Origin of the sequence: Denitromonas ohlonensis (assembly GCF_007625205.1) — a bacterium.
Lineage (GTDB): Bacteria > Pseudomonadota > Gammaproteobacteria > Burkholderiales > Rhodocyclaceae > Nitrogeniibacter > Nitrogeniibacter ohlonensis.
Genome location: NZ_VMNI01000006.1, coordinates 1 through 114,664, shown reverse-complemented (window position 1 = coordinate 114,664; position 114,664 = coordinate 1). Strand labels below are relative to the sequence as shown.

Sequence of the window (114,664 nt, the reverse complement as noted above, 5' to 3'; positions counted from 1 at the left end):
GCCTGCCGATCAACGCCCTGTCCGAAGGCATGCCCGCCGAGTTGCGTCCGCGCTTCTGCGGCATCCACTTCTTCAACCCGCCGCGCTACATGCCGCTGGTCGAGTTGATCCCCACCGCGACCACCGACGCCGCCATGCTCGACGATCTCGAAGCCTGGCTGACCACCCGCCTGGGCAAGAGCATCGTGCGCGCCAAAGACACGCCCAACTTCGTCGCCAACCGCGTCGGCGTGTTCTCGATTCTGGCGGTGATGCATCACACCCAGCAGCTCGGCCTCGGTTTTGACGAAGTCGATGCACTGACCGGGCCGAGCATCGGCCGCCCCAAGAGCGCCACCTACCGCACCGCCGACGTCGTCGGTCTGGACACCCTGGCGCATGTGATCGGCACCATGGACGCGACCTTGCCGAATGACCCGTGGCACGACCTGTTCAAGGCGCCGCTGTGGCTGAGCGCGCTGATTGAAAAAGGCGCGCTGGGTCAGAAGACCCGCGCCGGCATCTTCCGCAAGGAAGGCAAGAAAATCATGGTGCTCGACGTGGCGCAGCAGGACTACCGCCCCAGCGCCGGCGAGGTGGCCCCCGAAGTGGCGGCCATTCTCAAGAACCGCAATCCGGCCGAGAAGTTCGCCCAGCTGCGCGCCAGCAGCCACCCGCAGGCGCAGTTCCTGTGGGCCATCTTCCGCGACGTGTTCCATTACTGCGCCTATCACCTGGCCGACATCGCCGACAACGCGCGCGATCTGGATTTCGCCATGCGTTGGGGCTTTGGCTGGAGCATGGGTCCGTTCGAGTCCTGGCAGGCCGCTGGCTGGGCCGACATCGCGCAAGCGATCCAGGCTGACATCGACGCCGGCAAGACCATGGTCAAAGCACCGCTGCCGGCCTGGGTGTTTGCCCGCGAGGGCGTGCATGAAGCCGCCGGTTCCTACTCCGCCGCCGATGATGCGCTGAAGGCGCGCTCGGCCCTGACGGTGTATGACCGCCAGCTCTACCCCGAGCAAGTCCTCGGCGAAGCGCCGAAAGACCGTGGTGAGACGATCTGGGAAAACGAAGGCGTGCGCTTGTGGACGCGCCCCGATCAGGACGCGCGCATCGGCATTCTGTCGATCACCTCGAAAGCGCATGCCATCGGCAATGAAGTGCTGGATGGTGTGATTGAAGCCGTGGCCCGCGCCGAGCGCGATCTTGATGGCCTGGTGGTGTGGCATGACGCGCCCTTCGCGGTCGGCGCCAACCTGATGCAGGTGGCCGAGGCGCTCAAGGCCGGCGAGTTCGACCTGCTCGAGCGCACGGTGGACAAGTTCCAGCGCGCCTCGATGACGCTCAAGCATGCGCAGGTGCCGGTGGTGGCTGCGGTGCAGGGCATGGCGCTGGGCGGCGGCTGCGAGTTCGTGATGCACGCGTCGCACCGTGTGATGGCGCTGGAAAGCTATGTTGGCCTGGTCGAAGCCGGCGTGGGCCTGATCCCGGCCGGTGGCGGCTGCAAGGAGTTCGCCCTGCAGGCGCACACCCTGGCGCAGCGCGCGGCCGGCGGCGATGTGTATCTCTACATCCAGAACAGTTTCCAGACCATCGCCATGGCCACCGTCGCCAAGAGCGCGCTCGAAGCCGTGCAACTGGGCTTCGCCAAGGCCTCGGACGACATTCTGTTCAACCCGCACGAGCTGCTCTACGCGGCGATCCGCCGGGCGCGCGCCATGGCCGAAGCCGGCTACCGCCCGCCGATGATGAGCAACGCGGTGACGGTCGCCGGTCGCAACGGCATCGCCACCTGCGAAATGATGCTGATGAACATGGCCGAAGGCGGCTTTATCTCCGCGCACGACTACACCGTGGCCAAGGCCGCTGCGACTGCCTTGTGCGGTGGCGAGGTGGAGACCAATGCGCGGGTGAGCGAGCAGTGGATTCTCGACGTCGAGCGCGCCCAGTTCGTCACGCTGCTCAAGAACGAAAAAACCCAGCAGCGCATCGTGCATATGCTGGAAACCGGCAAGCCGCTGCGTAACTGATCGGGAGACACAGATGAAACAGATTCAAGAAGCCTACATCGTCGCCGCCACCCGCACCCCGGTGGCCAAGCGCAACGGCATGTTCCGCAACGTGCGCCCCGACGACATGCTCGCGCATGTGCTGCGCGCCGTGGTCGACAAGGTGCCGGGGCTGGATGCCTCGGAGATCGGCGACGTGATCGTCGGCTGCGCCATGCCCGAAGCCGAGCAGGGCATGAACGTGGCCCGTATCGGCCTGCTGCTGGCCGGCCTGCCCGACACCGTGCCCGGCGTGACCACCAACCGCTTCTGCGCCTCGGGCATCCAGGCGGTGTCCGACGCCGCCAACCAGATCCGCCTCGGCCAGGCCGATGTGATGATCGCCGCCGGCACCGAGTCGATGAGCGTGATGCCGCAGATCATGGGCAACAAGGTGAGCCTCAACCCGGCCATCTTCGCCAAGGAAGAGAACTTCGGCATCGCCTTCGGCATGGGTCTGACCGCCGAGAAGGTCGCCGAGCAGTGGCAGGTCAGCCGCGAGGACCAGGACGCCTTCGCCCTGCAGTCCAACCAGCGCGCCTGCGCGGCGATTGCCGCCGGCCACTTCAGGGACGAGATCACCCCCTACACCGTGCGCACTCATGTGCCGGGCGAGGGCGGCACGGTCCGCGTGATCGAGTCGCTGTGCGACACCGACGAAGGCCCGCGTGCCGATGCCGCGCTCGAAAAGCTCGGCAAGCTGCGCCCGGTGTTCGCCGCGCGCGGCTCGGTCACCGCCGGCAACAGCTCGCAGATGTCCGACGGCGCCGGCGCCGTGCTGCTGATGAGCGAGGCGGCGGTCAAGCGCTATGGCGTGACGCCGATCGCCCGCTTCGTCAGCTTCTCGGTCGCCGGTGTGCCGCCGCATATCATGGGCATCGGCCCGATCGAAGCCATTCCGCGGGCGCTCAAGGCCGGTGGCCTGACGCAGTCGCAGCTGGACTGGATCGAGCTGAACGAAGCCTTCGCCGCGCAGTCGCTGGCGGTGATGCGTCAGCTCGATCTCGATCCGGCCAAGGTGAACCCGCTCGGCGGCGCCATCGCGCTGGGCCATCCGCTGGGCGCGACCGGTGCGATCCGCACCGCCACCATCATGAGCGCCATGCAGCGTGACTCCTCCGTCAAGTACGGCATGGTCACCATGTGCATCGGCACCGGCATGGGCGCGGCCGGCATCTTCGAGCGCGTGTAAGTCTGCAGGCGCCGGCGCGTGGCGTCGGCGCCTTTCACCCGCCCATTTTTTTGCTTCTAAAAACGTACGAACGTTCGGTTCGAGCGCGGCACGAAAGAGGCCGCCGCATTGAGGAGATCGCGATGAGTCAATACACCCCGCCCCTGCGTGACATGCAATTCGTCCTGCACGAAGTGCTCAAGGTCGAGGAGGCCTTCAAGACCATGCCGGCCCATGCCGAGCTGGATGTGGACACCATCAACGCGGTGCTCGACGAGGGCGGCAAGTTTGCGTCCGAAGTGCTCTTCCCGCTCAACCGCGAGGGCGACGAGATCGGCTGCACGCTGGATACGCAAACCCATGCCGTGACCACCCCGCCGGGCTTTGCCGACGCCTATCGTCAGTTTGTCGATGGCGGCTGGGCGGCGCTGTCCTGCGACCCCGACTACGGCGGCCAGGGCCTGCCGGTGACGTTGAACCAGGCCTTCTACGAAATGCTCAACAGCGCCAACCAGGCGTGGACCATGTACCCGGGCCTGACCCACGGCGCCTACGATGCCTTGCGTGCGCACGGCACGCCCGAGCAAAAAGCCACCTACCTGCCCAAGCTCACCAGCGGTGAGTGGACCGGCACCATGTGCCTGACCGAGCCGCATGCCGGCACCGACCTCGGCCTGCTGCGCAGCAAGGCCGAGCCGCAGGGCGATGGCAGCTACCGCATCACCGGCGAGAAGATCTTCATCTCCTCCGGCGAGCACGACATGGCCGAGAACATCATCCACCTGGTGCTGGCCCGCCTGCCCGACGCCCCCGCCGGCAGCCGTGGCATCTCGCTGTTCATCGTGCCCAAGTTCCATGTGAACGCCGACGGCAGCGTGGGCGAGCGCAACGGCATCTACTGCGGCGCCATCGAACACAAGATGGGTATCCACGGCAACTCCACCTGTCAGATGGTGCTCGACGGCGCTGTCGGCACCCTGGTGGGCGAGCCCCACAAGGGCCTGGCCGCCATGTTCGTGATGATGAACGCCGCCCGCCTCGGTGTCGGCATGCAGTCGCTCGGCCTGACCGAAGTGGCCTACCAGAACGCCGCCGCCTACGCCAAGGAGCGCGGCCAGAGCCGTGCGCTGTCCGGCGCCAAGGCCAAGGACAAGGCCGCCGACCCGATCATCGTGCACCCCGATGTGCGCAAGATGCTGCTCACCGCCCGCGCCTACGCTGAGGGCGGTCGGGCGCTGGGCATGTACATCGCGCTGTTGATCGACCGCGAGCAGAACACCGACGACGCCGAGGTGCGCCGCAACGCCGGCGAAACCATCGCCTTGCTGACGCCCATCGTCAAAGCCTTCCTCACCGACAACGGCTGGCTGGCCACCTCGCACTGCATGCAGGTTTTCGGCGGCCATGGCTTCATCCGCGAGTGGGGCATGGAGCAGTACGTGCGCGACAACCGCATCAACATGATCTACGAAGGCACCAACACCATCCAGTCGCTCGACCTGCTCGGCCGCAAGGTGCTCGGCGATCAGGGCGCGGCGCTGAAGAAGTTCGGCGCCGAGATTCAGCAGTTCGCCCTGGCTAACATGCAGGACGCGCGCATGCAGGAGTTCCTGCTGCCGCTGGCTGATTTGGGCGAAAAAGTGACCAAGCTCACCGCCGAAGTCGGCATGAAGGCGATGAGCAACCCCGAGGAAGTCGGTGCCGCCGCGGTCGATTACCTGCGCGTGGTCGGTCACCTGGTGTTCGCCTACCTGTGGGCACGCATGGCCCGCGTAGCGCTCGACAAGGTGGAAAGCGGCGATCGCTTCTACGCCGCCAAGTTGGTCACGGCGCGCTTCTACTTTGCCAAGCTGCTACCCGAGACGGCGTCGCTGATCCGTACCGCGCGAGCCGGTGTGGAACCGCTGATGGCGATGGAGGAAGACTGGTTCTGAGCTTACGTCCTGCCTGCGCAGACGATAGACGGCCCGCCAAGTGCGGGCCGTCGGCGTTCAGAAGGTCCGGATCAGGAAGCGGAGGCTGCTGGCATAGTGGCCGTAATCGCCGCTGCTGATGCCGTTGCGCTGGCTGCCCACATACAGCTCGCGCCCGGCCTCGCGATAGACCGTGATGGGGCCGCCGGAGCGAGCCACCGCGCCGGCATGGGCGGCCGCGCTGCACAGGCCGGAGTCGCCGGTATACACATCGGTGCCCCACACCGTGCCGCTGCGGACGGCCTCGGCGCTACAGACACAGGTGAAGGGCGTGGGCAGATCAGGGTTGATCGACAGGCGTTGCGGGCAGGGTTCCGGCCCGGTCGCGACCGCTATGCTGTCGAAACGGATGCTGTGGGCGTAGCGGCCGTAGTCGTTGCTGCCGATGCCGTGGCGCGAGGTACCGATGTACAGATCGCGCCCCGGTGCATCGCGCGCAGTGACGTCGCCGCCCTCGCGTCCGACCGCGCCGGCATGGGCCGCTGCGCCACACAGGTTGGAGTCGCGTGTATAGACATCCGTCCCCCAGACAGCGCCCTCGCGTATCGCCCCGGCCGTGCAGTGGCACGTGTAGGGCAGCGGCAGATCGGGGTTGATCGACAGCCGCTGGGGGCAGGGTTCAGGGCCGGGTGTCGGCGCCGGCGCGCCGGCAAAGCGCAGGCTGCGGGCATTGCGGCCGTAGTCGTAGCTGGCGATGCCGTGGCGTGCGGTGCCGATGTAGATGTCGCGCCCCGCCTCGCGCAGCGCCGTGACCGTGCCGCCCTCGCGGCCGATCACGCCGGCATGTACGGCCGCGGCGCACAGGGTCGAGTCGACGGTGTAGCTGTCGGTGCCCCACACCGTGCCGTCGCGTGTGGCCTCGGCGCTGCAGTGGCAGGCGAAGGGCGTCTCCAGCGCGGGATTGACCGACAGGCGCTGCGGGCAGGGGCCGGCGTCGGACGCGGAGGCCGCCATGGCGGGCGAAGGGGCGCTCGCCTTGGGAGCGGGCGCCGCGGTCGATGGAGTGTGTGCTGCCGGCTCGTCGACGGGCGGTGTGTCGGCCGAGGGCGTGTCGTGCTTCGCTGCAGAAAGGGGAGCGGTCGTCGGCGGTGTCGGGGCGCGCGACAGCCACCAGCCGAGGCCACCGAGCAGTGCCACCGCAACGACCCCGGCCAGCACGATCGGGGGGCCACGCTTCTTGACCGGTGGCGGGCCGCCGGATGTCGGGGCATGCACGGGGCCAGGAGGCGGCCTGCCAGCCTCCTCTCGGATCACCTCTGCCAGGCGCTGCCAGTGCGCCTCGCGTGGTGCCGCCCAGGCATCGATCCAGTGGGCCGAGGAGATGAACAGCTCCAGCGCCTTGGACGGCACCACATCTTCGAGGCGCACGGGGAACACTGGTTTGTTCTTGCTGACGGCGCGTTCCACCTCGCGCCGCACGAAACCCGATGCGTTGGCCTCGGCCGACAGCAGCACCACGAACACTGCGCTGTCGGCGATGCCGTCGAGAATTTCGGAGGCGTAGTCACGGCCCGGCGTGACGTCGCGCGGCGCGATCCAGCACGGCACGCCTTGCGCTTCGAGCGCGATGCACACCTCCATGGCGCGTGCGGCGTCTTCGGAGGCGTGGCTGATGAATGCCGTTTTGCCCAAGGCGATCCCCCCCCCAACTGGCCGTCCTGCGGTGGCTTGTGGGCCCGGCCGGACCCACGCCTATGCCATTAAGCTAAGCATAGGCGGTGGGTGGGGACTTTCAATGATGTTCAGTCGTCGAACGGCGGGGCCTGGCGGGTCTGCATGGCTTGGGCGGCGACTTGCATGTCACGGGTGAGCAGGGCGCTGGCGTTCCAGTTGGCGACGAAGCGCAGGCCGTCCTCGATGCTGTGATCGCGGCTATAGTCCATCACCGCTTTGGTGCCGCGGATGGCCAGGGGCGATTTGCCGGTGATGGCCTGTGCGATCTTCTCCACCCCGGCGGACAAGGCCTCGGGGGTGTCGAACACGCGATTGACCAAGCCGAGTTGTGCCGCCTCGGTCGCACCGAACTCCCGGCCGGTGAAGGCCAGTTCGCGCGCGATGCCGTCGGGGATCAAGCGTGGCAGGCGCTGCAGTGTGCCGACGTCGGCCGCCATGGCCATGTCGATCTCGCGCACCGAAAAGCGCGCCTCGGCGCTGGCATAGCGCATGTCGCAGGCGGTGACGATATCCACCCCGCCGCCGATGCAGGCGCCCTGAATGGCGGCGATGACCGGTTTGCGGCAACGGGCGATGGCGCTCACGCAGTCCTGCATGTCGAGGATCAGGCGGCGCAGTTTCTCTTGGGCACGCGCGGGGTCGGCGTGGCGGATGCGCGCCGGGACGCCGGCGAGCAGGGCAAGGTCGATGCCGGCGCAGAAGTGCTTGCCCTCGCCGGCCAGCACGACCACGCGCACGGCATCGGTGTCGTCCGCCCACTGGAAGGCGCGTCGCATGGCGTCCCATAACTCGGCATCCAGGGCGTTGGCGCAGTCGGGGCGGTTGAAGGCGATGCGGGCAATGCCGTTGTCTAGCGACAGCGAGAGATTGGCGAAATCAGGGTTTGTCATAATCAAACGACCGTTTGAATTGAAAGCTGCATGGTAACGGATTTGGCACGCTTGCGGCTCTCCCCTGCATCGCGACTCGCGGTGCCTGCCGGTCCTCACAAAGCGACCGGCGCAGTACTGGATCTAGATCAAGATTCGCCACGATGTGCCGTAGACTCCGTCAATCTCTCAGGCACGTTCTTGCTCATTTCTCAATGCTGACTCCAACCTGGCTCAAGCACGCCATCCTGTTGTTTCTGGCTTACTCGGTGACAGGTGTGTTGTCGCTTCAAATGGCCATTTCACCCGGCTATGTGGCGCCATTGTTTCCGCCTGCCGGTATCGCCTTGGCGGGCGTGTTGCTCTATGGGCTGCGCATGCTGCCGGCCATCGGGCTGGGTGCGCTGGCGGTCAATCTGGTGGCCTTGTGGCAAGCCGGTTTGCCGGCATCAGGCAGTGTGGCGCCGTTTTTTGTGGCGGTCGGGGCCGTGTTGCAAGCGGCGGCCGGCGCGGCACTGGCAAGGCGCTGGACAGGCTTCCCGGTCGTGCTCGATCGCGCCCGGCAGATCATGGCCTTTCTGTTCTTGGCGGGGCCGATCAGTTGCCTGATCAATGCCAGTATCGGCGTGGGTGTGCTGGTATTGACCGGCTCGCTGCCGATGGAAGAGGCGGCGTTCAGCTGGTGGAACTGGTGGGCGGGCGATTCGCTCGGCGTACTCATTTGTGTGCCGCTGATTTTCGTGATGCTGGGGCGCCCGAGAGACGCCTGGGCGCCCCGCAGGCGCGTCGTCGCGCCGCCGATGTGTTTTGCCCTGCTTATGATGGCCTTGCTGATTTTTCAGGTTGGCAGTTGGGAGAAGCAGCGCCTGGAAGATGAGTTCCAGCGTGACGTCAATGCCTTGATGGGGCGCATCTTCACGCGGGTCAAAGACCATCTCGATGCCTTGCAGGCGCTGGAGCGTATGGCCACCGTGCAGCGCGGTGCCGATGTGCAATCCTTCCGCCTGTTCAGCCAACCCTGGTTTGCGCGTTACCAGGGCTTGCGAGTCATGGGCTGGGCGCCGAGCGTGACCGAAGCGGAGCGCCCGGCCTTCATGCAGCGCATGCGTGCCGAGCTGGGTGAAGACTTTGACATCTTTGAGCGCGATGACGACGGACACGCCTTGGCGGTCAAACCGGCGCCGCGCTACTACCCGATCGTTTATGCCGAGCCCATTGCCGTCAATCGCGCGGTGATCGGGCTCAACCCGCTGGGTTTCGGGCCTGCGCGGGTGGCCCTGGAGCAGGCTGAGCGGACAGGACTGCCCGTGGCGACACCGCCGATCCGGCTGCAGCAGGAAACGGGTGACCAGCTCGGTGTGGTCATCTACCAACCGGTGTTCGACACCGAGCTCGGGCAGAGTCCGCCGAAGCGCCTGGGCATGGCGTATGTCGCCTTGCGCCTGGGGGACACGGTAGACGCCGCGATCGAGAATCGCCTGTCGCCCCATCTGCGCCTGTGTATGTCGGACCTGGACCCGACGCAGGGCCCGGTGCGCTTATACGGCCCCGCTGGGTGCGAGCGCGATCTGAGCGCCGCGGACGGATTGAATCTGGCGGACAACTTCAGCTTTGCCAGCCGCACCTGGGATGTGCGCGTCTCGGCATTGCCCGGCTATGCCTCCTTGCAGCGCGGGTGGGTGGTCTGGATTGCGCTGGTGACCAACCTGCTGGCCGTCGGCATGCTGGGCGCGTTTTTGCTGCTGACCAGCGCCCATACGCTCCAGGTTGAGGGGCTGGTCAGCAAGCGCACTGCACAGCTGGCGGCCACCAGCGAACGCCTGCGCGAACAGCAGGTCGCGCTGGCCCGAGCGCAGGCGATTGCGCAGCTGGGGAGCTGGGAGCTGGACGGGGCGTCGGGGCTGCGCTGTTCTGATGAGCTGTGTCGCCTGCTCGGTCTCGCGGTCGATTCACCGACCGACCTGGCGAGCATGCTGGCCTGTGTGGCCGAGCATGATCGCCACCACCTGGCCGAAGCGATCGACCGCCTGCGCCATGCCGTTGGCGCCGCCACCCTGGATGCACGATTTTCCCGTGGGGGTGAGGCGGCGTGTATTGGTCACTTCCAGATCGAGAGCGTGAGCTTGCCGAATGGCGACTTGCGGGTGCGCGGCACGGTGCAGGACGTGACGCTGGCGCGTGAGTCCGAAGCGCATATCCAGTTTCTCGCGCACTACGACGGACTCACCCAACTGCCCAACCGCGCCCTGTGGATGCGCAACACGGCGCAGGCGCTCAATAGCGCCGAGCGCCATGGCGACCAGTTGGCGGTCCTGTTTCTCGATCTCGACCAGTTCAAGACGGTCAATGATTCGCTCGGCCATCCGGTCGGCGACCTGCTGCTCAGGGCGGTTGCCGATCGCTTGAAGTCCGTTCTGCGTGACGAAGACCTGCTGGCGCGCCTCGGCGGCGACGAATTCGTGGTGCTGGTGCCGCGGCTCGGACAGCCCGAAGACGCCGCCGCCGTGGCGCGCCAGATCACTTCGGCGCTGGTGTCGCCTTTCTCGATCGAGGGGCACGAACTGGTGGTGTCGGCCAGCATCGGGATAGCGCTCTACCCGCAGGACGCCTGTGATGTCGACAGCTTGCTCAAGCAGGCCGATCTGGCCATGTATGGTGCCAAAGATGCGGGGCGCAACACTTACCGCTTCTTTGAAGATCGCATGAACGCCCAGGCCTATCAGCGCTTGATGCTCGAAACCGCTTTGCGCCGCGCCATCGAGCGCAACGAACTGGCGCTGCACTACCAGCCGCAGATGGGCATGCCGGAGGGCCATGTGGTGGGCTGCGAGGCGCTGCTGCGCTGGACCAGCCGCGATCTGGGCGAGGTGCCGCCGCACCGCTTCATCCCGGTGGCCGAAACCTCGGGCCTGATTCTGCCGATTGGCGACTGGGTGCTGCGCGAGGCCTGTCGTCAGCAGCGCCAGTGGGCGAGCGAGGGGCGCCCCGATGTGCGCGTGGCGATCAACATCTCGGCCATCCAGTTCCGTCATGCCGGCTTCGAGACGCGGCTCAAGGACATTCTCGACGAGACCGGCGCCGACCCGGCCCAGATCGAACTCGAGATCACCGAAAGCGCGCTGATGCAGGCCGGCAGCGATATTGTCGATCGGCTGTGGGGCCTGCGCGACATGGGCTTCACGCTCGCGCTGGATGATTTCGGCACGGGCTATTCCAGCCTCGCCTATCTCAAGCGCTTCCCGATCCACCGGCTCAAGATCGACCGCTCTTTCGTCAAGGATCTGCCCGACGACGCCGAAGACCGCGCCATCGCCAGCGCCACCATGTCGCTGGCCCGCGACCTGGGGATGGCGGTGGTCGCTGAGGGGGTGGAGACCGCCGCCCAGCGCGATTTTCTCGTCGCCGGGGGGTGCCGCATTTTGCAGGGCTACTTCTATGGCAAGCCGGTGCCGGCGAGGGTGTTTACCGACACCTGGCTCAGCGCCGAAGTCGAGACGACCAAAAGTACCTGAGCATCAAGCCTGCGCCGAGCATGCCGCCCAGGTGGGCAAAATGTGCCACGCCGGTTTGCAGGCCGGTGACGCCGAGGAAGAGTTCGAGCGCGCCGTAGAGCGCCACGAATAGCGCCGCCGGCATCGGGATCGGCGGGATCAGCAGCACCACACGGCGCTTCGGAAACAGCACGCCATAGGTCAGCAGGAGCCCGAACACGCCGGCCGACGCCCCGATGACGGGCGCCTGTGAGCCAAACAGCATGCCGACCGCGATCTGCGCCAAGGCCCCGCTGATCACCCCGGCGAACCACAACATGGCGTAGCGGCGCGCGCCAAAGACGCGCTCCAGCTCGCTGCCGAACATATACACCGCGAACATGTTGAAGAAGATGTGACCGATCCCGCCGTGCAGAAAGCTGTAGCTCACCAGTTGCCAGGGGGCGGTCAGCACATTGCCCAGTGTGGGCCACAGCGCAAAGGGCGTCAGATAGACCATGCCGCCGTTCAGTTGCAGCAAAAAAATCAGCACGGTGCTGATGATCAATGCACGGGTGACCGGTGGCATACGGCGGATTCCTCAGAAAAGTCCTGGGTGAGAGTGCGGGCGGGCGTCGCAGGTTCCAGTGCCGGCAAGCACCGCGGCAGCGGGCCGCCGAAAGGCGCAGTATAGTTGGGCACAGCAGGCGCTGCCGCGCAGGGTCGCCGGCGCCCCACCGAACCGAATCCGCCAAGGAGCCCCCATGGCCAATACCGCCACTCTCGATGTCGTCGACGGCGTCGCAACGCTCACGCTCAACCGCCCCGAGGCGCTCAACGCCTTGTCGCTGGAAATGATGGAAGATCTGGCCGCGGCCACCCGCGCGCTCAAGGCTCGCACCGATGTGGAAGTGGTCGTGGTTACCGGCGCCGGCGCGCACTTCATGGCCGGCGGTGATCTGAATGATTTCGCCCGCCAGCTCGGACAAACGCCGCAGGCGCGGCTGGCCACCTTCAAGGCCATGATCGTGCATCACATCAACCCGACCGTCGAGACGCTGCAGTCGCTGCCTCAGCCGGTGATCGCCAAGGTGCGTGGCGCCTGCGCGGGCTTTGGTCTGTCATTGATGCTCGGCTGTGATCTGGCCGTGGCCGCCGACGACGCCGTGTTCACCACCGCCTACGCGGCGATCGGCTTGTCGGCCGATGGCGGCATGTCCTACTTCTTGCCGCGGGTCGTCGGCCGGCGCAAGGCGCTGGAGTTGCTGATGCTGTCGGATCGCTTCAAGACCGACGAGGCCTTGCGCCTCGGCCTGGTCAGCCGGGTGGTGCCCGCCGACGAACTGGACGCGTCGGTCGATACGCTGGTGGCCCGCCTCAAGGCCGGCCCGCGTCATGCCTATGGTGAGTTCAAGCGCTTGATCAACGCGAGCATCGACAACCAGCTCGAAGCCCAGCTGCAAAGCGAGGCCGAGGCCTTCTCGCGGTGCAGCGCCACCGGCGATTTTGCCGAGGGCGTGACCGCGTTTCTGGACAAGCGCAAGCCCAGTTTCAAGGGCACGTAATCAGCCCAGCAGCAAACTGGCGGCGATGCTCCACAGCGTCAGCGCGACGATGCTGTCGAGCACCCGCCAGGCGACCGGGCGCTGGAACAGCGGCCCCATCAAGCGCGCGCCATAGCCAAGCAGCACGAACCAGACAAACGAGGCCGCGATGGCGCCAGCCGTGAAGGCGGGGCGCGCCGCTTCGAGTTGAGTCGCGCCGACCGCCCCGATCAGCACCACGGTGTCCAGATAGGCATGCGGGTTGAGCAGACTGAACCCGGCCGCCGCGGCCAGTGCCTGACGGCGCGATAGTGCCTGCGAGCCCGAGGTGTTCATCCCCGCATGCCCCCGCCAGGCCGAGCGTGCGGCGCGAGCGCCGTACCATAGCAGAAACACGCCGCCACCGATCTTGGCCGCGGCCATGGCCGTGGCGCTGCTGCTCAGCCACGGACCGACGCCGGCCATGCCCAGCAGAATCAAGCCCGCGTCACACATCGCGCTGACCGCGACGGTCAGCAGCACATGTTCGCGGCGCAGACCCTGACGCAGCACATGCGCGTTTTGCGCGCCGATCGCCATGATCAGCCCGACGGTTACACCAAATCCACTGAAGAAAACACTGGTCATCGCTGTCGTCCTGCAAAGAGGGGGCCGGCGTTTGCCGGAGAGGTGACGAGATTGTCGCTGCGGTGCGATCCATGGTTAAGTAGAATTAAATTTATTCTGTTCAGTGAAAAAATTCTAATGATTGACGCTCGCTACCAAGCCTTTGATGCGGTGGTGCAAACGCGCAGCTTCGAGGCTGCGGCGCGTCGCTTGAACCTCACCCAGTCCGCCGTCTCTCAGCGCATCAAGCTGCTCGAAGCCGAGCTCGGCCAGGTGTTGTTGGTGCGTAGCAAGCCGGTGCAGCCCACGCCGGCGGGTCGGCGCCTGCTGCCCTATGTGGCGCAGCTTCGGCTGATCGAGGCCGAGGCGGCCCGGGCGCTGGCCGGCGACGGGGCGCATGCGCCGGTGCGGCTGTCGGTCGGGGTCAACGCCGACACGCTGGCGACCTGGTTTTTGCCGGCCGTGCGGCAAGTGGTGAAGGACGAAGCGGTGGTGCTCGATTGTGTGGTCGACGATCAGGATCACACCCATGCGCTGCTCGCCGGTGGCGATGTGCTCGGTTGCGTCAGCACCCGGCCGGACGCCATGCGCGGCTGTGCGGTGCGCCCGCTCGGGGTGATGCGCTATCTGTGCGTGGCCTCGCCCGAGTTCTGTGCGCGGCACTTCCCGCGCGGGCTCACCCGGCAGGCGCTGGCGCGTGCGCCCGGCATCGTGTTTGGCCGGCATGACGACATGCACGACTTGTTCCTGCGCCAGCATTTCGGACTCGACGCCGGGCAGTATCCGCAGCATGTGGTGCCCTCATCCGAGGGCTTCTGGGCCATGGCGGCGGCGGGGCTGGGCTACGGATTTGTGCCCGCTATCCAGATTGCCGCGCAACTGAGCGACGGCACGCTGGTCGATGCCGCGCCCGGCCATGCCGAAGATATCGCGCTTTACTGGCATCACTGGCAGGTGCAGTCGCCACTGATGGCGAAGTTGTCGGACGCCGTGGCCGATGGCGCGCGGGCGGTGCTAGCGGCTGCGTGAGCGTCGGCGCTCGGCGCGGTCGGCGTCGCTTGGGGGCGTCGCGCGGCGGCTGTTGACCGCCCTGCGGGATTCCCTCGCCGCGGCCCGCTGCGCCGCGCGCGCTTCTCTCGCCGCCCGCGCGCGGGTGCGGGCGGCGGTCGTGGCCGGTGCGCGTTGCGGTGTGGCGCGCGGCGTCGCCGCCGGGGGCGCGCCGGTCGAGCGCTGCGTGCGTGACGGGGCCGCTTCCCTGGTCACGCCTTCGATGGCCTTCTGCCAGTCGCCTTTTTGCAGATTCGTCAGCCAGTCGTCGGCGGCGACCGACGGGCCGTGCCAGAGTGTCGTGAGCAGGAGCAGCGTGAGTTTCAGTCGTGTCATGAGAGACTCCCGGCCCGACAGGAAACCGATTTATGTGTCGGCAGCGAACTTGTTGCGCCGAGGTCGGACCAATCCTAAGTCTAGAAAACAGGAACGCTTAGCGCCATGATGCGAGCCTTGAGTTACTTCTTTGTCATTTTTGCCATCTTTCTGGCGCCGCTGGGCGTGGCCGTGGCCCGGCATCTGGCCGACGACACGCAGGCCACCGACTGGCGCACGGCAAGACGCGACAGTACCGGCATCGCCCCCTTGCCGGCCCAAACGCCCGAGGCGGTCATCCATGTGTATGCGGCGCGTGCCTTCCGCTGGCGTGGTGCGTTTGGTGTGCACACCTGGATCGCCGCCAAGCCGCAAGGCGCCGACGCCTACACCCGTTTTGAAGTGGTCGGCTGGGGCGTGTCGCAGGGGCGCAACGCGGTGCGTGTGGGCGAGGGCGTACCCGATGGTTACTGGTATGGCAACGCGCCGACGCTGATCCGCGCGCTGCGCGGCGGTGATGAGGTCGACGCGCTGATCGAACGCCTTCGCGCCGCGGCTACGGCCTATCCGCACCAGCACGAATACCGGGTGTGGCCGGGGCCGAACAGCAACACCTTCATCGCGTATCTCGGCCGTGCCGTGCCCGAACTGCATCTCGATCTGCCGCCCACGGCGATCGGAAAGGACTACCTGCCCGACACCGGCGTGTTCGCCCGCGCGCCAAGCGGCGGCGGCTTCCAGGTGTCGCTGGCCGGGCTGCTGGGGGTGACGCTCGCCGCAGAGGAGGGGCTGGAGATCAATCTGCTGGGCCTGTCGCTCGGACTCGATCTGTCGCCGCCGGCGCTCAAGCTGCCCGGCGTGGGGCGGATCGGGATGAGCGAAGAGTAAGGCTCAGGCCACTAGAAGTATCGTTATTCAATACTTGTGACTATTGCACTGGACTTAAAGTGATCTCTGGCTAGACTGTGACCATCGTTTCTCGACTGGTCACACGCCATGAGCACCACCGCCGATCTCGTTGTCGCACTCAAGGCCGAACTCAAAGCGAGCGGGCTGACGTATGCCGCGTTGGCCGAACGGCTCGGCATGGCCGAATCGAGCATCAAGCGCATGTTCTCCGCCAATGGCGATCTGCCGCTGTCGCGGATTGATGCGATTTGCCATGCCCTGGGGCTGGATTTTGCCGACCTGGCGCGCAAGGTGGCCGACAGCCAGCCCTTGCTTCAACAACTGACGCTTGCCCAGGAGCGCGCCGTGGTGGCCGACCGACAGCTGCTGATGGTGGCCATCTGCGTGATGAGCCAGATGTCGCTGACCGAGATTCTCGCCTCCTACGCGCTGACCGAAGCGGACGGCGTGCGTTGCCTGGCGGCGCTCGACCGGCTCGGCATCATCGACCTGCGCCCCGGCAACCGCTACCACCTCAAGGTAGCCAAGGGTTTCCGCTGGTTGCCGCAGGGCCCGGTGATGGCCTTTTTCCGCCAGGAGGTGCTGCAGGATTACTTTGCCGGCGGCTTCGATGGCGAATCCGAAATGCTCACCGTGGTGCATGGCGAGATCGGCCGTGGCCTCGCCGCCGCTTTCCGCGACCGGCTGACCCGCATCTGTCAGGACTTCTCCAACCAGCATCTGGCTGACCAGAAGCTCCCGGCCTCCCAGCGCCAGCCCTTCACCCTGGTGATCGGCATGCGCTCGTGGCTGATGCCGGCGCTCAAGCAGATGCAGCGGACGGGGGAGGGGGTATGAACACGACCGTGCGCTCCCCGATGCGTCGCCGGCTGCTTCTCGGTGGTCTCTCCGGTGCGGCGATCGGTACCGCGGCATGGCAGTTGGGCCAGCCGTGGCTGGTCAATCCCTGCCGCGCGACCTTGCCGGCCGAGATTGCCGACCACGACATCATCCGCGCCGCCTGGGCCGGGCTCGATCCGGCCGAGGTGTGGGACTGCCACGCGCATCTGGCCGGGGTGGGCGATGGCGGTAGCGGCATCACCATCTCCGAGACCATGCTCAGCCCGCTGCATCCGCTCGAATACCTGCAACGCCTGTTCTACCTCAACGCCGGCTGTGCTCACGACGCGCCGGGGCAGGTCGATCAGAGCTATGTCGCGCGCCTGCACAACCTGATGGACGCGATGCCCGCCGGCGTCAAGCTGATGCTCTTCGCCTTCGATCACGCGCATGACGAACACGGCGTGGCGCAGCCCGATCAGTCGGCCTTCTATGTGCCCAATGCCTATGCGCAACAGGTGGCCGACGCCTTGCCCGAGCGCTTCGAATGGGTGTGCTCCATCCATCCTTATCGTGAAGACAGCGTCGCCGCGCTTGAGACAGCGGTGGCGGCCGGCGCGCGGGCGGTCAAGTGGTTGCCGCCGGCCATGGGCATCGACCCCGCGTCGCCAACATGCGATCGCTTCTACGCGGCGCTGGCTCGGCTGGATGTGCCGCTGATCTCGCATGCCGGCGAAGAAAAGGCGGTGCACGGCCTCGGCCAGCCGGCCTGGGGCAACCCGCTGCGGTTGCGCCGGGCGCTTGACGCCGGGGTGCGGGTGGTGATGGCGCACTGCGCGAGCATTGGCGAGGATGTGGATCTCGACCGCGGGCCCGACGGCCCGAAGCTGCCGAGCTTTGACTTGTTCAAGCGCCTGATGGCCGCACCGGAGTACGCCGACCGACTGTTTGCGGATATCTCCGCCATCACGCTGCGCAATCGCGATCTGTCGGTGCTGCGCGAAATCATCGAGCAACAACACTGGCATAATCGCCTGCTGTTTGGCACCGACTACCCGCTGCCGGGTATCCTCCCGCTGATCTCGCCCGCGCAACTGGCGGCTGAAAACATGCTGGATGCGGCGGCCGTGCCGGTGCTCGAAGCGGTCCGCGACCACAATCCGATTCTGTTTGACCTGGTGCTCAAGCGCCATCTGACCAGCCGTGGCGCCAAACTGGCCGACGGCATTTTTGAAACCCGCCGCTTTTTCGACCGGAGGCCCGCATGACCCAGTTTTCGCTGATGCATCAGCGCCGCTTCCTGCCCTTTTTCCTGACCCAGTTTCTCGGCGCCTTCAACGACAACGTCTACAAGAATGCGCTGGTGGTGCTGATGACCTTTCAGGCGGCGCGCTACACCGAGCTCTCCGCCGGCGTGCTGGTCAATCTCGCCGCGGGCTTGTTCATCCTGCCCTTCTTCCTGTTCTCGGCCACTGCCGGGCAACTGGCCGACAAATTCGAGAAGAGCCATCTGATGCGGCTGATCAAGCTGGCCGAGATTGTCATCATGGCGCTGGCGGCGACCGCCTTTGCGCTCGAATCGTTGCCGCTGATGCTCACCACCCTGTTCCTTATGGGCGCGCAGTCCTCGCTGTTTGGCCCGGTCAAATACGCGATCCTGCCGCAGCATCTGGCGGAGACCGAGCTGGTCGGCGGCAACGCGCTGGTCGAGTCGGGCACCTTCATCGCCATCCTGATCGGCACCATCGCCGGCGGGGTGATGATCGCGCTACCCGGCGGCACGGTGTGGGTGTCGGTGGCCGTGCTGGTGCTGGCCGTGGCGGGTTACTTTGCCAGCCGCGGCATCCCGCTGGCGCCGGCCGCCGATGCCGGCCTGCGTATGAACTGGAACCCGCTCACCCAAACCTGGCGCACCATCGGCTTCACCCGCAGCAACCGCACGGTGTTTCTGTCGGTGCTCGGCATCTCGTGGTTCTGGTTCTACGGCGCGCTGTTTCTGTCGCAGTTCCCCGGCTACGCCAAGGACGTGCTGGGTGGCGACGAGTACGCCGTCACGCTGCTGCTGGCGATGTTCTCGGTCGGCATCGGTGCCGGCTCACTGCTGTGTGAAAAACTCTCCGGCAAGCATGTGGAGATCGGCCTGGTGCCCTTCGGCTCGATCGGTTTGTCGTTGTTCGCGCTCGATCTGTGGTGGGCCAGCCCGGCGGCCGGCGCGATGGGCGAGGGCCTTGCGATTGGCGCGGTGCTGTCGCAGGCGATCGCCTGGCGGGTGTTGTTTGATCTGTTGATGATCGGCCTGTTCGGTGGCTTCTTCATCGTGCCGCTGTATGCGCTCATCCAGAGCCGCAGCGCGCCCTCGCACCGTTCGCGCATCATCGCCGGCAACAATATTCTCAACGCATTGTTCATGGTCGTCGCCGCTGGCTTGGGCGCCGGCTTGCTGGCGGCGGGTGTGTCGATCGCGCAGCTGTTCCTGATGACCGCCATCCTCAACGGTTTCGTCGCGCTCTACATCTACACCCTGGTGCCCGAGTTCCTGCTGCGCTTCATCGTCTGGGTGCTGGTGCACACCGTGTATCGGCTCCAGGTGACCGGCGACGAGCAGATTCCGGAAGACGGTCCGGCGGTGATCGTGGCCAACCATGTGAGCTTTGTCGATGCGCTGGTGATCATGGCCGCCAGCCGTCGGCCGATCCGCTTCGTGATGGATCATCACATCTTCCGCTGGCCGATTCTCTCCTTTGTGTTCCGCACCAGCCGGGCGATTCCTATCGCGCCGGCCAAGGAAGACCCGGCGATGATGGAAAAGGCTTTCGACACCGTGGCCGAGGCGCTGGCCGCCGGCGAGCTGGTCGGCCTCTTTCCCGAGGGGCGCATCACCGACACCGGCGAGATGAAGCCGTTCCGTCCCGGCATCAAACGCATCATCGAGCGCAGCCCGGTGCCGGTGGTGCCCATGGCGCTGCGCGGCTTGTGGGGCAGCACCTTCAGTCGCAAGGACGGGCCGGCGCTGCGCAAGCCGCTGCGGCGCGGGCTGTTCAACCGCATCGCGCTGGTGGTGGGGGCGCCGGTGGCGCCGGACGCGCTGCGGGTCGATGCCTTGCAGAACACGGTAGCCGCACTGCGCGGCGACCAGAAATAAGAACAGGAAACCGGTATGTGGATCATTGCAGGATTGGTGCTGGGGGCGCTGGCCGGCCTCGACAGCGGGCTGGAAGAGTTGATCGGCGGGGCGGTGATCGGTGCCATTGTGGGCGCGGTGATCCAGTTCTTTACCCGTAAGCCCAAGGCCGACGCCGCCGCGCTGGCGCAGCTCGAAGCGCGGGTCGCGCTGCTGGAGCAGACCGTGGCGCAATTGCGCGCGGGTGGCGCCGAGCGGGTACCAAAGGAGGCGCCTGTGACGCCACGCGTGCCGGTGGCCGATGAGACCGCGCCGTCCTTGCCCGTGTTCGAGGCCGAGGTGCCGCCGCCCGCCGCACCGATTCCCCAAGCCGAACCCGTCCGCCGTCGCGGTGCCGACATCCTCGCCGCCCGTCGTGGTGAGCCGGCACCCGCATCCCGCGCCCCGGTCGAGCGCAGCCCCGGCACGCTCGACCAGCTCTACGACACCGCCCGCGCCTGGCTGCTGGGTGGCAACACCGTGGTGCGCGTCGGCCTGCTGGTGCTGTTCTTCGGCCTCGCCTTTCTGGCGCGCTATGCCGTCGAGAACAGCCTGCTGCCGGTCGAGTTCCGCCTCGCCGGCATCGCCTTCGGCGGCATCGCGCTGCTGGTGGTCGGCTGGCGGCTGCGCAAGCAGCGCAGCGGCTACGCGCTGAGTCTGCAAGGTGGCGGGGTGGGCGTGCTCTACCTCACCATTTTTGCCGCCATGCGCATGTACCAGATGATTCCGCCCACGCTGGGCTTCGCGCTCCTGCTCGCGGTGGTGGTCTTCGCCGCTGCGCTGGCGGTGTGGCAAAACGCCCAGGCGCTGGCGGTGATCGGCATCGCTGGCGGCTTCATGGCGCCCATCATCGCCTCGACCGGGCAGGGCAGCCATGTGATGCTCTTCGGTTACTACCTGCTGCTCAACGCCGGTCTGCTGGCCATGGCCTGGAAGAAAGCCTGGCGGGTGCTCAACCTCGTCGGTTTCGTGTTCACCTTCTCCATCGCGCTGGCCTGGGGCGCCAAGGATTACAACCCGGCGCTGTTCGCCAGCACCGAGCCCTTCCTCGTCGCCTTTGTGCTGATGTACGTTGCCGCCGCCGTGCTCTACGCCTGGCGCAGCGCGCCCTCGCTCAAGGATTATGTCGACGGCACCCTGGTGTTCGGTACGCCGGTGGTCGGTTTCGGCCTGCAGGCCGCGCTGGTGCAGGACATGCCCTATGGCCTGGCCTGGAGCGCGCTGGCCCTCGGCGGCTTCTATGTGGTGCTGGCGCGCTGGCTGCATGGGCGGGCGCGACCGAGTCTGCGCTTGTTGGTTGAGTCCTTCCTCGCGCTGGGCGTCGCCTTTCTTACGCTGACCATTCCGTTGGCCGTCGATGGCCAATGGACGGCCGCTGCCTGGGCCATGGAAGGCGCGGCCTTGTTGTGGGTGGGCACGCGCCAGTCGCGCAAGCTGGCGATGGCCTCGGGTCTGGTGTTGCAACTGGCGGCGGGCGCCTTCTTTGTGGCCGATGGCGGGCTCGAAGCCTACGGGCGCGTCTGGCCGCTGTTCAATAGCCAGTGCTTTGGCGCCGCGCTGATCGCGCTGGCCGGTTTCTTCAGCAGTCGCTTTGCTGACACCGCGCGTGATCACTGGCCGCGTTTGCTGTCGGTTGCCGCCCCGGCGCTGCTGGTGTGGGCCACGCTGTGGTGGCTGGCCGGTGGCCTGACCGAGCTGGACGCCTGGTTCACCAACCGACAGCTCCCCGCTGCCGCCCTGCTCTTCTTCGCCGCCAGTGGCGCGCTGGCCAGCCTGGCCGCAGGGCGCTTCAACTGGCCGGCGCTGCACGGGCCGGCCTTGCTGGCGCTGCCGGGTATGGCCCTGTCCCTGTTGCTGACCTTGCTGCATGCGAGCACCCACCCGCTGGCCGACTGGGGCCTGCTCGCGTGGCCGCTGGCCGTGGCCTCGGCGCTGTTCGCGCTGCGTCGCGCCGAAGGCACGCCGGTGGTCGCCAAGTGGCTGCGCCATGGCCACACCGCCGGGCTGTGGCTGGCGAGCATTGCGCTGGTCTGGGCGGCGGGCGAGATGGTTGACACCGCCGTGGCCGGCGACAGCTGGGCGCATGCCGCGGTGCTTGCGGTGATCGCGCTGGTGATGATTGGCATGCAGCGTCTGGCACTGCGCTGCATCTGGCCGGCGGGGCCGTGGCGGCAGGCCTACCTCGGGCTGGGCAACGCCGGTCTGGCGGTCGCCGGCCTCGGCTGGGCGCTGCTGGTGAGCGTGGCCGGTGGGGGCGATGTCACGCCCTTGCCCTATCTGCCGCTGCTCAACCCGCTCGATCTGGCCATGGGCTTGATGTTGCTGGTGGTGTTCCGCTGGTGGCAGGTTCAGCCCGACGGCGTGCCGGTGCTGGGCGGCATGCTGCCCAAGGTGCTGGCAGCGGTGGGTTTCGTGCTGGCCAATGGTGCCTTGCTGCGCGCGGTGCATCACTTGGCCGGCGTGCCGTGGAGCGAGGCGGCACTGTTTGAAAGCGACACCGTGCAGGCCAGCGTGTCGCTGTTCTGGGGCTTGCTCGGTCTGGCGCTGACCTTTGTCGCCAGCCGGGGTCAGCGGCGCACGCTGTGGATGTTGGGCGCCGTATTGCTCGGCGTGGTTGTCGCAAAACTGTTTTTGGTGGATATGGCCAGCACCGGCACGGTGGCACGCATCGTGTCTTTCCTTGGTGCCGGGGTGGTCTTGCTGGTGGTTGGCTACTTCTCGCCGCTGCCACCGGCCAGGGAGCAAAACGCATGAAAACCTTGCCGTGGTTATTGATGGCGATGGCGCCGCTGGCGCTGGCTGCACCGGGGGTGAAGGACTTCGATGTGCGTCTGTCCATCGAGGCGCCGGCCGAGGCCAGCTTGCTGCGACTGAACCTGCCGGCCGATGTCTATCGCGCCGTGCGCCATGCCGACCTGCGCGATGTTCGCATCTTCAATGCGACGGGCGAGGCGGTGCCGATGGCGCGCCTGCCACGCCCGACCGAGACGCAGGCGCTACGCGTCGAGCGGCCGCTGGTGGCCTTGCCGGCGCGCTCGGCACCCGTGCGCGATGGCGTAACGGTGCATGCCAGCGGCGCGACCAGCGTGCGTGTCGAGGTTGACCGCACGGCGCCCGCGGCGGTGAGTGCACTGCCGGGCTATTTGCTGGAGGTGAAGGACTTCGACGCCGCCGTCGACGAACTCGTCCTGATCTGGCCCGAAGCCACCCCGTTCGAAGCGGCGGTGAGCGTGCAGGCATCGGACGACTTGCAGCAGTGGCGCACGGTGGCGCATCGCCGCGCACTGCTGTCGCTGGGCGAGGGCGAGGCGCGCATCGTTCAGGACCGCATTGCCCTGCCGGCGGTGCGCTCGCGCTACCTGCGCGTGGATTGGGTCGGCACGCCGCCGCCGGTCACGCTTCAGCGCGCGGCGCTGGTGAGCAGTGGGCGCGCGGTGTCGGTGGCGCGTGAGTGGGTCGAGCTGAGCGGTCAGGAGGACGCCAGAACCATCGACTTTTCATCGCCGGGCCTGTTCCCGGTCGACGCGCTGCGCTTGGTGCCGGTGAGCGATTCCGATGTGATCTCGGCGCGCGTGGCCTCGCGCGCGGCGGTCAGCGGCCGCTGGCAGTGGCGGGCGCGGACGGTGGGCTACCGCGTGCAGCAGGCCGGCGGGCTGGATGAGGGTGAGGCGACGATGATCGCGCTTACCCGCGATCCGCTGTGGCGGGTGACGCTGGATGCCGACGCAACCGAGGTGCCGCGTCTGGCGCTGGGCTGGACGCCCGAGTCGGTGGCTTTTGTGGCGCGCGGCGCCGGGCCTTACACCTTGGCCGTGGGTCATGCGTCGGTGCCCTCGGTGTGGCAGGCGCCGGGTCAGGTGGTGCCGGGTTTCGGCACCGATCGGGCGGCAGCTTTGGCGTCAGCCCGGGTGCGGGCGGGGGCGGCCCCTGTGGCCGCCGCGCCGCGCGAACCGGCGCCCTGGCAGGCCGGCAGTCACTGGTGGTTGTGGGGCGCGCTGTTGCTTGGCGTGGGCGTGCTTGGCGCGATGGCGCGCGGGCTCTGGCGTGAGATGGGCACGGCGAAAGATACCCCGGCGAAGTGAGCTCGCTCGGGCGCGCCCGTCAGGACAAAGCGCCAGCCTGACCGCAGGAACTGTGCCTTGCTGGCCGGACCTTGGGCGCGCAGGATAACGGTTTTCATGACGAAAGCCTGAGTTAAAGATGCCGGATATCACGCCCCCCAGCCCCGTCGATGACGCCGCATTGCACCCCGACACGCAGATGATCAGCCATGGCCACGACCCGTTTCTGGCGCAGGGCGCGGTCAAGATGCCGGTCTATCACAGCTCGACCTTCGCCTTTCGCAACGCCGAGGAGGGCGAGGCCTTCTTCGACGTGGCGGCGGGGCGCGCGCCCGCGCCGGCTGGCGCCAGCGGGCTGGTCTACGCCCGCTTCAATCATCCCAACCTGCAACTGGTCGAGGCACGCCTGGCGCTGCTCGACGGCGCCGAGGCCGCGCTGGTCACCGCCAGCGGCATGGCGGCGATCAGCACCGCGCTGTTCGCCAGCCTGCGTCCCGGCGAGCAGATCGTGCACAGCAGCCCGCTGTATGGCGGCACCGAGACGCTGATCCGTCAGGTGATGGCCGACTGGGGCGTGGGCGCGACGGCCTTCGACGACGGCTTGTCGGCCGAGGCCATGCGGGCGGCGCTGGAGACGGCGGCGGCGCGCGGGCGGGTTGGCGTGTTCTATCTCGAGACGCCGTCCAACCCGGTCAATTCGCTGGTGGATTTCGCCGCGGTCGACACGGCCTTGTCGGGCTTCGCGGCGCAGCATGGCTACCGGCCGCTGTCGATGTGCGACAACACCCTGCTCGGGCCGCTGTTTCAGCAGCCGCTGCAGCACGGCATCGATTTGGTGATCTATTCGCTGACCAAATACGTGGGCGGCCACAGCGATCTGATCGCGGGTGCCGTCAGTGGCAGCCAGACGCACATTCAGCGCCTGCGCAAGTGGCGCTCGACCACCGGCTGCATGCTCGATCCGCAGTCGTCGTGGTTGCTGGCGCGTTCGATGGAGACCCTCGGTCTGCGCATGCGTCGCGCCGCGGCCAGCGCCAGCGCAGTGGCCGAGTGGCTGGCGACACAGTCGCCGTATCCGGTGACCGTGCTGCATCCGGCGCACCTGCACGATGCGCGCTATCGGGCGGCCTTCGCCCGGCAATGCCAGGGGGCGGGTTCAACCTTTTCGGTGGTGCTCGACGGCGGGCGGGCGGCGGCCTTCCGCTTCATCAATGCGCTCAGGCTGTTCCGTCTGGCGGTGAGCCTGGGCGGCAGCGAATCGCTGGTGTGCCATCCGGCCTCGACCACCCACTCCGGCGTGCCGGCCGAGCTGCGCGAGCGCGCCGGGGTGACGGAGGGGCTGGTGCGCCTGTCGATCGGGCTGGAGCATGAAGACGATCTGATTGCCGATCTGGCGCAGGCACTCACTGCCGCGCGGGAGGCGGTGGCGTCGGGGTCGTGAGGCGATAGGCCAGGCCGCCAACCCACTCGTGGGTGGCAAACCAGCCGGCGTAGGCGCTGCGCGCGTTGGGGATGAAGTCGCTCCATTCGATCTCGGGGTCGGGGTTGGAGAGCCAGGCGGTCGGCGCTGGCGTGACGCGCAGGCCGGTGGCTTCGAACGCGGCTTTGGCGCGCGGCATGTGGGCCGCGTGGGTGACCAGCGCGATGTGTTCGATGCCCTCGGCGCCGAGCAGGCGCGCGCTCAGATTGGCGTTGTCGCGGGTGTCGAGCGAGGCGGACTCCGCCCAGCGCACGACAATGCCGTACTCCTCTTCGATGACCTCGCGCATCATCAGCGCTTCGGGTGTGCGGCGTTCGGGTGCGCCGCCGGCAACCAGCAAGGGCCGGCCTGAATCCCTCGCCAGCTTGGCGCCGTAGCGCAGGCGTTCGAGCGCCAGCCCGTTGACAGTCGTGTCGCCGTATTCCGGCGCGTAGCTGCGCGTGCCAGCACCGAGAATGACGATGGCCTGGGTCTGCTGCAAAGCCTCAAGCGAGATCGATGGCGCGGTCTCCAGCGGCGCGGCCAGCCAGTCAACCGTGATCGGCATGCTCACCACCAGCGCATACACCCAGCCCAGCCAGGCCAGCTTGCGCAGCCGTGCCACCATCAGGCCAAGGCCGATCAGCAGCAGCGGGCCGGCCGGGGGAAGGATCAGCACGGCAGCGATTTTTTTCGCCCAGAAGGCGATCAGAGCGGGTTCCATGGGCGGGTGCGTTGTGGTTGGTGGATGCCGCCAGTATTATCCTCGACTAAGTCCACCGCTGCCGGTTTTCCCCGGCCGACACCATGCCCGATCACCGCTACGGGTTCGAAACCCTTTGTCTGCATGCCGGCCAGCCGCCCGACGCCACCACCGGCGCGCGGGCCATGCCGATCTACCAGACCACCTCCTTCGTCTTCGATTCGCCCGAGCACGCCGCCGCGCTGTTCAATCTGCAGACCTTCGGCAATGTGTATTCGCGCATCTCGAATCCCACCGTTGCCGCGTTTGAAGAGCGCATGGCCGCGCTCGAAGGCGGGCGGGCCGCGCTGGCCACGGCCTCAGGCCTGTCGGCGCAGATGGTCGCCTTACTCACCTTGTGCGAGGCGGGCGACGAGATTGTTGCCGCGCGCACGCTGTATGGCGGGAGCTATTCGCAGCTCGATGTGAGCCTGCGCAAGCTGGGCATCAACACGCATTTCGTCGACCCGGCCGATCCGGAAGCCTTCCGCGCCGCGATCAACGACAAGACCCGCGTGGTGTACGGCGAAGTCATCGGCAACCCCGGCCTTAATGTGCTCGACATCACCGCCATCGCCGAGGTCGCGCATGCGTCGGGCGTGCCGCTGGTCATCGACAGCACGCTGGCCTCGCCCTATCTGTGCCGGCCCATCGAGCACGGCGCCGACATCGTCATCCACTCGGCCACAAAATACATTGGCGGCCATGGCACGACCATGGGCGGGGTGATCATCGAGTCCGGTAAGTTTCCCTGGGACAATGGCCGCTTTCCGGCGCTGGTCGAACCCTCGCGGGGCTATCACGGCGTCAACTTCTACGAAACCTTCGGCGACTTCGGCTTCACCATGAAGGCGCGCATGGAAACCCTGCGCACCTTCGGCCCGGCGCTGTCGCCCTTCAGTGCCTTCATGCTGCTGCAAGGGCTCGAAACCCTGCCGGTGCGCATGGATCGCCATGTGGCCAATGCCATGGCGGTGGCGAAGTTTCTCGCGGCGCATCCGATGGTGGCCTGGGTGAACTACCCCGGCCTCGACACCAGCCCCGATCATTCGCTGGCGCAGCGCTACTTCCCCAAGGGCGCAGGCGGTATCCTCAGCTTTGGCATCGCCGGCGGGCAGGCCGCGGGCGAGCGCTTCATCAACGCGGTGCAGATGATCAGCCACCTGGCCAATGTGGGTGACGCCAAGACCCTGGTCATCCACCCAGCCTCGACCACGCACCGGCAGTTGTCTGAAGCCGAACAGCGCGCCGCCGGTGTGCCGCCCGACATGGTCCGCCTGTCGGTGGGTATTGAAACCGAGGCCGACATCCTGTGGGATCTCGACCAGGCACTGGCGCAAGCCGGCAAGGAGGCGTGAGCATGGGCGCGCGGGAAGTTTTATGGATTGTGGTCGCCGTGCTGGCGGTGTATCTGGTGTTTCAGTTGATTCGTGCCATGGGCGTGAAGGACGCCGACACCTCCGCTGACGCAGGCGCCGATGTCGAGGCCAAGGCCGAGGCGCTCGAAGACCTCGCTGCGACGCGCGCTGACATCGCGGCCGATACCGCTGAGGATGAGGTCGCCGATGATGCCGTGGTCGCGCTGTCGCGTGCTGCGCCCGACAACGCGGCGGCCGACAGCTTCAGCCTGGCACTGGAAGTGCGCCAGTTGCGCCGCGACGCGGCCCAGTTGCGTGGCGAGATCGACCAGTTGCGCGCCGAGCAGCTGGTTTTCAGGCAGAGCATCAACGAGCAGGCGGCGCAGCTCGACGCCGCCCGCGCCGCACAGCGCGTCTCGCCCCTGTATGGTGAGGCGCTGGCACTGGTACGGCGTGGCATGACAGCCGAGGACATTGCCGAGCGCTGCAGTATTTCCGTGGCGGAAGCCGAGTTGGTCAAATCATTGGGTCAGGATCCCGCCGAAGGGTCAGAGGACGCACGATGAGTGAAGCAAAACGTGACACGACACCGTCGGCGCTGCGCAGCCAGATGCTCCGTCGCGCCGGCATTGCGGGCGGCCTGATCGTGGTACTGCTGGCTGCGCTGGCCTGGTTCGAAAACACCCAGCGCGCCGACGATGCCGCCGCCCGCCCGGCCGTGGTGATGGCGCCCCCGCCGCCGGTGCCCGCCGTAGGCGCGCCACCCATGCCGAGCGCAGCCGAGGTCGAGGCGAGCGTGGCCGCGCAAGACGGCGTGCCCGCGTCGGACGGCGTGTCTCCGGTTGCGGCCGAGATGAGCACGCTGCCGCAACCGGTGGCGGCCGCCGAGCGCACCGACGAAACCCCGCCCGCCGTGGTGGGCAAGCCGCGTCTGGTGCTCAAGAGCAGCGATGCGCCCGCCCGCGCCGCGGTCGCCGACCCCGAAACCCCGGCGCCTGCGCCGGCGGCTACGCCGACATCGCCGAGCCCGGTCAAAGCGGCCGTCGCGGCCTCAAAGCCGGTGCCGCGATCCGGCTACCTGGTCCAGCTCGGGGTGTTCAGCACGTCCGAGAACGCCCAGGCGCTCTACGAAAAAGTCGCCAAAATGGGCATCGAATCGCATATTGAAAGCCGCGTGGTGGTCGGTCCGTTCAAAGACCGCGCCGCGGCCGATGCTGCACGCGAAAAACTGCGTCAATCCGGCCTGGGCAAAGGGCTGGTGGTGCGCAACCCCTGATGTGACGAGGCGCCGTCGCTGAGCGCACGGCAAGCCACCGAGATTGACGACAACACAAGGAGACACCCATGCATATTGAAAGCGCCGCCTTCGGATCGATCGACGTCGAAGCCGATCAGATCATCGAATTCCCCGCCGGCCTGCCGGGTTTTGAAGCCTGTAAGCGCTTCACCTTCATCCAGACCGGCGAGCGAGGCTCGGTGCTGCAGATGCAGGGCGTGGATGACCCCGCCATTGTGTTTTCGGTGACCGATCCGGCCGCGCTGGGCGTCAACTACGAACTCACCTTGTCCGACGCCGATGTCGCCTCACTGGGCTTGACGCAACCCGAAGACGCCACCGTGGCGGTCATTGTGCGACAGGCCGCCGTCGATGTCGGTTCGCCAGCCGATGCAGGGCTCAAGGCCAACTTCATGGCGCCGCTGGTGGTCAATACCGCCACCCGGCGCGGCATCCAGAAAGTGCTGGAGCAGGTCGGCTGCGAGATCACGCTGCGCGGTCAGTAAGCGGCCGAGTCACTCGGGGGCGGCGTTGGCCTCACCGGCTTTTTCCAGCCGGCGGATGAACACCGCCATTTCGCGCGCGGCCTGGATGTCGCCCTTGTCGGTGGCCACCTGGTGCCCCTGGCGATAGGCGCCAAGGGCTTCTTCCGGGCGGCCGTCGGCCAGCAAGGCCTTGCCCAGTTGCTTCCATGCGGCAGAGAACAGGCTGTCGCGCTGCAGGCAGTCGCGGTAGTGCTTGACGGCCTCGGCGGGCTGGCCCGCCTGCAAATAGGCGTTGGCCAGGCCAAACCGCAGCAGGGGGCCGTCATGCGGCCCGTCCAGCATGGCGCTGAGGCGAGTGATGTGTGCTGTGCTGTCCATGTCAGCATGGACTGTTTCTGGCGACGAAGGTTCGTCGGAAACGCGCGTTTTATCGGGCGGTTACAATGCCGTTCAGGCACCGGTGGGTCATGCGCTTGCCGGTCATCGACAGACCCAGGAGAACCAATTCATGAGCAAACAGATCATTGCCACCGACAAGGCCCCAGCCGCCATCGGCACCTATTCGCAGGCCGTGCGTGCCGGCAACACCGTGTACATCTCTGGTCAGATCGGGCTCGACCCGGCCACCATGACCATGGTCGAGGGGTTCGAGGCCCAGACCCAGCGAGTTTTTGAAAACCTCAAGGCGGTCGCCGAAGCCGCTGGCGGCTCCTTGGGTGATGCGGTCAAGCTCACCATCTACCTCACCGACCTGGCCAACTTTGCCAAGGTCAATGAAGTCATGGCGCGCTATTTTGAACAGCCGTACCCGGCGCGCGCCGCGGTTGGTATCAAAGAGCTGCCCAAGGGCGGCGTGGTCGAGGCCGACGCCATTCTCGTGATCGACTGATTTCGCGGCACCCCTGACCCGCGCATGCCAGCCTCCAAGGCGGTCGCGTCTACAGCCAACCGCGCCGGCTGGCCCGGCGTGGGCCCGCAGCTGGCGGGCCGGTTGGCCAAGCTCGACATTCACGGCCCGCAGGACCTGCTGCTGCACTTGCCGCTGCGCTATGAAGACGAAACCCACTGCGCTGACATTGCCGCGCTGAACCCCGGTGTGCCGCAGCAGATCGAAGGCGTGGTCACCGATTGCGAGATCCGCATCCGCGGCCGCCGCCAGCTGGTGGCCCAGGTGCAGGACGCCACAGGCAGCCTCACCGTCCGCCTGTTGCACTTCTATCCTCAGCAGCAAAAACAGCTCGCGGTCGGCCAGCGCGTGCGTCTGTTCGGCGAGGCGCGTGGCGGTATGTTCGGCTTCGAAATGATCCACCCGCGCATCCGCACGGTGGGCGAGGGCGAGGCGCTGCCCACCGCGCTCACGCCGGTCTACCCCACCACCGCCGGGCTGGCTCAGAGCGCGCTGCGCAAGCTGATCGCGCGGGCGCTGGATACACACCGGCTGGACGAATTGCTGCCCGATGCCCTGCGTCGGCCATTGCGCTTGATGCCTTTCGGCGAGGCGGTGCGCTTGCTCCACCAGCCGCCCACCGACATCAACGCCGACGCGCTGGTGGCGCATGCGCACCCGGCCTGGCGGCGGATCAAGTTTGAAGAGTTGCTGGTGCAGCAGTTGTCGCTGCGCAAGGCCCACGCGCAACGGCGTGCCCGCACCGCGCCGCCGCTGCGCGGCACCGGCCAGCTCACCGAGGCTTTACTCGCGGCCTTGCCCTTTGCGCTCACTGGCGCACAGCAGCGCACCGAGGCCGAGATTGCCGCCGATCTGGCGCAGCCCTATCCGATGCAGCGCCTGCTGCAAGGCGATGTCGGCAGCGGTAAGACCATCGTCGCCGCGCTGGCCATGTTGCGGGCCGTCGAGGCCGGCTGGCAGGCGGCCCTGATGGCGCCGACTGAGATCCTCGCCGAGCAGCACTATCTCAAGCTCTCCGCCTGGCTGGAACCGATGGGGCTGGCGGTGGAATGGATCTCCGGAAGCCAGACCAAGAAAGTGCGTGCCGCCGCCATCGAGCGTCTCGCCAGTGCCCAGAGCATGCTCGCGGTCGGCACCCACGCGCTGATCGAAGACCCGGTGGCCTTGCCACGCCTCGGGCTCGCCGTGGTCGACGAGCAGCACCGCTTCGGCGTGCGCCAGCGGCTGGCCTTGCGTGAGAAAGGCAGCGCCGGCAGCCCGCACATGCTGATGATGTCGGCCACCCCGATCCCGCGCACGCTGGCCATGAGTTACTACGCCGATCTCGACGTGTCGGTGCTCGACGAGTTGCCACCGGGGCGCACCCCGATTCTCACCAAGCTGGTGTCCGACGCGCGCCGCGAGGCGGTGCTCGGCCGGGTGCGCGATGCCTGTGCCGAGGGGCGTCAGGCCTACTGGGTGTGTCCGCTGGTCGAGGAGTCCGAAACGCTGGACTTGCAAACTGCCATCGATACTCACGCCTCGCTCAGCGAACAGCTGCCCGAGCTCAAGGTGGGCCTGGTGCATGGCCGACTCAAGGCCGACGAGAAGCGCGCCACCATGGCCGCCTTTGCCGCCGGTGAACTGCACTTGCTGGTGGCCACGACGGTGATCGAAGTCGGTGTGGACGTGCCGAACGCCAGCCTGATGATCATCGAACACGCCGAACGCTTCGGTCTGGCGCAGCTGCATCAGCTGCGCGGCCGGGTGGGGCGGGGCACCGCTGAATCGGTGTGTATTTTGTTGTTCGGCAATGCCTTGTCGGAGACGGCGCGGGCGCGGCTGAAGGTGATCTTCGAGCACACCGACGGTTTCATGATCGCCCGCGAAGACCTGCGCATCCGCGGCCCCGGCGAGTTTGTCGGTGCGAAGCAAAGCGGTGTGCCGCTGCTGCGCTATGCCGATCTCGAAAACGATGGCGATCTGGTCGAACAGGCCCGCGATCTGGCCGAAGCCCTGCTGCGCGAACAGCCGGCGCTGGCCGAGGCGATCATGCAGCGCTGGGTCGCCGGCCGCGAAAGCCTGCTCCGTGCGTAATGCGTGTAGGGCGGATAAGCCGAAGGCGCATCCGCCATCGGCGCCCCGTCGGGGCGTTGTTCGGCGGAAGACGCTTCGCTTTTCCGCCCTACACCGTCTTGGGATGCTTGATGCATGGCATGCCGCCGAGACGCATCTGCCATCGCTGGCCCCATCAATGCCCGACCCCCGCGAACGCGGTAAGATGCGCGCCGCACACCCATGACCCAGATTCTCCGAACCCGCCCGACCCGTGACGACTGGCTCGCGCATCCGCCGCGGGCCACCGTGCGTCCGCAGCTGCGCCCCTGGCTGCTCGATCCGCAGTCGCTGACCGCCCGTATCCGTGCACGCTGCGCGAATTTTGAAGTGCAGGTGATCCGGCAGGCACCGATGCGCCCCCATCCGGATGAAGCCGAGGTGCTGGGTTTGCGCGCCACCGATCGCGCCTGGCTGCGCGAGGTGCTGTTGCTGGCCGATGGCGTGCCGGTGGTGTATGCCCGCTCGGTGTTGCCGCGACACAATCTGCGCGGCGCGTGGCGACTCTTCCATGGCATTGGCAGCCGGCCATTGGGCGCCGCGCTGTTCTCCGACCCGCGCATCGTCCGCCAGCCGCTGCGCTGCACCCGGCTCGACACCCGGGATGCGCGTTATCATCGGGCCATGCATTTGATGAGCGGCCAGCTTCGCCTGCCGGCCAGCCTGTGGGCGCGCCGCTCCCTGTTCCGTCTGCGCGGGCGCGCCTTGCTGGTCAGCGAGGTGTTCCTGCCAACCATATTGAATCTCGCCCCATGAGGCTTTCCGAACGTCTGCGTATCTACGAGCGGCTGATGCGGCTCGACAAGCCGATTGGCATCCTGCTGCTGATGTGGCCAACGCTGTGGGGCGTGTGGTTTGCCGGCATGGGCCATCCATCGGCCTTCATCGTGTGGATTTTTGTGCTTGGCACAGTGCTCATGCGCTCGGCCGGTTGCGTCATCAACGACTACGCCGATCGCAATTTCGACGGCCATGTCGAGCGCACCCGACACCGCCCGCTGCCAACCGGCGAGGTGAAGCCTGCCGAGGCATTGGCCCTGGCCGTGGTGCTGGCGGTGCTGGCGTTCTTGCTGATCCTGCCCTTGCATCCGTTGGTGCGCTGGCTGTCGATTCCGGCGGTGTTTCTCGCCGGCAGCTACCCCTTCACCAAGCGCTTTCTGTCGATTCCGCAGGCCTATCTCGGCGTGGCCTTCGGCTTCGGCATCCCGATGGCCTTCGCCGCCATCCAGTTTGCGGTGCCTGTTGAAGCCTGGGTGCTGCTGATTGCCAACGTGTTCTGGGCGATCGCCTACGACACCGAATACGCCATGGTCGACCGGCCCGATGATCTTAAAATCGGCATCAAGACCTCGGCCATTACCTTCGGGCGTTTCGATGTGGCGGCGGTGATGGTGTGCTATGCGCTGTTCCTGGCCTTGATGGCCTGGGTCGGCATGGAACTGGGGCGCGGGGTGTTCTACATGCTCGGCTTGCTGGTGGCGGCGGCGATCATGGTTTATCACTTCATGCTGATTCGTGGCCGTGAACGGGACCGCTGCTTCCGCGCCTTTTTGCACAACAACTGGGTGGGGCTGGCGGTGTTTGTCGGGCTGGTGCTCGACTACTGGATCAAGCCGATGGGCTGAGCATCGCTGGTGGGCAGCGGAGCTGACCACCCTACGCAGGCCACCCGTGCGGCACCATGATTGTCGTAGGGTGGGCGGCTCGCCGCCCACCACCGGCCGAGGCCTGGGGCACAAAGTCCCGCAACTGCGTATTACTCAATCCACCACCGATTGGTGGGCAGCGGAGCTGACCACCTTGGGCCAGATTCGCGCGGCGCAGCCGCCAGCCGAGCAGGCCGAGGCCGGCCAGCATCATGGCCCAGGTTTCGGGCTCCGGCACGGCGGCCACTTGCCAGCCAATATCGGAGAGCAGCGCCCAGTCGAGTTCGGTGAAGTACTTGCGCTGCCCGGCGGTAATCGACGGGGTCAGCGCCGGTTCCTGCAAGCTGCCCATGAAGGTCGAGTCGATGGATTTGAGCACATGGCCGCTATTGGCGAGCGGCACGGGGCCGCCGTAGCTGGCCACGGCCGCCGCGCCGGTGAATGTCAGCCCGGAGGTTTGATTGGTCCAGGCGGCCGAGGTGCCGACGCCGAGCACATGGCCCAGCTCGTGGATGGCGACCGAGTAAAAGTCAAAGCCGCCGAAGGACTCGACAGTGGCAAGGTTGTCGTCCAGATACCAGCTGGTGCCGGTGTCGAAAACCATGGCGCCGCCGAAGGGGCCGAAGTCGACGCCTTGTGGCAGGGCCTGGCTGCGGTTGTTCACGTTGGCCATGAAGCTCGGCGCACCGCCCGCCGAGAAACCGTTGCCGCCCTCTGCCAGGGTGCTGCCAGTGAGCGCACGCGCACCGACAAAAACGCGCAGCGTGTCTTGTGGAATCGACTGACTCGGGGCGAATGTCGGGGAGCCATCGGTAATCAAATCGACTCGAGGTTGGAAAACGTTGTTGCTGCTGACCGTGATCGCCGCCAGCGAGTCCGTCAGTCGTGTGCCGAACTCACCCGCGATGGTGTTCATCACCGACTTGTGCTGATCGGTAAAGAAGCCGCTGGTGTCATAGCTGTAGTCGAACTCGATGGTGATGGCTTGGGCTGAGAATGCAGTCAGCGCGAGCGCGGCGGTGGCCAAGGCGTTTTTAAACATAGGATTCCGAATGGCGACGATGCAGATGGTGTATGACGAACGGAGTGAGAATGTCAGAAAAGTGATGATCGGAAAAGCCCATATCCGATCGGCGGTTGTGGGCGGCGCCAATGTGTCGGGCTACGGCGTCGCCTAGTTCTTTGGTGGCATGGCGCGGGGTTTTTCTGTGGACCCGCAAAGCGGTGCCTCGGGCGCGCGCCTATAATCCGCCTCAGCATCCAAGGAAAACTCACCTATGCAATACAAGGATCTGCGCGACTTTATCGACCAACTCGAAGCGCGCGGCGAACTCAAGCGAATCTCCGTGCCGGTCGATACGCATCTTGAAATGACCGAAATCGCCGACCGCGTGCTGCGTGCTGGCGGCCCGGCCTTGTTGTTCGAAAAGCCGACGACGCGCGGTGTGCCGCAGGCCATGCCAGTGCTGGCCAATCTGTTCGGCACGCCCGAGCGGGTGGCGCTGGGCATGGGCGTGGAGGGCGACTGGAAGCTGCAGTTGCGCGAGGTCGGCCGCTTGCTGGCCTTCCTGAAAGAGCCCGAGCCGCCCAAGGGCCTGCGCGACGCCTGGGAGAAGCTGCCGATGTTTCGCCAGGTGCTCAATATGGCGCCGAAAGAAGTGCGCTCGGCGCCGTGCCAGGAAGTGGTGTGGGAGGGCGACGCGGTCGATCTGGCCCGCCTGCCGATCCAGCACTGCTGGCCGGGCGACGCCGCGCCGCTGATTACCTGGGGCTTGGTGGTGACGCGCGGGCCGAATCAGAAACGGCAGAACCTCGGCATCTATCGTCAGCAGGTGATCGGGCCGAACAAGGTGATCATGCGCTGGCTGGCGCATCGCGGCGGCGCGCTGGATTTTCGCGACCATCAAAAGGCTAATCCGGGCCAGCCCTTCCCGGTGGCGGTGGTGCTCGGCTGCGACCCGGCGACCATCCTCGGCGCGGTCACGCCGGTGCCCGATTCGCTGTCCGAATACCAGTTTGCCGGCCTGCTGCGTGGCGCCAAGACCGAGCTGGTCAAGTGCAAGGGCAGCGACCTGCAAGTGCCGGCTTCGGCCGAGATCGTGCTCGAAGGCGTGATCCACCCCGGCGAGACCGCCATGGAAGGCCCGTATGGCGACCACACCGGCTACTACAACGAGCAGGCGCCGTTTCCGGTATTCACCATCGAGCGCATCACCATGCGCAAGAACCCGATCTATCACAGCACCTACACCGGCAAGCCGCCCGACGAGCCCGCCATGCTCGGCGTGGCGCTCAATGAAGTCTTTGTGCCGCTGCTGCAGAAGCAGTATCCCGAGATTGTCGATTTCTACCTGCCGCCCGAAGGCTGCTCCTATCGGCTGGCGGTGGTCAGTATCAAGAAGGCCTACCCCGGTCACGCCAAGCGGGTGATGTTCGGCATCTGGAGTTTTTTGCGTCAGTTCATGTACACCAAGTTCATCATCGTGGTGGATGACGACGTGGACACCCGCGACTGGAAAGAAGTGATCTGGGCCATGACTACCCGCATCGACGCCACGCGTGACACGGTGCTGGTCGACAACACCCCCATCGACTACCTCGACTTCGCCAGCCCCGAGTCCGGGCTGGGTTCCAAGATGGGGCTGGATGCGACCAACAAATGGCCGGGCGAGACGCATCGCGAATGGGGCCGGCCCATCGTCATGGACGAGGCGGTCAAGAGGCGTATCGACGGCTTGTGGGATCAGCTCGGGTTTTGATCCGGCGCGCGCATCGGCAGGCCTCACCTGTGGGCGCCAGAAGCGTCGAGACGTCACCTGACGTCTTGTGATTCCAGCCCCGGCGCCAGCCTCCGGGCTGGCGTTTTTCATGGCAAAGCGTGTCGGCGGCTTGATATCGGGCCATAAACCCCGAACTATGCAGGTGTTGTTGCCTCAAACAGACGACTCAACCGCCACAGGAGCATCCATGGCCCAGACCGACACCCCGTCGCCCTCCGTGATCGAAGTGCCCCGCGAAGGGCTCATCAACCTCGCGCACCTCATCTACGGCCTGCATGCCATCGCGCTGTTCTCCGGCATCGCCACCTCGGCCACCATCATCGGCAGCTTCGTCTCCGGCCTGCCGTCGATCATTGCGGTGATCCTCAACTACGTCAAACGCGACGCCGTGCGCGGCACCTGGCTCGACAGCCACTACCGCTGGCAGATCCGCACCTTCTGGTTCGCGCTGTTGTGGTTCAGCATCGCCTGGCTGATGGCCGTCACCATCATCGGCCTCCCCATCTTCTTCGGCATCATCGCCATCGCCGGCCTGTGGGTGCTCTACCGCGTCGTGCGCGGCTGGATCAACCTCTCCAACCGGGTGCCGATGCCGGTGGATTGAGCGCGGTGCGGCGGATGCGCCTTCGGCTTATCCGCCCTACATCCCGTCCCGTAGGGCGGATAAGCGAAGCGCATCCGCCATGGGTGCTGGATCACCCTGAAATGCCTATGGCATTGTTTGCACATGCCAAACTACCGCCGCCACCACGCTCCCGGCGGCACCTATTTCTTTACCGTCACCCTCGCTGACCGCCGCAGCCGCGCGCTGATCAAACACGTCGAGGCCTTGCGCGAAGCGGTACGTCGCGTACAACAACCCCGCCCGTTCCACATCGACGCCTGGGTCGTCCTGCCCGACCACCTGCACGCTGTCTGGACCTTGCCCGAAGGCGATGCCGATTACTCCTCACGCTGGCGTGAGATCAAAAAGGCCTTTACCCGGACGGTAGGCGGCAGCGTGTGGCAACGTGGATTTTGGGAGCACACCCTCCGAGACGAGCGCGACTGCGCAGCGCATATTGATTACGTGCATATCAATCCGTTGAAACACGGGTTGGTCGCGCGCGTTGCTGACTGGCCATACTCCTCATTTCATCGTGCGGTTGCACAGGGTCTCTATCCGGTCGATTGGACCGGGGACGGCGCCGCCGATATCGACGTCGGCGACCCGTAGGGCGGATAAGCGCAGCGCATCCGCCGAACAGCGCCCCGGCCCGGCACCGATGGCGGATGCGCCTTCGGCTTATCCGCCCTACGAGGGCACGCGTGCCGCGGCACTTGCCATGTCCCGCCCCCCGACGCATCCTTGACGCCTGAACCCCGCATTCGACGGGGACCATCGGAGGAGACAACTCATGGCGTGCTGTCACTACTACGGTCACACGGCGGGGGGCGACACGGCCTTTGCCGTCGATATGTCGGCGATCACCTATGGTGCGGGCTGTCTGGCGGAGGCGGGCGATCATGCGCGTAGCCTGGGCATGCACCGGGTCGCGCTGTTCACCGATGCGAGTCTGGCCGCGCTGGAGCCGGTGGCTGTGGTCAAGCAGTCGCTGCTGGCGGCGGGGCTGGATGTGGTGGTGTATGACCGGGTCAAGGTCGAGCCCACCGACGGCAGCTTTCTCTCCGCCGCGCGCTTTGCCAGCGAGGGCAAGTTCGACGGTTTCGTGTCGGTCGGCGGCGGCTCGGTGATCGACACCTGCAAGGCGGCCAATCTGTACAGCACCTATCCGGCCGAACTCATCGACTATGTGAACGCGCCCATCGGCAACGCCAGGGCCGTGCCCGGCCCACTCAAGCCGCACATCGCCTGCCCGACCACCAGCGGCACCGGCTCCGAGTGCACCGGCATCGCGATCTTCGATTTCGTCGAGCGACGGGTCAAAACCGGCATCGTCTCCAAACGTTTGCGCCCCAGTCTGGCGCTGATCGACCCGACCACCACCTACTCGCTGCCTGCCAATGTGGTGGCCGCGTCAGGCTTTGATGTGCTCTCGCACGCGCTCGAATCCTTTACCGCCTTGCCCTACACCCGCCGCGCGCCGGCCGAGCGCCCCTCACTGCGGCCGATGAGCCAGGGCGCCAATCCGTGGAGCGACCTCGGCTGCGAGAAAGCCCTGCAGATGACCGGCCTGTACCTGGAGCGCGCGGTGCGCGATGCCAGCGACCATGAAGCCCGCGACGGCATGATGTTCGCCGCCACCTTGGCCGGCATCGCCTTTGGCAACGCGGGTGTGCATCTGCCGCACGGCATGTCCTACGCGGTGGCGGGGCAGGTCAAGAGTTTCTGCCCGCACGGTTATCCGCAGGACGAGCCGATGGTGCCGCATGGCATGTCGGTCATCGTCAATGCGCCGGCGGTGTTCCGCTTTACCGCCGATGCCTGCCCGGAGCGCCATCTCGACGCCGCGCGCTGGCTGGGCGCCGATGTGGCCGGCGCGACCAATGCCGATGCCGGCGAGATTGTCGCGCAGCGCCTGATCGCTTTGATGCAATCGACCGGTATTCCGAATGGTGTGGGCGGCGTGGGTTATGTGCCCGACGATGTCGAATCGCTCGCCGCCGGCGCCTGGGCGCAGCAGCGCTTGATCAAGAATGCGCCCAAGGCGGTCACCGAAAACGACCTCGCGGGTTTGTTTCATGGCGCGATGACGTATTGGTGAGGCGGGTGTCGTACCTGACGTAGGGTGGTCAGCTCCGCTGCCCACCAAGCGACGATGGGTCAGGCAATACGCGGTTGCGGGGCGTTGTGCCCCGGGCCTCGGCCGATGGTGGGCGGCGAGCCGCCCACCCTACGTCAATCGCGGTGCCGCACGGGGGCTTCCGTAGGGTGGTCAGCTCCGCTGCCCACCAAGCATCGGTCGTTCGAGGCATCGCGGGTGGGCAGGCAAGCTGCCCACCCTACAAGACCTCTCGCCGGCTGGCCTCAATGCCCTTCCCACACCCATTCAAGCAACACGTCCTGCGCGGCATGGCTGGCTCCCGCGTTGGGGTGGTTCACCATCATCACCACCGCATGGCGTCGGCCGTTCTGGTCGACCACGTAGCCGGCCATGGCGCGCACCTCATTGAGCGTGCCGGTCTTGATATGTGCCGTGCCGCGCGCGCCGCTGTTGCGCAGGCGTTTGCGGGCCGTGCCGTCGATGCCGGCGACGGCCATCGAGCTCATGAACTCCGGCATGAACGGCCGCTCCCAGGCTTGTTGCAGCATCTGGCCCAGGCCCTTGGATGTGATTCGCGCGGTACGCGATAGCCCCGAGCCGTTCTCGATCTCGAAGCCGGTCAGGTCCACCCCGGCGGCGGCCAATTGCATTCGCGCCAGGCGCGCTCCGCCTTGCACCATGTCCGGTGCATCTCGGTCGCTGGCGCCCAGCGTGGCCAGCAGTTGTCGGGCGATCACGTTGTTTGACCACTTGTTCATGTCGCGCACCACATCGGCCAAGGGGCGCGAGGTGTGCACAAACAAGGTATTGGCCTCGCGCGTCACGCGGCCGTGCAGCACCCGGCCGCTCAGCCGGCCGCCCATTTCGTGCCACAAGCCACTCACCACCGCCTCGGCAAAGCGCTCGGGGGACATCGGCGACACGAACCAGTCTTTCACGCCGCAGTCATCCCGCCATTCGCCGCTGAGCTTGAGTCGGTCGCCCTTGCGGGTTTGCTCCGGCAGCGCGTCGAGTGCCTTGTACCAGCGCGCCGCGCAACGGCCCGGCGTGGCGGTCAGTTCGGTGTCGAGTTCGAATCCGGTCACTGGTGGGTCGAGCAACACACGTGGCGGGCGCGGCCCGGTGGGCGCCAGGGCGGTGGTCGGCGGGGTGCTGACCAGCGAGGCCACCTGCGGCGCCGCGGCCGGCAACTCGGGTTCAGGTTCCGGCACAAAAGTGAGGCGCAAGGCGTTGAAGCTGATCATCAACCCGTTGGGGCCCGCGTTGTAGGGGCGCAGTGCCTGCCCGTCGAAGCGGTCGGGGTCGTGCGGCGGCAGGCGCAGCGCGGTATCGTCGAGCACGATGTCGCCCTTGACCCGCTCAATGCCCAGCGTGCGCAACTGCCGAAACAGCTTCCACAGATCGGCGTGAGTGAACACCGGATCGCCCCCGCCCACCAGATACACATTGCCCTCAAGCGTGTTGCCGCGCATCGTGCCATCGGTCGCCAGGCGGGTGGTCCAGAAGTAGGCCGCGCCAAGCCGGTCAAGCGTGGCGAAGGTGGTCACCAGCTTCATCACCGAGGCCGGGTTCATGGGGGCGTCGGGGTTGTGGCTAAGGCTGGGCTTGCCGGTATCCACCGGCGCTACCCAGATGCCGACCGCGTCGAGCGGTACATCGATGGCCTTCAGTGCAACGCGGAGTTCTTTCGGGAAGCCGGCGGCATGTGCGCCGACCGAGGACAGCAACATCAGCGCGGCCGCAACCGCGATCCGGCGGATCAGCGGGCGGTGGGCGCAAAAAACATCAGACATGAAAATCCGTTTCTCCGTGGCAGGGGGTGCGCCGCTGGCCTCGGCCGGGAGACTGCCGGAGACCGGCCCGCCAACCCGCCCATACGCTGCGGCGTCTGTGTGCTGTCGTCATTATCCCGGTTTGAGCGCAAGTTGCCATGGGGGACCGGTGGGCGGCAAGCCGCCCACGCTACGACAACCGCAGTGCCGCACGGGGGCTTGCGTAGGGTGGTCAGCTCCGCTGCCCACCAAAACCTCACGAGCCGGGCAATGCCTTGGTGCGATCCTGCCAGGCGCTGCCTTGCTGCCACTGGGTTGGCAGGCGGCGGCGTTCGGCGCGCAGGGCGGTGTATTCGGCCATGACGCGGGGGACGTAGGCCTGGGTTTCGGCGTAGGGCGGCACGCCGCCGTGGCGTTCGACGGCGCCGGGGCCGGCGTTGTAGGCGGCCAGGGTGAGGGTCAGGTCGCCGTCGAAGCGGTCGAGCAAATACCGAAGATAGTTGGCGCCGGCGGTGAGTGAGCCGACGGCGCCGGGGCGCTGAAACTGCTCGGCCGTGGCCGGCATCACCTGCGCCAGGCCTTGCGCGCCTTTGGCCGACACCGCAGAGGCGTTGTAGCCGGACTCGATCTTGACCACCGCATGCAGCAATTCGGGTTCGATGCCGGCGGCGCGGGCGGCGTCGGCGATGTCATCCGAAAAGGGGCGGGCGCGGGTGGCGGGGTTGTGTTCTGCGGCTTGCGGCAGGCGCCAGTCGGCACGCGGCTGCAGCTGATACGCGGCGCTGGGCGTTTGCAGGCGGTAGGGGTTGTCTTTGCTGTGCGCCGGCGTGGTGCCGGCAAACAGCAGCACGACCATCGCGCCTAAATTGCGGGCGAAGCGTTCAGTACGCATGGCGGTCACGGAAGACCAGCACAACGGTCTTGACGATGATCCACAGATCCATGCTGAGCGACCAGTTGCGCAGGTATTCCAGGTCGTATTCGATGCGCTTTTCCATCTTTTCGACCGTCTCGGTTTCGCCGCGGTAGCCGCTCACCTGCGCCCAGCCGGTGATGCCCGGCTTGACCTTGTGGCGCACCATGTAGCCCTTGATCAGCTTGCGATAGGTTTCGTTGTGCGCCACCGCGTGGGGGCGGGGGCCAACAATGCTCATGCGCCCCTGCAGCACATTGATGAACTGCGGCAGCTCGTCGAGCGAAGTGCGGCGAATGAAGGCGCCAAAAGGCGTGATGCGCTGGTCGTTCTTCGAGGCCTGCTTGACCACCGCGCCATCGTCGCAGCTGCTCATCGAGCGGAACTTATAGACCACGATCTCCTTGCCATCGAGACCGTAGCGCCGCTGCTTGAAGATGACCGGCCCGGGCGATGAGCGCTTCACGCCGATGGCAACGAACAGCATCACCGGCGAGATCAGGATCAGGATCAGCGTCGCCAGAATCACGTCCGACATGCGTTTGATCATGCCGCTGATGCCAATGAAGGGTGTCTCGCACACCGCCACCACGGGCATGCCGCCCACATGGTCCACCTGCCCCTGGATGAGGTCGGTCACGAAGATGTCGGGCACAAAGAACACCGAGGCGGTGGTGTCCTTGATGTTGTCGAGCACTTTCAGAATGCGCGGTTGGCTGGCCATGGGCAGCGCCAGATAGATATGGTCGACATGGTGGTGCTTCACGAAGTCGGCCAGTTGCTCCAGGCCGCCCAGCAAGGGCGCATCGCCAATGCCCTCAAGGCGGTCGCGGGCACGATCGTCGAAATAGCCCATGAAGCGCACGCCGATATAGCGGTTCTCGGCAAAGTTTTGCGCCAGGCGCAGGCCGGTTTCGTTGCAGCCGGCGATGATCGCCGTGCGGGTATAGCCTTCCATGGCCAGAATGTTGGGCACCACCCAGCGTGCCAGGCTATGCATGCCGATCAGGGCGATTGGCGTCGCGAGCAGCCAGGCCTGGATGACTTCTTCCGGAAAAACCGAGATATAGCCGCTCGCCCGGCCGAACACCACCAATATGGCGGCTACGATCAGCCAGTTGATGACCGTCTTGCGCAGCATGCGGCGAAAGCGCTCGTGCAAAAAGAGCGCGCCGGGAAAGGTGAGCGAAAAAACGATCAACGCAACAATGACATAGGGCGCGTCGGGGCGCTCGCCGTAGGCCAGCGCGACCAGAAACAGCGTGGCCACGGCAACTGCCGGGTCCAGAAATGTTTCGATCGTGCTGGAGAAGGAGATTCCGCTACGATGGCGCTGGCTGGATTTTTCGAGGCTGGCAAACATCGGTTAGAGTTTTTTTGTGCAAGGCAACAAGCGCATATCATATGCCTGAAATGTTGCAATCGGCTACATCGTTTCATCGTTTCGACTTGATCGTGTGGCCTAATTCGCATCAAGATGCGGCCTGCCATGGGGGCTTCAGTGCAGCGAGCCGTCTGTCGCTTCAGGATTTATTTTGAATATTCATACGGGTTTTATTGGGGTCAATGTGACATTTCTTGCCACCGGGACGACGGCAGACCGGCGCTCTGGCCCTGCATGCCAGGGGCGTCATCCAACTGCGGCCGCGCTCTGCGTGGGCACCGTGTTGGGGGCACTGCTTTTGCCGGCCGGCGCCATGGCCGCTGACGACACCTTCAGTCTCACCGCCGGGCAGGTGTTTCAATTCGACGACAACGTCTATCGCGTTGCGCCGGGGGTGCGCCCCTTTGGCCAGTCGCAGAGTGATCGCATCAGCATCACCTCGCTGCGCGCCGATTTCGACCGGCAATACAGCCTCCAGCGCGTGCGCGCCTCGGCCAATTTCGCGCGCATTGGCTTCCAGCGCTTCGATACGCTCAATTACGACACCCAGGGCGGCGAGCTGCGCTGGGACTGGGCACTGGGCCGCCGGCTCACCGGCCGGCTCAGCGTCGACCAGAGCCAGTCCGCCCGCGATCTGGCGGACGTCGGCGGCAGCCGCAGCAGCATTGGCACCTCCCGGTCGCTGCGGTTCAGCGGCGACTACTGGTGGCACCCCGACTGGTCGGTGGGCGCCGGTATCGAACGGTTTTCGTCTACCTATAGCGACGTCGCGTCGCAAACCAGCGACTACGAAGCCCTGCGGCCCGAGCTGCGCCTGACCTATCGCCCGCGCTCCGGCAACCAGATCGCGCTGGTAGGCCGTTTTACCGATGGCACCTACCCCAATCGCCAGGCTGGCGTGCTGTCCGACGATGGCTTCGAGCAAACCGACCTGCAACTGAGCGGCCGCTGGCAGCTCACCGGCCACAGCCGCCTCAATGGCTACGCCGGTGTCGCCCGCAGGCAACACCCCAATCTCACCTACCGCGACTACACCGGCCCGACCGGCCGGCTCACCTACGACTGGACACCCACCGGTAAGCTCGCCGTGTCGGCCACCCTGCGTCGCGAAATCGGCGCGCGGGACGACCTCTTCGACAACTTCGTGGTTACCCGCGCCGCGTCCTTCACCCCCAGCTGGGCGGTGTCCGGGCGCGTGCTGGTGCAAGGCACGGTCGAATGGCGCAAGCGCGACTTCCGGGGCGACCCCGGCTTGCTCTCTGGCAGCCAAAGCCGCGACGACATCACCCGTACCTACTCCCTCAGCCTCAGCTACACCCCCATCGACCCGCTCCGGCTTGCGGTGTCGATTGGCCGCTACCGCCGATCGAGTGACGACCCCAATGCCGGGTACACCGCCAACGTGGGCACGGTGTCGGCGCAATATCTTTTTTGATCGGCAGAAAGAGCGTTGCAGGTAAGGGTGTCGCACTGCGTTTCATATGTTTGTCATTGTTCTCAATGCCAGCGCTGCCGCGTGTTCCACCGATTCTGAGGCAAGGCCTTGCGTTTGGCGCATTGCAACAGAGGCGTTGCTCAAAAAGCGCGACATATCTCGCCAAACCTGACGAGCGGGGCGATTGTGCGCTTGCAACTGATATGACGTACGTGCATGATGCGCACCTACGACATGTTGATCGGGTTGGTTTGTTTTACCCGTTTGGCACAAGTCGGCAAATTTTACAAAGGCCGGCGCCAGAGCCCATGAGTTGCCAGTGCGGGCGCCCGGTAAGACTATTGCAACGTGCTGATGCTCTAATGGTTTTTTGTCTCAAGAGCACGACGGCAGATGTGTCTGGCATGTTGCGTGCTTATATGTTCGTGATGCTTTTCTGGAGAGTGCAGCATGAAGATCAAGTTTTTGGTTTTGGCCGTGTTCAGTGTCCTGGCGGCGCCCGCCATGGCCGTCAATTCAGTCATCGACCTGTCGTCGGGCTCGGCCGCAGGTGCGCAAACGCACGTGGCGGCGCCGGGCTCCTCGTTCGTCGATCACTACTTTTTCAGCCTCAGTCAGCCGGTTGTTGGCGGCCTGGGGGCGTCCGATATTGAGCTGTCGTATGTGGTTGGGCCCACCATGGTGGGTTTCGATATCGGCGGCCTGACTGCCAGTCTGTGGGCTGACCTCGGCACGGTCGGCAGCTTTGATGCCGGCGTCGATTCGCAAATCACCACCTTCGGCTCGGGCGAGCAGCTCAGCGGCAGCTTCCAGCTTGCCGCCGGCAACTACTTCTTCCAGGTCGGCGGCACCACCATCGGCGCCACGGGCGGTGTGTACAGCTGGGCAGCCAGTGTGTCGCCGGTGCCCGAGCCCGAGCAATACGGCATGCTGCTGGCCGGTCTCGGCCTGATTGGCTTGATCGCGCGTCGTCGCGTCGGCCGCTAAGCCAGTGCAGTAACACACCTCGGGCCCGGCTTGCCGGGCCCGAGTCTCGTCTGGCGCTAGCGAATGTGCATAAGTTGTTATGCGGATGTTACTGCCCGATGGAATGAAATGTTTTCGTGTAACAATCGCGGCATACATTGATGCACTGCACATCGCGATTGTCATGCACTCGCGAACGTCCCTTTAAGTGGTGCGTGCGCCAAACTGGTGCGTGCGCCTGAGCGGAGTTGGATTCATGGCGTTTCAAAAGGTCGGAGGTCGCGCAGTCGGAGCGGCGGTATTGGTTGCCAGCGCACTCGTGCTGGCAGGGTGCGGCAAGTCGGACGACGCAAAATCGCCCACCCAGGTCGCCGCCCGTGTGAATTCGGACGAAATCTCCGTCCATCAAATCAACAACGTGCTGGCGCGCACCCCCAACCTCAAGCCCGAGCAGGTCGAACTGGCCAGCTCGCGCGTGCTCGAACGCCTGATCGACCAGGAGCTGCTGGTTCAGCGCGCCATCGACAAAAAGCTCGACCGCAGCCCGCAAGTCATGCAGGCCATCGAAACCTCCCGCCGCGAAATCCTCTCGCGCAGCTATATGGAGCAGTTCGCCGCCACCGCCGAGCCGCCCGCCCCGGCGGCCATCCAGGCCTTCTACGACGAAAACCCCGCGCTCTTCGCCGAGCGCCGCATCTACACCCTGCAAGAGCTCAACATCACCGTCGGGCCCGACAAGGTCGAGGCGCTGCGCGCAGCGGTTGCTGCCGCGGGCAACCTCAACAATGTCGTCACCTGGCTACGCGATAACAATCTGCCCTTCCAGGTCGGCGGTGGTGTCCGCGCAGCCGAGCAGCTGCCGCTCGAGGCCTTGCCGCGATTCGCCAGCATGAAAGACGGTCAGACCGGCTTGGTGCAAACCCCGCAAGGCGTGCTCGTCATCTACCTCGCCGCCTCGCGCCCCCAGCCGCTCGATCTGGCCGCTGCCACCCCGTTCATTGAGCGCTTCTTGCTCAATCGCACCAAGGCCGACATGGCGCGCGACGAGCTCAAGCGCCTGCGCGACGTGGCGCAAATCGAATACATGGGCAAGTTCACCGCGCCCACCGCCGCCGCCCCGGCCGAGGCTGCACCCGCCACCGCACTCGACGCCGCCGCCACGCCGCTGCCCGCCGCGGCCGATGCGGTGCCGGCTGCCGTCGCCCCGGCCACTGAAGCGATCAGCACCCAGGCTCTCGAAAAAGGTATGTCGGGCCTCAAGTAAGGCGCCGACCACAAGACTCTCACGATGACTCCACACCGCCAGCCCATGTCCTTCCGCCGACTGCTCCAGTCCCTGTTGTGCCTGCTGATGTTCGCGGGCGTGCTGTCCAGCGCCCAGGCCGCCGATGCCGAATACGTGCTCGGCCCCGGCGACATCATCCGCATCACCGTTTTCCAGAACCCCGACCTCACCACCGAAACCCGGGTCTCTGAAAACGGCGCCATTACCTTTCCGCTGGTGGGCAATGTCGACGTCGGCGGGCTGACAGTACCCGCCGCCGAGTCGCGCATTGCCGAGCAATTGCGCAGTGGTGGCTTCGTGCTGCAACCGCAGATCGGCATCCTGCCGCTGCAGATTCGCGGTAACCAGGTGGCCGTGCTCGGGCAGGTTAATCGCCCCGGCCGCTACCCGCTCGAAACTTTTAACATGCGTCTATCCGACATGCTCGCCATGGCTGGCGGCATTTCCGGCGCCGGTGCCGACGAACTGGTGCTGATCGGCGTGCGCAAAGGCAAGATCGAGCGCACCCGCATCGACGTGCCCGAGCTGTTCATGAAGGGCGATCTGGCCAAAGACGTGATCGTCTCCGGCGGCGATGTCATCTATGTGCACCGCGCGCCCACCTTCTATATCTATGGCGAAGTGAACCGCCCCGGCGCCTTCCGCCTCGAGCGCGGCATGACCGTCATGCAAGGCCTCGCCACCGGCGGTGGCGTCACCATCCGCGGCACCACTCGCGGCATGCAGATCCATCGCCGCGGCGAAGACGGCCAGCAGCACGTCATCGAGCCGCAGCTTGAGCAAGCGCTTGAGCCCAACGATGTCATTTTCGTGAAAGAAAGCCTGTTCTAGGCCCGGGGTCGTTGATATGTCCTTCCAGCAATTTCTGCTCATCCTCCGCGCCCGCCTGTGGCTCGTGCTCGCCACCCTGGCCGTGGTCGTTGGCACCACGCTCGCCGTCAGCCTGATCCTGCCCAAGCAATACACCGCCGAAGTCGCGCTGGTGGTCGACGCCAAAAGTGCCGACCCGCTGCTCGGTGGCCTGCTGCCGGCACAGATGATCCCCGGCTACATGGCCACCCAGGTCGACATCATCTCGTCCGACCGCGTCGCCCAGCGCGTGGTCGGCCTGCTCAAGATGGACCAGTCGCCCGTCGTGCAAGAACAATGGCGTGAAGACACCGACGGCGAGGGCAGCATCAAGGTCTGGCTGGCCGAGTTGCTCAAGAAAAAGCTCGACGTCAAACCCTCGCGTGAGAGCAACGTCATCACCATCGGCTATCAGGGCACCGACCCCGGCTTTGCCGCCGGCGTGGCCAATACCTTTGCCCAGGCCTATATCGATGTCAGCCTCGAGCTCAAGGTCGAGCCCGCCCGCCAGTACGCCAAGTGGTTCGACGGCCAGACCAACAGCCTGCGCGCCGACCTCGAAGTCGCCCAAAAGAAGCTCTCCGAATACCAACAAGAGCGCGGCATCATCGCCACCGACGAACGGCTCGATGTTGAAACCGCCCGTTTGGCCGAACTCTCTACCCAGCTCTCGATGGCCCAGGCACAACGGGTGGACAGCCGCTCCCGTCAAACGCAGGGCGGCAGCGCCGAGAGCCTGCCCGAGGTCATGCAAAACGGCCTCATCCAGAGCCTCAAGTCCGACCTCTCGCGGCAAGAAGCCACCCGCATGCAAATGGCCGGCCGGCTTGGCGCCAACCACCCCGAGCTCGCCCGCATCGACGCCGAAATCAGCAGCCTGCGCGATCGCATTGCCACCGAAACCCGCCGTGTCGTCAGCTCGCTGGGCACCACCAACCGGGTCAACGTCCAGCGTGTCACCGAAGTCGAAGCCGCGCTCGAAGCGCAAAAGCAAAAAATCCTCGACCTCAAAGCCCAGCGCGACCAGATCGCCGTCTTCCAGCGCGACGTTGAAAACGCCCAGCGCGCCTACGACCTCGTCACCCAGCGCCTCGCACAAACCAGCCTCGAGAGCCAGACCCAGCAAACCAATGTGGTCGTCCTCTCGCCGGCCGTGGCGCCGCTCAAGCCCTCCAGCCCCAAAGTGCTGCTCAACACCGCGCTTGCCGTCTTTCTCGGCATGCTGCTCGGCGTAGGCGCCGCCTTGCTGCTCGAACTCATGGACCAGCGCGTGCGCGGCGAAGAAGACCTCACCCTGCTCGACGGCGTCCCCATGCTCGGCACCATTCCCGCCTCCGGCAAAACCGGCGCCTTCCGCCACGCCGCCGCATGAACACGCACACCCCGACAGCCCCCGTAGGGCGGATAAGCGCAGCGCATCCGCCGCACTACCCGCACCCGCACACGGCAGATGCGCCTACGGCTTATCCGTCCTACGTGGCCGGCAACCAAACCCACGCACCCGCCCCGCACGCCGGAGCCCACTGAACATGACCATACTCCACCGCGTCATCGACACCGCTGCCCACGCGCCCGCCGAGATCCGCCCCGAAGCCGATCGCTCCATTGGCGCGCTCCTCATCGACGCCGGCAAACTCAAGGCCGAAGACGCCGAACGCGTCCTGCGCCTGCAACGCGAACAAGGCCTGCGCTTTGGCGACGCCGCCAAACAACTCGGCCTCATCACCGACGCCGACATCGAACAAGCCCTGCTGCGCCAGTTCGACTACCCCTACCTCACCGCCGGGCAAAGCACGGTCCAGGCCACCGTCGTGGCTGCCTACCAGCCGTTCTCCCCGCAGGTCGAAGCGCTCCGCGCCCTGCGCAGCCAGCTCATGCTGCGCTGGTTCGACACCAGCGCCGAACAAAAAACCCTCTCCATCACCAGCCCCGGCCGGCACGAAGGCCGCTCCTGGATCACCGCCAACCTCGGCGTCGTCTTCTCGCAGCTCGGCGAACGCACCCTCATCATCGACGCCGACCTGCGCAACCCGCGCCAGCACCAGCTGTTCGGCATCGACAACCGCGCCGGCCTCTCGGCCATGCTCTCCGGCCGTGGCGGCCCCGACATCGTCCAGCGCGTTCCCGCCCTGCGCGACCTCTCCGTGCTGCCCGCCGGCACCGTGCCGCCCAACCCGCAAGAGCTGCTCGCCCGGCCCGTGTTTGCCCAGCTGCTCGCCCAACTCGCCAACGAATTCGACGTCATCCTCATCGACACCCCCGCCGGCAGCCTGTTTGCCGACGGCCAAACCATCGCCGTGCGCGCCAGCGGCGCCCTCGTCGTGGCCCAGCGCAACGCCAGCCGCCTCAGCCTGCTGCGCAGCTACACCGACATGCTCCGCCAGGCCAGCGCTACCGTGGTTGGCGTGATTCTCAACGAGAAGCCGTAGGGCGGGTTTCAACCCGCCAGCATTCGCCATGACCGCTACCGCATCCGTCCCCGCCGCAAACACCACGACCCGCGCCGACCTCGCACCGTGGCTCATCGTCGCCCTCGGGCTGGCGATCATGTACGTGCCGACTTTCTCGAATCTCATTTCCGGCATATGGGGAACAGATCAACAAGGGCACGGGCCGATTGTTTTCGGCATCGCCTGCTGGCTAGCGTGGAAAAAATGGCGTCCGATGTGGGAGGCAAGTGAAAACAAAAGCCCCTCAGCCCTAGGATGGCCAGTTTTCCTAACCGGTTTGCTGCTCTACGTGCTTGGCCGCTCGCAGGCCATTCTTCTTTTCGAGGTCGGCTCTCTGATTTGGTTGTTGACGGGAATCCTATTGCTGACGCGTGGCTCGTCGGCGTTGAAAGCGCAGTGGTTCGCGCTCTTCTTCATGCTTTTTATGGTCCCCTTGCCAGGCCCCGTCGTCGACGCGCTCACTATGCCGATGAAGATGGCGGTTTCCTACGTTGCCGAGTCAATCCTTTATGGCGCCGGTTATCCGATCGCACGGTCGGGCGTTATTCTTCAGATCGGCCAATACAAACTGCTCGTGGCTGACGCCTGTGCGGGTCTTCACACCTTATTTACGCTTGAGGCCTTAGGTCTTCTATATCTCAACATCGTTCGACACGACTCGCTGGTTCGAAACGTCACGTTGGGAATTCTGATCGTTCCGATTTCATTTTCCGCGAACGTCATTCGCGTGATGGCGCTTACGCTCATCACTTACTACTTCGGAGATGAGGCCGGGCAGGGCTTCCTGCACGGCTTTGCAGGCATGGTGCTTTTCGTTACTGCGTTGCTATTGATCATCGCAGTCGACTCAACATTACAGGCGTTGATGCGGACCGGGCGCAGCGGCCGGAAACACGAAGAAAGTGGCACGGTGGGGGTTCGACCATGAAGCGGACCAGCCTCGTTCTCTTGGCGCTGATGATCCTGAGCGTGATTTCCGCGCATGCCCTCACGCCCACAATCAAGCTTGTGGAGCAGAACGGAAAGCCGAATCTGGAGGAGATTGTGCCTGACAAATTTGGTTCTTGGGCGCTCGATCCAAATCAGGTTGTCGCCGTGGTGAATCCGGTTCAAGAGGAAAACATCAAGCGGGTCTACGACCAGACGCTTTCTCGCACCTACCTTCGACCAGATGGCTACCGGATCATGCTGTCGATCGCCTACGGCGCTGACCAGCGCAGCGGCGAGGCGCTTGGGGTGCACTACCCCGAAGTCTGCTACCCCGCACAAGGCTTCGAGGTCGTGTCAAACAGCAAAGGGTCAGTGTCTACAGACCATTCGAACCTGCCTGTTCGCCGGCTGGAGACAAAACTCGGTACGCAGCGCAAGGAACCGGTCACGTATTGGACCACGCTCGGCGAGTACCTCACGCTCGGGGGGCTGGATCGTCGATTGATCGAACTTCGGTATGGCTTGAAAGGCGAAATTCCAGACGGTCTGCTCTTTCGCGTCTCCTCAATCGACAACGACAGCCCAAGAGCATTCGATATTCACGAACGTTTCATCAAAGAGCTGCTGCAGCAGTTGCCTGAAAGGTCACGCGTACAACTGGCCGGCTCTGGGGTGCAGTAGTCCAATGATGTTCGTTCGCGAGATTGAAAGTCGTATCGTCGCCTGGAGGCTTTGGTGACCGAGCAGCTCAAGAAGCGCACAGCCGTCGCGCTCGCCTGGTCGGCGATGCAGAGTTGGGGCGTGAAGCTCTTCGCGCTGGCTGTCTTCTTTGTGCTTGCACGCTTCCTCTCCCCTGCAGAGCTCGGCCTCGCGCAAACGGTCATCCTGATCCTCGCCTTCGTGGCCATCCTTGCCGAACAAGGTTTTCAGGATGCCATTGTCCAGCGAAAGGACTTGTCTCACGACGATCTGAACCTCCCGTTCGCCGTGTCGATGCTGACCGCAGTGGTCGCATCGGCAGTGCTCTTCTTCTTTTCTCATCAAATCGCTGAGTTGTTGAAGGTTCCCGGCGCGGCATCGCTTATCGCCATCTCCGCGGTGATTCCACCCCTCACTGCAGCATCCATCTTTGAAATTGCCATGCGGCGTCGGAGCATGGACTTCAAGACGCCTGCAAAGGCGGCGCTCTTTGCCGGTCTGATTTCATGTTCCGTTGCGCTGGTTATGGCTGTGGCCGGGTTTGGCGCTGCGAGCCTGATCGGGCAGGCGATTGCCACAGCAGTGATTACCTTCTTGGTGCTCTATAGAAAGCCGCTGTGGACGCCGGGTCAGCGGTTCGTAACTTCGTCTTTCAGAAGTATTCTCAGATACAGCACGAACGCGTTTGGAAGCCGCTTGCTCGATTTTTTCTCTGGGAAAATTATCGATCTTATTATTTTGTCAAAGTTTGGTTTGGCTGGCCTAGGAGTGTACGCCGTTGGATCTAAGCTCTATTTGACGATGCTTCAATTGCTGGCGTCAACGCTAATCGATGTGGCGCTAAGTGCCTTGTCAAAGCTGACTGGGGATGTCGAAAGAATGCGCAGATCCTATCTGCGATTTCTGTTTCTCTCATCGTTTGCAGTGACTCCTCTATTCGCGATGGTTGCTGCGTTTGCGCCAGAAATTTGCCTCATTCTTTTTGGCCCACAATGGGATGGTGCGCAGCAGGTTACGCGGTGGTTATGCTTTCTTGGAGCGGTGCAAGTTGTCCAGTTTTTTAATAGTTCAGCAATTGGTGCTATTGGAAAAGCAGGTCAAATATTCATCATGAACGTGTTGAAGTTTGCCTTTGGTATCGCCGCTCTTCTGCTTTTGCCTGTTTCTACAATTACGGATGTAGCCGCATGCTACGTTGTGGCTCAGTTGTGCGTCACTCCGGTTAGCTTTTATCTAGGAGCGAGAGCGACTTTGACTCCATTGCGCAACGTTATGTTAGCGAGCATTCCTGGGTTCGCATGCTCTGGAATAGCGTACCTGGTTGTCGTCTGGTCGCGAGATCTAATGTTTATCTCTGGTAGTGACGATTTCCTAAGAATGGTCTTATTGTCAATTGTGTTTGTCGTGACGTATTTGTTGGCCGGGGCTGTAGTTGCGGGAGAAAAGTTGATGCAAGAGGTTAAATCAATTTTAGTTTTACTAACGCATACATCAGGCCAAACCCATGCTTAGTACAATGCAGAGCAATGAGCCAATGATTGAAGTTGCCTCGAACAATATTTGCGTTGGGTGCGGCGCCTGTGCAGTGGTTAATTCAAAAGTTAGTATAGTTCGTGATAAGTACGGAATGCCTCGCGCAAATCTGACTGATGTTGATCGCGATGGACTAAAATTTATTGCAAGTATCTGCCCTGTTTCATCTGTTTCGGATAATGAGGATGTTCTTGGTGTAGAGCTATTTCCACGCGCGAAGAACTTCGATTCTGGTATTGGAAAATATGAGTCCTTGCATGCGGGCCGCGTTTCTGACGACAGCGTTGTTCGTGGCAGTAGTTCAGGTGGGCTGACGACATGGCTTTTAGTTGAATTGTTGGCGCGCGGAGAGATTGATGGCGTAGTGCACGTAGGGAAGGATGGCGGCGACGAAGGAGATTTGTTCGGCTTTTGCGTGTCCTCATCCGTTGAGGAAGTCCTTGAAAATCGCAAATCTCAGTACTATGCGGCGAGCTTTGATGGTGCTGTTCGTCAAGCACTTGCTACGACAAAGCGATATGCCTTTGTTGGCGTGCCTTGTCACGTGAAAGCGCTTCGCCTACTTTCGAAACACGATGTTTCGGTTCGCAATAGTTTTCCATTCGTAATTGGTCTTGTATGTGGTCATTTGAAAAGCCCGGCCTTCGCCGAGCTTCTCGCGTGGCAGCTTGGCATCCCTCCTAGAGACCTTGCCGCTGTAGATTTTCGTGTTAAGGCTCCTGGTAAGCAAGTGCATGAGTATCTATTTTCTGCGACAGATAAAAGTGGCGCAAAGCACGAGCGAACTTCTAGCAAACTATTTGGTGCTTTGTGGGGGCATGCTGCATTTCAATTAGAAGCGTGTGATTATTGCGACGATATATTTGCTGAAACAGCGGATGTTTGTTTTGGCGACGCGTGGCTACCAAAGTATGCGAATGAGTGGAGAGGAACGAACGTTGTCGTCGTGCGTAACGCCGCGATAGGCGAGATTTTTGTGGGCGGAAAAGAGAGGGGAGATGTGTCTTTTGAACCTCTTTCCCCGCGAGATTTGGTTGAGTCAAATGCCGGAAACTTTCGACATCGTCGAGACGGCTTGTCTTTCCGGCTTGAGGAAAAGGTAAGGGCCGGAACTTGGGCCCCAATAAAAAGAGTTCTTCCTGGTAGTGTTGGTTTGACTCGGCGAAGACGGTCTATCGTTCGTCTGCGTCAGAGAATGTCTACGTTGAGTCATGAGAGCTTTCTTCGCGCAAAAAGCAAAGATGATTTGAATTTGTATTTCCTGGATATGAGTCCGTATGCTGAAAAGATGGCCAGGCTTTCTCGAGTTTCTGTCTTTGAGCGAATTGTTCGAAAAGCTTTTAGGGTGCTTGGCCGCATTTTTGGTTGATGTTGTGATGGACAATTGTTGAGAGCGTATTTCTGTGATGACCCGTTTTAAATCGTTTGTCCATCAGGTGCTTCTTCTTATTCTTTGGAGGATCGCGCGTGGCTATCTTAGGCTGGCTCCGTTCGTGAGCAAAGCGCACCACAGCGGCCTGCCTCCGAGAGTAGTGGTTGTTCCGTCGGATACCGAAAACCTTGTCGGTGCGAGAGGTGATGAGGCAATGGTCGTTGCTGTAACGAAAGCGATTCTGGAGCGACAGCCAGATGCGCTGATCTATATGGCGTGCTCGGGGCCTGGTGCAGTTGATAGGTGCGCGGAGTTGGGATTTAAAACGCTGTCGGTGTGGGGTGGTGTTTTTATGCCTCTACACTTTTGTGCCCAAATAAGAAGAATTGATCCAGATTTCGGTTTCGTTACCGGCGCAGATATTATGGATGGCTACTACTCGCCGGTTATGTCACTTCGAATGATTATCGCCGCTGACCTGTTGTCGAAAGTGGCGAAAGCGGCGTCATTTGTGGGGTTCAGCCTTAACGGCTCCCCAACCATACTTGTTAGGTATGCGTTCCGCGCGCTCGATCAGCGTACGCACGTCAACCTCAGAGATCCTGTGTCTTTTGGCCGCTATCAACGAATCTCAGATTCCCCAGGAAGGCTGGTGGCTGATTCCGCGTTTTTGCTTGAACCTGCTTCCAATTTGCAGAATGTTTCCCGTTCTGCGATTCAATGGATTGAGCACGAGCGTTTGGGCGGTCGATTGGTGTTAGCCCTGAATGTTCATCCTATGTTGTTTCCGCAGGATGCACGATCGACGCAGTTGCCTGCTTTAATAGACTCTGTAAATAGATCGGTTTTCAAAGAAGCTGAACAGTCGGGCGTTAGTTGGCTTCTGTTGCCTCACGATGATCGCCCCACGTCTGGCGACATGACTACGCTTTCTGAAGTTTATAAAGTTCTCAGCCCAACGCTCGGCGATCATGTTCATTTCGTCGAAGTGCCGCCAAGCGCGGCGGAGATCAAGACAATCATGGCCTACGTCGATGGCGCGGTGACGGGCCGAATGCACTTGGCGATTGCAGCACTCGGTCAGGGTACGCCTGTGATGGCGTTTGCTTATCAGGACAAATTCAAGGGCCTGCTCCAGCACTTCTGCATGCCGGATTGGTTGATCCTGAGCGCTGACGACGCAACCGACTCGGTATTTCTGAGCGCACGCCTGGAGCGCTTTGTTGAGGAGTTGCCGGCATTGAGAGCAGACGTGGTGAAGCATCTTCCTCGAGTGGTCGAAGCGGCGGAAGCTACTTTTGCGGAGATCGCGTGACAGCGCACGTCAGTGATTCGAGCGCTCGCTCGATCCTCATGGCGGTAGACCAGTTGCCGTTTCCTCCCCGAAACGGAGTGACCCTGCCGACATTCAACTATGCCGAAGGTTTGATGAAGTCACACCGCCTGAGGTTGGTTCTGCTTGCTGATGAGGCAAATCCTGTCGATCAGGCGGCTCTTGCCGAAAACGAGGCAATTTTCGGTGAGATTGCGGTGATACGTGTGCGGCGACGACATAAGCTGAAACGTGTTGTTGATGAATTGCTGGGCCGCGATATGTTCAACCAGGGCTGGGAGTGTCTGGACGCGTCGCCCGAGTTGGCCGGGGTCGCAGCCGATGTCTTTTTGGTGTCGCCGTATAGCGCGGCGGCCAAGTGGCTTGCGGCGAATAGTTCTGGTGTTGATCGTTTCGGATGCCGTATCGCTGCGGTCAGCGACTGCACGGCGGCCGAGTATTTCTATCGCGGCACTCAGGATTTTGGCGGGCTGAAGCTGACTTTGAAGGCCAGGCTGGACAAACTTCGGGCGTCTCGTGTCGCTGTCGTCGAGCAGCGAACCTTGGGCAATTTTGACCACGTTTTGATGCAGACGAAGACCGATCAGCAGTTGATGAAATCACTGGTAGGCGAGGGGACGGCTGCCCGCGTGGCGATTGTTCCCAACGGTGTGCGGCGAGATTTTTTTGATATTCGGCGAGACGGAAGCACCAATAAAGTGGTTTTCGTCGCTGAGCTGAGTGGCGAGTATGCAGCCATTGCAGACTGGCTTGTGCGCGTCGTTTGGCCCGCGGTGATCGCAAGATCGCAAACGGCGCAGTTGCTGATCATCGGAAAAGGCGCGTCGGCAGAGTTGCGGGAGGCGATTCGTTGTGTTGGCAGCGCCGAACATGTGGATTTTGTGGACGATCTGCGTTCAGTCTATGCAAGTGCAGCCGTCGTTATTTGTCCGGTATTCAAGGGTTACGGCTTAATCAACAAAGCGTTGGAGGCGATGGCTTCAGGCGTGCCTGTGGTCGGTGGCGTTGCAGCGTTTAACGGCATTGAAGGCTTCGTGGATCGCGTTCATGGTTTTGTCTGCCGGCCGCGAAACACTGAGGATTTTGCCATGGCCATTAGCGAGATACTTTCAAATCCAGTTAGAGCCGATCAGGTCGGCTCCGCCGGTCGGACGTTGATTGAAGATCAGTTCCGGTGGGCGTCGGCGATCCAGCGCATCGAAGCGCTGATGCCTCACAGGAGTGAAAGTGGTGAGTGATTCGGCGACGCCGACCAACAACGCCATTGTTGCCTATAAAGGGAGCGGAAGTCCTTCAGCGACGATGGTTGGGGGCGCGCGTGACTTGCGGCCGGTTGGACCGACATATGTTTTCCTGACTTTGATCACGGCATATGTCGCGCTTCAGACGCTGGCAGTGTTCGCTTCGTCCGGGCTTCTCAAGGCGTTGTCGTATGCGGCCGCGTTTGGGATTGTTCTGTGTTTGGTGACGGTGGCGGCGTATCTGCCAAAGCGCAAGACGGGGAAGAACCTTGGCTTTGGTATCGCGCTTGCGCTCTATTACTACGGATTTGTAGCTTCGGCTGCAATGAATTTGAGTGTTCTCGATTTCGGAACAGCGATAAAAATGATGCTCGTTCCGCTCTTCTTGGTGGTTGGTGCCGCGTTCGAGACTCAAAACAAAATTGACACGTGGCGTCGGCCTAGTGTCAGGTGGATGTTTGGGTTGATGGTTGTTCTACCCACATTGCTTTGGCTTTGGCAACTCGGGACTGGGAAGATCAGTTTTGGTGGGATTGGGGAGGTTTCCATTTTCGCCAATAGAAACAACGCAGGGCTGTTTGCGGTAACTCTGATTGCCCTCCTCAACGTATTGCGCCCCGAGCCACTTAAGAATTTGTTTGTCTATCTCGCCGCTGGCGCGGCTTTCGGTACGCTAGGTGTTCTGTTGGCCGTTATGGCCGCACTTCTGCTTGGGGTAGGGAGTGGGAGAAGAATTGTGTTTCTTGGTGGCGTCGCCATGGTTGGTGCGGCGCTACTCTATTTCTACCCTTTGGACTACGGCGTGTTCGCGCGCATCAATCCTGTAGTTACGAGTATTCGGTTGATTGTTGAAGATCGCATTGATATCGCGAACGTCACATACGGTGAGTTGGTCCGACTGCTTCAGACAACAGATGTTTCCTTTATCTTTAGATTGAAGCATTGGCTCAATATATGGTCGACCTACACAAGCGCGCCATTTGAGAGCCTGGTGTTTGGACTGGGCGTTGGGGCGTCGGCTCGTTTGAGCGAGGTAGGCCTGATTCCTCACAACGACTATCTTAGAGTTCTCGTCGAATGCGGGCCTGTTGCCTTCGTTGGTTTTGTTGCATCCATTTTTCTGACTATCTGGCATTGCGGTCGGCGTTGGGAGTCTGTCCCGCTGATTGCAGTTGCCATCTATTTCATGACAGAAAATCTGGTTGATAACTTCGTCGCGATGGCAGTTTTCTTCTTTTGTTCCGGCGTTTTAGCTCGTCGTGCCAGCTTCCGTAGAGAAGATGGCCCGCTCGTGGAGGCGAAATGAGATTGATCAGGACAACTCTGCGCTTGCTGTTGCTTTATGTTTTGTCTTCTGGGGCCGCGTTCTCTTCGCAATCTGCGATCACACTGACCGAATTGTTGGAGTTGAACCACGACTTTCATCGACGTCACGAAAGTTCGGCATTGGGGGTTCCTAGGTCGTTCGATTGGGCTGATTCACCGAAGGTCGAGGCTGGAAACGACCGAGGTGGTTTTTCCGCCGCCACCGGTTGGGGGCATGCATTTTGGAGTGTCGGCACAGTTGGTAATCCGGGAGATCTGGAAATTCGAAATTTCCAGACTTACATATGCCACGGCGTAGAACGAAAATGGGTTCAGTTGCAAAAGGGGCGCATCGAGGGCGCTGAATTTAGGGCCGACTACAAAAATAATGCGGCAACGAAGCCAATGAAGTTCCTTCACCAGAATGGTTTCGATGCTGTTGTATTTCAAGCGGGTCGTTCTTTTCATTTTTGGCCGGCTAGTGGGCGAAAGAAGATGCCGGCGGGAACGATCTGTGGCTTTGTAGTTATTCTTGAGGCCAGATCGCCGGGTATGGCGTCCGGCGTTACGGGGGGCGGCTATCTCATTGGGCTTGGGGCGGACTATTGGGTGAGTGTCACTGCGTCTTGGGACAGCTACAAGACCAACAAAGGTGTTTCTTTAGGGCGGTTAAAGTTGGTTGGCAAGGACTGGGAGTGGTTTGGAATGAGTACTGCCGCAGACGAAGATTTGGCTGAGCTTCATTCGAGTGGAGTTCTGTGGGAGTAGTTTGTTGCCACTGCCTGCCTTCTTGTTTTATAAAAAGTGATTCATTCGGTTCTAGCATATGCCAAGCCTTCTATCAATAAATACGTATAACTATCGCCGTGGTGGTTCGGATGCCGTTTTTCTTGAGCATGACGCAATGTTTGCTGCTCGAGGTTGGGGTACAGCATCGATGGCTATGCATCACCCCAAGAATCAGCCGTCTGAATGGGGTAAATATTTTGTTCGAGAGATAGAATTCGGGCATAGCTATGGCTTTCTTCAGAAGGCCTCTATGGCCGGCAAGGTAATCTATTCGTTAGAGGCGAAGAGAAATATATCGAAGTTGCTGGATGATTTTTCGGTGGATGTTGCCCATGCGCATTGTATTTATCATCATATTTCTCCGTCGGTTCTTGTTGAGTTAAAGAGTCGGAATATTCCTGTTGTGATGACGGCGCATGATCTGAAGCTCGCGTGCCCAAGCTATAAAATGGTCAACCATTTAGGTATCTGCGAAAGATGTAAAGGCGGAAATTTTCTTAACACTATAAGACACCGTTGTGTCAGGGGTTCGTTGGCTGTAAGTGCCTTGGTTGCGCTTGAATCGTCAGTTCATCGGATGCTCGGGTTGTATAAAAACAACCTGGATATGATCGTTGCCCCCAGTAAATTCATGAGAGACAAGTTGATCGAGTGGGGTTGGTCCGGAGATCAGATTCGTCACATTCCTAACTATGTGCATGTCGAGAGTTTTGATCCGCGCTATCAGCCAGGAAGCTACTTTGTTTACTTTGGTCGTCTTCAGCTCGACAAAGGCGTAGCAACGGTTATTCGAGCGGCTAGCAAAGCTAACGTCTCATTGCAGATCGTAGGCACAGGGCCCGATGAGGATGTATTGAAAAAAGTTGCTGAAGACCTGGAGGGGCAAGTGGTGTTTCACGGTTACCAGCAGGGCGAATCGCTTCGTTCTTTAGTCAGTAACTCTCGAGCGGTGGTGCTGGCGTCTGAAATCTACGAGAACGCCCCTATGAGTGTTTTGGAAGGATACGCGATGGGCAAGCCCGCAATCGGAGCGCGCATCGGCGGGATTCCGGAACTCATCAAGGATAGAGAAACCGGGCTTCTTTTTGAGAGTGGAGATGTTGACGAACTGGCTGCCTGCCTCAGCTATTTTTCTGCCCTTGATGATCGTCGGGTCGAGGATATGGGGCGGCAATGCCGAGACTTTGTTACGACCAATTTCTGTTCGAGTATCTACATGACCAGGATGCTGGGGCTGTATTCAGAACTTGGCGTTCGGGTCTAGTGCTTACTTTTAGTTCTTGATGAGTGCGGTTGGATATGGCTAAGACCAGTACACTTCGGATTCTCGGCACGCGAGGCGTGCCTGCCGCACACGGCGGTTTTGAGACTTTTGCGGAACACCTGGCCCTGTTTTTGGTGAAGCGCGGGTGGCGGGTTGTGGTGTATTGCCAGGAGGATGGCGTCGGCCCGGTATTTGAAGATCAATGGGAAGGCGTCGAGCGGGTGCATATTCCGGTCTCGCAGACTGGGCCGAAGGGCACGATTGTGTTTGATTGGCAGGCCACGGCGCACGCGGCGCGGTTTGGTGATTTATGCCTTACGCTTGGCTACAACACGGCGGTGTTTTGTGCGTTGCTCCGGGTGAAGGGTGTGCCCAACCTGATCAACATGGACGGCATTGAGTGGTCGCGCGCCAAATGGGGCACGGTGGCGAAAACCTGGTTCTGGCTGAATGACTGGGCCGGTTGCTGGTTGGGCAACCATCTGGTGGCCGACCACCCCGAGATCAAGCGCCATTTGGAAACGCGAGTACGTGGCGACAAGGTGACCGTGATTGCTTACGGTGCCGATGCCATCGACGCGGCCGATGAGGCGCCGGTGCGTGAGCTGGGCCTGACGCCGGGGCGGTTTGTTACGGTGATTGCGCGTGCGGAGCCAGAGAATTCGCTGCTGGAGATCGTGTCGGCGTTTTCGCGCAAGCGGCGCGACTGCACGCTGGTGGTGCTCGGCAAGTACGACCGCGGCCATGCCTATCAGCGGCGGGTGCTCGAGGCGGCGAGTGATGAGGTGAAGTTTGTCGGGGCAATTTACGACAAGACGGTGGTTGCGGCGTTGCGTTATCACAGCATGCTTTATGTGCACGGGCATCAGGTGGGCGGCACGAACCCGTCATTGGTGGAGGCGCTTGGCGCTGGCAACGCGGTACTCGCGCACGACAACCGCTTTAACCGCTGGGTGGCAGGTGATGGCGCCAGCTTCTTTGCGGGGGCGGATGAGTGCGCAAAGGCTTTTGATGCCTTGCTGACCGACAGTGCCAAGCTCACGCAGATGCAAGCGGCCAGCCGGGCGCGGCATGGCGAGTGTTTTACGTGGGACAAGATCCTGGGCGATTACGAGGCGCTGCTTTCGGGTTATCTCCCTGCGGGCGCGTCTGCCACGCATGCGGTTTGAGTGCAATTGGTGTCGCGCTTTTAACGCGAATGACGTAGGCATTGCGTTATTATTCCGGCCTGTTTCTGATTAGCCCAACGACATGCCCATCAACATCACCCACCACGGCGCCTTTCATGGCGTAACCGGCTCTTGCCATCAGCTGTTCATCGACGACGCACGCAGTCTGTTGATTGACTGCGGTTTGTTTCAGGGGGCGGAGACGTCGCCGGATGGGCGGAATGGGGCGGATGCGCTGGAGATCGGCTTTGATCTGGCCGGGGTGCAGGCGCTGGTGGCCACGCATGTGCATATCGACCATGTGGGGCGCATTCCGTGGTTGCTGGCGGCGGGCTTCAAGGGGCCCATCTATTGCAGCGAGGCGTCGGCCAAGCTGTTGCCGGTGGTGCTGGCCGATGCGTTTGCGTTGTCGGTGAGTCGTGACCGACGGGTGGTGGAGCGCTATCTGCAATTGGTGGAGTCGCGCATTCGGCCGGTGCCGTGGAAAACCTGGCAGACGGTGGCGAGCGGGCCGCAGGGGCGGTGCCGCATTCGGCTGCAGCGGGCGGGGCATATTCTGGGCTCGGCCTATGTGGAGTGCGAGCGGACCCGGCCGGGCGAACCGGTGCGTCGGGTGGTGTTTTCGGGTGACCTGGGCGCGCCGTATGCGCCGCTGCTGCCGGCGCCCAAGTCGCCGTATCGCGCCGATGTGGTGGTGCTGGAGAGCACCTACGGCGACCGCAATCATGAGAACCGGGCGAGCCGTCGCAAGCGGCTGCAAGCGGTGGTGGAGCGGGCGCTGGGCAATGGCGGCACGGTCATCGTGCCGGCCTTCAGCATTGGGCGCACGCAAGAACTCCTTTACGAATTCGAAGACATTTTGCATCGCCAGCGGCTGCGGCCGGGGCGCCATGCCGAGCGCTGGGCGAAGCTGCCCATCTATCTGGATTCGCCCCTGGCCGGGCGTTTTACGCAGTTGTATCGCGAGCTGCAGCCGTTTTGGGATGCCGAGGCGCAGCGCCGGGTAAAGGCGGGGCGGCAGCCGCTGTCGTTTGAGCAGCTGGTGGCCATTGATGATCACAAGGCGCACGAGGCCAATGTGCGGCGCCTGGCGCGCAGCGGCGAGCCGGCGATTGTGATTGCGGCCAGCGGCATGTGCGCGGGCGGCCGGGTGGTCAATTACCTCAAGGCGATGCTGCACGACGCGCGGCACGATGTGGTGTTTGTGGGCTACCAGGCGCGCGGCACGGCCGGCGCGGCGATCCAGACCTACGGGCCGCGCGGCGGTTATGTGGATCTGGACGGCGAGCGCATTCAGATTAACGCCGCGGTGCATACGCTGTCGGGCTATTCCGCGCATGCGGATCAGGATGGCCTGGTGCGCTTTGTGACCCGCATGCGGCATCTGCCGAGCGAGGTGCGCTTGATTCACGGCGACGACGACGCCCGCCGTACCCTGGCCGAGCGCCTGGCGCGTGAGACGGGCGGGGCGGTAGCGGTGTTGAATGGGTGATGGGTGTTGCCGGTTCTGATGCGGTGTTTGGTGGGCGGCAAGCCGCCCACCCGACGACGGTCCGTCACGCGACGAAGCGGTTTTGTAGGGTGGTCAGCTCCGCAGCCCACCATCGGCGGTTCGATGCGCCGGCAGATGGTTGAGGACAGGAGGCGTGGTTTATGGGCTCAGTAGCCAACTTCTTTTTGATGTCGCAAGGCCAGGATGACGACGGTGTCGCCATCGAACCGATACCGCGCGACGTAGCCGCTGTCGCCGAAGTCGATGAGCCATTCTCGGTAGGCTTCGGGCAGGTCGTCAACCGGGCGGCCGATGTGCGGCTGGCGAGCCAGCACGCGCATCGCATCCAGAATGGCTTGCGCGGCTCTTTGTGCGGCGAGGGGGTTTTTGGGGCGCAGAAATTCGCGCAGGCGTTGCAGGTCGCGGAGGGCGGCCGGTGCGTACCTTATTTGTGCCATTCGGGGGCCGGGCTTTCGTCGTCGGTGCCCCAGCTGGCAAGCCAGGCTTCAACCTCGTCGGCGGTGCCATGGAGGCCCGTTTCCTGGTATTCGTTCCAGGCCTTGAGCGTGTCTTGCCGGAACGCCTCGCGTTTTTCCTCGCGATCGACATATTCCTCGATGGCTTGGCGCATCAGCCAGTGCGGCGTGCGGTGTCGGGCCTCGGCCAGACGTTTGACGCGGTCTCGGGTTGCGTCGTCGATCTTGATCGCGACGGGGCGAGTTGAAGCGCTGGGCATGGTCGCCTCCTGTGGGCGGGTAGTGTCAGGTATTACCTTACGCAGCTTTGGGCGTTTGGACAACGGGCTCGCGACAAGGGGTTCGTAGGGTGGTCAGCATTGCTGCCCACCCTCGGTGGTTGAAGGGCCGGCAGGGGGTTGAGGGTGCTTCGGACGGTTGTTGGCGGGCAGCAAAGCTGACCACCCTACGATCATCGGCATGACGCCGTGGTCCGGTAAACTACGGCCAAATTTGAAATTTAGTTGCGCCCACATGGCGGTGCAGGCAGGGGAGTGAAACGCGTGATTCTCGTAACAGGCGGCGCCGGCTTTATCGGTGCAAATTTTGTGCTCGACTGGCTGGCAAATAGCGGCGAGCCGGTGGTGAACCTCGACAAGCTCACCTACGCGGGCAACCTCGAAACCCTCAAGTCGCTGCAGGGCGACGCGCGCCATGTGTTCGTGCAGGGCGACATCTGCGACCGCGCGCTGGTCGACGCCCTGCTGCACGAACACCGCCCGCGGGCGATCGTGCATTTTGCGGCGGAGAGCCATGTGGACCGCTCCATCCATGGCCCGGGCGAGTTCATGCGCACCAATGTGGAGGGTACCTTCACCCTGCTCGAAGCCGCGCGTGCCTACTGGGGTGACATGGCCGAGCCGGCCAAGGCGGGCTTCCGCTTTTTGCATGTGAGCACCGACGAGGTCTACGGTTCGCTGGCGCCCGACGCAGCGGCCTTTACCGAAACCCACGGCTACGAGCCCAACAGCCCCTACTCGGCGAGCAAGGCGGCCAGCGACCACCTGGTGCGCGCCTGGCATCACACCTACGGCCTGCCGGTGGTGACCACCAACTGCTCGAACAACTACGGGCCGTATCAATTCCCCGAGAAGCTGATCCCGCTGATGATCGTCAATGCGCTGGCCGGCAAGGCGCTGCCGATCTACGGCGACGGCATGAATGTGCGCGACTGGCTGTATGTGACCGACCACTGCAGTGCGATCCGAACCGTGCTGGCCAATGGCCGCCTGGGCGAGACTTACAACGTGGGCGGCTGGAACGAGATGCCCAACATCACCATCGTCAAGACCATCTGCGCCATTCTCGACGAGCTGCGCCCGTCCGAGGCCGGCCCGTATGAGCGCCTGCTCACCTATGTGACCGACCGCCCCGGCCATGACCGCCGCTATGCGATTGACGCGCGCAAGATCGAACGCGAACTCGGCTGGCGGCCGGCCGAAAGCTTTGAGACCGGCATTCGCAAGACGGTGCAGTGGTATCTCGACAACCCCACCTGGATCGCCAACGTGCAAAGTGGCGCCTACCGGGAGTGGGTGGCAACCAATTACGCGGTGCGTTGAGGGCGTTGGCCGGATGAATCCGGCCCTACGACCGCACGACCGATTCACCGCAGGGCCGGATTCATCCGGTCAGCAACGCAGCAAAGACACATCCAATCGCAGGAGCTCGACATGAGCAATACCCGCGCCCGCAAGGGCATCATCCTGGCCGGTGGCTCGGGCACCCGGCTGCACCCGGCCACGCTGGCCGTCTCCAAGCAACTGCTGCCGGTGTACGACAAGCCGATGATCTACTACCCGCTGAGCACGCTGATGCTGGCGGGCATTCGCGACATCCTGATCATCTCCACCCCGCAGGACACGCCGCGCTTCGAGCAGTTGCTGGGCGACGGCGCGCGCTGGGGCCTGAACCTGCAATACGCCGTGCAGGCAAGCCCCGACGGGCTGGCGCAGGCATTCATCATTGGTGCCGACTTTATCGACGGCGGGCCGAGCGCGCTGGTGCTGGGCGACAACCTGTTCTACGGCCACGATTTTGCCAAGGGCCTGGCCTCGGCCAGCACCAACGCCGCCGGCGCCAGCGTGTTTGCCTACCCGGTGCTCGACCCGGAGCGCTACGGCGTGGTCGAGTTCGACGCCGAAGGTCGCGCGGTGAGCCTGGAAGAAAAGCCCGCCAAGCCCAAGAGCCGCTACGCCGTCACCGGTCTGTACTTCTACGACGAACGCGTGGTCGACGTAGCCCGCAATCTCAAGCCCAGCCCGCGTGGCGAGCTGGAAATTACCGATGTGAACCGCCAATACCTCGACTGGGGCGCACTCGACGTGCAGGTGATGGGCCGTGGCCACGCCTGGCTGGACACCGGCACCCACGAGAGCCTGCTCGAAGCCGGCATGTTCATCCAGACGCTGGAAAAACGGCAAGGCCTCAAGGTGGGTTGTCCGGAGGAAATCGCTTGGCGCAAAGGCTGGATCACCGGCGAACAGCTCGCCGAACTGGCCACGCCGCTATCCAAGAACGGCTACGGTCAGTACCTCAAGCGACTGCTCGAAGACCGGGTGTTCTGATGCAAGTGACCGCCACCGATTTGCCCGAAGTGATGATCATCGAGCCCAAAGTGTTCGGCGATGCGCGCGGATTCTTTCTCGAAAGCTTTAACGCCAAAGCCTTTGCCGAGGCCACCGGCGTGGACCTGCCCTTTGTGCAGGACAACCACTCGCGCAGCGCGCAGGGCGTGTTGCGCGGCCTGCACTATCAAATCAAGCAGGCGCAAGGAAAGCTGGTGCGCGTGGTGCGCGGCGCGGTGTTTGATGTGGCCGTGGATGTGCGCCGCAGCTCGCCCAACTTCGGCCGCTGGGTGGGGGTGGAGCTGAGCGAGGACAACAACCGCCAGCTGTGGGTGCCACCGGGTTTTGCGCACGGCTTTCTGGTGCTGTCGGACAGCGCCGACTTCCTCTACAAAACCACCGACTACTACGCGCCCGAACATGAGCGTAGCGTGTTGTGGAACGACCCTGCCATCGGCATCGACTGGCCGCTGCCCGGCGAACCGCTGCTCTCGGGCAAGGACAAGGCCGGGGTGTTGCTCAAGGATGCCGAGGTGTTCGCATGAAGCTGCTCGTCACCGGCGCGACCGGGCAAGTGGGCTGGGAGCTGGCGCGCAGCCTGATGCCGCTGGGCGAAGTGGTGGCGCTCGACCGCGCCGCCTGCGATCTGTCCGACCCGCAAGCGGCCGCCGCCGTGGTGGCGGGCTACGCGCCGGACGTGATCGTGAATGCCGCGGCTTACACCGCGGTGGACAAGGCCGAGAGCGAGTCCGAGCTGGCCCACCGCATCAACGCCGAAGCGGTTGGGGCGTTGGCTGATACCGCTCGCGAATTGGGCGCGCTGCTGGTGCATTACTCCACCGATTATGTGTTCGATGGCCGCCAGGCCACGCCCTATACCGAAACCGATGCCACCGCGCCGCTCAATGTCTATGGCGCCAGCAAATTGGCCGGCGAGGCGGCGATTGCCGCCTCCGGCTGCGATCACCTGATCCTGCGCACCACCTGGGTGTACGCCGCGCGCGGGCAAAACTTTGTCGCCACCATGCTGCGCCTGTTCGCCGAGCGCGAAGCCCTGCGTGTGGTGGGAGACCAGCACGGTGCCCCCACCTGGGCCCGCAACATCGCCGACGCCACCGCCGGGCTGATCTGCTGGGCGCAAACGGCGACCGCCGCAGGCGATCCGGTGCAGCGCACTTTCAACCTCAGCGCCGCCGGCGAGACGACCTGGCACGGCTTTGCCGAAGAGATCCACCGCCTCGCCGTGCAGCGCTGGCCCGATCACCCGTGGAAGCTGCGCGAGATCGAATCCATCCCCACCAGCGCCTACCCAACGCCCGCCGCGCGACCCCACAACTCGCGGCTCGACAGCGCGCGGCTCGCGGAAGAAACCCGCATCGTTATGCCCCACTGGCGCGACGCGCTGCTACGTTGCCTCGAAGAGCGGATCGCCCCATGAATCGCGTCGGGCGGACCCGGGTGCGCATCGATCGGCGATTGCCGATCGCGCCAAAACCCCGATGTTGGCACCGCGTCGGGCGGATAAGCGAAGCGCATCCGCCGCCATCGCAACGAAGCCGCACCACGGTGGATGCGCCTGCGGCTTATCCGCCCGACGTTTGTCGAAAAACCGGATCCCGATGAGCGGATTTGAAAACTATCAAAGAGACGCCACCGCGCTTGATCGCGAAATGGTGGTGCGCGGCTTGGTGCTTGGCCTCGACTGGGACGACGAGGCCCAAATGATGGCCCTCGCACGCGAAGCCCTGAGCTGCACACCGAAACACATCGAAGCCTTGGTGCGCGACCCCAACCCCCGGCTCAAAGCCAAGGGCGAACTGTTCGCCTTGGGCGTGCTGATGCTCAAAACCATGGCCGAAAGCGCCACCATCGGCATCCACTCCCACGGCGGCCACGCTTGGAAAGCCTTCGGCCACGCGCTCCTCCAACTCAGCGACATCGCCCGCGCCGAAACGCCGGATACACCCCCCGCCACGTAGGCTGGGCGGCTCGCCGCCCACCAGCAACGACCGACTCGAGCCCAGATCATCCGCATCGGGCACGTCCACCACCGATCACCACCTGGCAAGCAATCCAACCGACCGGCGCCGTCCTGCGCGGCACCGCCCGTTTGGGGGGCATCAAAGCAAACCACCCTACGACGCTGACATGACCACCGCTTTGCCCAGAGCGCGACGGCGCCGAGTCGGGCGCAACGAAAAATCCATTTGCATATGACATGTGCGTTGCTGTAAGGTTTGGCCTCCACATGATTAGAGGTCAAAAAAATAATGAAAAACGGATATTTGATGGCGTTTTCGGTCGGGCTGTCGATGGTTGCCATTCCGGCGTCTGCTGCGGTGCCTGGCGTGGGTGATCTGTCGTTTGTGGCGATCAACGCGAGTGAAGATGGCTTTGCCCTTGCATCATTTGTTGATCTGATCGCCGGTACGCAACTGTTTGTGACCGACAAAAGCTGGAACGGTTTGACGGTGGGGGCTGGTGGGGCGTTTGATTCGGGTGAGGGCGTGCTCAGCTGGACCTTGTCGAGTGCGCTATCGGCCGGCAGTGTGGTGCGTTTTTCGGCGGTGGACTCGGCCGCCAATGTGGCGGTGTCGCATGGCACGGTGTCGCGAAGTGGGAGCTTTTCGCTGGCGCAAACCAACGAGAGCGTGATGCTGTATCGCGACGACGGTGTTGGCGGGGTGCTGCCTCTGGCGGCGCTGGGCTATGGCACAAGCTTTGCCAGTGAGATTGCTGGGTCGGGCCTTGAGGCGAAGGCGATTGCGCTTGGCGGGACGGTCAAGTTTGCGGAATACACCGGTGACCGCAGCAGCGCCGGTGGCTTTGGTGGCTATGCGGAGAGCGTCGGCGATCCGTCGCAGTGGGCCAAACTGTCGAGCGGCGATGTGTCGCTGATGGCGCCCAATCTAACGGCGTTCACGGTGATGGCGCCGGTGCCGGAGCCCGAGACCTACGCCATGCTGCTTGCTGGCTTGGGGGTGGTCTCTGCGGTGGCGCGACGTCGCAAGCACGTGGGCTAGCATCTGACGCGGTTTCAATGCATGGCAAAAGGGCGCTGAATCTCTACGATTCAGCGCCCTTTTTACGCGTTGCTGCACGTCGGTGTGGTTTCAGTCTGGCAGGCGCCGCTCCAGCGCAAACAGGTCGGCGATGTTTTCGCGTTCGCGGATGAGATGGCATTGCTTGCCGTCGACCATGACTTCCGCCGCGCGGGCGCGGGTGTTGTAGTTGCTGGCCATGGTCATGCCGTAGGCGCCGGCCGAGAGAATGGCGAGCAGATCGCCGTCGGCGACTTTGAGTGCGCGGTTGCGGGCGAGGAAGTCGCCGCTTTCGCAGATGGGGCCGACCACATCGTAAGTCTGGGCGGGCAGGTCGCGCGCGATGACCGGCACGACTTCATGGAAGGCGTCGTAGAGCGCGGGGCGGGCGAGGTCGTTCATGGCGGCGTCGACGACGGCGAAGTGCTTTTCCTGGCCCGGCTTGAGGTATTCGATTCGGGTCAGCAGCAGGCCGGCGTTGCCGACCAGTGAGCGGCCCGGTTCGAGCAGGATTTCTTCGCTGCGCTCGGCCAGTGCCTTGAGTACGGGGGCGAGGTAGTCGTCGGCGACCGGCGGGGTTTCGTCGGAATAGCGAATGCCCATGCCGCCACCGATATCGATGTGCGCGAGGGTGATGCCTTCGGCGGCCAGTTGCTCGACCAGCGTGAGCACGCGCTCGGCGGCTTCGCCGGCGGGGGCGGGGTCGAGCAGTTGCGAGCCGATGTGCGAGGCGATGCCCTTGATGGCGATGCTCGGCAGCGTGGCGGCCTTGCGGTAGAGCGCGAGGGCGTCGTCGAAGGCAACTCCGAACTTGTTGTTCTTCAGCCCGGTGGAGATGTAGGGGTGGGTCTTGGGGTCGACGTCGGGATTGACCCGGAAGGCGATCGGCGCGACCTTGCCGCACTCGGCGGCCACATGGGCCAGCCGGTCCAGCTCTGCTGCGGATTCGACGTTGAAGCAGCGAATGCCTGCGTCCAGCGCCTGACGCATTTCGTCCGAGGTTTTACCCACGCCCGAGAACACCACCTTGGCAGCATCACCGCCGGCAGCGATCACGCGCTGCAGCTCACCACCCGAGACGATGTCGAAACCCGCACCGAGGCGGGCGAAGGCGTTGAGGATGCCGAGGTTGGAGTTGGCCTTGACGGCATAGCAGATGCTCGCCCGACGACCGGCCAGCGCGTGCTGATAGGCTTGAAAGGCTTCTGTCAGCGCCGCGCGGGAGTATACGTAGGTGGGCGTGCCGAATTGTTCGGCAATGGCGGTCAGCGGAACGGCTTCGACCTGCAGGGCGGCGTCGCCCGTGAGGGTCGGCATGGGATAGGCGGTCATTGTGCGGAGCGGGGGGCTTGGGGTTTGGTACTATCCGCAGCGTTGGCAGCGGGTCGTTCCGGAATATAAAGATCGCCCTTGATGCCGCAGGCAGCCAGCAGGAAGGGCAGGGCGAAAAACAGGACGGCGCGTCGGATCGTCATTGATGGGCCGGAAAAAAAGCAAAATCGTAGCAGAAAGGGGGTGAGGCATGGATGAATCGACATTTGTTGCCGTGGCAGAGCGGGAACTGGAAAAGATCGAATACGCGCTGGAAGCCTGCGGCGCGGAGCTGGATGTCGAGGTGCAGCCGGGCGGTGTGCTCGAGGTGAGCTTTGACGATGACAGCAAGCTGGTGATCAATCGCCATGTGGCCGCGCAGGAAATCTGGCTGGCGGCACGCAGCGGCGGCTTTCACTTTCGGCTGCAGAATGGGCAGTGGGTGGATACGCGCGGTGGCGAGGAGCTGTATATCGTGCTGTCGCGGGTGACCAGCGACCAGGGCGGCCGTGCGGTAACGGTGATGCCGGCGGCCTGATCAATAAAAAAGGCGGGGCGACATGAGGGTGTTGCCCCGCCGTGCGAGCTTGGAACGCGCCGCCGCTACGGCGTGCGCCCGCCGTCAGCGCTGCGGCATGGCGCTGATTGAATTCGGCCGACGGTTGATGGCCGGCGCGGGTGTGGGGCGCAGATCCTCTACCGGCGCGGGCGCCTGCGTTCTGGGCACCACGGGCATCGGCGGCGGGGCGCTGCGGCGACCACCAAAGAGCTCTGCCGGGAAGGCCGGAATCGCTTCGTTGGGCGCTTCCATCGCCACGCTGCCGTCTTCGAGCATCATCTCGGGCAGCTCGGGCGGCATCGGCGCTTCGTTTTCGGCATAGACCCAGTCGGGCTCGACATCGGGCCGTGCGCTGATGTGGTTCAGGCGACTCGGCTGCGGAATCTTGGTTTCGGGTCGGCCTTCGAGCGCGACCTTCATGTAGTCAATCCAGATCGGTAGCGCGGTGGCACCCCCGGTTTCGCCGCGGCCGAGATTCTTGGGCTGGTCGAAGCCGACCCAGGAGATCGCCACGACCTCCGGGTTGTAGCCGCAGAACCAGGCATCGACATAGTCATTGGTGGTGCCGGTCTTGCCGGCCAGGTCGCCTCGCTTGAGCTTGAGCGCCCGCGTGGCCGTACCTGCCCGAACGACTTCCTGCAGCATCGAATCCATGACGAAGGCGTTGCGCTCGTCGATGACCTTGGCGGCGGTCTTGCCGGCCACCGGCGGGTCGACCTTGGCGATGGTGTTGCCGGCGTCGTCGAGGATCTCCTTGATGACATAGGGCTGCACGCGATACCCGCCATTGGCGAACACCGCGTAGCCAGTGGCCATCTCCCAGGGCGTGGCGGCGCCGGCGCCCAGTGCCATGGTGAGGTAGGCAGGGTGGTTTTGCGGCGGGAAGCCGAAGCGGCTGATGTAGTCCTGCGCGTAGTTCGGGCTGACCGATTGCAGCAAGCGAATCGATACCATGTTTTTCGATTTGGCCAGCGCACGGCGCAGGGTGATCGGGCCTTCATATTTGTGATCGTAGTTGCCGGGCTCCCACTCCTGGCTGCCGGTGACACCGGCAGGGAAGTACAAGGGCTCGTCTTCGACATAGGTGCCCGGGCTGTAGCCGCGTTCCAGCGCGGCGGAGAAGATGAAGGGCTTGAAGCCGGAGCCGGGCTGACGCATGGCTTGCGTGGCGTGGTTGAACTTGTTGCGGTAAAAGTCGAAACCGCCGACCAGCGCGCGGACAGCGCCGGTGTCGGAGTCGATGGCCACCAGCGCGCCTTCGACGTCGGGGAGTTGAGTGAGCTGCCAGCCGTCCTTCTTTTCGTCGCGGATGCGCACGATGGCGCCCGGCCGGATGCGTTTGGCAGCCGGGGCCTTCTCGCTGAGCATGGGGGCGGCAAAGCGCAAGCCCTTGTCGCCGATGGTGATGCTCTTTCCGCCGCGATAGACCGTGACCGATTTCGGGCTGGCTTGTGTCACGACGGCGGCGAGCATGTCGCCATAGTCGGGCACCTCGCCAAGTGCGGTTTCGATCGCTTCATTGCGCAGATCGCCGGCGGGCGGAAGCTCCATGAATTTTTCGGGGCCGCGATAGCCATGGCGGCGATCGTAGGCCAACAGACCATCGCGCAGCGCCTGATAGGCGGCTTCCTGCTCGTCCCGGGTGATGGTCGTGATGATGCGGATGCCCAGCTCGTAGGCCTTGTCCTCGAACTGCTCAACGGCGATCTGACGGGCCATCTCGGCGACGTAGTCTGCGTGGAAGAACGAGGTTTCATTGCGATCGGCGGCCGAGGCTTTGGCGGTGCGGATCGGCTCGGCGCGGGCGGCTTCAAGCGTGGTGTCATCGATGAAACGCAGCTCGTGCATGCGGCGCAGCACATAGTGCTGGCGCAGCTGGGCGCGACTCGGGTTGACGACGGGGTTGTAGGCCGATGGTGCCTTGGGCAGGCCGGCCAGCATGGCGGCTTCGCCGACGGTGAGCTCGCTCAGCTGCTTGCCATAGTAGGTGCGTGCGGCGGCGGAGAAGCCGTAGGCGCGGCGGCCGAGGTAGATCTGATTGACGTACAGCTCAAGAATCTGGTCTTTGCTGAGATTTTGTTCAATCTTGAGTGACAGCAGAATTTCGTAGAGCTTGCGGGTGATGGTCTTTTCGCGCGTCAGGAAGAAGTTTCGCGCCACCTGCATGGTGATGGTCGACGCGCCCTGCGCCTTGCCGCCGGAGATCAGATTGGCGGAAGCGGCGCGCGCAATGCCCAGCAGATCGACCCCGGGGTGCTCGTAGAAGCGCTCGTCTTCGGCCGAGAGAATGGCGTGCTTGAGTACCGCCGGCACATCGGTGATCGTGACAAATGTCCGGCGCTCTTCGCCATATTCACCAATGAGATGCCCGTCCGAGGTGTAGATTCGGAGGGGGATCTTTGGGCGGTAGTCGGTGAGGATTTCAAGCGACGGAAGCTTCGGCCACGCGAATGCCGCCACTGCAGCCAAAGTGGCGACACCCATGACCGCCAGCCCCATCAGGGCGAAAAACGGGTAAAGAACCCAGCGCATGCGTCGTAAATGTCCTGTAGATGAGTCGTGGCGATTATACGGGCGCAGGCGCAACGGCTCCAATGAATGACGCTGGAAAGCGATTCTTTACACATGCCATCGTTGTTGCTAGCATTGAAGCGTTTTTTCACATGTTGCGCCTAACATGAAGAAATTTAAGGGTTTTCTTTGTGATCAACTTATCGGTTTTTAACCCGAAGGCGCGCCCACTTGTGGGGCTCGATATTTCTTCCTCGGCGGTCAAGCTCGTTGAGCTCTCTGGCGGCCTCAAGGAAGGGATTCGAATAGAGCGCTATGCGGTCGAGCCCCTGCCTCGTGACGCGGTCACAGACGGGAACATTGCCAATCTCGAAGCAGTCGCCGAGACGATCAAGCGCGCGCTAAGGCGCATGGGCGCTGGGGTCAAGCAAGTTGCCATGGCCTTGCCGGCATCGGCGGTCATCACCAAGAAAATCCTGTTGCCCGACGGCCTGCGTGAGCAGGAGATGGAGGTGCAGGTCGAGAGCGAGGCCAACCAATACATCCCCTTTGCGCTGGATGAGGTGAATCTGGACTTCCAGGTGCTGGAGGAGTCTCACGACGTGCCCGGCGAAATGGACGTCCTGATCGCGGCCTCCCGCAAAGAAAAGGTTGAAGACCGCGTGGCTGCGGCCGAGGCGGCAGGCCTGAAGGCCGTGATCATGGATGTCGAGTCCTTCGCCGCGCAGTCGGCGTTCGATTTCGTCTGCCAGCAGCTACCTGAGAAAGGCAAGGGCGCGATCATCGCGCTGGTCGATATCGGCGCCAATCAACTCAACGTCACTGTGTTGCGCGACGGGGTGCAGGTTTATACCCGCGAGCAGGCCTTTGGTGGCCACCAGCTGACTCAGGATATTGCCCGGCACTACGGCATGAGCGCCGAAGAGGCCGAGGCGGCCAAGCGTTCCGGCAGCCTGCCGGAAAACTACGCCAGTGAGTTGCTGCGCCCCTTCATGGACAGCCTGGCACTTGAGGTGTCGCGCGCGCTGCAGTTCTTCTTTACCTCCACACAGTTCAATCAGGTTGATCACATCGTCCTTGCGGGTGGCTGTGCCGTGATCTCCGGGCTAGCAGAAGTGGTGGGCGGGCGTACCCAGGTCGATACGGTGGTCGCCAACCCCTTTACCAAGATGCAGTTGTCTTCCAAGGTTCGCCCCAAAAATTTGATGGCGGATGCGCCTTCGCTGCTGGTGGCGTGCGGCCTGGCTTTGCGGAGGTTTGATTGATGATTCGAATCAACCTGCTGCCCCACCGTGAAGAAAAACGCCGTCAACGGCGTCAGCAGTTCTATCTGCTCGCGGGTGCGATGGTGGTACTTGGGGCGCTCATTGGTGTGTTGGTCAGCACCATTATTGGCGGCGTTATTGAAGCTCAGGAAGACAAGAACAACTTTCTGAAAACCGAAATTGCCAAACTCGACAAGGATATCGCCGAGATCAAACGGCTTCGGAGTCAGATCGATTCCTTGCTGGCACGCAAGCAGGTGATCGAATCTTTGCAGGGGCATCGCGCCGAAACGGTTCATTTGCTCAACGAACTGGTGCGCCAGACCCCCGAAGGCGTTTTCCTTCGTTCCATCAAGCAAAACGGCCTGAAGGTGACGCTCATTGGCTATGCGCAGTCGAATGCGCGGGTGTCGACCTTGATGCGTAACCTGGACGGTTCCGAATACCTTGGACAGCCGACGCTGGTTGAAATCAAGACCGCGACACTCAAAGAAATGGATGATCGCCGAGTCAGTGAATTTACGCTTGATATCAGTCTTGAGCGGCCCAAGGAAGAAGACAAGGTCGCCGTGGCAGGAGGGGCGGTGAAATGAAATCATCGACACCTAAGACCCGTCGGCAGCCATCGATCGATCTGAATCGAATCGCAGATGATTTTCGTGGGCTCGACCCGAACGATCCTGGCGTGTGGCCACTGGCGCCGCGAGTAGTTTTTCTGGTCGCCATTCTGGTCGCGACCGTAGCGGGTGCGTGGTGGTTCTTCTGGCAGGACCAGATGGATACGCTGACGCAGCGCGAAGCGGAAGAGGTGACGCTGCGGGCCGACTGGGTTGGAAAAAAACGTCAGTCAGTCAATCTGGATGAGCATTTGCAGCAGCTCGCCGAGATCGACCGCCAGTTTGGTGCCTTGCTCCGTCAGCTGCCCAACCGGGCGGAGATGGATTCCTTGCTCGCCGATATCAACCAGGCCGGCCTGGGGCGAGGCTTGCAGTTTGAGCTCTTCAAGCCGGGGGGCGATGTCATCAAGGAGTTCTACGCCGAGATGCCGATCGCGATTCGACTGGTTGGTCAGTACCATGACTTGGGTGCGTTTGCGGGTGATGTGGCGAAGATGCCGCGGATTGTGACCTTGAACAATCTGGCCATCGAGCGGCCGAAGCCCGGCGAACCACTGAAGATGGATGCAACAGCGGTGACCTATCGTTATCTCGACGAAGAGGAACTCGCTCAGCAACAACAAGCCGCGGCGCAAGCCAAGAAGCCGAGGTGAGGGCGCCATGAAAAAGTGGATATTTCTAATTCCCGTGATCTTGGCCGCATGTACGGCCGAGCAGGACGACCTGCGATCCTGGATGGCCCAGCAGGAGGCCGGCATGAAGGGGCAGGTGAAGCCCCTTCCGGAGATCAAACCGTTTCCGGTGGTCGACTACGATGCCTTTGCGCAGATCAATCCGTATGACGCCGACAAATTCGTTGCGGCGCGTGCAGTGGTGGGCGGCGGACGGGCGCCTGACATCAATCGTCAGAGAGAACCCCTTGAGTCCTATCCACTGGAGTCGTTGAAGATGGTGGGTGTATTGCTCAAGACAGGCGCCTCGCACGCGCTGATTGACGCGGGGGGCAGCATTTATCAAGTCCGCTCGGGGAATTACATGGGCCAGAATTTTGGCGTTGTGACCAGCATTTCGGAGTCGGAAGTGACGCTGACGGAACTGGTTGAAGATTTGAACGGCGACTGGGTCGAGAGAACGAGTGCGCTGTACTTGCAAGAGCAGCAGGAGACGACGCAATGAAGTTCAATATGGGTTACTTTGTGGTCGCTGCGGGCTTGTGGATGGCGCAGGCGACGTCGCCGGTGATGGCTCAGGCCACGATGGCCGAATCTGTCACAACAGACAATGCGATTGAAGCGCTGGATGTGTCCCGTCAAGGGGCGAGCATCTACGTGAAGGTGCGCCTGAAAACACCGCTGGCGCAGCCGCCGGCGAGTTTCAGCGTTGCCAGCCCCGCGCGCATCGCTTTCGATTTCCCGGGGACGGGCAACGAGCTCGGTCGCAGCCTTCAGACGATTGACGAGGGCGATCTGCGCAGCGCGAATATCGTCCAGGTGGGCGATCGTACGCGGCTCGTGCTGAATCTGGTCAAATTGACACCTTATGACACGAGGGTTGAGGGGCAGGATGTCGTGATCGCGCTCTCCCCTGTTCGTCGTGAGCCGTCCGAGCTTCGCCCCAATGATCGCCCGTTTGCGAGCTTCGCCGAAACCAATCGTTCGGCGGCTACGGCGGACGGGAAATTCGTGCGTGACATCAACTTCCGCCGCGGTACCGAGGGTGAGGGGCGGATTGTCGTCGAATTGAGCGATCCGGATACCGGCATCGATATTCGCCAGCAGGGCGACGCGTTGGCGGTTGATTTCCTCAAGACCAAGTTGCCAGAGAATCTGCGCCGCAAGTCGGATGTGACCGATTTCGCCACGCCGGTGACTGAATTTGTCGTGCAGCCGCAAGGCGCCAATACCCGCCTGCTGATCAAGCCCAATGGCTTGTGGGAGCACAACGCATATCAGAGCGACAATCAGTTTGTGGTTGAGATCAAGCGTGTTGTCGAAGATCCGAAGAAACTCGTTCAGGGTGCGCGCGGGAAGTTTCAGGGTGACAAGTTGTCGCTGAACTTCCAGAACATCGATGTGCGTTCGGTGTTGCAGGTCATCGCTGATTTCACCGACTTCAACATCATTACCAGCGACACGGTTCAGGGCAGCCTGACCCTTCGCCTCAAGGATGTGCCGTGGGATCAGGCGCTTGACATCATTCTGCAATCCAAGGGCTTGGACATGCGCAAGCATGGCAACGTGATCTGGATCGCCCCGCGCGATGAACTGGCCGCACGCGAAAAGCTTGAACTCGAAGCCCTGGCGCAGATCGGTGATCTGGAGCCGCTGAAGACCGAGAGTTTCCAGATCAACTACCACAAAGCCAAGGAGATCTTTGATTTCCTCAAGGACAAGAATCAGACGGTGTTGTCCAAGCGCGGCAGCGTTATCGTGGATGAGCGCAGCAACAAGGTCTTCGTGACGGATGTGGGGACACGCCTGGACGACTTGCACCGATTGATTCAGGAAATTGACATTCCGCCGCGTCAGGTACTGATCGAGGCGCGAATTGTTGAAGCCGACAAAGGGTTTGCGCGGGACTTGGGCGTGCGGATGGGCATTCACATGCCGAATGCACCGTTTGGCGGCCCGGGCGGAAGCCGTGCGGTGATCGGCGGCGGTTTGGGCGACACGGGCTTCCATACCGGTCAAACGTCGACCACGCCAGACTTCTTCAGTGACAGTCTGGGCGTGAATCTGCCGGCGTCTCCGTCGACTGGCACGCCGTCGCAGTTGTCGCTGATCCTGTTCAATAGCGCCGCCACCCGCTTTCTCAATCTCGAACTGAGTGCTTTGGAAGTGGACAATCGTGGTCGTGTTGTGTCGAGCCCGCGGGTGCTGACGGCCAACCAGGTCGAGGCGATCATGGAGCAGGGCACGGAGATTCCGTACCAGTCGGCAACCAGTTCCGGCGCAACCAGCGTTCAGTTCCGCAAGGCGGTGCTGTCACTGAAGGTGCGTCCGAACATCACACCGGACGGCCGGGTCCAGCTATTTGTCGATGTGAATAAGGACAAGCCGGGCGCGACAGTGCCTGGCGGCGTGGCCATCGATACCAAGCACGTCAAGACCGAGGTCATGGTCGAGAACGGGGGCACGGTCGTGATCGGTGGCGTGTATGAGGAAGAAGAGACCAAGCAGATCAATCGCGTTCCGTTCCTCGGCGAGATTCCGGTGGTCGGCGCTTTGTTCCGCAATACGCAGCAGGTGTCCAATCGCAAGGAATTGCTGGTGTTCATCACGCCGCGTATCGTGACGCAAGCGTTGTCGCTGCGGTAAGCCCATGGTGTCGGCTGGCGCGGCAAAGGCCGACACCTTGGTGACGCGTTTGACCCCCTGCATTGTTTTGGTGGGGATGATGGGCGCAGGAAAAACGACGGTGGGGCGCGAGTTGGCTCGGCGCTTGCACCGTCGTTTTGTTGATAGCGACCATGAAATCTGTGCGCGTACCGGCGTGTCGGTGCCAGTCATTTTCGATGTCGAGGGTGAGCCGGGTTTTCGCCGGCGCGAGTCGCAGGTGATTGAGGATCTGTCGCAGGAGCGCGATCTGGTTCTCGCGACCGGTGGTGGCGTCGTGCTTGCAGAAGAGAATCGCAAGGTGCTGCGTGAGCGGTGTCTTGTGATCTACCTCGATGTGCCGCCTGCCGTGCTTTGGGAGCGCACACGCCACGACCGGAATCGACCGCTGTTGCAGGTCGAAGATCCGCGTGGTCGGATCGAGTCGCTCTATCATGAGCGGGATCCGCTTTATCGCGCCGTTGCGCATGTGGTTGTCCCCGGGGGCCGTGGTAGCGCAAAATCGATGCTTCGAAAGATCGAGAAGGCTCTGGAACTTGCATGCGAAAACTGACGGTTGCACTGGGTGAGCGTAGTTATCCGATTCTGATTGGCGAAGGTATGCTCGATAGCGCTGACGCGATCGCGGCTGCCGTAAATACGCCGCGCGTGGCCATCGTGACCAATGATGTGGTGGCGCCGCTCTACCTCGATCGTCTGACCGCGACCCTGGCCCGGGCCGGCATTGCCTACGATAGCGTGGTCTTGCCCGATGGCGAGGCCCACAAGAACTGGCAGACGCTGAATACGATTTTTGATGCCTTGCTGGCGGGGCACTTCGACCGGAGCACAACGCTGGTCGCGCTCGGCGGCGGGGTGGTGGGTGACATGGCCGGTTTTGCGGCAGCAACCTATCAGCGCGGCATTCCCTTCATTCAAATCCCGACCACTCTGCTCTCGCAGGTGGACTCCTCCGTTGGTGGAAAAACGGCGATCAACCATCCGCTCGGCAAGAACATGATTGGCGCGTTTCACCAACCGCAGTTGGTGCTGGCGGATACCGCGGTGTTGAACACATTGCCCGATCGCGAGTTGAAAGCGGGCTTGGCAGAGGTGATTAAGTACGGTCTGATTCGTGACCCCGCGTTTTTCGACTGGCTGGAGAGTCACATCGACAAGTTGCTCGGGCGTGATCCTTTGGCGCTGGCCGAGGCCATCGAGCGTTCCTGCGCCAACAAATCCCAGATCGTGTCGGAAGATGAAACCGAGCGTGGTGTGCGCGCCCTGCTCAATCTTGGCCACACGTTTGGACATGCCATCGAAGCCGGGATGGGCTTTGGTGTCTGGCTGCATGGCGAGGCGGTTGGTGCCGGCATGGTGATGGCGGCGACTTTGTCGCAGCGCCAGGGCTGGCTGTCGATGCAGCAATATGAGCGGACGGTCGCGCTGATTGCGCGCGCTGGCCTGCCGGTGCTTGGCCCGCGGCTTGGTGCGGCCCGTTATCTTGAGCTGATGGCGCATGACAAGAAGGTCGAGGCCGGACGCCTTCGACTTGTGTTGCTGCGCGACATCGGCGACGCCGAGATTTTCTCCGATGTGCCCATCGCAGATATCGCTGCGGCGATTGACGCCTGCTGCGAGAGCGCATGATGTTGGCCGGCTACGCGATTACCGAAGAAAACTCACGGGGCCGTCGGCAGGCCGAGGCCCAGCCGACCGCGCGAGGCGAGTTCCAGCGGGACCGTGACCGTATCATCCACTCCACCGCGTTTCGGCGCCTGGAGTACAAAACCCAGGTGTTCGTGAATCACGAAGGCGATCTGTTCCGGACCCGGCTGACGCACAGCATCGAGGTCGCCCAGATAACCCGCACCATCGCGCGTGCGCTGGCGCTGAACGAAGATCTGGCCGAGGCGATTGCCTTGGCGCATGACCTCGGCCACACGCCTTTCGGCCATGCCGGTCAGACGGCGCTCAATACCTGCATGAAGGCCTACGGCGGCTTCGAGCACAACCTGCAGTCCTTGCGCACGGTCGATGTGCTTGAAGAGCATTACGCCGAGTTCGACGGGTTGAATCTCACCTATGAAACCCGCGAGGGCATTCTCAAGCATTGTTCGCGCGACAATGCGGCGACGCTCGGCGCGCTTGGGCAGCGCTTTCTCGATGGCACGCAACCTAGTGTTGAGGCGCAATTGGCCAATCTGGCCGATGAGATTGCCTACAACAACCACGATGTCGACGATGGCCTGCGCTCCGGCCTGATTACGCTGGAGCAGCTCAACGATGTCGAGATCTTTGCCGTGCAACGACGGGAAGTCGAGGCGCGCTACCCGACGCTGTCCGGCCGGCGGCTGATCCACGAAACCATTCGTCGCATGATCAACCTGATGGCCGTGGATCTGATCGATCAGACCCGCCAGAACATCGTTTCAGCAGGGGTGCAGACACTCGACGATGTGCATGCCGCGCCGCGTCTGGTGGCGTATTCCGACAGCCTGCGGCCTTCGCTGAATCGTCTCAAGGTCTTTCTCCGCGAGAACCTCTATCACCACTATCAGGTGTTGCGCATGACCGATAAAGCGCGGCGCATTATCGTCGATCTGTTCGGCGCCTTTCTGGCCGATCCGCGCCTGTTGCCGCCGCAGTATCAGCGGCGGGCCGACACCGATGCCGCGCGCGCCATCGCCGATTACATCGCCGGCATGACCGATCGCTACGCCATGAAAGAACACCGGCGCCTGTTTGCCGTTGGCGAGATTCACTAATCATTTCCCTTTTTGCGCACTGCAAAAAAGTACTTGAAGGCCTGAGGATCGGGCTGTATATTCGAGAGTCCGCCAAGTGTGTTCGTAACGGCGCCGCCAAGTGCGTCGTGTAGAGCCGGTGCGCAAGCGACCGGCTTTTTTGACGCCTGCCGTAATCGCGTTGCCGAGCCCCACCGGTTTGACGCCGGATGACGGGCAGGCACGAAGTGTCGAGGAAAAAGTATGAGCATTCCCCACAAGCAGGGCCTTTATGACCCCGCCAACGAACATGACGCCTGCGGTGTCGGTTTTATTGCCCATATCAAGGGTGAAAAACGCCACGATATCGTGATTCAGGGTCTCGAGATCCTTAAAAACCTCGATCACCGGGGCGCCGTGGGTGCGGACGCACTCCAGGGCGATGGCGCGGGCTTGCTGCTTCAGCTGCCCGACCAGCTCTACCGCGAGGAAATGGCCGCTCAAGGCGTGACCCTGCCGCCTGTGGGTGACTACGGCGTCGGCATGGTGTTCATGCCCAAAGAGCACGCCTCGCGCATGGCCTGTGAAGAAGAAATCGAGCGCGCCATCCGTGCCGAAGGGCAGGTGGTGATCGGTTGGCGCGATGTGCCGGTCAATCCCGACATGCCGATGTCGCCGACGGTACGCAAGACCGAGCCGATCATCCGTCAGATCTTCATCGGCCGCGGCGCGGACATCATGGTGACCGACGCGCTCGAGCGTAAGCTCTACGTGATCCGCCGTCGCGCCGCCAACGCCATCCAGCGCCTGCAGCTCGAGCACGCCAAAGAGTTCTACATGGTGTCGATGTCGGCGCGCACCATCGTCTACAAGGGCCTGCTGCTGGCCAACCAGGTGGGTGAGTACTACCTCGACCTGGTCGATCCGCGTACGGTCTCGGCGCTGGCGCTGGTGCACCAGCGTTTTTCAACCAATACGTTCCCCAAGTGGAACCTGGCGCACCCCTTCCGCATGATCGCGCACAATGGCGAGATCAACACCCTGCGCGGCAACTACAACTGGATGCGCGCGCGTGAAAAGGGCGTCGCCTCTCCGTTGCTGGGCAAGGATCTGGAAAAGATCTGGCCGCTGATCTACCCGGGGCAGTCCGACTCCGCCGCCTTCGATAATGCGCTCGAACTGCTGGTGATGGGCGGCTACACCATGGCTCACGCGGTGATGATGATGATCCCCGAGGCCTGGGAGTCGCACACCCTGATGGGCGAGCAGCGCCGCGCCTTCTACGAATACCACGCCGCCATGATGGAACCGTGGGATGGCCCCGCCGCGGTGGCCTTTACCGACGGCGTGCAGATCGGCGCTACGCTCGACCGTAACGGTCTGCGTCCGGCGCGTTATCTGGTGACGGATGACGACCTTGTGGTGATGGCGTCCGAGTCTGGCGTGCTGCCGATCCCGGACAGCAAGATCGTCAAGAAATGGCGCCTCCAGCCCGGCAAGATGTTCCTGATCGACATGGAGCAGGGCCGCATCATCAACGATGAGGAGCTCAAGGAGTCGCTCGCCACGGCCAAGCCGTATCGCGAGTGGAACCAGCGCATCAACATCAAGCTCGATGGCCTTGAAAAGTCCGACGCGACAGTCGCGACCGAATGCCGCGCCAGCTTGCTGGATCGCCAGCAGGCCTTTGGTTTCACGCAGGAAGACATCAAGTTCATCCTCGAGCCGATGGCCCGCGCCGGCGAAGAAGGCACGGGTTCGATGGGTAACGACGCGCCGATGGCCGTGTTGTCGAGCAAAGAGAAGCCGCTCTACAACTACTTCCGTCAGCTCTTCGCGCAGGTGACCAACCCGCCGATCGATCCGATCCGCGAGCAACTGGTGATGTCGCTGGTGTCCTTCATCGGCCCGCGTCCCAACCTGCTTGAAATCAACGAGATCAACCCCCCGTACCGCCTCGAAGTGACGCAGCCGGTGCTGAACTTTGCCGATATGGCAAAGATCCGCAACATCGCGCGCTACACCGGCAACAAGTTCCGCTCGGCCGAGCTGGACGTCTGCTACCCGGTGGCCTGGGGCAAGGCTGGCGTCGAGGCGCGTCTCGCCTCGCTGTGCGCCGAAGCCGAAGATGCGGTGGAGCAGGGCTTCAACATCCTGGTGGTGTCCGACCGCAATGTCGACGCCCAAAATGTCGCCATTCCCGCGTTGCTGGCCACCTCCGCCATTCACCAGCATCTGGTGAGCAAGGGCCTGCGCACACGTGCCGGCCTGGTGGTCGAAACCGGCACCGCGCGCGAAAACCATCACTTTGCCGTGCTCGCTGGCTACGGTGCGGAAGCGGTCCACCCCTACCTCGCGCTCGAAACCCTGCAGACGCTGGCCGGTGACGCCGAGGCCGGCGAAAAGGCCATCGCTCACTTCGTCAAGGCAGTCGGCAAAGGTCTGTGCAAGATCATGTCCAAGATGGGCATCTCGACCTACATGTCCTACACCGGCGCGCAGATCTTCGAAGCGGTCGGTCTCAAGCAGAGCCTGCTCGACAAGTACTTCACCGGCACCACCAGCCAGGTCGAAGGCGTTGGCGTGTTCGAGGTCATGGAAGAGACGATGCGTCTGCACCAGAAGGCTTTCGGTGACGACCCTGTGCTGGCCGAATTGCTCGATGCGGGTGGAGATTACGCCTACCGTGTGCGCGGCGAAGAGCACATGTGGACGCCGGATACCATTGCCAAACTGCAACACGCGACACGCGCCGGCAAGGCGGATACCTTCAAGGAATACGCTCGCCTGGTCAACGACCAGACCAAGCGCCACATGACCATGCGCGGCCTGTTCGAGATCAAGGTCGCAGGTGCGCCGGTGCCGCTCGACGAAGTCGAGTCGGCCAAGGAAATCGTCAAGCGTTTTGCCACCGGCGCCATGTCGCTCGGTTCGATTTCGACCGAAGCGCACACCACCCTCGCCGTGGCGATGAACCGCATCGGCGGCAAGTCAAACACCGGTGAAGGCGGCGAAGATCCGAAGCGTTTCATGCCGGTCACCAAGCCGACCAAGCTCTCCGAGCTGATCGGTGCGGGTCGTATCGAGCGCGATCTCGACCTGTCGCCGGGCGATAGCCTGCGTTCGTCCATCAAGCAGGTGGCCTCGGGCCGTTTCGGTGTCACGACGGAATACCTGGCCAACGCCGATCAGATCCAGATCAAAATGGCCCAGGGCGCCAAGCCCGGTGAGGGCGGTCAGCTGCCCGGCCACAAGGTGTCTGAGTACATCGGCTTCCTGCGTCACTCGGTGCCGGGCGTCGGCCTGATTTCGCCGCCGCCGCACCACGACATCTATTCGATCGAAGACCTGGCGCAGCTGATCCACGACCTGAAGAACGCTAACAGCAAGGCCTCGATCAGCGTCAAGCTGGTGTCCGAGATCGGTGTCGGTACTGTGGCCGCCGGTGTGACCAAGGCCAAGGCCGACCACATCGTGATCGCCGGTCATGACGGCGGCACGGGCGCTTCGCCCCTGTCGTCGATCAAGCATGCCGGTTCGCCGTGGGAACTCGGCCTGGCCGAAACCCAGCAAACTTTGGTGCTCAACCGCCTGCGCTCGCGGGTGCGGGTGCAGGTTGACGGTCAGATGAAGACCGGTCGCGACGTGGTGATCGGTGCGCTGCTTGGCGCCGATGAATTCGGCTTCGCGACCGCCCCGCTGGTCGTCGAAGGCTGCATCATGATGCGCAAGTGCCACCTCAACACCTGTCCGGTCGGCGTGGCCACGCAAGACCCGGAGCTGCGCAAGCGCTTTACCGGCCAGCCCGAGCACGTGGTCAACTTCTTCTTCTTCATCGCTGACGAAGTGCGCGAGCTGATGGCTCAGCTGGGCATTCGCAAGTTCGACGACCTGATCGGCCGCTCGGACCTGCTCGACATGCGGAAAGGCATCAACCACTGGAAGGCGCGCGGTCTCGACTACAGCCGCATCTTCTATCGTCCGGACGTGCCGGCCACGGTGGGGCGTCACCACACCGAAGATCAGGATCACGGCCTGGAGAAGGCGCTGGACCAGGAGCTGGTCAAGCAGGCGGCCCCGGCCCTGGAGCGCGGCGAAGCGGTGAAGATCAACTTGCCCGTGCGTAACCTCAACCGCACTGTCGGCGCCATGCTGTCGGGCGCGGTGGCTACCAAGTACGGTCATGCCGGCCTGCCGGACGACACCATCCACATCACGCTGTCCGGTACGGCCGGGCAGAGCTTCGGCGCCTTCCTGGCCCGTGGCGTGACGCTGGATCTGGTCGGTGAAGGCAACGACTATGTCGGCAAAGGCCTCTCGGGTGGCCGTATCGTCGTGCGTCCGGATGCCAAATTCCGTGGCGACACCGCCGAGAACATCATCATCGGCAACACCGTGCTGTACGGCGCGATCGAAGGCGAAGCCTTCTTCGCCGGCGTGGGCGGTGAGCGCTTCGCGGTGCGCAACTCCGGCGCCACCGCCGTCGTCGAAGGCGTGGGTGACCACGGCTGCGAATACATGACGGGCGGTACGGTGGTGGTGCTCGGCGAAACAGGTCGCAACTTCGCTGCCGGCATGTCCGGTGGCGTGGCCTACGTGTTCGACGAGGACGGCAGCTTCGCTGGCCGCTGCAACATGGCGCAGGTCGCGCTTGAGCCGGTCGAAGAAGAGTTCGTCGCCCGTCAGGGCACCGAAGAAGGCGATGACCTGGAATCGCATGGCCGCGTCGATGTGCGTCACCTGGGGTTGGCCGACGAGGCCATTCTCAAGGGGCTGATTGAAAAGCACGCCCAATACACGGGCAGCGCCACCGCCAAGCGGATTCTCGAACACTGGTCGAGCTATCGCGCCAAGTTCGTCAAGGTAATGCCGCACGAGTATCGTCGCGCGCTGGCCGAAATGGCCGCGCAGAAGAAGCAACTGGAGGCTGCATAAGATGGGTAAGCCCACCGGATTTCTCGAGTTTCATCGTCTCTCCGAGGCCAGCCAACCGGCCGATGCGCGGGTGCAGAACTACAAGGAGTTCCTTTCCCGCCTCTCCGATGAGGAGTCGGCGGTGCAGGGGGCGCGCTGCATGGACTGCGGCATTCCGTTCTGTAACAACGGCTGCCCGGTCAACAACATCATTCCGGACTGGAATGACCTGGTGTATCGCGGGCAGTGGGAGCAGGCCATCCGTGTCCTGCATTCGACCAACAACTTCCCCGAGTTCACCGGCCGCATCTGTCCGGCGCCCTGTGAAGCGGCGTGCACGCTGAACATCAACACCGACGCGGTGGGCATCAAGTCCATCGAGCGGGCGATCATCGACAAGGCCTGGGAAAACGGCTGGGTCAAGCCGCAGCTGCCGCAGCGCAAGACCGGCAAGAAGATTGCCGTGGTCGGCTCCGGCCCCGCCGGTCTGGCCGCCGCCCAGCAGCTGGTCCGTGTCGGTCATGACGTGGTGGTGTTCGAAAAGAGCGATCGCGTCGGCGGCCTGCTGCGCTATGGCATCCCCGACTTCAAGCTCGAAAAGTCGGTCATCGACCGTCGCATCGAACAGATGCAGGCCGAAGGCGTCGAGTTCCGCACCAGCGTGTGTGTGGGCGCCGTGCCGGGTGTGCCGGGTGTGGCCAACGACGGCAAGGAAATGGTCTCGGCCGAGCAACTCACCTCCGAGTTCGATGCGGTGATTCTGGCCGCCGGCTCCGAAGTCCCGCGCGATCTGCCGGCCCCTGGCCGTGAGCTTGACGGCGTGCATTTCGCGCTCGAGTTCCTGATCCCGCAGAACAAGGAGGTCGCTGGCGACGGCGCTAACCCGATCAGTGCCAAGGGCAAGCATGTGGTGGTGATTGGCGGTGGCGACACCGGCTCCGACTGCGTCGGCACCAGCTATCGCCACGGCGCGGCCTCGGTCACGCAATTCGAAGTCATGCCGCAGCCGCCCGAGGAAGAAGACAAGGCGCTGACCTGGCCGTACTGGCCGCTCAAGCTGCGCACCTCGTCCTCGCACAAGGAAGGCGACACCCGCCGCGAGTTCGCCATCTCCACCCAGGAGTTTGTCGGCGAAAACGGGCAGGTCAAGGCACTGCGCACCGCGCGTCTGGAGTGGAAGGACGGCAAGATGATCAGCGTGGCGGGCAGCGAAGAAACCTACCCGGCCGATCTGGTGCTGTTTGCCATGGGCTTTACCAACCCGGTTGGATCGTTGCTTGGCGCCTTCGGTGTCGACAAGGATCCGCGCGGCAATGCCAAGGCCACCACGGACGGCGAAGGCTGCTACGCCACCAACGTCGCCAAGGTGTTTGCGGCGGGTGACGTGCGTCGCGGCCAGTCGCTCGTTGTCTGGGCAATTCGCGAAGGTCGCCAGTGTGCCCGTGAGGTGGATGCGTTCCTGATGGGTTCGTCTGAGCTGCCGCGTTAAGCTGCGGCGACCTTCACGAACCGCCCAGCGGGTCTATTGGAACGCGCCCTTCGGGGCGCGTTGCGCGAAGGTCGCCAATGTGCCCGTGAGGTCGATGCGTTCCTGATGGGGGCGTCCGAGCTGCCGCGTTAAGCGACACCTCGTGTGTAATGAAAAAGGCGGCCGTGGCCGCCTTTTTCTATTTAAAACAACGTGTTGTGCGAATCAGGTGGTAGGTGCGTAGCCCGGATGCAGCGTAGCGGAATCCGGGAACGGTGGCGACTCAACCGATGATCCCGGATTCCGGCCTTTGGCCTGCATCCAGCCTACGGATCGCCGTGACAAGCGATCAGCGGCCGATCAAATCCAGCGTATGCCGGGCAATCATCCACTCTTCGTTGGTCGGGATGACGGCGATGGCGACCTGGCTGTCGGCCTGATCGATGCGACGGGCGTCCTTGGCGTTGGCTGCCGTGTCCAGACTGAGCCCGAGCCAGGCCGATCGGGCGATGATGGCTTCGCGCACCGCGGCGGCGTGCTCACCAATGCCGCCGGTAAACACCACGGCATCACAACCCCCGGCCGCCGCGGCCAGTGAGCCCAGTTCGCGTGCGGCGCGATAGCAGAACAGGTCGATCGCTTCGCGCGCTTCGGGTGCCGGCGAGGCGAGCAGGTCGCGCATGTCGGCGCTGAGGCCGGACACGCCCAGCAGGCCGGATTCCTTGTACAGCAAGCGCGTCAAGGCGGCGGAATCGAGTCCTTTCTGGTCCATCAAATACAACAATACGCCCGGGTCGATGCTGCCGCTGCGGGTGCCCATCATCAAGCCGTCGATGGCGGTGAAGCCCATGCTGGAGCCCACGCTTTTGCCGTCGCGCATGGCGCACATGCTGGCGCCGTTGCCCAGGTGGGCGACGATCACCGCGCCATGCGCGCGTTCGGGGCCAATGACCTCCGGCAGCTGCCGGCTGATGTATTCATACGACAGACCATGAAAGCCATACCGGCGAACGCCCTCTTCGTGCAAGGCACGCGGGAGTGCGAAGCGCTGCGCGAGGGCGGGTTGTGTGCGATGGAAGGCGGTGTCGAAGCAGGCCACCTGCGGCAGTTGCGGCATGATCCGGCCGACCGCGCGAATGGCACGCAGATTGTGCGGTTGATGCAGTGGCGCGAGCGGTTCGAACGCAGCCAGCTCGGTCAGCAAGGCGGGGTCGAGCTGGATCGGCGCGCTATGGGCGGCGCCGCCATGCACGACCCGGTGGCCCACCCCGATCAGGTCAAGACGCGGGGTGTGCGTCTTCATCCAGTCGAGCAGAAAATCCAGTGCGCCCTGATGGTGGCTGTCCTGATCGTTGCCGGCCGGGTGCGGCACGCTGGATTCGAAGCGCTCGCCGGTGGCGGCGCGTGCGTGCAGGCGCGGGTGTGTGCCAATGCCTTCGATCTGCCCGGCGAGGGCGGGCGCATCGGCCAGGTCCGGCTCGACCGGGTAGAGCGCAAACTTCAGGCTCGACGAACCGGCATTGAGAACCCAGAGTGCCTTCATTGGACGACTACCCCGCGACGGTGGTGGGCCATCAGCTGCGCGATGGCGCAGGAGGCGGCACGGGCTTCGGCGGTGTCGGCGCGGCTGGTGAGGACGATGGGCACCTTGGTGCCGACCACCACGCCGGCCAGGACGGCGTCGGCAAAGTATTCGAGCTGCTTGGCCATCATGTTGCCCGACTCGAGATCGGGCACCAGCAGGATGTCAGCGTTACCGGCCACCGCCGACACGATGCCCTTGGTTTTGGCGGCGACCAGTGAGATGGCATTGTCGAAAGCCAGCGGGCCGTCGAGGATGCCGCCCTTGATCTGGCCGCGATCGGCCATTTTGCACAGCGCGGCTGCGTCGATGGTCGAGCGCAGCTTGGAGGTGACCGTTTCGACCGCCGACAGGATGGCGACCTTGGGCTCGATGATGCCCATGATCTGCGCCAGCTCGATGGCGTTCTGGACGATGTCGACCTTCTCTTCCAGCGTCGGCTCGATGTTGATGGCCGCGTCGGTGATCAGCAGCGGGTGCGGATAGGTCGGCACTTCGGCGATGAACACATGGCTGATGCGGCGCGCGGTGCGCAAGCCGTGGCTGCGGTTCACCACCGCGCTCATCAGCTCATCGGTGTGCAGCGAACCTTTCATCAACACTTCGACCTCGCCCTTGCGCGCCATGGCGACGCCGGTTTCGGCCGCCGCATGGCTGTGCGGGACGTCGACGATGCGAATGCCGGTCAGGTCAAAGCCTTCTTCTTCGGCGACGGCGCGGATCTTGGCCTCGGGGCCGATCAGGATGGGGATGATCAGTCCTTCGTCAGCCGCCTGCAGCGGGCCACCCAGCGATGCCGCGTCGCAGGGGTGGACCACCGCCGTTGGCACGGGGGCCAGGCCGGTGGTCAGCGACAGCAGGTGCTGGTAGCGCAGCTCTTTGTCGGAGATGGTCACCTCCGGCAGGCTGATGCGCGGACGCTTGATCTTCTCGGTCGGGGCGGCGACTTCCGCCGTGCCGTCAATGACCTTCAGTCCATCCTGGTTGATGGCCACGCAGTCGAAGATGATATGCGAGTTGTGGGTGAACTTCTCGCGGCAGGTCACGGTGATTTCCAGCGTGTCGGCGATGCCGACCGGGCGCCAGAACTTGAGCGACTGAGAGATGTACACCGTGCCGGGGCCGGGAAACTCGGTGCCCAGGATGGTGGAAAACAGGGTGCTGCCCCACATGCTGTGACCGACGACTTCGCGGAACTGACTGGAGCGCGCGAATTCGGGGTCCACATGGGTGGGGTTGACGTCGCCGGACATGGCGGCGAACAGATGAATGTCGTTGGGCTTGAGCGTGCGGATGAGGCGCGCTTGATCGCCGATGGCGATCTCGTCAAAGGTGCGATTCTCGATGTACTGATGGACGGCCCGGTGCATGATTGCTTTTCCTTTATGCGTTGCAGCAAATCGCATTCTAGTCTTCGGGGTATTTCAAAAGTTAGATGCTGGTCAATATTTGGTGCGTTGCAATATACGATACATGTCTTGTTGTATCTTGGCGCGGAACTGCTCACGGAACTGCCATGTGGCACATGCTAGAATCCGCCGCAAATCCTGTAAAAATGGAGTTGTCATGCAAGTTGTGGTCCTCGCCGCCGGACAGGGCACCCGGATGCGTTCCGCGCTGCCAAAGGTTTTGCAGCCGCTCGCCGGCCGGCCGATGCTGGCGCATGTGCTGGGCACCGCTCGCACCCTGGGTGCGAGCAAGATTTGCGTGGTGTACGGCCATGGCGGTGAGACGGTGCGCGAGGCGCTGGCCGCGCCCGATCTGGCCTGGGCGCTCCAGAGCCCCCAGCTGGGCACCGGACATGCCGTGCAGCAGGCCTTGCCGCATCTTGACGACGAACAGATCGCATTGGTGCTCTATGGCGATGTGCCGCTGATCGGCGAGGCCACCTTGCGCCGCCTGCTCGACGCCACCCAGGGCAACTGCCTTGGCCTGCTGACCGTCGAACTCGACGATCCGACCGGTTACGGCCGTATCGTGCGTGACGCCGAAGCTCAGGTGCAGCGCATTGTCGAACACAAGGACGCCACCGAGGCCGAGCGCGCGGTGCGTGAGGTGAACACCGGCATTCTGGCTGCCCCCACCGCGCTGCTGCGCGACTGGCTGGGCCGCCTGGGTAATGACAACGCTCAGGGCGAGTACTACCTGACCGACATCATCGCCATGGCGGTCGCGGCCGGTGTGCCGGTGGTGGCGACCCAGCCCGACACCGTGGTCGAAACCCTCGGCGTCAACAACCGCCGTCAACTGGCCGAACTCGAGCGCAGCTATCAGCAGTCTTACGCCGAGCGCCTGCTCGACGCCGGTGTGACCCTGGCCGACCCGGCGCGCATCGATGTGCGTGGCGAACTCACCTGCGAGCGCGATGTGCGCATTGATGTGAACTGCGTGTTTGAAGGCAGCGTGACCCTCGGCGAAGGCGTGCAGATCGGCGCCAATTGCGTCATCCGCAACGCGCGCATCGGCGCCGGCACTCGCATCCACCCGTACTCGCATATCGAAGACACCGTGATGGGTCCGGCCTGCGTGATCGGCCCCTATGCGCGCACCCGCCCGGGCACCGAGCTGGGCGAAGATGTGCATCTGGGCAATTTTGTTGAAGTCAAAAACAGCCGCATCGACAATCACTCGAAAGCCAACCACCTCGCCTATGTGGGCGACGCCGACATCGGCCAGCGGGTCAACGTTGGCGCCGGCACCATCACCTGCAATTACGACGGCGCCAACAAATACCGAACCGTGATTGAAGACGACGTGTTCATCGGCTCCGACACCCAGCTGGTGGCCCCCGTGCGCGTCGGCCGAGGCGCCACGCTCGGTGCCGGCACCACGCTCAGCAAAGACGCGCCGGCCGACCAGCTCACCGTCTCGCGGGCCAAACAGATCACGATCCCGGGCTGGAAACGCCCGGTCAAAAAACCCAAATAAAGCATTCCCGCCGGCCCTCGGGGTCGGCCTCAGGAGAGAACACCATGTGTGGCATCGTCACCGCTATCTCGACCCAGAACGTCGTTCCCGTGCTGCTCGAAGGGCTGCGCAAGCTTGAGTACCGCGGGTATGACTCCGCCGGCCTCGCCGTGCTGCATGAAGGCGATCTGGTGCGCGCCCGCTCGGCCGGTCGTGTGGCCGAGCTCGCCACCATCGCCGACAGCCGCCACCTGAGCGCCAACATCGGCATCGCGCACACCCGCTGGGCCACCCATGGCGAGCCCTCCGAGCGCAACGCCCACCCGCATGTATCCGGCGGTCTGGCGGTGGTGCACAACGGCATCATCGAGAACTTCGAGCGCATCAAGACCGATCTCACCGCCAAGGGCTATGTCTTCACTTCCGAGACCGACACCGAAGCCATTGCCCACCTCATCAACCACAAACTCAGCGCCGGGCTGGATCTGACCGAAGCCGTCCGCCTCGCTACCAACGAGCTCGAAGGCGCCTACGCCATTGGCGTGGTGACCGAGTCCGACCCCTTCCGTCTGGTGGTGGCACGGCGCGGCTCGCCGCTGCTGCTGGGCGTGGGCGATGACGGCATGTACGCCGCCTCCGACACCTCCGCGCTGCTGCAGGTCACCCGCAAGGTGGTCTATCTCGAAGACGGTGATGTGGCCGAACTCAAGCTGGGCAGCTATCGCATCGTGCGACCCGACGGCACCGTGGTCGAACGGCCGGTGCACCTGTCCTCGCTGTCGGCCGACGCCGTCGAACTGGGCACCTATCGCCACTACATGCAAAAAGAGATCTTCGAGCAGCCGCAGGCCCTGGGCAACACGCTCGAAATGATCGCCGGCGGCAACACCATCTCGCCGCAGGTGTTCGGCGCGCATGCGGGCGAGATCCTCGGCGCCACCCGCCGCGTGCTGATCATCGCCTGCGGCACCAGCTTCCATGCCGGCCTGGTCGCGCGCTACTGGCTCGAATCCATCGCCGGCATCCCCTGCGTGGTCGAAATTGCCAGCGAATACCGCTACCGCGAATCGGTGCCCGATGCCGACACCCTGGTGGTCGTCATCTCGCAGTCCGGCGAAACCGCCGACACCCTCGCCGCGCTCAAGCACGCCAAGAGCCTCGGCATGGGCAAGACGCTGGCCATCTGCAACGTGCCCGAGTCGGCCATCGTGCGCGAAACCGCGCTGCGCTTCATCACCCGCGCGGGCCCCGAAATCGGCGTCGCCTCCACCAAGGCCTTCACCACCCAGCTCGCCGCGCTGGCCATGCTGACCCTCTCGCTGGCCAAGCTCAACGGCCGCCTGAACGATGAAGACGAAGCCCGCTACCTCACCGCCCTGCGCCACCTGCCGGTCGCCGTCGGCAAAGTGCTCGAACTGGAACCACAGATCGAACAATGGGCCCAGCGCTTCGCCAGCAAGCAGCACGCCCTGTTCCTCGGCCGCGGCCGCCACTGGCCCATCGCCATGGAAGGGGCGCTCAAGCTCAAGGAAATCTCCTACATCCACGCCGAGTCCTACGCCGCCGGCGAACTCAAGCACGGCCCGCTGGCGCTGGTGGACAAGGACATGCCCGTCATCGCCGTGGCGCCGGCCGACGAGCTGCTCGAAAAGCTCAAGTCCAACCTGCAGGAAGTGCGCGCCCGCGGCGGCGAGCTGTATGTGTTTGCCGACGCCGGCAGCGCCATCGAAGAATCCGAAGGTGTGCACATCCTGCACATGCCCGAACACTACGGCATGCTCTCGCCGGTGCTGCATGTGATCCCGCTGCAGCTGCTCTCCTACCATGCCGCGCTGGTCAAGGGCACGGATGTGGACAAGCCGCGCAACCTGGCAAAATCGGTCACGGTTGAGTGATGAGAAAAGGGGTTTGTTTTTCAGCAAACCCCTTGCCGTGTCGAGCGCGAGTGGCCCAAGGCGTGTCTGTCAGCCCTGTGGATGGGTGATTGAGCGATTCAACCAGCGAAGGATGGTCTCGAACAGCACCTCGGGATAGACCGGTTTGCTCAGGAAGTCGTCCATCCCGGCGGACAGACATATCTTGCGATCGTCATCAAAGGCATTGGCGGTCATGGCCAGGATCGGCGTGTCGCGGTTGAGGGGGGCTGCACGGATGGCCTGCGTGGCTTCGAGGCCGTTCATGCGCGGCATCTGCATGTCCATCAGGATCAGGTCGTAGCGGGTACGCTGCGCCAGTTCAAGTGCTGCCAGTCCGTCCTCGGCGACATCCACCTGCAAACCCGTGTCTTCGAGCAAGCCGAGCGTGATTTCCCGGTTGACCGGTTCGTCCTCGACGAGCAGGAGGCGCGCCCCCGCATGGGCGCGCTTTAACTGCTGCTCGCACTGGCGCAGGGTGTCGGTGACGCCGGGCTGCTCGCCTGTGCATTTGACCAGGCTGACCGTGAACCAGAAGTTGCTGCCTCGTGCCGGCGTGCTGTCGACCTTGATTTCGCCGCCCATCAGCTTGATCAGGCGTTTGCAGATTGCCAGCCCGAGCCCGGTGCCGCCGTACTTGCGGGTCATTGAGTTGTCGGCCTGTTCAAAGGCAGTGAACAGGTGCTTCTGGGCCTCAGGGTCAATCCCGATGCCGCTGTCGATCACCTCGACGCGCAGCGCCAGGACGCCGGGCGGTGAGTGCTCGGCGCGGGCCCGTACCGTGATGCCGCCCTGGGCGGTGAACTTGATCGCGTTGCTGGTCAGGTTGAGCAGGACCTGCCCGAGGCGCAGGGCGTCGCCGGTCACTATCTGTTCTGACAGTGCGCGGGGGAGGTCGATTTCGAACTGCAGGCCTTTGTCACTGGCACGTTGTTCGACCAGGCTGGACAGGTTGGTGAATACGCTCCCGAGCGGGAAGTCGTTTTGTTCCAGGGTCAGACGTTCTGCCTCGATCTTGGATAGGTCGAGAATGTCATCGATCAGCGCCAGGAGGTGTTTTGACGCTTTTTCGACTTTTTCGAGCTGTTCGTGCTGGGCTGGACTCTGCGCCCGGCGCAGCGCCAGGGCCGTGAGACCCATGATGGCGTTCATCGGAGTGCGCAGCTCGTGGCTCATGTTGGCAAGGAAGGCGCTCTTGGCGCGGCTGGCCGATTCCGCAGCCTCCTTGGCGACCGACAGCGCCGCGGTGCGCTCCTCGACCAGCGCCTCAAGGTGCTCCCGGTAGCGCACCAGCTCGGCCTCGATGCGCTTGCGTTCGGTGAGATCGATATCGATGCAGTACATTTCGATGCCGCTCGACAGAATCTCCATGACATGGCTGGAGAAGACGGTGACGGGCGAGCCATCCTTGCGTTGTAGTGTCATTTCGTCGGGCGGCACGGCCGGGCCGCCCGACATCCAGCTGGCAATGTCGGCAATGACGGCGTCGCGCATGGGTTCGGGAACGATCAGTTCTTCGAGCCGTTTGCCAAGGGCTTCGGCGCGCGTGTAGCCGTAGAGCGCTTCGCTGGCCGCATTCCAGAAAATGACGCGTCGATTCGTGTCGTAGCCCTGCACCGCAATTCGGTCGACGTTCTCCAGCAGGCTACGGAATCGGTACTCGTTCTCATGCAGGGCGTGTTCGACCCGCTGGCGCTCAGTGACGTTGGTCAGCAGATCCGCGAACAGGCCGAGCAGACGCATTTCTTCGTCGCCAAAACGGCGCGCTGTCCGGATCGAATCGAATCCGACGCAGCCCATGCACTCGTCGTGATGCATCAAGGGCAGAGTGACCAATGAGCGGATGCCTTGTGCTGACAGCAAGGCCTTGAGTGGGCGGTCATCCTCCAGCGCATTCACGTCGTCGATAACAATCGGCCGACCGTGATAGTGGCTTTGAATCCAGTCGGGGGCCAGGTCGAAAGGGATCTTCTGCAGGTTGTCGATCTCCGGTGGCACCCCCGGTGCACACCATTCATGGGAATTCCGAATGTGTTGTGTGGTGGCGTCGTAAGCGAATACGTAGCTGCGGTCGATTCCAAAAAAGCGGCCGATCTTGCCGAGGGCGTCTTGTATGGCTTGATCAATCTGCTGCAAGGGCAGGTTGATGAACGCCGACGACAAGCCAAAGATCAGCGATTGGTATGCATTCAGCTGTTTGGCTTTCTCTTCGGCGGCCTTGCGTGCGGTGATGTCTTGCACCATGCCGACGACACGGCGGGGCTGTGACATGGCGTCGCGTGCGCAGACGCGGCCGCGGTCATGCACCCACAGGGTGTCGCCATTGCGGTTGCGCAGTCGGTATTCGGCGTTGTAGCGGCTGGCCTTGCCAGAGAGATGCTCGTTCAGTTTCGCGGTGACCCGGTCGAGATCATCTGGATGAATGCTGCTTTTCCAGGTGGCGATCTGTGGAAGCATTTCGTCGGGCCCGTAGCCAAGCATTTGCTTGAGGCGGGGGCTGAAGAAGGCCTCGCCGGTCGCGACATCCCAATCCCAGAGCCCGTCGCTGGCCTCGTTGAGGGCGAAAGACAATTGCTTCTCGCGCTTGTTCAACTCGCCGTCAAGGGCGACACGGCGTCCAATGTTTCGGGCAACCGAGAGAAAATACTCGCGCTCATCCGAGACAAAGACCGTCGTGTTGACCTCAACCTCGACCTCGTGGCCGGCGGCATGCCGATGACGGCCGATGAAGGTGAAGCAGGGGGTGTTGCGGATGACCTCGGCGATTTCACTCCACTGTGGCAAACCCGTGACATCGACCTGCAGGCTGAGGACGCTGTGGTTGAGCACCTCATCGCGACTCAGGCCGAGGCTGCCCCAGGCGGCCTGGTTGCCCCAGACGATGCGGGAGCTGTCCGGGTCAAGCACATAAACCGCATCGGCCATGTGTTCGAACAGCGCTTCAAATGAGAGCGCGCCTGAAGGCATCCTTGAGGCCACCTTGTCGTTGATCGCGGTTGAGCGCGTGTCCCGCGCTGCTCACGTCGTGCCATTCTACGGCCATCATAAGGGTATGCGCGAATAATGGCCGGTGCGCGGCGGGCCGCCGAGCGACTGCTGGTGCCGGCGGCGCAATCCATGACGTCAGCCACGGCGCTGATGGCGGTAGCGCGTGTGCGCCGCGGCATGCAGCGCGTCCTGAAAGGGGCGCTTGAAAATGGCTCGGGCGGCGCAAGGCGCGTCACCCGCCCGGTCACGGCGAGACGGGCGTGGCGTCGGCCATGGGCAGGCGCGGCGTATTCATGAGGGTCGAATACGAAAGCGGGCCCGACCGCGTCTGTCGGACCCGCCATCGTGCAGTCGTTCGCCTGTCAGTAGGTCTTGTAGGGCAGGAACTTGCCCGACATGACGATGTTCACCCGGTCGCCAGCCGGGTTGGGCTCGCGCGAGACATTCATGTTGAAGTCGATGGCCGACATGATGCCGTCGCCGAACTCTTCGTGGATCAGCGCCTTGAAGGTTGAGCCGTAGACGTTGATCAGCTCGTAGAAGCGGTAGATCAGCGGGTCGGCCGGGACGGCGGTGGGCAGCGAGCCCTTGTAGGGCGCCGCCTGCAGCAGGGCGACTGCCTCGGCCGGCAGATCGAAGACCTTGCCGATGATGCTGGCCTGGTTCGCGTCAAACGCCATTTGGCCCAGACAGCCGGCGGTGACCCATTCCTTGGACAGGCCGATTTCCTTGGCGACATCCGTCCATCTGATGCCTTTCTGGATCTTGGCGGCGACGATCATTTCGGTGACTTCGAGTCGATTCACGGGGTGCTCCTTGTGTGCAGGATGGTGTCGGCGTCGGAGGCAAGCCTCCTTTTCCCTGATGCGTAAAGCAGCATGCGTGCCGAGTCAGGCCTTCGGTGCGGCGCGTGCGCCGGGATGCCCCGTGGCGGCCCCGTTCTGGCGCGGTGGGCGCAGAGCCGGACGGGGGCGTTTTGTTGCGCCGCCGCACTGAGACAAGGCGAAGCGGTGACCCGCGCGCCCCAATTGGGGGCGATGAGTGCGGCGAGTGGTGATGCCGAAGGGGGCGAAACCGAGTTGCTTCATGGCTTTGGCGCCGCTGGCATGAGACATGCTTTATCGGTGCCAAGTCGGTGCGCAGCCTGCTTGAAGCGCCGCGCATCCAGCAGGCGGCACCGACGCGATCACGGACAAGACATCCTTGACCCTGCCGCAGAGCGGGGCAGGAGACGGGTGCTCTCTTGCCAGCGCGATTCATTACTTACCTACGGGGAAATCACATGTCCTACATAGCACCCACAGAGTTCGTCACTAAAATGGTGGATGCGGGCGAAGCGAAAATCTTCATGTCCACCCGCGACACCCTCGTTCGCGCTTACATGGCCGGTGCCATTCTTGCGCTCGCCGCCGCCTTTGCGGTCACCATCACCGTGCAGACCGGCTCGGCGCTGGCCGGTGCCGTGCTGTTTCCGGTCGGTTTCTGCATCCTGTATTTGCTGGGCTTTGATCTGCTGACCGGCGTCTTTACCCTGTGCCCGCTGGCGCTGATCGACAAGCGGCCGGGCGTCACGCTCAATGGCGTGCTGCGCAACTGGGGGCTGGTCTTCATTGGCAACTTTGCCGGCGCGCTGACCGTTGCCGTGATGATGGCGATCATCTTTACCTACGGCTTCAGCGTCGATCCCAATGTCGTCGGGCAAAAGATCGGCCACATCGGCGAAGGCCGGACGGTGGGTTACGCCGAGCACGGCGCCGCCGGCATGCTGACGCTGTTCATCCGCGGGGTGCTGTGCAACTGGATGGTGTCGACCGGGGTGGTGGGCGCGATGGTGTCGACCAATGTGTCGGGCAAGGTGATCGCGATGTGGATGCCGATCATGCTGTTCTTCTACATGGGCTTCGAGCACTCCATCGTGAACATGTTCCTGTTCCCGTCGGGCCTGATGCTGGGCGGTAACTTCTCGGTCTATGACTACCTGGTCTGGAACGAGATCCCGACCGTGATCGGTAACCTGGTGGGCGGCCTGGCCTTCGTTGGCCTCACGCTCTACTCGACCCACGTGCGTACCGCGCCCAAGCGCAACGCCGCCTGATCTGCCTCGATGCGAGCGCCTTGCCCCGCGTGGGGCGGGGCGCTTTCATCCTGACAATGCCATCTCAACTTACCGTCGCCACCGGCCAGTATTCCGACAAGGGCCGCAAGGAAAGCAATCAGGACTTCCATGGCCTGTGCGTTCCGGACGAGCCGCAGCTCAGCGCCAAGGGCATTGCCATTGCGCTGGCCGACGGCATCAGCAGCAGCGCGGTCAGCCATATTGCCAGCGCGTCGGCGGTCAAGAGTTTTCTGGATGATTACTACTGCACCTCGGAGGCGTGGTCGGTCAAGACGGCGGCGCAGCGTGTCATCACCGCCAGCAACGCCTGGCTGTATTCGCAAACCCGCCACAGCGAGCACCGCTACGACCGCGATCGCGGTTATGTGTGCACCTTCAGCGCGCTGGTCATCAAGTCGGCCACCGCGCACATTTTTCATGTCGGCGACAGCCGCATCTACCGGCTGCGCGACGGCGCCCTCGAGCAACTGACCAAAGATCACCGGCTCGTGGTGTCCGAAGACACCAGCTATCTGGCGCGCGCCCTCGGTATCAGCGATCAGCTCGACATCGATTACCAGGCCGTGCCGCTGGAATTGGGCGACTGCTTTGTGCTGGCCACCGATGGGGTGTACGAATTTGCCGCGGCGCCTTTCATCATCGACACCATCACCTGCTCGCCCGACGACCTCGGTGCGGCGGCGCAAAGCATTGCGCAAGAAGCCTATGCGCAGGGCAGTGATGACAATCTGACGATCCAGATCCTGCGTGTCGACAGCCTGCCGCAAGGCGACGCCAGCGCGCTCTATCAACAGTGGGCCGAGCTGCCGCCTGCGCCGGTGCTCGAACCCCGGCAGGTGTTCGAAGGCTACCGGGTCATTCGGGCGCTGCATGGCAGCAGTCGCAGCCATATCTATCTGGCGGAAGACATCGACAGCGGCGCGCTGCAAGTGCTCAAGACGCCGTCGGTCGACATGCGTGGCGATCCCGCCTATCTCGAACGCTTCATGCTCGAGGAGTGGATCGCGCGGCGCATCAACAGCGCGCATGTGCTCAAGCCGAGCACGCAAACCCGCAAGCGCCACTTTCTCTATGTGGCCACCGAATACATCGACGGCCAGACGCTGGCGCAGTGGATGCGCGACAACCCGGCGCCCTCGCTCGAAACCGTGCGCGGCATCGTCGAGCAGATTGCCAAAGGCCTGCTCGCCTTCCACCGGCTCGAGATGCTGCATCAGGACTTGCGGCCCAACAACATCATGATCGACACCGCCGGCACGGTGAAAATCATCGACTTCGGCGCCACCCGCGTGGCCGGCCTGGCCGAAGCCGAGACCGATAACCTGCCGCCGCCGATTCTCGGCACGGCGCAATATACCGCGCCGGAGTACTTTTTGGGCGAGGCCGGGCGGCCGTGTTCCGACCTGTTTTCGCTGGGCGTCATCACCTATCAGATGCTGTCCGGTCGGCTACCCTATGGCGCCGAAGTGGCCAAGACCCGTAGCCGCGCGGCGCAGAAAAAACTGCGCTACGACAGCGTGCTCGACGAGGACCGCGAGATCCCCGCCTGGGTCGACGCCGCGCTCGCCAAGGCGGTGCACCCCAACCCCGACAAGCGCTATCAGGAGTTATCCGAGCTCACCTACGACCTCCGCCACCCCAACCGCGCGCTGCTCAACGAGCGCCCGCCGCCGTTGATTGAACGCAATCCGTTGCGCTTCTGGCAGGGGCTGTCATTGGTGCTGGCCATCTGTATGCTGGTTTTGCTGAGCTCGCACGCCGTTCTGCAGTGAGCCCGGCGGCGGGTTCGCGGCAAAAAAAGAGGCGACCCGCGGGCCGCCTCTGCGCTTTGATCTGGCGCGGCTTCACGCCACTGGCACCGGCGTGCCCGAGTTGACGCACAGCGAATGGTTGAGGGCGATGATTGCCTTTTTGTAGTCTTCGCGCTCGATGATGAACTGCATGTTCACCTGTCGCAGGGTTTGCGAGACGCAGTTCACATTGACCTGCGCATCGGCCAGCGCCTGCGCCGCGCGGGCCAGCACGCCGGGGATGCTGATGTTCGAGCCGATGGTGCACACCACCGCGCTCGGCTTGACTGTCACCACCTGGTAGTTGGCCTCCAGCTCGTCGATCAATGCGCGCGTCACGGCGCGGTCCCACAGCAGGTGGGCGATCGAGTTGGCGTTGGTCGATTTGAGAATGTAAGACGCCTTGTGGCGGCGGAAGATCTCCATGATGCCGAGGTCAAAACCCACCGTGCCGACCATGCTCGGGTCGTGAATCTCCACCAGCGTCACCTTGTCGCTGCCGGTCACGATCTCCACGCGGGCGCGCTCGCCCACATAGTCTTTGGTGATCAGCGTGCCTGGGTGCTCGGGTTCAAACGTGTTTTTCAGGCGAATGGGGATGCCCGCGCGTTCCATCGGCTTGGCGGCTTTCGGGTGGATGGCCTCCATGCCCACGTCGGCCAGCTGGTCGGCCACGTCGTAATTGGTGGCGCCCACGATCACCGCGTTTTTCAGGCCGACGATGTTGGGGTCGGCGGAAGATAGGTGAAATTCCTTGTGGATCACCGCTTCGGCGGGGCGCACTTCGACCGCGATCTTGCTGAAAGTCACCTCGGAGTAACCGCGGTCGAACTCGCGCATGATGCCCTCGACGCCCTTGGTGTAACCGGTGGCCACCACCACGTTGTTGGCCAGGTCCAGCCCCTTGAAGCTGTTGCGGATGCGCTCGTCGATGCTCAGTGGCTCGTCGTCGTCAAAGCCGGCCAGGTCGAGCAGGATGGCGTTCACGCCGTGGGTTTTGAGCATCTCGACGGCGTTGAAGGCGCTGTGCGATTCGCCAATCGAGGCCAGCACCTCGCGCGCCGCCAGCAGCACATCGCTGCGGTTGAGATAACCGCTGGCCAGCACATGGTGCATGGCTTCGAGGTAGCGCTTGGCTTCGCTGATGCGCGTATCGACGAAGGCGTCGGCCACGTCCAGCGGCAGGCCAATGTCGGCGTAGCCCGCGTTCAGCTGCTTCAGGCTCACCGCCAGGCCATTGAGCGCCTCGTGGTAATCCTCGCCATTGGCAAACAAGGCGTAGATGCCCGGCTCGCCGGTTTTCTTGTGCTCGAGCAACTGGTTGGTCACGCCCGAATAGGCCGACACCACATAGATGCGGCCGTTAATGCGCGCCTTGTCGTACAGCATGATGTGCCGCAGCACATCGCCAAAAGCCGACATCGACGTGCCGCCGATTTTTTCAACCGAGATCATGGGTGCCCCCGAGCTTTGCATGACGTAAATCCCCGTTCCGGAAGAGGGATTGAGCGAAACCCCGTAGTTTAATGGATTGTGGGCATGTTTTTGCGCTCGGCTGGCTGGCGGCAGAAACGGCGTTCTTTTTGGCCGGCGATTGGGCTATGTTTCGTCAGGTGCCGGCGGGTGCCAGTGCCTGAGATTGTGCCGTTTTATTGCGCCATGGCTGCGAGTGTGGCCTCGATGGCGCGCATCACGTCCTGCGATTTGCGCGGGTCGAGCGCGTCGGGGTGGGGCGAGGCAAACTGGTGCGAGTCGTTGTCAAAATACAGGCCGGTCGCGGTGGCGAACTCATCGGAAAGAGCGGCGCGCACCAGAATGTCGGCACCAATGCCTAGGTCGGCGCCGTCCACGCCAAAGCCTTCTTTCACCATTTTGCTGGCCAGCAGCGAGCCCGGATTGACCGCAACGATGATCGGGCCGTCGGCCTTGAGCGCCAGCGCCATCTGGCGAGACCACATCGTCAGTGCCAGCTTGCTCTGCGCGTAGGCGGCCATGTCGGCCAGCTGGCCGCGGCCGGCCAGCGCGTTCACGTCGACCGGCGCCTGCGCCGCGGACGACAGGTTGACCACTCGCCCCGCCGTGCCCAGCAGCGGCAGCAGCCGTTGCGTGAGCCGGTAGGGCGCGAGGGTGTTGACCGCAAAGCGCACATCCAGCCCGTCGGGCGTGCGGGTGTCCGGGGTGTGGAAGATGCCGGCGTTGTTGATCAGCACATCAAGCGTCGTGTGCCGTTCGGCCACCGCCGTGGCCAGGGATTCGACCGCTGCGAGGCGCGACAGGTCGGCCACATGGCTTTCGATACGGCCTGCGCCCGGCAGGGCAGACAACGCCTTTTCGGCCTCGGCGAGCTTGGCCGGATTGCGCCCGTGCAAGAGCACGGTGTGGCCCTGGGCGACCAGCACTTTGGCGGTTGCCAGCCCGATGCCGTCGGTCGATCCGGTGATGAGAATGGTTTTTGGCATGATCGGTTCTCGCTTAGTCGGTGAAGTCCGGCAGCACTTCGGCCGCCAGGCGTTGCAGGGTGGCTTCGGTGTCGGCGCGGTTCAGGCGCAGGTTCATTGCCACATGATTGATGCCGATCGTCTCCAGCGCCGAGAGGTAGGCCCGCAGGTGGCGCACGCCCAGCCGGAAGCCGAGGTGGATGGGTTGCGGCAAGGCGTCGGGGTCATCGGCCAGGTCAACATACAGCGACTGCATCGCCGGTTTGGCCGGGCCGCCCGCTGCCTCGACGCGCGCCCGCCAGTCGGCCACCAGCCGGGCCTGCACCGCGATCTGCCGCGGGTAGGTGATCCAGCCGTCGCCATGGCGCGCGATCCAGTCCGGGTCTTGCTGGCTGCCGCCGGTAATCAGCAGCGGCAGTTTGCTGCCCGCCGGTTTGGGCAGCATGTCCATGCCGCCACAGGGGCTGCCATAGGGGTTCTCGAACACCGGCGCGGTCTCCCGCATGCGCTCGATGTAGTCGAAGCTCTCGCGAAAGCGCGCGCCACGGTCGTCAAAGGGCAGGGCGAGGGCGGGGTATTCCTCCGGCCGGTCGCCCGAGGCCACACCCAGAATCAAGCGCCCGCCCGACAGCACATCCACACTGGCAGCGGCTTTGGCCACATGCGCCGGATGGCGCAGCGGCAGCACGATGCTGGCCACGCCCAGCGCGATCCGCTCGGTCTTGGCGGCGAGAAAGCCGAGGTAGGCAAAAGGGTCGAACATCTGCCCCGCATCGCCAAACGAGGGCACATTGAAGGGTACGTCGCGCAGCCACACGGCAGAGAAGCCCAGCGACTCGGCCAGTTGAACGCGTTCCACATGGCGTGTCATCGTCGCCGTCGGGCCGGTGGCATAGGTTTCCAGCGGCACGACCAGGCCGAGGCTCAGCCGCTTGGGGCGAAAGACGGCGTTGTAGCCGCGATTGATGGCGGGGAATTCTGGCGTGTCGATCATTGACCTTCCTGTGCGTCGGGTGGCGGCCGGTCTGAAGGCGCGCGGGCGGCAACACAGCCCGCGCCAACCATACCCCAGGCCGGCCAAGGCTTTAGATGTCGACCACCACTTTGCCAATCGCCTGGCCGCTGCTCAGGCGGGCGTAGGCCTCACCCACGGCGTCGAGGCCAAAGCGCGGCGCGTCCAGCAAGGGCTTGAGCGCGCCGGCATCCACGATCTCGGCCAGCTTGGCCAGAATCGCGCCGTGCTGTTCGCGGTGATGGTTGTAGAGCATCGGGATGAGCATGAAGACCACATGCAGCGACAGGCCTTTGAAGTGCGCCGGCGTCAGATCCAGTTCCAGCAGGGACACCGTGGTGGCGACATGCGCGTTCAACGCGGCGGCTTCAAAGGAGTTTGTCAGATTGGCGCCGCCGACGGAGTCGAACACCACGTCAAAGCCCGCACCACCGGCGTGTTTTGCCACATAGTCGGCGACCTTCTCGGTCTGATAGTTGATGGCGGCCGCGCCATAGCCCTCGATGATCTTCAGCTGCGCGTCGCCCCCCGCGGTGGCATACACGTCGGCGCCAAAGTGCTTGGCCAGTTGCACCGCCACATGCCCGACGCCGCCCGTGCCGCCATGCACCAGCACCTTCTGGCCGGCGTGCGTGCCGGCGCGTTGCAGGCCTTCGTAAGCGGTGATGCCAACCAGCGGCAGCGCGGCGGCTTCGCGCATCGAAATGCTTTTCGGCTTGTGGGCAATCAGATTGGCGTCGGCCAGCATGGTTTCGGCCAGCGCGCCTTGCAGATCGGCGAGGCCGCCCGCGCAGCCATACACTTCATCGCCCGGCGCGAAACCGGTCACGCCCTCGCCAACCGCCTCAACGGTGCCGGCGAAGTCCATGCCGAGCACGGCCGGCAGGTCGGGGGAGAGCGGCAGATCCTTGCCCATCTGGCGAATCATGGTGTCGACCGTGTTCACGCTGGTGGCGGCCACACGCACCAGCACATGGCCGGCCTTGACGACCGGCTGGGGCAGCTCGGCCACCTGGAATGGCGCATCGGCGCCATAGTCACGAAGGATCATTGCTTTCATTGGAGTTCTCCGAAGGGGGTGTGCTTGGGGCACATTGCGTTGATGTGGATTCTGTATCGCGAGGCATCGCTGCCAGCCGGACGGTCTTGCAAGGCGAAACGCCGGAGGGGCTGGCGTTCGATGGGTCTTTCCGATCAGGCACACCGCACGATAACGATTCCGGTAAGTTAAAAAAACAGCCTAGAATCGACTTCAGAATTCGTGATATGGAAATAATCAGATGGATACCGACTGCGTTCGGCTGTTTGTTCTCGCCGCCGAAAAGCTCAACATCAGTGCCGCCGGGCGCGAACTGGGCATGGCGCCCGCGGTGGCCAGCGTCAAACTGGCCAAGCTGGAAAAGACGCTGGGCGCCGACTTGCTCCGACGCTCGACCCGCAAGGTGTCGTTGTCGCTGGAGGGCGCGGAATTTCTGCCCTATGCGCGCGAAATTCTCGCCCAGGAGAGCGCCGCCCATGCCGCCCTCGGGCGCGGCAATATGACCGCCACGGGCACGCTCCGGTTCACCGCCCCAAGCACTTTCGCCCAGCTCTACATCGCGCCGATCTTGCCGGCCTTTCTGGCCTTGCACCCCGGCATCAGCCTCGATTTGCGCCTCACCGACATGGCCTTCGACCTGATCCAGGGCAGCTTCGATCTGGCGCTGCGCAACTCGGCCCTCGCCGACAGCAGCCTGAAGGGCCGCAAACTGGCCGACGACACGCGCATCCTCTGCGCATCGCCCGACTACCTGAAGCAGCACGGCACACCCTCGCATCCGGACGATCTCGCCGCGCACCAACTCATTGCTTTCAAGGAGGTATCACCGCTGCCGCTGATCGGGCGCGACGGCAGCACCGGCCAGTTCAATCCGCGCCAGGCCGGCTGTCGGCTGGTGATGGATGACGGGCTGAGCTACAAGATCGCCACCCTGGCTGGCGCCGGCATTTCGGTGAACTCGCTGTGGAGCGTGCATCGCGAACTGGCCGGGGGCACGCTGGTGCATGTGCTGCCCGACTACCAGGTCGACGACCCGGTCGCGCTGTGGCTGGTCTACCCGAAATCGAATGTCCTCACCGCGAAGGTGCGGATCTTCATCGATTTTCTGATGGACCGGATCGGCAAGGCGCCCCCGTGGCATGCGGCGTGAGCCCACCGCGGTGCGCCGGCGTGCTCACTGGCGAGGCGATTCGAACGCGTCGCTAGCGGTCCGGGGTCACAAACCTGACATCGCCGATCCAGTTGCGCGCGCGCCGTGCCAAACGATCCGAGGTGTCCTCGCCGTCAAACGACACCGGGGCATGCCGGAGCATCGCTGCTGGCACATTGTTGAACGTGTTTACATTGACCACCGCAAGCTCCCGCCCCTCAATCCTGCTCGTCACCACCGGCACCACGCCGCATTGCTGACAAACATGAAAGCGCGCCGTGCAAGTGCCAAATGCGTAGCGAGACACCCGCGCGTCGTTCTTGACGCTGACCGTCAGCGCGCCTTGCGGATACGCTGTCCACACGCCGCCGTGCTTTACGCAAAAAGAACAGTCGCACACGCGCGCCGGAATGTCGGACGGCGAGGGCGACCAGTCGAGCTGGAAGGAGATGTTGGCGCAGTGGCAACCGCCCTGGATCAGCATGGTGAGGGGTCTCCTGTTACAGACAGGCGATGGGTGAAATGTCGGGTTTCAAGGCTTGATCATCGGCTCGCCCGGTGGCGTGGGTTCCCTGGTCTTGGTTGTCGTCTGGTGCCGAGTCAATCGTCACGCAGCGCTGGCGTGGCAAACGCCGCCGCCTTGCGAACCTGCGCCAGGTCGTAGGGCAGATCCATCCTGGAGGTCGCGCGTTCGAGGGCACGTCGTGCATGGTCTTCGGCCGCCGTACGCATTGCCGGACCGCCAAGCGTTGCCAGCGATTGCAAGGCCTTCTGCAAACGAAGCGCCACTTCGATCGAACCGGCGCCATCTCGTGCAATCGCCGTGAAAGCATCGTCAAACATGTCGTGCACCGACAATTCGGGCACCTCGATACGATCGCATGTTGGCGCCACATCGTCCGCTGCCGGTTGGCACCACTGCGCAAAGAGCCGGACCAGGGAGCCAAGGATAAACACCGCTGTGCCGGGGTCGTTCACCGCCGGTGACAGCGCCCGGCCGGCAATCTCCGACAACACCACCAGCCCGAAGCGGGGGTCATCCTCAAAGCGCCGCTCACGACCAATGGCGAAGCTCGCCGTCACTTCACCAAGCTCGGGCGTCGCGTCGCCCCCCGCCGCCACGCTCACATAGGCCAGCACGCGATCAGGGAACGCAAAGGCGCCGGGCAAGGCGGCCACAACCACTCGCGCATCAACTGAAACGGCCCACGTTTGAAGCCGAGCGATGTCGATCTGTTGAACATAGCCCACCTCGGTGGCATGCACCGGCACCCCGCGCGGCAGGGCGCGCACCGGCACACCGCCGAGCGTTGGCCTGTTGCGCCGTAGCACCAAGGCATCCGCCGTCGCCTGCTCGACCTTCTCGATCGTTGAATTCATCCGCCCGAGTCGGGCGATGTTGTCGACCCAGCGCACGAAGGTCACGATCACCAGGCCGAAGACCGCCGCCGTCAGAATGAACAGCACGAACAGGCCTGCCGCCAGGAAATAGCCATTCTTGACGCCGGTCAGCGCCACGATGCTGAAAATGAACGCGCCGACAAAGGTCGATAGCGCGTTTTGCGACACATCGTCGGCGACCACCAGACCAAACGACCGGGGCGTTGCGGTGTTGCTCGCGGCACCGTAGGCCGCCACCATCGAGCCGACGGAGAACGTCGCAATCACCAGCATGCTGGAGGCCATGATCGACAGCAAGGTCTCGAGTGCCACCGATGCTGTTGCCGGCACCACATGCGCCAGCCCCGTGCCATCGGCCAGGCTCGCCCCGACCGCGGCCGCAATCGACACCACGCACATCAACAGTGGCTTGACCCACAAGCGCTCGCGAAAGCGCGCAACAACCATTCTGAAACGGTCAGCCGATATGAAAATCGACACGCCTCGCCCTCCCTGTCTGTTTTGCACCTTGGCCACCAAGATGAACTCTAGCCCGCTTTCGGTCTGCCGGGCAGGCCGTCATTCAATCAGCTGGACGCCTTGGGTCCGCCCGAAAAAGCCGGCAAGGCAAAAAAATCGGGGGGAAAAGCTCGGTTTTTCCTCAATGCGCTGGCGCATGTGGGCCGGTCGTTTTCTCATTCGGAAATCGTCCTTCACCTATCCCGCTCAGACATCTTGAGCGATCACGCCGACGTTCTTGAACCCCATGGGTGCGGACCAACCGATGGCACCCGCGTTGCCCTTGCTGATGGTCAGCCACAGGGTAGGAATCCGCCGTTACCGGCAGACGTCGTCTGCCCAGATTCAATAAGTCCCGCCCATGAAACCATTGCGCGGAGGGCACGGCACGTTGGCAGTGCGCCCTGCGAGGCCATACGACTCGAATGGTTCGATGCTTGCCGACTCGTATGGCTTGCGCAGACGCAGAGGTCGCGGCGGGCGACATTTAAGCTGCCGTAGTGTCCTCCGACGGCTCGCCGCGATAGTCGCTGGCCTGCGCGATCAGCCAGTGCGAGAAGTGCTGCAGGGCGGCCCGGTCCTGTCGGTTTTCGGGGCAGATCAGGTAGTAGGCCAGGTCACCCGTGAGGGCGATGTCGAACGGGGCGACAAGCTCGCCCGAGGCCAGTTCGCCCTGCACCAGGAAGCGCGGCACCAGGGCCACGCCGAGCCCGGCGCGGGCGGCTTCGGCAAGCATCGAGAAGAGCTCGAAGCGGGGGCCGCCAATGGCTTCCATGTCGGGGGCGCCGGCCACTTCGAACCAGCGCCGCCAGGCGTGATGGCGGGCCGACTGGTGCAGTAGCGGAAAACCGGCCAGTGCGGCCGGATTCGGGCAGGGCTGTTGATGCAACAAGGCCGGGGCCATGACTGGCACCATCTCCTCGTCGAACAGATAGTTGCTGACCGCGCCGGGCCACTGTGCGGAGCCGAAATGCACCGCGGCGTCGAAGACCGTGTCGGTAAACAGAAAGGGTTCGGCGCGGGTGGTGAGGTTGAGCGTGATGCCCGGATGCCGGCGCTGGAAGTCCGGCAGGCGCGGGATCAGCCAGCGGGTGGCAAAGGTCGGGATCACCGCCAGTTCGAGCACGTCGCCCTCGCCGCGGTGGGTCATGATCGCCGCGGTGTCGCGCTCCAGTCGGTCGAGACCGTCGCTGATCTGGCGCACATATACCTGACCGGCCTCGGTCAGCGAGATGCGTTTTTTGATGCGGTTGAACAAGCGTACGCCCAGATAAGCCTCCAGCACCGCCACCTGCTTGCACACCGCGCTTTGGGTCAATGACAACGCGTCCGCCGCCCGGGTGAAGCTCAAATGACGGGCCGAGGCCTCGAAGGCCGACAGCGATTCGATGCTCGGGACGCGTCGACGCATGGATCATTCCTCAAACTCACAATCTTCGTAGTGTATTTCGTTTGATAAAGCCTTGCCCAGCCGAGAGAATGGCGCCCGCCAAAGGAGGCAAGTCGTTGTTGCGACGCATGATTCGGTGCGTGCGTGTGCTTGCCGATATTAAATGGGGGTAGCGATGCTCCCGATAGATGATCCCCGGAGACAGAGACAATGCAGGCTAGCCAGTCCGTTCCTTCCAATGCTTTCCGCCCGGCCAACACGCCACAGACCGCCGCAAAGCGTATGCCGCAACTGGCACCGCGTGGCGTTGTGGTGCCGCTGCGCACCGAACCGGCCGAGCTCGACCGGGTGGTTGACCTGGGTTACAACTGATCGGACACGCCTTGGTTCTCGATATGCCCGAGCGGACGGTGCTGGCCGCCGGCTTGAATCACCCGCTGCGCCTGACGCTCGCGGCCGAGCTGCATGCGCGCCCGTTTGTCCGCCTGAGCGCCCCGGCCTGCGTCTCGCACCTGGCCATCCATGGCGAGAACGGCGGTGCGCCCGACGAGCGCATCCTGAGCACGCTGTGTGCACGCTTCGGCGTGGCCGGGCCGAGGCCGGGGGCGCAGCACTTCTTCCATGACTTCGGTGCCTTCCGCCTCAAGTGGGAGCGTCATACCGAGTTTTGCACCTTCAGCTTCATCGAGCAGGGCGTGTCGGGCGAGGCCTTTGCCGAAACGCCGATGCGCCATGTGCCACGCGACTGGCTCGAAGCGCTGTCGGGGCAGATCATCGTCGCCTCGCACATCCTGGCCGAGCAGGGCGAGGCCTACGAGCTGGACAACCCGCGCCTGCGCCGGATCTTCCCCGCGCCGCTGCTGGTCGGCAGCCGGGTGCTGGCCGGTGGTGAGCTATGGACCGACCTGCAGGTCGGCCCCGACGGCTTCTCGCGCTTTTTGCTGCGCGACACCGGCCTGCGCGAGATGCAGCTCGGGCGCATCGTGCAGCGCATCTGCGAGATCGAAACCTACACCCTGATGGCGCTGCTTGCACTGCCGCTGGCGCGCGACCATGCCTCGCGGCTGACCGCCATCGAAGCCGACGTGACCCGGCTCGGCCTGCAGATGCAGGCGGCGGGCGACAGCGCCGACGAGGCCCGGCTGCTGCAGGACATCTCGCGCCTGGCCGCCCGGGTGCGCTCGATGTCCTTCGACAGCGGCTACCGCTTCAGCGCCGCCCAGGCCTACTACCGCATCGTGCGCGACCGCATCGGTGAGCTGCGCGAGAAGCGTATCGAAGGCGTGCCCACGCTGGGCGAATTCATGGCCCGCCGTCTGGCGCCGGCGATGGACACCTGCGTGTCGGTGGCGGCGCGGCAGGAGGCGCTGGCCAACAAGATCAGCCGCTCCAACGATCTGTTGCGCACCCGCGTCAGCATCGCCCAGGAAGGCCAGAACCAGCGCGTGCTCGAACGCCTGAGCCACAGCGCCGCCATGCAGCTGCGCCTGCAGCAGGCCGTCGAGGGGCTGTCGGTGGTGGCGGTGTCCTATTACGGCGTCGGCCTGGCGGCCTACGGGCTCAAGGCCGTCAAGGGCTGGGGTGCCGGGCTGAATGTGGACGGTGTGATTGGTGTAGTGCTGCCGCTGGTGCTGGGGGCGAGCTGGTTCGGCCTGCGCCGGATGCGTCACCGGCTGCATGGCGACACGGCTGTCCAGGCGCACTGAGCGATGACGCTGGCACCTCCCGAAGCGGCCGGGCCCGCCGATTACGCCGCCGCGCTCGACGCGATTCTGGCGCAGGTCACGCCCATCCTCGGTCGGGGCCGGGTGGCCGACTATATTCCCGAGCTGGCGCGGGTGCGCCCGGACCAGTTCGGCATGGCCATCGTCGGGCTCGACGGGCAGGTGTTCGAAATCGGCGCGGCACGCCAGCCCTTTTCGATCCAGAGTATCTCCAAGCTCTTTGCGCTCATCCTGGCACTCACCACGGAAGGTGATGCGCTGTGGACGCGCGTCGGCCGCGAGCCCTCGGGCTCGGCCTTCAACTCGCTGGTGCAGCTCGAATACGAGCATGGCAAGCCGCGCAACCCCTTCATCAACGCCGGCGCGCTGGTGATCACCGACATTCTGTGTCAGCGCTTCGCCGTGCCGGCCAACGCAGTGCTCGAATTCCTGCGCAAGCTGTCGGCTAACCCGGGGCTCAGTCTCGACCGGCACATGGCGTTGTCGGAGCTGGGCTGCTCGGACCGCAACGCGGCCATGGCGCACCTGATGAAGAGCTTCGGCAATCTGCACAGCCCGGTGCCGGCGGTGCTCGACGCCTATTGCGGGCAGTGCGCGATCGAGATGAGCTGTGTCGATCTGGCGCGCGCCATGACCATGCTGGCCAACCACGGCCGCATTGCCGCCACCGGCGAGCGGGTCCTCGGTGTCAGCCCGACCAAGCGGCTTAACGCCCTGATGCTCACCTGCGGCACCTACGATGCGGCGGGTGACTTCGCCTTCCGCGTCGGTCTGCCGGCCAAGAGCGGGGTGGGTGGCGGCATCGTGGCGCTGATTCCGGGCGAGTGCGGCATCTGCGTGTGGTCGCCGGCGCTGGAGGTCTCGGGCAACTCGCTGGCCGGTTCGCTGGCGCTCGAAGCGCTCACCTCGCTAACGCAAAAGTCGATCTTCTAATCGTCAAGGCAGGCGCATCCCGACGCCGTGAATCACCCCTCGGCTTTCTGAACTCTCCGCCGCCTTGCGAATGAGCCGCAACGGAGGCATCCATCGAAACGAAGAAGTCGCCGCGACGCACCGCAGAAAAGTTTCAGGATTGAAGCGGCCGGACAGTGGCCGAGGTGCCGCCCGCCTTGGTGTGAGTACGCACCGCCTGTACGGGTGGGGCAAAACGCTATTCAGTGCCGAACGCAATGTGAAAAACAGCGGCGGCCCCCGTTTTGATCGAAGGTGCGTCGGCCTTGGCGCACGTGCCCAAAAAAACCGTGGTTTGCCCCTGCTTTTTGCTCAGACCCCCGGCGCGTGCGAGCCGATCGTCTTTTCCATCCGGTAATCGTCCATCACGAATCCTGCCCCGATATCTTGAACGATCGCCCCGGTGTTCTTGAACCCCATGCGGGTGTACCACGCGACGGAGCCCGTGTTGTTCTTGTTCACTGTCAGCCATAGCGCCGGAATCTGCCGCTCGCGGCAAACGTCCTCCGCAAAGTCCAGCAGCTTTCGCCCAAACCCGCCGCCGCGCCCGGCTTTGGTCACGTAGATCTTGCTGATCATCAGCGTGGTGCCATCCGCGTTTTCAAGCAGCGCCAAATAGCCCACGTCCTGCCCGCCATGCGTCACCAGATAGTACGCATACCCGCCAGCAATCTGACCCGCGATGGCCTGCTCACTCTGGAATGTCGCCAACATATACTCCACCTGCGCCAGCCCGATGATCGGCGCGTAGTGCTCCGTCCATATCTCGCGGGCCAGATTGGCTACAGCGGCGATCTGGGCGGGGGATTGCACTTTGGTGATCGTCATTGGGTTCTCGTTGGTTGATTGCCGGCAATGTCGTATTTCAAGATCTGACCCCGGCGTGCAATCCGTCGTGCGTGCTCGACCGGCCGGCTAGCTGGTCTTGCAGACAACCGAACCATGGACGGTAGGAAATAAATGGCTCTCCATGCGGCCGTTGTAACGATTGAACTGTTGGTGGTCCTTGATCGTAACGGTGTATTTGTGTTCATAGGCCGAAGAGCCACACAACTCCGCAGCCCGCCTGTGCCAGAACTCGATCGCCTTTGCTTCGCCGCTTGCAGCGGCCGCCTCGTAAGTGATGCGATAGCGCCCTTCTCCAAGCCTGACGTCGGAATAACCCAAGCCGGTCATCATGCTCTTTTTTTGGTAAACGGTGCCGCATGACGTTAATGTCACGGCGGTCAAGGCGATCAGTGCTATGTTGGCAAGCTTCGATGGCATGGTGTCGCGGTTCCAGATCGATTGCAAGATTGAAAAATCGTGTCAGAAAATCGGGGGGTAGCTCCCGAAATTCAATATTTCTGTATTCGAACGATGGGTCAGATTGACTCGTGGTGCAGATCAGAATGTCGTTTTTCAAGACCTGACCCCGACGCCCCTCCTGACCCCGACGCCCCTCCTGTCAGGTGGATCAGTAGTCATGTAGCCCTCTAACGTCTGACATGAGAGGCCCGCCCCGGCTTGCCGGGGCGGGTCCTCTCGATGGAAGGGTTGGACGAAGCCGCTACGCGGAGAAGCCGCCGCTGCCGCGACGGCGCAAGAGTGGTCACAATCGAGCCTCGCCCTTCCGTGTGGAGGGATCCTTTGTATGACAAACACGAGGCTCGCGCAAGATGACCGAAAGCATCACG

General features: G+C 63.6%; 97 protein-coding genes (1 of these 97 cut by a window edge). 68 read left to right on the top strand and 29 right to left on the bottom strand.

Annotated features, from left to right (window positions below):
* The 3 genes from FHP89_RS05995 to FHP89_RS05985 all read left to right on the top strand — a co-directional run.
* A protein-coding gene (locus tag FHP89_RS05995; RefSeq protein ID WP_144175332.1) for a 3-hydroxyacyl-CoA dehydrogenase/enoyl-CoA hydratase family protein crosses the window boundary here: on the top strand, positions 1–2,012 show its 3' portion. Its footprint begins 370 nt before the window's first position; 2,012 of the gene's 2,382 nt are visible here — the last part of the coding sequence; its start codon lies off the left edge, out of view; it ends in the stop codon at positions 2,010–2,012.
* Between the two features lie 13 nt (positions 2,013–2,025).
* On the top strand, positions 2,026–3,222 hold the full coding sequence (locus FHP89_RS05990; RefSeq protein ID WP_144175334.1) for an acetyl-CoA C-acyltransferase: 1,197 nt from the start codon (positions 2,026–2,028) through the stop codon (positions 3,220–3,222).
* A 122-nt stretch (positions 3,223–3,344) separates the two neighbouring features.
* Positions 3,345–5,135, top strand: coding sequence for an acyl-CoA dehydrogenase C-terminal domain-containing protein (locus FHP89_RS05985; RefSeq protein WP_144175336.1), 1,791 nt, complete (start codon positions 3,345–3,347; stop codon positions 5,133–5,135).
* Between the two features lie 57 nt (positions 5,136–5,192).
* Here the strand turns inward: FHP89_RS05985 and FHP89_RS05980 are convergent, their stop codons facing one another.
* Complete coding sequence (locus FHP89_RS05980) at positions 5,193–6,806, bottom strand: LCCL domain-containing protein (protein WP_144175338.1); 1,614 nt, start codon at positions 6,804–6,806, stop codon at positions 5,193–5,195.
* Positions 6,807–6,916: 110 nt separating this feature from the next.
* Positions 6,917–7,738 (bottom strand): crotonase/enoyl-CoA hydratase family protein, encoded by an 822-nt coding sequence (locus FHP89_RS05975; protein ID WP_144175340.1) that lies wholly within the window; start codon positions 7,736–7,738, stop codon positions 6,917–6,919.
* A 194-nt stretch (positions 7,739–7,932) separates the two neighbouring features.
* Between FHP89_RS05975 and FHP89_RS05970 the strand changes: the two genes are divergently transcribed.
* Entirely contained in the window at positions 7,933–11,229 is a 3,297-nt protein-coding gene (locus tag FHP89_RS05970; RefSeq protein WP_144175342.1) for an EAL domain-containing protein, read from the top strand.
* Here the strand turns inward: FHP89_RS05970 and FHP89_RS05965 are convergent.
* A complete protein-coding gene (locus tag FHP89_RS05965) occupies positions 11,195–11,776 on the bottom strand; it encodes a rhomboid family intramembrane serine protease (protein WP_144175344.1) in 582 nt (193 codons plus the stop codon). The genes FHP89_RS05970 and FHP89_RS05965 overlap by 35 nt on opposite strands.
* Before the next feature lie 175 nt (positions 11,777–11,951).
* On the opposite strand from FHP89_RS05965, the gene FHP89_RS05960 reads away from it, so the two are divergent.
* Positions 11,952–12,752, top strand: coding sequence for an enoyl-CoA hydratase/isomerase family protein (locus FHP89_RS05960; protein WP_144175346.1), 801 nt, complete (start codon positions 11,952–11,954; stop codon positions 12,750–12,752).
* Here the strand turns inward: FHP89_RS05960 and FHP89_RS05955 are convergent, their stop codons facing one another.
* Complete coding sequence (locus FHP89_RS05955; protein ID WP_144175348.1) at positions 12,753–13,358, bottom strand: LysE/ArgO family amino acid transporter; 606 nt, start codon at positions 13,356–13,358, stop codon at positions 12,753–12,755. It lies immediately after the preceding gene.
* Between the two features lie 117 nt (positions 13,359–13,475).
* Between FHP89_RS05955 and FHP89_RS05950 the strand changes: the two genes are divergently transcribed.
* Positions 13,476–14,366, top strand: coding sequence for a LysR family transcriptional regulator ArgP (locus FHP89_RS05950; protein WP_144175351.1), 891 nt, complete (start codon positions 13,476–13,478; stop codon positions 14,364–14,366).
* Here the strand turns inward: FHP89_RS05950 and FHP89_RS05945 are convergent.
* Complete coding sequence (locus FHP89_RS05945; RefSeq protein WP_144175352.1) at positions 14,352–14,720, bottom strand: hypothetical protein; 369 nt, start codon at positions 14,718–14,720, stop codon at positions 14,352–14,354. The genes FHP89_RS05950 and FHP89_RS05945 overlap by 15 nt on opposite strands.
* Positions 14,721–14,825: 105 nt before the next feature.
* Here FHP89_RS05945 and FHP89_RS05940 point away from each other — a divergent pair, with 105 nt between their 5' ends.
* From FHP89_RS05940 to FHP89_RS05910, 7 genes are all read left to right on the top strand, one after another.
* Complete coding sequence (locus FHP89_RS05940) at positions 14,826–15,587, top strand: DUF3750 domain-containing protein (RefSeq protein WP_246116256.1); 762 nt, start codon at positions 14,826–14,828, stop codon at positions 15,585–15,587.
* 108 nt (positions 15,588–15,695) lie between these two features.
* Positions 15,696–16,445, top strand: coding sequence for a helix-turn-helix domain-containing protein (locus tag FHP89_RS05935; protein ID WP_144175354.1), 750 nt, complete (start codon positions 15,696–15,698; stop codon positions 16,443–16,445).
* Positions 16,442–17,695, top strand: a complete 1,254-nt coding sequence (locus tag FHP89_RS05930; protein WP_144175356.1) for an amidohydrolase family protein — start codon at positions 16,442–16,444, stop codon at positions 17,693–17,695. Before FHP89_RS05935 ends, FHP89_RS05930 begins: the two co-directional genes overlap by 4 nt.
* A complete protein-coding gene (locus FHP89_RS05925) occupies positions 17,692–19,569 on the top strand; it encodes an MFS transporter (RefSeq protein WP_144175359.1) in 1,878 nt (625 codons plus the stop codon). Before FHP89_RS05930 ends, FHP89_RS05925 begins: the two co-directional genes overlap by 4 nt.
* Before the next feature lie 15 nt (positions 19,570–19,584).
* Positions 19,585–22,341: a DUF2339 domain-containing protein gene (locus FHP89_RS05920; RefSeq protein WP_144175361.1), complete on the top strand. Its 2,757-nt coding sequence runs from the start codon at positions 19,585–19,587 to the stop codon at positions 22,339–22,341.
* On the top strand, positions 22,338–23,669 hold the full coding sequence (locus FHP89_RS05915; RefSeq protein ID WP_144175363.1) for a DUF3999 family protein: 1,332 nt from the start codon (positions 22,338–22,340) through the stop codon (positions 23,667–23,669). The genes FHP89_RS05920 and FHP89_RS05915 overlap by 4 nt, the downstream gene beginning before the upstream one ends.
* A 118-nt stretch (positions 23,670–23,787) precedes the next feature.
* Positions 23,788–25,089: a cystathionine gamma-synthase family protein gene (locus FHP89_RS05910; protein WP_144175365.1), complete on the top strand. Its 1,302-nt coding sequence runs from the start codon at positions 23,788–23,790 to the stop codon at positions 25,087–25,089.
* Here the strand turns inward: FHP89_RS05910 and FHP89_RS05905 are convergent.
* Positions 25,052–25,831 (bottom strand): YdcF family protein, encoded by a 780-nt coding sequence (locus FHP89_RS05905; RefSeq protein ID WP_144175367.1) that lies wholly within the window; start codon positions 25,829–25,831, stop codon positions 25,052–25,054. The two genes, FHP89_RS05910 and FHP89_RS05905, sit on opposite strands and share 38 nt — an antisense overlap.
* A gap of 83 nt (positions 25,832–25,914) precedes the next feature.
* On the opposite strand from FHP89_RS05905, the gene FHP89_RS05900 reads away from it, so the two are divergent.
* The 4 genes from FHP89_RS05900 (at position 25,915) to fliW (ending at position 28,989) form a co-directional block, all read left to right on the top strand.
* Positions 25,915–27,207 carry an O-acetylhomoserine aminocarboxypropyltransferase/cysteine synthase family protein gene (locus FHP89_RS05900; protein WP_144175369.1) on the top strand — a complete coding sequence of 431 codons (1,293 nt, stop codon included), beginning with the start codon at positions 25,915–25,917 and terminating at the stop codon, positions 27,205–27,207.
* Positions 27,208–27,209: 2 nt separating this feature from the next.
* Positions 27,210–27,773, top strand: a complete 564-nt coding sequence (locus FHP89_RS05895; RefSeq protein WP_222105146.1) for a DUF2802 domain-containing protein — start codon at positions 27,210–27,212, stop codon at positions 27,771–27,773.
* Positions 27,770–28,483 (top strand): SPOR domain-containing protein, encoded by a 714-nt coding sequence (locus tag FHP89_RS05890; protein ID WP_144175371.1) that lies wholly within the window; start codon positions 27,770–27,772, stop codon positions 28,481–28,483. The genes FHP89_RS05895 and FHP89_RS05890 overlap by 4 nt, the downstream gene beginning before the upstream one ends.
* A gap of 68 nt (positions 28,484–28,551) precedes the next feature.
* Positions 28,552–28,989 carry a flagellar assembly protein FliW gene (fliW, locus tag FHP89_RS05885; RefSeq protein ID WP_144175373.1) on the top strand — a complete coding sequence of 146 codons (438 nt, stop codon included), beginning with the start codon at positions 28,552–28,554 and terminating at the stop codon, positions 28,987–28,989.
* Between the two features lie 9 nt (positions 28,990–28,998).
* On the opposite strand, the gene FHP89_RS05880 is transcribed toward fliW, so the two are convergent.
* Positions 28,999–29,346: a tetratricopeptide repeat protein gene (locus tag FHP89_RS05880; protein WP_222105323.1), complete on the bottom strand. Its 348-nt coding sequence runs from the start codon at positions 29,344–29,346 to the stop codon at positions 28,999–29,001.
* A 130-nt stretch (positions 29,347–29,476) separates the two neighbouring features.
* Here FHP89_RS05880 and FHP89_RS05875 point away from each other — a divergent pair, with 130 nt between their 5' ends.
* The 4 genes from FHP89_RS05875 (at position 29,477) to ubiA (ending at position 33,594) form a co-directional block, all read left to right on the top strand.
* Complete coding sequence (locus tag FHP89_RS05875) at positions 29,477–29,857, top strand: RidA family protein (RefSeq protein WP_144175375.1); 381 nt, start codon at positions 29,477–29,479, stop codon at positions 29,855–29,857.
* A 24-nt stretch (positions 29,858–29,881) separates the two neighbouring features.
* Positions 29,882–31,951 (top strand): ATP-dependent DNA helicase RecG, encoded by a 2,070-nt coding sequence (recG, locus tag FHP89_RS05870; RefSeq protein ID WP_144175377.1) that lies wholly within the window; start codon positions 29,882–29,884, stop codon positions 31,949–31,951.
* Positions 31,952–32,152: 201 nt separating this feature from the next.
* The gene (locus FHP89_RS05865) at positions 32,153–32,725 is read left to right on the top strand and encodes a chorismate--pyruvate lyase family protein (RefSeq protein WP_144175379.1); all 573 of its coding nucleotides are present in this window, start codon (positions 32,153–32,155) and stop codon (positions 32,723–32,725) included.
* Complete coding sequence (ubiA, locus tag FHP89_RS05860; RefSeq protein ID WP_144175381.1) at positions 32,722–33,594, top strand: 4-hydroxybenzoate octaprenyltransferase; 873 nt, start codon at positions 32,722–32,724, stop codon at positions 33,592–33,594. The genes FHP89_RS05865 and ubiA overlap by 4 nt, the downstream gene beginning before the upstream one ends.
* Before the next feature lie 31 nt (positions 33,595–33,625).
* Here ubiA and FHP89_RS05855 read toward each other — a convergent pair whose 3' ends face one another.
* On the bottom strand, positions 33,626–34,657 hold the full coding sequence (locus FHP89_RS05855) for a PEP-CTERM sorting domain-containing protein (protein WP_144175383.1): 1,032 nt from the start codon (positions 34,655–34,657) through the stop codon (positions 33,626–33,628).
* 10 nt (positions 34,658–34,667) lie between these two features.
* Between FHP89_RS05855 and FHP89_RS21155 the strand changes: the two genes are divergently transcribed.
* The 5 genes from FHP89_RS21155 to FHP89_RS05835 all read left to right on the top strand — a co-directional run bounded on the left by FHP89_RS21155 (position 34,668) and on the right by FHP89_RS05835 (position 39,100).
* Positions 34,668–34,793 carry a hypothetical protein gene (locus tag FHP89_RS21155; RefSeq protein ID WP_260851497.1) on the top strand — a complete coding sequence of 42 codons (126 nt, stop codon included), beginning with the start codon at positions 34,668–34,670 and terminating at the stop codon, positions 34,791–34,793.
* Between the two features lie 99 nt (positions 34,794–34,892).
* Positions 34,893–36,374: a 4-hydroxy-3-polyprenylbenzoate decarboxylase gene (gene ubiD / locus FHP89_RS05850; protein ID WP_144175385.1), complete on the top strand. Its 1,482-nt coding sequence runs from the start codon at positions 34,893–34,895 to the stop codon at positions 36,372–36,374.
* 208 nt (positions 36,375–36,582) lie between these two features.
* A complete protein-coding gene (locus FHP89_RS05845) occupies positions 36,583–36,999 on the top strand; it encodes a DUF4870 family protein (RefSeq protein ID WP_144175387.1) in 417 nt (138 codons plus the stop codon).
* 123 nt (positions 37,000–37,122) lie between these two features.
* On the top strand, positions 37,123–37,611 hold the full coding sequence (locus tag FHP89_RS05840) for an REP-associated tyrosine transposase (RefSeq protein ID WP_144175389.1): 489 nt from the start codon (positions 37,123–37,125) through the stop codon (positions 37,609–37,611).
* 181 nt (positions 37,612–37,792) lie between these two features.
* Entirely contained in the window at positions 37,793–39,100 is a 1,308-nt protein-coding gene (locus tag FHP89_RS05835) for a hydroxyacid-oxoacid transhydrogenase (protein WP_144175391.1), read from the top strand.
* Between the two features lie 263 nt (positions 39,101–39,363).
* Here FHP89_RS05835 and dacB read toward each other — a convergent pair whose 3' ends face one another.
* The 3 genes from dacB to FHP89_RS05820 all read right to left on the bottom strand — a co-directional run bounded on the left by dacB (position 39,364) and on the right by FHP89_RS05820 (position 43,148).
* Positions 39,364–40,893, bottom strand: coding sequence for a D-alanyl-D-alanine carboxypeptidase/D-alanyl-D-alanine endopeptidase (gene dacB / locus FHP89_RS05830; RefSeq protein ID WP_260851496.1), 1,530 nt, complete (start codon positions 40,891–40,893; stop codon positions 39,364–39,366).
* Between the two features lie 235 nt (positions 40,894–41,128).
* Positions 41,129–41,764, bottom strand: a complete 636-nt coding sequence (locus tag FHP89_RS05825) for a lytic transglycosylase domain-containing protein (protein WP_144175396.1) — start codon at positions 41,762–41,764, stop codon at positions 41,129–41,131.
* The gene (locus FHP89_RS05820) at positions 41,754–43,148 is read right to left on the bottom strand and encodes an undecaprenyl-phosphate glucose phosphotransferase (protein ID WP_144175399.1); all 1,395 of its coding nucleotides are present in this window, start codon (positions 43,146–43,148) and stop codon (positions 41,754–41,756) included. Before FHP89_RS05820 ends, FHP89_RS05825 begins: the two co-directional genes overlap by 11 nt.
* A gap of 205 nt (positions 43,149–43,353) precedes the next feature.
* Between FHP89_RS05820 and epsL the strand changes: the two genes are divergently transcribed.
* The 17 genes from epsL (at position 43,354) to FHP89_RS05735 (ending at position 63,281) form a co-directional block, all read left to right on the top strand.
* Positions 43,354–44,604 (top strand): XrtB/PEP-CTERM-associated polysaccharide biosynthesis outer membrane protein EpsL, encoded by a 1,251-nt coding sequence (gene epsL, locus FHP89_RS05815; RefSeq protein ID WP_391525400.1) that lies wholly within the window; start codon positions 43,354–43,356, stop codon positions 44,602–44,604.
* Positions 44,605–45,054: 450 nt separating this feature from the next.
* On the top strand, positions 45,055–45,591 hold the full coding sequence (locus tag FHP89_RS05810) for an FxDxF family PEP-CTERM protein (RefSeq protein WP_144175403.1): 537 nt from the start codon (positions 45,055–45,057) through the stop codon (positions 45,589–45,591).
* Positions 45,592–45,826: 235 nt separating this feature from the next.
* Positions 45,827–46,834: an EpsD family peptidyl-prolyl cis-trans isomerase gene (locus FHP89_RS05805; RefSeq protein WP_144175405.1), complete on the top strand. Its 1,008-nt coding sequence runs from the start codon at positions 45,827–45,829 to the stop codon at positions 46,832–46,834.
* Positions 46,835–46,858: 24 nt separating this feature from the next.
* Entirely contained in the window at positions 46,859–47,686 is an 828-nt protein-coding gene (gene epsE, locus FHP89_RS05800) for a polysaccharide export protein EpsE (protein WP_246116254.1), read from the top strand.
* 16 nt (positions 47,687–47,702) lie between these two features.
* Complete coding sequence (gene epsF / locus FHP89_RS05795; protein ID WP_144175407.1) at positions 47,703–49,076, top strand: chain length determinant protein EpsF; 1,374 nt, start codon at positions 47,703–47,705, stop codon at positions 49,074–49,076.
* 157 nt (positions 49,077–49,233) lie between these two features.
* A complete protein-coding gene (gene epsG, locus FHP89_RS05790) occupies positions 49,234–50,133 on the top strand; it encodes a chain length determinant protein tyrosine kinase EpsG (RefSeq protein WP_144175409.1) in 900 nt (299 codons plus the stop codon).
* A 28-nt stretch (positions 50,134–50,161) separates the two neighbouring features.
* Positions 50,162–51,082 (top strand): exosortase B, encoded by a 921-nt coding sequence (gene xrtB / locus FHP89_RS05785; protein WP_144175411.1) that lies wholly within the window; start codon positions 50,162–50,164, stop codon positions 51,080–51,082.
* Positions 51,079–51,765 carry an exosortase-associated protein EpsI, B-type gene (gene epsI / locus FHP89_RS05780; protein WP_144175413.1) on the top strand — a complete coding sequence of 229 codons (687 nt, stop codon included), beginning with the start codon at positions 51,079–51,081 and terminating at the stop codon, positions 51,763–51,765. The genes xrtB and epsI overlap by 4 nt, the downstream gene beginning before the upstream one ends.
* 54 nt (positions 51,766–51,819) lie before the next feature.
* A complete protein-coding gene (locus FHP89_RS05775) occupies positions 51,820–53,295 on the top strand; it encodes a lipopolysaccharide biosynthesis protein (protein WP_144175415.1) in 1,476 nt (491 codons plus the stop codon).
* A gap of 22 nt (positions 53,296–53,317) precedes the next feature.
* The gene (locus tag FHP89_RS05770; RefSeq protein WP_186300229.1) at positions 53,318–54,685 is read left to right on the top strand and encodes a Coenzyme F420 hydrogenase/dehydrogenase, beta subunit C-terminal domain; all 1,368 of its coding nucleotides are present in this window, start codon (positions 53,318–53,320) and stop codon (positions 54,683–54,685) included.
* A 37-nt stretch (positions 54,686–54,722) separates the two neighbouring features.
* Positions 54,723–56,003 (top strand): polysaccharide pyruvyl transferase family protein, encoded by a 1,281-nt coding sequence (locus FHP89_RS05765; RefSeq protein WP_144175419.1) that lies wholly within the window; start codon positions 54,723–54,725, stop codon positions 56,001–56,003.
* The gene (locus tag FHP89_RS05760) at positions 56,000–57,259 is read left to right on the top strand and encodes a glycosyltransferase (protein WP_144175421.1); all 1,260 of its coding nucleotides are present in this window, start codon (positions 56,000–56,002) and stop codon (positions 57,257–57,259) included. Before FHP89_RS05765 ends, FHP89_RS05760 begins: the two co-directional genes overlap by 4 nt.
* Positions 57,252–58,568 (top strand): O-antigen ligase family protein, encoded by a 1,317-nt coding sequence (locus FHP89_RS05755; RefSeq protein WP_144175423.1) that lies wholly within the window; start codon positions 57,252–57,254, stop codon positions 58,566–58,568. Before FHP89_RS05760 ends, FHP89_RS05755 begins: the two co-directional genes overlap by 8 nt.
* Positions 58,565–59,335 carry a hypothetical protein gene (locus FHP89_RS05750; RefSeq protein WP_144175425.1) on the top strand — a complete coding sequence of 257 codons (771 nt, stop codon included), beginning with the start codon at positions 58,565–58,567 and terminating at the stop codon, positions 59,333–59,335. Before FHP89_RS05755 ends, FHP89_RS05750 begins: the two co-directional genes overlap by 4 nt.
* 58 nt (positions 59,336–59,393) lie before the next feature.
* The gene (locus FHP89_RS05745; RefSeq protein WP_144175427.1) at positions 59,394–60,620 is read left to right on the top strand and encodes a glycosyltransferase family 4 protein; all 1,227 of its coding nucleotides are present in this window, start codon (positions 59,394–59,396) and stop codon (positions 60,618–60,620) included.
* A 23-nt stretch (positions 60,621–60,643) separates the two neighbouring features.
* On the top strand, positions 60,644–61,789 hold the full coding sequence (locus FHP89_RS05740) for a DUF1972 domain-containing protein (RefSeq protein WP_260851495.1): 1,146 nt from the start codon (positions 60,644–60,646) through the stop codon (positions 61,787–61,789).
* Positions 61,790–61,871: 82 nt separating this feature from the next.
* The gene (locus tag FHP89_RS05735) at positions 61,872–63,281 is read left to right on the top strand and encodes an MBL fold metallo-hydrolase RNA specificity domain-containing protein (protein WP_144175429.1); all 1,410 of its coding nucleotides are present in this window, start codon (positions 61,872–61,874) and stop codon (positions 63,279–63,281) included.
* 167 nt (positions 63,282–63,448) lie between these two features.
* On the opposite strand, the gene FHP89_RS05730 is transcribed toward FHP89_RS05735, so the two are convergent.
* Together FHP89_RS05730 and FHP89_RS05725 are read right to left on the bottom strand one after the other, a co-directional pair.
* Positions 63,449–63,739: a type II toxin-antitoxin system RelE/ParE family toxin gene (locus tag FHP89_RS05730; RefSeq protein ID WP_144175431.1), complete on the bottom strand. Its 291-nt coding sequence runs from the start codon at positions 63,737–63,739 to the stop codon at positions 63,449–63,451.
* On the bottom strand, positions 63,727–64,017 hold the full coding sequence (locus FHP89_RS05725; RefSeq protein WP_144175433.1) for a CopG family ribbon-helix-helix protein: 291 nt from the start codon (positions 64,015–64,017) through the stop codon (positions 63,727–63,729). The genes FHP89_RS05730 and FHP89_RS05725 overlap by 13 nt, the downstream gene beginning before the upstream one ends.
* Before the next feature lie 282 nt (positions 64,018–64,299).
* Between FHP89_RS05725 and rfbB the strand changes: the two genes are divergently transcribed.
* From rfbB to FHP89_RS05695, 6 genes are all read left to right on the top strand, one after another.
* Complete coding sequence (gene rfbB, locus FHP89_RS05720; RefSeq protein ID WP_144175435.1) at positions 64,300–65,358, top strand: dTDP-glucose 4,6-dehydratase; 1,059 nt, start codon at positions 64,300–64,302, stop codon at positions 65,356–65,358.
* A gap of 111 nt (positions 65,359–65,469) precedes the next feature.
* On the top strand, positions 65,470–66,363 hold the full coding sequence (rfbA, locus tag FHP89_RS05715; RefSeq protein WP_144175437.1) for a glucose-1-phosphate thymidylyltransferase RfbA: 894 nt from the start codon (positions 65,470–65,472) through the stop codon (positions 66,361–66,363).
* Complete coding sequence (gene rfbC / locus FHP89_RS05710) at positions 66,363–66,908, top strand: dTDP-4-dehydrorhamnose 3,5-epimerase (protein WP_144175439.1); 546 nt, start codon at positions 66,363–66,365, stop codon at positions 66,906–66,908. The genes rfbA and rfbC overlap by 1 nt, the downstream gene beginning before the upstream one ends.
* Positions 66,905–67,801 (top strand): dTDP-4-dehydrorhamnose reductase, encoded by an 897-nt coding sequence (rfbD, locus tag FHP89_RS05705; protein ID WP_144175441.1) that lies wholly within the window; start codon positions 66,905–66,907, stop codon positions 67,799–67,801. Before rfbC ends, rfbD begins: the two co-directional genes overlap by 4 nt.
* A gap of 181 nt (positions 67,802–67,982) precedes the next feature.
* The gene (locus tag FHP89_RS05700; protein WP_144175443.1) at positions 67,983–68,342 is read left to right on the top strand and encodes a hypothetical protein; all 360 of its coding nucleotides are present in this window, start codon (positions 67,983–67,985) and stop codon (positions 68,340–68,342) included.
* A gap of 309 nt (positions 68,343–68,651) precedes the next feature.
* The gene (locus tag FHP89_RS05695; RefSeq protein WP_186300819.1) at positions 68,652–69,386 is read left to right on the top strand and encodes a PEP-CTERM sorting domain-containing protein; all 735 of its coding nucleotides are present in this window, start codon (positions 68,652–68,654) and stop codon (positions 69,384–69,386) included.
* Positions 69,387–69,476: 90 nt separating this feature from the next.
* Here FHP89_RS05695 and lysA read toward each other — a convergent pair whose 3' ends face one another.
* Entirely contained in the window at positions 69,477–70,721 is a 1,245-nt protein-coding gene (gene lysA, locus FHP89_RS05690) for a diaminopimelate decarboxylase (protein ID WP_260851494.1), read from the bottom strand.
* Between the two features lie 11 nt (positions 70,722–70,732).
* On the bottom strand, positions 70,733–70,879 hold the full coding sequence (gene lptM / locus FHP89_RS21335; protein WP_144309075.1) for an LPS translocon maturation chaperone LptM: 147 nt from the start codon (positions 70,877–70,879) through the stop codon (positions 70,733–70,735).
* A 47-nt stretch (positions 70,880–70,926) separates the two neighbouring features.
* Here lptM and cyaY point away from each other — a divergent pair, with 47 nt between their 5' ends.
* Positions 70,927–71,253 (top strand): iron donor protein CyaY, encoded by a 327-nt coding sequence (gene cyaY, locus FHP89_RS05680; RefSeq protein ID WP_144175452.1) that lies wholly within the window; start codon positions 70,927–70,929, stop codon positions 71,251–71,253.
* A gap of 84 nt (positions 71,254–71,337) precedes the next feature.
* On the opposite strand, the gene FHP89_RS05675 is transcribed toward cyaY, so the two are convergent.
* On the bottom strand, positions 71,338–73,806 hold the full coding sequence (locus tag FHP89_RS05675) for a PBP1A family penicillin-binding protein (RefSeq protein ID WP_144175454.1): 2,469 nt from the start codon (positions 73,804–73,806) through the stop codon (positions 71,338–71,340).
* A gap of 170 nt (positions 73,807–73,976) precedes the next feature.
* On the opposite strand from FHP89_RS05675, the gene FHP89_RS05670 reads away from it, so the two are divergent.
* The 10 genes from FHP89_RS05670 (at position 73,977) to FHP89_RS05625 (ending at position 88,110) form a co-directional block, all read left to right on the top strand.
* Positions 73,977–75,050 (top strand): pilus assembly protein PilM, encoded by a 1,074-nt coding sequence (locus tag FHP89_RS05670; RefSeq protein ID WP_144175456.1) that lies wholly within the window; start codon positions 73,977–73,979, stop codon positions 75,048–75,050.
* On the top strand, positions 75,050–75,643 hold the full coding sequence (locus FHP89_RS05665) for a PilN domain-containing protein (protein WP_144175458.1): 594 nt from the start codon (positions 75,050–75,052) through the stop codon (positions 75,641–75,643). Before FHP89_RS05670 ends, FHP89_RS05665 begins: the two co-directional genes overlap by 1 nt.
* A complete protein-coding gene (pilO, locus tag FHP89_RS05660) occupies positions 75,640–76,320 on the top strand; it encodes a type IV pilus inner membrane component PilO (RefSeq protein WP_144175460.1) in 681 nt (226 codons plus the stop codon). The genes FHP89_RS05665 and pilO overlap by 4 nt, the downstream gene beginning before the upstream one ends.
* Before the next feature lie 7 nt (positions 76,321–76,327).
* Positions 76,328–76,843, top strand: a complete 516-nt coding sequence (locus tag FHP89_RS05655; protein WP_144175462.1) for a pilus assembly protein PilP — start codon at positions 76,328–76,330, stop codon at positions 76,841–76,843.
* Positions 76,840–78,984, top strand: coding sequence for a type IV pilus secretin PilQ (gene pilQ / locus FHP89_RS05650; protein ID WP_144175464.1), 2,145 nt, complete (start codon positions 76,840–76,842; stop codon positions 78,982–78,984). The genes FHP89_RS05655 and pilQ overlap by 4 nt, the downstream gene beginning before the upstream one ends.
* A gap of 4 nt (positions 78,985–78,988) precedes the next feature.
* Entirely contained in the window at positions 78,989–79,555 is a 567-nt protein-coding gene (locus FHP89_RS05645) for a shikimate kinase (RefSeq protein ID WP_144175466.1), read from the top strand.
* Positions 79,543–80,631 carry a 3-dehydroquinate synthase gene (aroB, locus tag FHP89_RS05640; protein ID WP_144175468.1) on the top strand — a complete coding sequence of 363 codons (1,089 nt, stop codon included), beginning with the start codon at positions 79,543–79,545 and terminating at the stop codon, positions 80,629–80,631. The genes FHP89_RS05645 and aroB overlap by 13 nt, the downstream gene beginning before the upstream one ends.
* The gene (locus FHP89_RS05635) at positions 80,628–81,749 is read left to right on the top strand and encodes a deoxyguanosinetriphosphate triphosphohydrolase (protein WP_144175470.1); all 1,122 of its coding nucleotides are present in this window, start codon (positions 80,628–80,630) and stop codon (positions 81,747–81,749) included. Before aroB ends, FHP89_RS05635 begins: the two co-directional genes overlap by 4 nt.
* Before the next feature lie 222 nt (positions 81,750–81,971).
* On the top strand, positions 81,972–86,642 hold the full coding sequence (locus FHP89_RS05630; RefSeq protein ID WP_144175472.1) for a glutamate synthase-related protein: 4,671 nt from the start codon (positions 81,972–81,974) through the stop codon (positions 86,640–86,642).
* 1 nt (position 86,643) lies between these two features.
* Complete coding sequence (locus FHP89_RS05625; RefSeq protein ID WP_144175474.1) at positions 86,644–88,110, top strand: glutamate synthase subunit beta; 1,467 nt, start codon at positions 86,644–86,646, stop codon at positions 88,108–88,110.
* A gap of 328 nt (positions 88,111–88,438) precedes the next feature.
* Here the strand turns inward: FHP89_RS05625 and FHP89_RS05620 are convergent, their stop codons facing one another.
* Both FHP89_RS05620 and FHP89_RS05615 read right to left on the bottom strand, forming a co-directional pair.
* Positions 88,439–89,632: an acetate/propionate family kinase gene (locus tag FHP89_RS05620; protein ID WP_144175476.1), complete on the bottom strand. Its 1,194-nt coding sequence runs from the start codon at positions 89,630–89,632 to the stop codon at positions 88,439–88,441.
* On the bottom strand, positions 89,629–91,041 hold the full coding sequence (locus FHP89_RS05615; RefSeq protein WP_144175478.1) for a bifunctional enoyl-CoA hydratase/phosphate acetyltransferase: 1,413 nt from the start codon (positions 91,039–91,041) through the stop codon (positions 89,629–89,631). Before FHP89_RS05615 ends, FHP89_RS05620 begins: the two co-directional genes overlap by 4 nt.
* A 196-nt stretch (positions 91,042–91,237) precedes the next feature.
* Between FHP89_RS05615 and glmU the strand changes: the two genes are divergently transcribed.
* Positions 91,238–92,599: a bifunctional UDP-N-acetylglucosamine diphosphorylase/glucosamine-1-phosphate N-acetyltransferase GlmU gene (gene glmU / locus FHP89_RS05610; RefSeq protein ID WP_144175485.1), complete on the top strand. Its 1,362-nt coding sequence runs from the start codon at positions 91,238–91,240 to the stop codon at positions 92,597–92,599.
* A gap of 44 nt (positions 92,600–92,643) precedes the next feature.
* Positions 92,644–94,473 carry a glutamine--fructose-6-phosphate transaminase (isomerizing) gene (glmS, locus tag FHP89_RS05605; RefSeq protein ID WP_144175487.1) on the top strand — a complete coding sequence of 610 codons (1,830 nt, stop codon included), beginning with the start codon at positions 92,644–92,646 and terminating at the stop codon, positions 94,471–94,473.
* Between the two features lie 69 nt (positions 94,474–94,542).
* Here glmS and FHP89_RS05600 read toward each other — a convergent pair whose 3' ends face one another.
* Entirely contained in the window at positions 94,543–97,458 is a 2,916-nt protein-coding gene (locus tag FHP89_RS05600; protein WP_144175496.1) for a PAS domain S-box protein, read from the bottom strand.
* Positions 97,459–97,841: 383 nt separating this feature from the next.
* On the bottom strand, positions 97,842–98,285 hold the full coding sequence (cynS, locus tag FHP89_RS05595; protein WP_144175499.1) for a cyanase: 444 nt from the start codon (positions 98,283–98,285) through the stop codon (positions 97,842–97,844).
* A 476-nt stretch (positions 98,286–98,761) separates the two neighbouring features.
* Between cynS and FHP89_RS05590 the strand changes: the two genes are divergently transcribed.
* Together FHP89_RS05590 and FHP89_RS05585 are read left to right on the top strand one after the other, a co-directional pair.
* Complete coding sequence (locus FHP89_RS05590) at positions 98,762–99,574, top strand: formate/nitrite transporter family protein (RefSeq protein ID WP_144175502.1); 813 nt, start codon at positions 98,762–98,764, stop codon at positions 99,572–99,574.
* 56 nt (positions 99,575–99,630) lie between these two features.
* Positions 99,631–101,367, top strand: a complete 1,737-nt coding sequence (locus FHP89_RS05585; protein WP_144175504.1) for a bifunctional protein-serine/threonine kinase/phosphatase — start codon at positions 99,631–99,633, stop codon at positions 101,365–101,367.
* A gap of 72 nt (positions 101,368–101,439) precedes the next feature.
* On the opposite strand, the gene FHP89_RS05580 is transcribed toward FHP89_RS05585, so the two are convergent.
* The 4 genes from FHP89_RS05580 to FHP89_RS05565 form a co-directional block, all read right to left on the bottom strand.
* Positions 101,440–102,840 carry an aspartate kinase gene (locus tag FHP89_RS05580; protein WP_144175506.1) on the bottom strand — a complete coding sequence of 467 codons (1,401 nt, stop codon included), beginning with the start codon at positions 102,838–102,840 and terminating at the stop codon, positions 101,440–101,442.
* Positions 102,841–103,034: 194 nt separating this feature from the next.
* The gene (locus tag FHP89_RS05575; RefSeq protein WP_144175508.1) at positions 103,035–103,844 is read right to left on the bottom strand and encodes an SDR family NAD(P)-dependent oxidoreductase; all 810 of its coding nucleotides are present in this window, start codon (positions 103,842–103,844) and stop codon (positions 103,035–103,037) included.
* Between the two features lie 13 nt (positions 103,845–103,857).
* Positions 103,858–104,817, bottom strand: coding sequence for an LLM class oxidoreductase (locus tag FHP89_RS05570; RefSeq protein WP_144175510.1), 960 nt, complete (start codon positions 104,815–104,817; stop codon positions 103,858–103,860).
* Between the two features lie 91 nt (positions 104,818–104,908).
* The gene (locus FHP89_RS05565; RefSeq protein WP_144175512.1) at positions 104,909–105,895 is read right to left on the bottom strand and encodes a zinc-dependent alcohol dehydrogenase family protein; all 987 of its coding nucleotides are present in this window, start codon (positions 105,893–105,895) and stop codon (positions 104,909–104,911) included.
* A gap of 220 nt (positions 105,896–106,115) precedes the next feature.
* On the opposite strand from FHP89_RS05565, the gene FHP89_RS05560 reads away from it, so the two are divergent.
* Positions 106,116–107,024 carry a LysR family transcriptional regulator gene (locus tag FHP89_RS05560; protein WP_144175514.1) on the top strand — a complete coding sequence of 303 codons (909 nt, stop codon included), beginning with the start codon at positions 106,116–106,118 and terminating at the stop codon, positions 107,022–107,024.
* A gap of 52 nt (positions 107,025–107,076) precedes the next feature.
* On the opposite strand, the gene FHP89_RS05555 is transcribed toward FHP89_RS05560, so the two are convergent.
* The 3 genes from FHP89_RS05555 to gcvA form a co-directional block, all read right to left on the bottom strand.
* Positions 107,077–107,508, bottom strand: a complete 432-nt coding sequence (locus FHP89_RS05555; RefSeq protein WP_144175516.1) for a GFA family protein — start codon at positions 107,506–107,508, stop codon at positions 107,077–107,079.
* A gap of 116 nt (positions 107,509–107,624) precedes the next feature.
* Positions 107,625–108,905, bottom strand: a complete 1,281-nt coding sequence (locus tag FHP89_RS05550) for a DUF2254 domain-containing protein (RefSeq protein WP_222105321.1) — start codon at positions 108,903–108,905, stop codon at positions 107,625–107,627.
* Between the two features lie 505 nt (positions 108,906–109,410).
* Positions 109,411–110,334 carry a transcriptional regulator GcvA gene (gcvA, locus tag FHP89_RS05545; protein ID WP_144175518.1) on the bottom strand — a complete coding sequence of 308 codons (924 nt, stop codon included), beginning with the start codon at positions 110,332–110,334 and terminating at the stop codon, positions 109,411–109,413.
* Positions 110,335–110,523: 189 nt separating this feature from the next.
* On the opposite strand from gcvA, the gene FHP89_RS20915 reads away from it, so the two are divergent.
* The 3 genes from FHP89_RS20915 to FHP89_RS05535 are packed head-to-tail and all read left to right on the top strand — an operon-like array spanning position 110,524 to position 112,970.
* A complete protein-coding gene (locus tag FHP89_RS20915; protein ID WP_186300230.1) occupies positions 110,524–110,685 on the top strand; it encodes a hypothetical protein in 162 nt (53 codons plus the stop codon).
* An 11-nt stretch (positions 110,686–110,696) separates the two neighbouring features.
* Positions 110,697–112,019, top strand: a complete 1,323-nt coding sequence (locus FHP89_RS05540; RefSeq protein ID WP_260851492.1) for a DUF3422 family protein — start codon at positions 110,697–110,699, stop codon at positions 112,017–112,019.
* 3 nt (positions 112,020–112,022) lie between these two features.
* Positions 112,023–112,970: a glutaminase gene (locus tag FHP89_RS05535; RefSeq protein WP_144175520.1), complete on the top strand. Its 948-nt coding sequence runs from the start codon at positions 112,023–112,025 to the stop codon at positions 112,968–112,970.
* A 330-nt stretch (positions 112,971–113,300) separates the two neighbouring features.
* On the opposite strand, the gene FHP89_RS05530 is transcribed toward FHP89_RS05535, so the two are convergent.
* Complete coding sequence (locus FHP89_RS05530; protein ID WP_144175523.1) at positions 113,301–113,816, bottom strand: GNAT family N-acetyltransferase; 516 nt, start codon at positions 113,814–113,816, stop codon at positions 113,301–113,303.
* A gap of 87 nt (positions 113,817–113,903) precedes the next feature.
* On the bottom strand, positions 113,904–114,281 hold the full coding sequence (locus FHP89_RS05525; RefSeq protein WP_144175525.1) for a CC0125/CC1285 family lipoprotein: 378 nt from the start codon (positions 114,279–114,281) through the stop codon (positions 113,904–113,906).
* Between the last annotated feature and the right edge of the window lie 383 nt (positions 114,282–114,664).

Excerpts from the sequence above, each read along its gene's own strand:
- FHP89_RS05990 (WP_144175334.1), top strand. The coding sequence starts at position 2,026 with ATGAAACAGATTCAAGAAGCCTACATCGTCGCCGCCACCCGCACCCCG.
- FHP89_RS05985 (WP_144175336.1), top strand. The coding sequence starts at position 3,345 with ATGAGTCAATACACCCCGCCCCTGCGTGACATGCAATTCGTCCTGCAC.
- FHP89_RS05975 (WP_144175340.1), bottom strand. The coding sequence starts at position 7,738 with ATGACAAACCCTGATTTCGCCAATCTCTCGCTGTCGCTAGACAACGGC.
- FHP89_RS05970 (WP_144175342.1), top strand. The coding sequence starts at position 7,933 with ATGCTGACTCCAACCTGGCTCAAGCACGCCATCCTGTTGTTTCTGGCT.
- FHP89_RS05965 (WP_144175344.1), bottom strand. The coding sequence starts at position 11,776 with ATGCCACCGGTCACCCGTGCATTGATCATCAGCACCGTGCTGATTTTT.
- FHP89_RS05960 (WP_144175346.1), top strand. The coding sequence starts at position 11,952 with ATGGCCAATACCGCCACTCTCGATGTCGTCGACGGCGTCGCAACGCTC.
- FHP89_RS05955 (WP_144175348.1), bottom strand. The coding sequence starts at position 13,358 with ATGACCAGTGTTTTCTTCAGTGGATTTGGTGTAACCGTCGGGCTGATC.
- FHP89_RS05950 (WP_144175351.1), top strand. The coding sequence starts at position 13,476 with ATGATTGACGCTCGCTACCAAGCCTTTGATGCGGTGGTGCAAACGCGC.
- FHP89_RS05945 (WP_144175352.1), bottom strand. The coding sequence starts at position 14,720 with ATGACACGACTGAAACTCACGCTGCTCCTGCTCACGACACTCTGGCAC.
- FHP89_RS05940 (WP_246116256.1), top strand. The coding sequence starts at position 14,826 with ATGATGCGAGCCTTGAGTTACTTCTTTGTCATTTTTGCCATCTTTCTG.
- FHP89_RS05935 (WP_144175354.1), top strand. The coding sequence starts at position 15,696 with ATGAGCACCACCGCCGATCTCGTTGTCGCACTCAAGGCCGAACTCAAA.
- FHP89_RS05930 (WP_144175356.1), top strand. The coding sequence starts at position 16,442 with ATGAACACGACCGTGCGCTCCCCGATGCGTCGCCGGCTGCTTCTCGGT.
- FHP89_RS05925 (WP_144175359.1), top strand. The coding sequence starts at position 17,692 with ATGACCCAGTTTTCGCTGATGCATCAGCGCCGCTTCCTGCCCTTTTTC.
- FHP89_RS05920 (WP_144175361.1), top strand. The coding sequence starts at position 19,585 with ATGTGGATCATTGCAGGATTGGTGCTGGGGGCGCTGGCCGGCCTCGAC.
- FHP89_RS05915 (WP_144175363.1), top strand. The coding sequence starts at position 22,338 with ATGAAAACCTTGCCGTGGTTATTGATGGCGATGGCGCCGCTGGCGCTG.
- FHP89_RS05910 (WP_144175365.1), top strand. The coding sequence starts at position 23,788 with ATGCCGGATATCACGCCCCCCAGCCCCGTCGATGACGCCGCATTGCAC.
- FHP89_RS05905 (WP_144175367.1), bottom strand. The coding sequence starts at position 25,831 with ATGGAACCCGCTCTGATCGCCTTCTGGGCGAAAAAAATCGCTGCCGTG.
- FHP89_RS05900 (WP_144175369.1), top strand. The coding sequence starts at position 25,915 with ATGCCCGATCACCGCTACGGGTTCGAAACCCTTTGTCTGCATGCCGGC.
- FHP89_RS05895 (WP_222105146.1), top strand. The coding sequence starts at position 27,210 with ATGGGCGCGCGGGAAGTTTTATGGATTGTGGTCGCCGTGCTGGCGGTG.
- FHP89_RS05890 (WP_144175371.1), top strand. The coding sequence starts at position 27,770 with ATGAGTGAAGCAAAACGTGACACGACACCGTCGGCGCTGCGCAGCCAG.
- fliW (WP_144175373.1), top strand. The coding sequence starts at position 28,552 with ATGCATATTGAAAGCGCCGCCTTCGGATCGATCGACGTCGAAGCCGAT.
- FHP89_RS05880 (WP_222105323.1), bottom strand. The coding sequence starts at position 29,346 with ATGGACAGCACAGCACACATCACTCGCCTCAGCGCCATGCTGGACGGG.
- FHP89_RS05875 (WP_144175375.1), top strand. The coding sequence starts at position 29,477 with ATGAGCAAACAGATCATTGCCACCGACAAGGCCCCAGCCGCCATCGGC.
- recG (WP_144175377.1), top strand. The coding sequence starts at position 29,882 with ATGCCAGCCTCCAAGGCGGTCGCGTCTACAGCCAACCGCGCCGGCTGG.
- FHP89_RS05865 (WP_144175379.1), top strand. The coding sequence starts at position 32,153 with ATGACCCAGATTCTCCGAACCCGCCCGACCCGTGACGACTGGCTCGCG.
- ubiA (WP_144175381.1), top strand. The coding sequence starts at position 32,722 with ATGAGGCTTTCCGAACGTCTGCGTATCTACGAGCGGCTGATGCGGCTC.
- FHP89_RS05855 (WP_144175383.1), bottom strand. The coding sequence starts at position 34,657 with ATGTTTAAAAACGCCTTGGCCACCGCCGCGCTCGCGCTGACTGCATTC.
- FHP89_RS21155 (WP_260851497.1), top strand. The coding sequence starts at position 34,668 with ATGGCGACGATGCAGATGGTGTATGACGAACGGAGTGAGAATGTCAGA.
- ubiD (WP_144175385.1), top strand. The coding sequence starts at position 34,893 with ATGCAATACAAGGATCTGCGCGACTTTATCGACCAACTCGAAGCGCGC.
- FHP89_RS05845 (WP_144175387.1), top strand. The coding sequence starts at position 36,583 with ATGGCCCAGACCGACACCCCGTCGCCCTCCGTGATCGAAGTGCCCCGC.
- FHP89_RS05840 (WP_144175389.1), top strand. The coding sequence starts at position 37,123 with ATGCCAAACTACCGCCGCCACCACGCTCCCGGCGGCACCTATTTCTTT.
- FHP89_RS05835 (WP_144175391.1), top strand. The coding sequence starts at position 37,793 with ATGGCGTGCTGTCACTACTACGGTCACACGGCGGGGGGCGACACGGCC.
- dacB (WP_260851496.1), bottom strand. The coding sequence starts at position 40,893 with ATGTCTGATGTTTTTTGCGCCCACCGCCCGCTGATCCGCCGGATCGCG.
- FHP89_RS05825 (WP_144175396.1), bottom strand. The coding sequence starts at position 41,764 with ATGCGTACTGAACGCTTCGCCCGCAATTTAGGCGCGATGGTCGTGCTG.
- FHP89_RS05820 (WP_144175399.1), bottom strand. The coding sequence starts at position 43,148 with ATGTTTGCCAGCCTCGAAAAATCCAGCCAGCGCCATCGTAGCGGAATC.
- FHP89_RS05810 (WP_144175403.1), top strand. The coding sequence starts at position 45,055 with ATGAAGATCAAGTTTTTGGTTTTGGCCGTGTTCAGTGTCCTGGCGGCG.
- FHP89_RS05805 (WP_144175405.1), top strand. The coding sequence starts at position 45,827 with ATGGCGTTTCAAAAGGTCGGAGGTCGCGCAGTCGGAGCGGCGGTATTG.
- epsE (WP_246116254.1), top strand. The coding sequence starts at position 46,859 with ATGACTCCACACCGCCAGCCCATGTCCTTCCGCCGACTGCTCCAGTCC.
- epsF (WP_144175407.1), top strand. The coding sequence starts at position 47,703 with ATGTCCTTCCAGCAATTTCTGCTCATCCTCCGCGCCCGCCTGTGGCTC.
- epsG (WP_144175409.1), top strand. The coding sequence starts at position 49,234 with ATGACCATACTCCACCGCGTCATCGACACCGCTGCCCACGCGCCCGCC.
- xrtB (WP_144175411.1), top strand. The coding sequence starts at position 50,162 with ATGACCGCTACCGCATCCGTCCCCGCCGCAAACACCACGACCCGCGCC.
- epsI (WP_144175413.1), top strand. The coding sequence starts at position 51,079 with ATGAAGCGGACCAGCCTCGTTCTCTTGGCGCTGATGATCCTGAGCGTG.
- FHP89_RS05770 (WP_186300229.1), top strand. The coding sequence starts at position 53,318 with ATGATTGAAGTTGCCTCGAACAATATTTGCGTTGGGTGCGGCGCCTGT.
- FHP89_RS05765 (WP_144175419.1), top strand. The coding sequence starts at position 54,723 with ATGACCCGTTTTAAATCGTTTGTCCATCAGGTGCTTCTTCTTATTCTT.
- FHP89_RS05750 (WP_144175425.1), top strand. The coding sequence starts at position 58,565 with ATGAGATTGATCAGGACAACTCTGCGCTTGCTGTTGCTTTATGTTTTG.
- FHP89_RS05745 (WP_144175427.1), top strand. The coding sequence starts at position 59,394 with ATGCCAAGCCTTCTATCAATAAATACGTATAACTATCGCCGTGGTGGT.
- FHP89_RS05735 (WP_144175429.1), top strand. The coding sequence starts at position 61,872 with ATGCCCATCAACATCACCCACCACGGCGCCTTTCATGGCGTAACCGGC.
- FHP89_RS05730 (WP_144175431.1), bottom strand. The coding sequence starts at position 63,739 with ATGGCACAAATAAGGTACGCACCGGCCGCCCTCCGCGACCTGCAACGC.
- FHP89_RS05725 (WP_144175433.1), bottom strand. The coding sequence starts at position 64,017 with ATGCCCAGCGCTTCAACTCGCCCCGTCGCGATCAAGATCGACGACGCA.
- rfbA (WP_144175437.1), top strand. The coding sequence starts at position 65,470 with ATGAGCAATACCCGCGCCCGCAAGGGCATCATCCTGGCCGGTGGCTCG.
- rfbC (WP_144175439.1), top strand. The coding sequence starts at position 66,363 with ATGCAAGTGACCGCCACCGATTTGCCCGAAGTGATGATCATCGAGCCC.
- rfbD (WP_144175441.1), top strand. The coding sequence starts at position 66,905 with ATGAAGCTGCTCGTCACCGGCGCGACCGGGCAAGTGGGCTGGGAGCTG.
- FHP89_RS05700 (WP_144175443.1), top strand. The coding sequence starts at position 67,983 with ATGAGCGGATTTGAAAACTATCAAAGAGACGCCACCGCGCTTGATCGC.
- FHP89_RS05695 (WP_186300819.1), top strand. The coding sequence starts at position 68,652 with ATGGCGTTTTCGGTCGGGCTGTCGATGGTTGCCATTCCGGCGTCTGCT.
- lysA (WP_260851494.1), bottom strand. The coding sequence starts at position 70,721 with ATGCCGACCCTCACGGGCGACGCCGCCCTGCAGGTCGAAGCCGTTCCG.
- lptM (WP_144309075.1), bottom strand. The coding sequence starts at position 70,879 with ATGACGATCCGACGCGCCGTCCTGTTTTTCGCCCTGCCCTTCCTGCTG.
- cyaY (WP_144175452.1), top strand. The coding sequence starts at position 70,927 with ATGGATGAATCGACATTTGTTGCCGTGGCAGAGCGGGAACTGGAAAAG.
- FHP89_RS05675 (WP_144175454.1), bottom strand. The coding sequence starts at position 73,806 with ATGCGCTGGGTTCTTTACCCGTTTTTCGCCCTGATGGGGCTGGCGGTC.
- FHP89_RS05665 (WP_144175458.1), top strand. The coding sequence starts at position 75,050 with ATGATTCGAATCAACCTGCTGCCCCACCGTGAAGAAAAACGCCGTCAA.
- pilO (WP_144175460.1), top strand. The coding sequence starts at position 75,640 with ATGAAATCATCGACACCTAAGACCCGTCGGCAGCCATCGATCGATCTG.
- FHP89_RS05655 (WP_144175462.1), top strand. The coding sequence starts at position 76,328 with ATGAAAAAGTGGATATTTCTAATTCCCGTGATCTTGGCCGCATGTACG.
- pilQ (WP_144175464.1), top strand. The coding sequence starts at position 76,840 with ATGAAGTTCAATATGGGTTACTTTGTGGTCGCTGCGGGCTTGTGGATG.
- FHP89_RS05645 (WP_144175466.1), top strand. The coding sequence starts at position 78,989 with ATGGTGTCGGCTGGCGCGGCAAAGGCCGACACCTTGGTGACGCGTTTG.
- aroB (WP_144175468.1), top strand. The coding sequence starts at position 79,543 with ATGCGAAAACTGACGGTTGCACTGGGTGAGCGTAGTTATCCGATTCTG.
- FHP89_RS05635 (WP_144175470.1), top strand. The coding sequence starts at position 80,628 with ATGATGTTGGCCGGCTACGCGATTACCGAAGAAAACTCACGGGGCCGT.
- FHP89_RS05630 (WP_144175472.1), top strand. The coding sequence starts at position 81,972 with ATGAGCATTCCCCACAAGCAGGGCCTTTATGACCCCGCCAACGAACAT.
- FHP89_RS05625 (WP_144175474.1), top strand. The coding sequence starts at position 86,644 with ATGGGTAAGCCCACCGGATTTCTCGAGTTTCATCGTCTCTCCGAGGCC.
- FHP89_RS05620 (WP_144175476.1), bottom strand. The coding sequence starts at position 89,632 with ATGAAGGCACTCTGGGTTCTCAATGCCGGTTCGTCGAGCCTGAAGTTT.
- FHP89_RS05615 (WP_144175478.1), bottom strand. The coding sequence starts at position 91,041 with ATGCACCGGGCCGTCCATCAGTACATCGAGAATCGCACCTTTGACGAG.
- glmU (WP_144175485.1), top strand. The coding sequence starts at position 91,238 with ATGCAAGTTGTGGTCCTCGCCGCCGGACAGGGCACCCGGATGCGTTCC.
- glmS (WP_144175487.1), top strand. The coding sequence starts at position 92,644 with ATGTGTGGCATCGTCACCGCTATCTCGACCCAGAACGTCGTTCCCGTG.
- FHP89_RS05600 (WP_144175496.1), bottom strand. The coding sequence starts at position 97,458 with ATGCCTTCAGGCGCGCTCTCATTTGAAGCGCTGTTCGAACACATGGCC.
- FHP89_RS05590 (WP_144175502.1), top strand. The coding sequence starts at position 98,762 with ATGTCCTACATAGCACCCACAGAGTTCGTCACTAAAATGGTGGATGCG.
- FHP89_RS05585 (WP_144175504.1), top strand. The coding sequence starts at position 99,631 with ATGCCATCTCAACTTACCGTCGCCACCGGCCAGTATTCCGACAAGGGC.
- FHP89_RS05580 (WP_144175506.1), bottom strand. The coding sequence starts at position 102,840 with ATGATCTCGGTTGAAAAAATCGGCGGCACGTCGATGTCGGCTTTTGGC.
- FHP89_RS05575 (WP_144175508.1), bottom strand. The coding sequence starts at position 103,844 with ATGCCAAAAACCATTCTCATCACCGGATCGACCGACGGCATCGGGCTG.
- FHP89_RS05570 (WP_144175510.1), bottom strand. The coding sequence starts at position 104,817 with ATGATCGACACGCCAGAATTCCCCGCCATCAATCGCGGCTACAACGCC.
- FHP89_RS05565 (WP_144175512.1), bottom strand. The coding sequence starts at position 105,895 with ATGAAAGCAATGATCCTTCGTGACTATGGCGCCGATGCGCCATTCCAG.
- FHP89_RS05560 (WP_144175514.1), top strand. The coding sequence starts at position 106,116 with ATGGATACCGACTGCGTTCGGCTGTTTGTTCTCGCCGCCGAAAAGCTC.
- FHP89_RS05555 (WP_144175516.1), bottom strand. The coding sequence starts at position 107,508 with ATGCTGATCCAGGGCGGTTGCCACTGCGCCAACATCTCCTTCCAGCTC.
- gcvA (WP_144175518.1), bottom strand. The coding sequence starts at position 110,334 with ATGCGTCGACGCGTCCCGAGCATCGAATCGCTGTCGGCCTTCGAGGCC.
- FHP89_RS20915 (WP_186300230.1), top strand. The coding sequence starts at position 110,524 with ATGCAGGCTAGCCAGTCCGTTCCTTCCAATGCTTTCCGCCCGGCCAAC.
- FHP89_RS05535 (WP_144175520.1), top strand. The coding sequence starts at position 112,023 with ATGACGCTGGCACCTCCCGAAGCGGCCGGGCCCGCCGATTACGCCGCC.
- FHP89_RS05530 (WP_144175523.1), bottom strand. The coding sequence starts at position 113,816 with ATGACGATCACCAAAGTGCAATCCCCCGCCCAGATCGCCGCTGTAGCC.